Genomic DNA, 112,430 nt, shown 5'->3' on the forward strand with positions numbered 1-112,430 from the left:
CGGGGCCCGGATCGTGCTGCATCTGGCGCTCGAACTGGCCCGCCGCGGCGGCGGTGTCGGGGCCGCGGCCCTGTGCGGCGGCGGCGGCCAGGGCGACGCCCTCATCGTCCGCGTCCCCAAGACGTAGGACCCGCGACCTCGAGGATCCGTCGAGGACCGTCACGTTCGGGCGGAGGCGACACGATCGCCTCCGCCCGAACGCGTGTCCGGGGACTCCTGTTCCATGGCGGTCGATCCCGGTCTGCGTGGAACGCCCTCGACGACACACGACGCGGACCGACGCCACCTTCCCCGTCGGCACGGTCGTGGAAGAGCCACGCCGGAGAAGGACGTCATCGTTGTTCGCCACGCCGCGCCCCGACCTGCGCGCGCCGCGCGCGAGAGGGTCTGTGCACCCGCCACTGGCGAGATCGTCTCCCCGGGCAGCCGAGAGCGCCGCGGCGCCGGCTCGGTGCTACGGGAAGCGAGTCGAATACTCACGAAACGAGGTTGGCTGCAGCCCATTTCATATGGGAACGCACGGCGGCGGCCGCTTCGTCGGAGTCGCCGGTTTCGATGGCGTCGACGATGGCGCTGTGCCGCCCGACGTCCATGTTGCCGACAGCCTTTTCCAGCCCGGCGAACATGATGGACATGCGGATCGACCCTTCGAGGGACTGCCACGAGTGCATCAGTGTCTCGTTGCCGGTCAGACGGCAGAGGATGCGGTGGAAGTTCAGATCCGCCTCGATGCGCGCATCGAGATCGTGCTCGGCACGCGCCATGACGTCGAGCGCCTCGCGCAGGGCCGGGACCACGGTCGAGCGGTCGGGAAGCTCGGCGAGCTCCCGGACCGCGAGGGCTTCGAGGGCCGCGCGGACGGCGAAGATGTCGCGGATCTCCTTGGCGTCGAGGTGGCGGACGTAGAGCCGGCCCCGGGCGCCGGCGGAGATCAGGCCTTCCTGCTGGAGCTGGCGCATGGCCTCGCGCAAGGTGCCGCGGCTGATCTGGAGCATCTCGGACAGCTCGGTTTCGACGAGCGGGCTGCTGGGGGCGAGGGCGCCGCTGGTGATCGCGCTGCGCAGAGCCGCGACGGCCTGCTGGCGCAAACTGGTCTTCTCCAGTCCGAGCAGCGCGGCAGGTTGTGCGGCCATTGATGCCTCCAGGCGGTGTCAGCGGGCGACTGTCGACAGCAGTCTGTCGACAATGATACGGGCCCGCGCCGGCGGCGGCGCGGGCCCGTCCACACTGCGTCAGCTCAGCTCCTCCAGGACGCGGGCGACGATGCGGTCGGTGCTCAGGCCGTAACGATCGTGCAGCGTCGGCAGGGCACCGGCGGCGAGGAAGCGGTCGGGCAGCGCGATCGGGGTGATCTTCCGGCCCAGGCCCGCCCCGACGGCGGCGGCGGCCACCGTTTCGAACAGCCCTCCGACGACCGTGTGATTCTCGAGGGTGACCACGAGGCGGTCCGTGTCGATCTCGGCGAGCACGGTGGCGGCGTCGAACGGTTTGATCGTCGGGGTGTGGACCACGGCGACATCGACGTTGTGCCGGGACAGCTCCTGCGCCGCCTGCAGTGCCCGCATGGTCATCAGGCCGCTGGCGACGAAGACGACGTCGTTGCCGTCGCGCAGCACCTTGGCCTTGCCGAGCTCGAAGGTGTAGTCGTACTCGTCGAGGACGGTGGCGACCTTGCCGCGCAGCAATCGCAGATAGGTCGGCCCCTCGCAGGCGGCCAGCTGTGGTACCGCCTGCTCGATGTCGACCGAGTCGCACGGGTCGACGATCGTCAGGTTGGGCATGCCCCGGAAGATGGCGATGTCCTCGGTGGCCTGGTGGCTCGGGCCGTAGCCGGTGGTCAGGCCGGGCAGGCCGCCGATGATGTTGACGTTGAGGTTCGGTTCGGCGATGTCCAGGCACAGGAAGTCGTAGGCGCGACGGGCGGCGAACACCGAGTAGGTCGAGGCGAACGGCACCAGTCCGGTTTCGGCCATGCCGGCGGCGGCGCCGAGCAGCAGCTGCTCAGCCATGCCCATCTGGAAGAAGCGGTCCGGGAACGCTTCGGCGAAGATGTGCATGTCGGTGTACTTGGCCAGATCCGCGGACAGTCCGACGATCTTGTCGTTCTCCCGTGCCGCCGCGACCAGTGCGTGGCCGAACGGCGCGGCGGTCGTCTTCTGGCCGGGGTCGACGAAGGAGGCGATCATCGCCGACGTCTTGAGCTTGGGGGCGGTGGTGGTCATCGAGCATCCTCGAGGTCGTATCCGGCGGTCAACTGGTCGCGGCAGATCTGCCATTCGTGCTCGTCGATGCGCATGAAGTGGGCCTTCTCCCTGGTCTCCAGCAACGGCACGCCCTTGCCGACTCGCGTGTCGCACAGGACGACCGCCGGCGCGCCGCGCACGGCGGCACCGGCCGCGGCCTCGTCGAAGGCCCCGAGCAGGGCGCCGGTGTCGTTGCCGTCGACGCGGTAGGTGCGCCAGCCGCAGGCGGTCCACTTGTCGTGCACGGGTTCGGTGCTCAGCACCCCGGCGGTCGGGCCGTCGGCCTGCAGGGCGTTGATGTCGACCATCGCGATCAGATTGCCGAGCTGGTGGTGGTGCGCGCTCATCGCCGCTTCCCAGGTCGAGCCTTCGTCGAGCTCACCGTCGGACAGGAAGTTGAACACCCGTGCCGGCGAGTCCTGGTGGCGCAGGCCGAGGGCCATTCCCACGGCGATGGGGAGACCGTGCCCGAGCGAGCCTCCGGAGATCTCCATGCCGGGGGTGTAGGTCGACATACCCGACATCGGGAGGCGGGAATCGTCCGAGCCGTACGTCAGCAGTTCGTCGCGGGGAACGATCCCGGCCTCGGCGAGCGCTGCGTATAGGCCGATGGCGTAGTGGCCGGTCGAGAGCAGGAACCGGTCGCGGCCCGCCCAGTCCGGGTCGTCGGCACGGAACCGGAGATGCTCCGCGTAGACGGTGGCCAGGATGTCGGCCGCGCCGAGGGCCTGTCCGACGTAGCCCTGGCCCTGTTCCTGGCCCATGTCGAGCACATTGTGCCTGAGGCGGTAGGCGAACTCGTCGACGGCGGCGAGGCGGCGGTCGCGATGGACGGCGCCGGCGTGCGCAGTGGTGGTCACAGCAGTTCCTTTTCCTTGGTGCTCGATGCCGTCCCGGCCTGGTGGCGCAGCGTTGCGCCGCCGGGGCCGGAGGCGTGTTCTTCTGAGCGGGTGGCCTCGTCGGCGAGTCGGCGTTCGGCCGCACCCCACGTCTCCCGGGTGAGCAGGGCGGTGATCAAGCCGATCAGCCCGAAGGCACTGAACAACAGGGCCGGGCCGACCCAGCCGAGAGAGACGTAGAGCAGGGTGGTGACGAACGGGGTGAAGCCGGAGACCATGGCCGAGATCTGGTAGGCCAGGGAGGCGCCCGAGGCGCGCCGCGCCGCCTGGAACAGTTCGGGGAACCAGGCCCCCTGGGCGCCGGCGAGGGCGTTCTGGCACACCGCGTAGGCGATGACGATCGTGGCGACGATCAGGACGAACAGGCCGGTGTTGACCAGCAGGAACATCGGCACACCGAAGAGGGTGGCGAAGGCGCACACGCCCAGGTACACCGGGCGCCGCCCGATGCGGTCCGTCAGGGCGGCCCAGGCGAAGGTGGCGACGATGCCGATCGCGGAGGCGACGCACAGCGCCAGGAGCGTTTCCGATTTTCCGGCCAGGTCGTTGGTGTGCAGGTAGGAGATCATGTAGGTGATCGAGACGGCGTATCCGGCGGTTTCGGCGACCCGCAGCCCGATGCCGCGCAGGATGTCGCGCCAGTCCTTCTTGATCGACTCGAGTACCGGTGAGGCGGCGATCTCGCCGCTGTCCTTGACGTCTTCGAAGACCGGCGACTCGGGCACCTTGGACCGGATGATCAGGCCCACGGCCACCAAGACGATGCTGGCGAGGAACGGCACGCGCCACGCCCAGTCACCGTCGAGGTGCACGCTGAAGAGAAAGACGAGATTCGCCAGCAGCAGTCCGACCGGGAAGCCGGCCTGGACGATGCCGGTGTAGCGGCCCTTGGCCTTCCAGGGGGCGTGTTCGTAGCTCATCAGGATCGCCCCGCCCCACTCGGCGCCGAAGGCCAGACCCTGAATGATCCGCACCGTCACCAGCAGGGCCGGGGCGACGAGTCCGACCTGGGTGTAGGTCGGTAGCAGGCCGATCGCGAACGTGGCCAGGCCCATGACGATGAGGGAGGCGACCAGGACGGGCTTGCGCCCGATCCTGTCCCCGAGGTGTCCGCCGAGGATGCCGCCGAGGGGCCTGGCGGCGAATCCGACACCGAGGGTGGCGAAGGCGGCGAGGGTACCGATGACCGGATCGCCGCTGGGAAAGAAGGCGGTACCGAAGTACAGGGCAGCGGCGGTGCCGAAGCCGATGAAGTCGTAGGTCTCGATGACCGCCCCTACCGAGGAGCCGATCGCGACGCGTTTCGCGTCTTTCGTGCCGTGGACGGGACCGCGCATCCGGAGAGCATCGGTGCTCATGAACATCTCCTCTTCGAACCGGGAGGACCGGTGGGGGGATCGGGCAGTGGATGTCGACTGTCAACAGTGTGCACCGAGTGTGACCGCCACCACCAGTCCCTGTCAACCGTCAATCTTCGACCGTTGACTGTTGACAGTGAATCGTTCTACCGTGGTCCCCATCACCCCCGCTTCCTCGAAGGAGTTCTCGTGGTCCACGACCGGCTCGGCTGCTCGTCGATCAGCTTCCGTCACCTCGCGCTGAGCGAGGCGCTCTCCACCATCGCCGAGCTCGGGTTCGCCGAGATCGATCTCGGAGCCCTGCCGGGAGTGTGCGACCACGTTCCCTTCGGGCTCGACGCCGCCGGCGTCGAACAGGTGACCAAGGAGGTGGCCGCGTCGGGCCTGCGCGTGCGCAGCGTCAACGGCGACATCGGCGACCTCAACCTGCCCCTGACCCCCGCACAGCGCGACGAGCGGAGACGTCACCTCGATCGGCTGCTCACCCTCACCGCCGGTGTCGGGGCCCGGGCACTGGTCCTGCCGTGCGGAGCCCTCGACCACACCCCGGTCCGGTCACTGGACGAGGACCTCGATGCTGTTGCCGCCCAATTGGAGTGGGCAGCCGACACGGCCCGCACGTTCGGCGTGGCCCTGTGGACCGAGTCGTTGCACGTGCACCGGTTGTGCTGCGACACCGCACGTGCCGCGCAGCTGACCGCCCGACTGTCCCCCGAGATCGGGATCGTGATGGACTTCAGCCACATCGTCGCTTCCGGCGGCGACCCGGTCGGCTTCGTCGGCCTGTTCGGCCATCGCCTCACCCATGTGCACCTGCGCGACGCCGTCCCGGGGAACATCAATCTCGGCATCGGCAACGGCGCCGCCGATTTCGCCGCCGGCATCGACGCCCTCACCGCCTTCGGATACGCGGGCCACTTCAGCCTCGAACTCGAAACCCGCGACATCACCGACGCGGAGCGCCCCGCCGGCACCGCGGAGGCGGCCCGCCTCATCTCCCCCCTCATTCCCTGACCCAGCCATCAACAGCCATCGAGGAGAAACCCATGTCTTCCACCCAGCGCACCGCCGTCGTCACCGGCGCCACCTCCGAGCGCGGCATCGGCATCGCCACCGCCCGCCGCTACGCCGAAGACGGCTGGGCCGTCGTCGTCCTCGATCTGGACGGTGAAAAGTCCGCCAAGGTCGCCGCGGAGATCGGCAGCGACTACTCCGTCCCGGCGTTCGGCCACGACATCGACGTCGCCGACGAGGCCTCCGTCCAGCGCGCGCACGACGCCGTCGCCGCCGAAGTCGCCGCAGGAACCCTCCCGCCCGTCGGGGCCCTCGCCAACATCGCGGGCATCACCTCACCGGTGCCGTTCCTCGACACCACCCTCGAACTGTGGAACAAGGTCATGGCCGTCAACGCCACCGGCACCTACCTGGTGACCCGCGCCTTCCTGCCGGCGATGATCGACAACGGCTGGGGCCGGATCGTCAACATGTCGTCCGTCTCCGCCCAGCGCGGCGGGGGCGTCTTCGGCAAGGTCCCCTACTCCTCCGCCAAGGCCGCCGTCCTCGGCTTCACCAAGTCCCTCGCCCGCGAACTCGGAGACACCGGAGTGACCGTCAACGCCGTCACCCCCGGAGCGGTCGACACCGGCATCCGGGTCGGCAGCACCCCCGAGCAGGAAGCCGCCATCTGCCGCGACATCCCGCTCGGCCGCACCGCCGGCACCCGCGAAGTGGCCTCGGTCATCACGTTCCTCTCCTCCGAGGACGCCGCATACCTCACCGGCACCACCGTCGACATCAACGGCGGCAGCCACATGCACTGACCGCCGGGATCTGCGCCCGGACAGGTTCACAACTACCGACAGACACGGCCCCGCACCTCCTCACCGCGCACGCGGCAGGGAGACCGTGCACTGCACGACAGTGTGGTGTGAACTCACACGACAGTGCGGTGTCGACTCGCACCCACCGACGACCATGAGCACATCGCCCGCCCGCGCCTCCGCGGAACTCGCCGTACCGTCCCGCGACGAGCGGGAGGACTGGACCGCCCGCGCCGACTGCCGGTTCGTCGAGCCGTCCGTATTCTTCGGCCCGGACGACGAGCCACGCGGTGCCCGCCTACGACGGGAACGCACCGCGAAACAGATCTGCCACACCTGCCCGGTCCGAATCCCGTGCCGTGCTTATGCACTCGACAGCAGGCAGAAGTACGGCGTCTGGGGCGGCACCACCGAAGCGGAACGCCGAGCCTGGCACCCCGCCCTCCCGGCAGCCGTCCCGCCCGAACCGAGGTGACACGATCACCTCTTTCACCCGTGAACCGGTGACACCGAACCCGTGTCACCGGTTCACGAGTCCGCCACCGCCCACGAAGCGGTCACGCGGCGGAATGCCGTGGCGGCGAGCGAAACCCCGACACGCCCCGGGCCGCGATCCCGGTCTCGGCGAGGTTCAGCTCGCCAGGAACTCCAGCAGCACCTTGTTCACGGCCTCCGGCTGCTCGAGGTAGCCGTAGTGCCCGGCGTCCGGGATCTCCTGGTAGCTCGCGCCGGGGATGGCGTCGGCGACCTCCCGCGACAGGTACGCCGGGATCATCCGGTCGTCGGCGAAACCGACGGCCAGGCACGGCACCCGCACCGCCCGGTAGGCCACGCGACGGTCGAACTCGCGGTCCATTCCCAGCTGCGCCCGCACGCCCGGCGACGTCTTCCCGCCGGTGAACTCGAACACGTCGAGCCAGTCCCGCGCGGTGTGCGGGTCCGCCAGCGACGCCGGCGACAGGTTCATCACGGCCGTGACCGCCGCCCGGTACTTCGGGGGCAGCTCGACACGGCTGTCGTACAACTGCCGCTCGCCCTCGGTCAGGGTGAGCTGGAACTGGTCCATGCGCGCGTGCCCGGCCAGGAACACCGCCTTGCGCACCAGGTCCGGGCGCGCCAGCGTCAGCTCCTGCGCGACGCGCGCGCCCATCGAGGTGCCCACGACGTACGCGGGACCGCCGAGCAGCTCGATCAGTCCGGCGGTGTCGGCCACCAGGTCGTCGATGGTCATGCCGCCGAGGCTCTCACCCGACGGCGCGATGCCGCGGTTGTCGAAGGTGGCGACGCGGTAGCCGGCCTGGACCAGCGCGGGGACCTGGTGCAGGTCCCAGACCCGGCCGGGGCTGCCCGTCCCCATGATCAGCACGACGAGGTCGCCGGTCCCCTTGACCTGGTAGTTCAGCGGGATGCCGTTGATTGTCGCGATGGGCATGAAAACCTTCCTGAGGTGGGTGGCACGGGTGCGGCCGTACGGCCGCACGGGCACAACGGACCGATCCACATTACCCTGCACCGCAGGTCGCGACCCTGGCAGCACATCTTCGGGGGCATGCCACCGGACGGGTTGTTGATACCCACGGTGATGCCTCCCACCACACGAAACTCTCCGTTCCACGCCCGCGCTCCCCGAAGTGAGCCGACCCTAACTCGTGGAGCGGGTGGCGTCGGAGTCGCCGGTTCTCATAGAGTCGCACTACGAATGACCTGCTCGAACGGAGCAGCCAGCCCGGGAGGAACCACCATGGTCGCGGACGCCACCACCGAGAACGACATCCCCGACGAGGAACTCGAACCCGTCGCGGACGAGACGGCCCGTCAGGCGCAGCGTGTCGTCGCTGCATACGCGGAGGATGCGGACGAATGCCGCATGCTGCTGTCCATGCTCGGCATCGGGCCGAACCCGAAGACGGACTGAGCGGATACCGGCGAACAAGGACAGAGGAGCACCACGTGGCTGCAGGTGAGGAGTCGATGCACGTGGGTGGTTCGGACTTCGTGGTCGTCGCGAACCGCCTGCCCGTCGACCTCGAGCGTCTTCCGGACGGCTCGACCCGATGGAAGCGCAGCCCGGGTGGCCTCGTCACCGCGCTCGAGCCGATCCTGCGCAACAACCGCGGAGCGTGGGTCGGCTGGGCCGGTGTCGCCGACGCCGAACTCGACCCGATCGTCGAGGACGGCCTCGAGCTGCATCCGGTGCCGCTGAGCGGGCAGGAGATCGCCGACTACTACGAGGGCTTCTCCAATGCGACGCTGTGGCCGCTGTACCACGACGTCATCGTCCGGCCGGAGTACCGGCGGGAGTGGTGGAACGCCTACGTCGAGGTCAACCGCCGGTTCGCGGAGGCGACCACGAAGGCGGCGGCACAGGGCGCGACGGTGTGGGTGCAGGACTACCAGCTGCAACTGGTGCCGAAGATGCTGCGGATGCTGCGGCCCGATCTGACCATCGGCTTCTTCCTGCACATTCCGTTCCCGCCGGTGGAGCTGTTCATGCAGATGCCGTGGCGGACCGAGATCGTCGAGGGGCTGCTCGGCGCCGATCTGATCGGCTTCCATCTGCCCGGCGGCGCCCAGAACTTCCTGTATCTCGCGCGCCGGCTGGCCGGTCATCAGACCTCCCGCGGCACCGTGGGTGTGCGCTCGAAGCTCGGGGTGGTGCAGGTCGGGTTCCGGGCGGTGCGCGTCGGCGCGTTCCCCATCTCCATCGACTCCGGGCAGCTCGACGAGCGGGCCCGCCGCAAGTCGATCCGCGACCGCGCCAAGCAGATCCGCAAGGAGCTCGGCAACCCGAAGCACATCATGCTCGGCGTCGACCGGCTCGACTACACCAAGGGCATCGACGTCCGGCTCGACGCGCTGCTCGAGCTGATCGCCGAGGGCCGGGTGGATCCGGCCGAGACGGTGATGGTGCAGCTGGCCACCCCCAGCCGCGAACGCGTCGAGTCGTATGTGCAGATGCGCGGCGCCATCGAACAGACGGTCAGCCGGATCAACGGCGAGTACGCCGAGGTGGGCCGGCCCGTGGTGCACTACATCCACCGGCCCATTCCGCGCGACGAGCTGATCGCGTTCTTCGTCGCGGCCGACGTCATGCTGGTGACGCCGCTGCGCGACGGCATGAACCTCGTCGCCAAGGAGTACGTGGCCTGCCGCAGCGACCTCGGCGGCGCCCTCGTCCTGAGCGAATTCACCGGGGCGGCAGCGGAACTGCGCCAGGCGTTCCTGTGCAATCCGCACGACCTCGAGGACGTCAAGGATAAGATGGAGGCGGCGCTGACCCAGTCCCGCGAGGACGGTCGGCGGCACATGCGGGCACTGCGCCGACAGGTCCTCGCCCACGACGTGGACCGGTGGGCGCGCTCCTTCCTCGACGCCCTCGCGCATCAGGGCGCGGCCGGTCCGGCGCTGATCGCGCCGGCGGAGGTCGGCGAGCCCGAGTGACAAGCACACCGGACCGCGAGGCCTACGGTTTCCGGTCGTCGTCCGAGCGCAACGTCGAGGAGGCGACGGCCGGGACGCCGGCACAACGCATGCCCACGCCCGCCGATTCCCTCGACGTGCTGCTCGTCGAGGACGACGCCGGGGACGAGCTGATCATCCGGGAGTCGTTCGAGGCCAACGAGATCGGCAGCACGCTGCACGTGGTGCGGGACGGCGCGGAGGCGCTCGACTTCCTGTACCGGCGCGGGGCCCACGCCGGCGCCGCGCGGCCGGCGCTGGTGCTGCTCGATCTGAACCTGCCGAAGTACGACGGGTGGCAGGTGCTCGAGGCGGTCAAGGCCGATCCCGACCTGGCGTCCATCCCCGTCGTCGTGCTGACGACGTCCACCGCCGAGGAGGACGTGGTGCGCAGCTACCGGTTGCGGGCCAACGCCTACGTCTCCAAGTCGGTGGACTTCGACCGGTTCGTCGCCACCGTGCGGCACATCGACCGGTTCTTCGTGCACATGGTGCGCCTGCCCGGCCGCTGACCGTCCGCCCGGCTCAGATCGGGGTCAGGCGGCTCACCAGCCAACGGCCGTCGTGCTTCTCGAGTTCGACGCGGACGCGGCTGCCGCTGCTGACCGCCTCGGGATTGACGGAACTGGTGGTGATCTGGTTGAGGAACAGCAGGGTCACCGCCCGGTCGGCCTCGGCCGACACGACCGACGACGCCTGCACGCTCACCTGCACGGTGATCGCCTTCTCCTTGGCGCCGGGCGCGATGACGTTCTTCATCAGGTTCGTGTACTCGTCCCGGAAGTCGCCGGTGAGCCCGTCGGCGGCGGCAGCGACCTGCTCGTCGACGGTGGCGTGGTCGTACGCGAGCATCGCGACGGCCTGCTCCTCGGCGGCCTGCAGGGCCGCGGTCCGGGCGGCCTCGGCGCCGTCGCGCTCGACCTTGTCATACACGCCCACGCCGACGAGGCCGGCGAGCACGATCGCCGCGGCGGTGAGGGCCGCGAGCAGCATCCGGCGCGCACCTCCCCCGGAGCCGGGCTGCGCCGTAGCGTTTTCCGTGCCCTCCACACCCTCGGCTCGCTCGGCGTCGTCGGTCTTCTCGAGGGTCACGGCCTCGTCCTTCGAATGCTCGGTCATGGTACGAAATCCACCTTCGAGGCCAGCAGCCGACCGTTCTCGTCACAGATCGTCACCCGCAGCCGGAAGTCGCGGGGCTCGGGTTCGGGCTGTTCCGCGTTGCTGACCATCGACCGCGCGGCCACGAGCGAGGACATGCAGGCGCCGTCCTCGGCCTGGATTCCGGCCTCGATCACCTCGCCGGTGGTGTCCACGTTCGCCTTGGTCACCACGTCGACGAAAGGCCCTTCGCGTCCTTCGAATTCGGCCTTGAAGTCACCGGTCGCCCCGTCGAGCAGACGCTGTACGTCCTCGGCCGCGCTCTGCGGGTGGATGGTGGTCAGGTTCAGCACGGTCTGCCGCGCGGCCTGCAGGTACGCCGCCCGCCGGGCGTCGTGGTCGCGGTCGGCCGTCGCGCCGAGCCACAGCCACACTCCGGCACCCACCAGGGCGAGGACGATCAGGGCCGCGACCGCGGGGAGAACCAGGCTCTGCCGGGCGGGTCCGGTCTCCGGCGTCGATGTCGTGGTGGTCTCTTCGTCCGCCATCAGCCTTGCTGCGCCTTCATGTACGTCTCCAAACTGGTCTCGGGGCCGGTGTCGACGTTGCGGTACACCGTACCGTCGGGACCGATGTACGTCCCCGTCGCCGGGTCGATGCCGCGCGCCGTGACCCCGGCGGGTGCGGCCGCGCCCGTCCCGGTCGCGTGCGAGGCGGGCACCGGCATGTCGCCTTCCGACTGCACGGGCGTCGGCGCGCCCCGCCAGGGGTTGTCGAGGTACCCGGGCTGGTACCCGTTGCGGCACGCCTCCGGGGTGGGGGCGCGCCGGCCCGGGAACTCCATGCACGGCAGGTTCCGCGCGCCTCGCACGGCGTTCGGATCCGACTGCGGAAGCTTGCAATACACCTCGCCGGGGGTGTCCACCATCGTGGTGTCCGCAGGGCTGCGCCACTGTTCGGGCGGCAGGAAGCCGGACAGGCACGGCGGCGGATCGTGCAGCTGCAGGTGGAAGTCGACGACCGCGCCGTCCTCGGCCGGTCCGCTGCCGGCCGCGGTGATCAGCGCCGTGGTCATCGGCGGGTACAGCACCAGGATCTGTTCGATGCCGGCGTTGTAGACCACGCCCACCTCCCCGACGCTGACCATGTTGGCCAGCAGCAGCGGCAGCGTCGGCCGCAGGTCCTGCAGCAGCTGTTCGGCCTCGGCCGCGGCGCCCGGCCCCTTCGCGAGCACCGCCCGCAGGGCGGTGTCGGCGGCCCGCAGCCCGTCGGTGAACGTCAGCATGTCCCGGGTCCAGGAGCGGATCGCGTCGCTGGTGACGACCTGGGTGTCGAGCAGCGGACCGAGCTGATCGAGCAGTGCCTTGGTCTGCTCGCTGCCGGCGCTCGCCTCCTGCACGAACAGGCGGGTCGAGTCGATCAGCCGCTGCAGGTCGGGTCCCGACCCGTTGAACGCGTCGAACGACTCGTCGACGACGGTGCGCAGCCGTGTGTCGCTGATGCTGGCGAGCAGGACGTCGGCCTGGTCGAGCAGCTCGCCCACCTCCTGCGGCACCGACGTCCGGTCGGCCGGGATCACGTCGCCGTCCGACAGATACTCCCCGCTCGAACCGTCTTGCGGGGGAACGAAGTCCACGTACTGCTCGCCGACGGCGGACACGCTGCGCACCGCCGCGTCGACGTCGGCGGGGATCGAGCGGTCGCTGTCGATCGACAGGATCGCCTCCACCCCGGCGGGCGACAGCTGCACCTTGTCGACCACCCCGACGGTGTTGCCGCGGTAGGTGACGTTGGCGTGCGGGTAGAGCCCGCCGGTGGAGGGCAGCTCCACGATCACCGTGTACCGGCCGACGCCGAGCAGCTGCGGGAGCCGCACGTACTGCAGCGACATCACCAGCAACCCGACCACCGTGAGCACCGAGAAGATGGCGAGCTGGATCCGGACGAACTTCGACAGCATCATGGCGCGGGCACCCCCAGCGGGGGCAGCCCCGGAATGGTGATCTCCCCCAGACCGGGAACCGACAGGGTTGCGGCCGGGCCGGGCGCGGGTTGCGCGGCCGGCTGCTGGAGCGGGGCCTGGAAGGGGTCCGCGGATTGGGCCGCCAGCCCGGCGTCCCGGCCGAGGATGCCTTCCGGGCCGGCGAGGCGCCCGGCGAGCGGGGTGCCGGTGAGGAAGTTCAGGTCCAGCCGTTCGAGGGTGAGGTCGATGGTCATGGCGAGGTTCGCGTAGTCGCCCCGGATCACCTGGTCGATGCCGGCCTGCGGGAACGGATAGGTCAGCAGCACGCCGAGCACCTCGGTCAGCGCGTTGCCCGAGTCGGCGAGCGCACGCAGTGTCGGAGCCAGCGCCTGCAGGTTGGTCTGCAGGTCCTCGCCGCTGTTCTCGACGAGCCGGCTGGCGACGGTGCTCATCTCGCCGAGCGAGGTGAGCGCGGTGGTCAGGTCCTGCCGCTGTTCCACCAGCACGTTCAGCGCGGCCGGCATCTCGTCGAGCGCACGGACGAGGGTGGCGTTCTGCGCGTCGACCGTCCACGCGAGCCGATCGATGCCCTCCATCGCGGCGATGATGTCGCCGCGCTGCCGGTCGAGGGTGCCGACGAGTTCGTCGAGCCGTGGCAGCAGGTTCCGGATCGAATCCTCCCGCCCGTTCAGCGCCGCGTTCAGCTCGGTGGTGATGTCGTTGATCTGCGCGAGTCCACCGCCGTTGAGGACCACCGACAGCGACGACAGCGTCTGCTCGGTGGTCGGGTACACCCCGGCCCGCTCGAGCGGGATCAGGTCGCCGTCCTCGAGCCGGCCCTGCGGCGGCTCGTCCGCCGGCGACGCCAGTTCGAGGTGCTGCGAGCCGAGCAGGCTGGTCTGCCCGATCTTGGCGGTGGCGTTCGCCGGGAGTTCGACGTCGCCGTCGAGGGCCACCGTCACGAGCGCGTGCCAGTCCTCGACCTCGATCTTCGTGACGCTGCCGACCTGGACGTCGTCGACCCGCACCGGCGAGTTCTGCGTCAGGGTGGTCACATTCGGCATCTGGATCCGTACCTGGTAGGCGTCCTCGCCGTGCCCGGCGGTGCCGGGAAGGGGAAGGGAGTTGAGCCCCTCCCATTCGCATCCGGTCAACGTCAGGGACGCCGCGACCACCACCACCGCGGCGGCGTACCGCCGTGCCGGGCGGGTGTGCCGGGTTCGGGTGCTCATCGTCCTCCTCCCGGCTGCAGCAGCGCACCGAGGTCGGGGGGAACCGTCACGGTCGGCAGGTCCGAGAGCGGCCCGGCCGGCGGCGGGGTGGCGGCCGCGGGTGCGATGCCCCGGCCCGCCGCCTCGGCCTCCGCCTCGAGACCCGGTTCGGTGTACACGATCTGGTCGGGGAACGCCTCCACCGCGGCGATGGGGTTGGTCATGATCGGCAGGTAGTTCATCGCCAGCGACTGGAGGACCGGCCCGAGCTGCTGGCGGCACAGTTCCGCGCTGCGGTCGGAGGTGGCGTTCGCCGCGGCGGCCACGGACCCGCACATGAACTCGACGGGGTTGGCGAGGTTGCTGATCGCCAGCGCACCGGTGAGCGAGCCCTGGGCGGGCTTGTAGATGTCGTAGAAGTTCGCCAGCGCCGTCGGGCCGGAGTGCAGGACCCGCTCGATCTCGGGCCGCTTGCGTGCGAGCACCTCGGTGGCGTCGGCGAGGCGCTGCACCGACTCGGTCAGCGCCGCCCGGTTGTCCTGCACGAACCGCTGCACGTCGCCGACCGCGAGGTCGAGGTCCGCGAGCGAGGTACCGAGCTGGCCCGAGCTCTGGGCGAGGACGTCCGAGACCGACGCCAGCCGGCCACCGAGCTGGACGATCTGCTCGTTGCTCGTCGAGAGCACCGACACGAACGCCTGCAGGTTCCGGACGGTGCCGAACAGGTCGGTGCGCCCCTCCGACAGGGTGTGCATGGTTTCGGACAGTTCGCGCAGCGTGGCACGGACGGTCAGGCCGTTGCCGTCGAGGTTCTCGGCGGCGGTGTCGATGAAGCGGCCGAGCGAGCCCTGGGGGTCGAGGCCCTGGGGGCCCAGCGCCTCCGACAGGCGCATCAGTTCCGTCTTGATCTGGTCCCATTCGACCGGCGAGGCGGTGCGCTCGACCGGGATCGTCGCGTCGTCGGCGAACTGCGGGCCGCCCGAGTACACCGGGGTCAGCTGGATGAAGCGCGCGGACACGAGGCTCTGCGCGATGATCACGGCCTTGGCGTCGGCCGGGATGTCGACGGAGTCGTCGACCTGCATCTGCACGCGCACCAGGTCGTCGCCCGGCTCGATGCGAGTGATCGTGCCGACGCTCACACCCAGTACGCGCACGTCGTCGCCCTCGTACAGGCCGCTCGTGGAGACGAATTCGGCGTTGATCGTGCGCTTCCCCCAGCCGGGCAGCACCACGGCGAACGCGACGAGGGCCAGGGCCGCCACCGTGACACCGGCGATCACCGGTATCAGCAGGCGGCGGCGCTTGCCGGGGGCCTCGAGGGTGTGGGTGCTCATTCGCCATCCTTCGTGATCGACGGCGGGTTCTTCGGAATGATGTCCTGCAGGTCCTGCTGCAGCAGCTCGGGGGCGACCGTGCTGTCGACCAAGGCCTTCCACCACGGCGCGGGCAGGACGTTCGACACGTACGCGTTGAAGAACGGACCGCTTGCCACGGACTCGCCGAGCGCGCTGATGTACGGGCCGAGACCGTCGAGGGCGCCGGCGATGTTCTCCTTGTTCGCCTGCAGGTTGGCGGTCACCGCGTTGAGCTTCTCCAGGGTGGGAGCCATCTGCGCCTGGTTCTCCTGCACCAGCGCCGACAGCTGCCGTGAGACCGCGGAGATGTTCGCGATCAGCTCGGTGATCGCGTCGCGGCGCACGCTCAGCTCCCCGAAGAGGGCGTTGGCGTCCACCACGAGGGCGTTGATCCGGTCGCTGCGCTCGGCGAGGATGCCGGTCACCGATTCGGCGCGGGCCAGCAGGTCCTCGAGCGACTCGTCGCGCGCGTTGATGGACCGGGACAGCCTGGTCATTCCCTCGAGTGCCCCGCGCAACTCGGGTGGGGTGTCCTGCAGCGAATCCGACAGCGCGTTGAGCGAGTCGTTGATCTGCTCCGTGTCGAGATCCGACACCGATGTCGTGAGGTCACCGAGGGCGTCGGTGAGCGAGTACGGGGAGTCGGTGCGCGCCAGCGGGATCGGCTCGCGCGGGTCGAGCGTCCCCGAACCGTAGGGCTGCACCGCGAGGGACTTGCGTCCGAGCACCGTGTTCGTCTTGATGTCGGCCCCGGTGTCCTCGCCGAGCGCGATGCCGTCGCGGACGGTGAAGGCGACGAGAACCTGCTGGTCGTCGAGGCGGACGTCGGTGACCTCGCCGACGTCGACGCCGGCGAGGGTGACGGTGTCGCCGGGCACGAGACCGCCGGCGTCGGCGAAGTACGCCGAGTAGGTCAGGCCGCCGGAGAGGAACTGCAGCTGGTCGTATTGCAGGCCGGCGAGCACCGTCGCGGCCGCGACGGACAAGCCGACGATGCCGACCTGCACGGGATTGCGTTCACGGATCGGACTCATTCGATCTTCGCGCACCTTCCGGTCGTCTGCTCGGCCGACGTGAAACGGATGGTGGTCCCGTCCGGTCCCGAGAACTTGAACGTGTTGGCACACAGGAAGAATTGGAAGAAGTTGCCGTACACCCCCACCCGGATGAGCTTCTTGTAGTCGTTCGGCAGCCGCTCGAGCGTCCGGTTGATGTCGTCCTGCCCGAGGTCGAGCTGCGTCATGGTGCGGTTGGTCTCGGCGATCACCGACTGCAGGTCCGGCCGGCTGTTCTGCAGGAGCGAGGCGAGATCCCCGGTGCCGGCCGCGATCCGCGGGATGGCGGTGCCGATCGGATCGCGGTCCTGCGCGAGCCCGCTCACCAGGGTCTGCAAGCGGTCGACGGTCTCGGTGAACTGCTGGTCGTTTTCGTCGATGGTGGCGAGGACGGCGTTGAGATTGTCGACGACATCGCCGATCAACCGGTCCCGGTCGGCGAGGGAGTTCGTGAAGGAGTTGGTGTTGCCCAGCAGCGACACCAGGGTGCCGCCCTGCCCCTGGAAGACCTGGAGCAGCGCGCCGGACAGGTCGTTGACCTGCTGCGGGTCGAGACCCTGCAACAGCGGCTTGAATCCGCCGAGCAGCAGGTCGAGGTCGAGCGCGGGTTCCGTCTGCCCAACCGGGATCGTGCCGCCGGCCGGCAGCGTCTCGCCGGTACCCGGTCCCTCGAGCAGCTCGAGGTAGCGGTCGCCCACCAGGTTCTCGTACCGCACCGTGGCCTTGGTGCTCGCCAGCAGCGTGTGCTCGGCGTCGACGTCGAAGGACACCTCGGCCTGGTTGCCGCGACCGATGTCGACGCTGTCGACCGACCCGACGGGCACCCCGGCGATGCGGACCTTGTCGCCGGCCTGCAGCCCGGACACGTCGGTGAACGTCGCGTGATAGGTCTGCGTGCCGGTGAACCGCACCTGGCTGAACACGATCGCCAGTGCCGCGAAGATCAGCACCATCACGACGGTGAACGCGAGGAACTTGACCGTGGTGGCCCTCACCGGATCACCCCGCTCCCCCGCGGCGCCCGGCCCACCGGGCGGGTCCACGTCCGCCTCTGCGACTCCGGCATCTCACTCGCCTCCCGGGAGCATGTCGCCGAACAGGAAACCGAAGATCGTCGGGTACCGCACCCACGTCTCGGTGTTCGGGTGGAACGGCACGGGGTGGGTGTCGGCGACGACGAAGGGGGCGTGGCCGTCGCGCTGGGGGTCGAAGGCCGGCAGCCCGTGGCAGTTCGGCCCACCCGTCGCGCCCACCACCGGCAGGTCCTTCTCGTGGTCGTACATGGTGGCGCCGCCCAGGAAGTTCGTGCTCAGCATCAGGGCCGGGTACTTGCCGGTTCCGGCCATGGGCTCGAAGGCGATTCGCGCGTCGTTGAGCCCGACGATGAAGCACGTCAGCTCCGGCGAGTACTCGCCGAGCAGCGTCGTGGTCTCCGTCAGCAGGTCCAGCGCCGAGGTCAGCTGCGCCTCGTTCTCGCCGAGGACGTCGCGACCGGTGTTCGCCAGGCCGGTGACGTTCATCAGCATCAGGTCCAGGTTGGCCTGCTCGTCGACGACGGTGTTGCCGATCGAGGTGGCGTTGTCGAGCAGGTTCATCACGTCGGGCGCGACGTCGGCGTACAGGTTGGTGACGTCGGCGGCCACGGCGAGGTCGTACTGCAGTTGCGGCAGCGAGGGATTCATCGTCGTGAGATAGTCGTCGGCCTCGACGAGGGTGGCGCCGAGGGTGTCGCCGCGACCGTTCAGGGCCTCGGAGATCGCCCCGAGGGTGGCGTTGAGCTTCTCCGGTTGGACCTGCGCGAGCACGTCGGACAGGTGCTGGAAGACCGTGTTGAACTCGACGGTGACGTTCTCGGCCGCGATGATCGCGCCCTCCTGGAGCGGCACCGGCGACGGATCGTCCGGCATGAGCAGATTGACGAACTTCGCGCCGAACACGGTGGTGGACTCGATGGCCACGCGCACGTTGGACGGCACCAGGTGCAGCTGGCCGGGATCCATCGCGAGCTGCAGCAGCGCGCCGTCGGGGGTGTGCTCGACGGACCGGACCCGGCCCACCTCGACACCGCGGAGCTTGACCTTCGCGTCGGGCTCCAGCACCAGGCCGGACCGCGCCGAGGTGACCGTGACCGGGGTGGTGGCGGTGAAGGCACCGGCGAACATCAGCAGCGCCAGCGCGACGGCGACGGTGAGCCCCCCGACGAGACCGAGGGCCGCGAGTTTCTTCTTCCAGGAAGGTGTGTCCATGCGCCTATCCCGAGAGGTTGAAGTTGCCGGTCGCCCCGTACACCGCGAGCGAGATGAGCAGGGTCACGGTCACCACGGCGATCAGGGATGCGCGCACCGCGTTGCCGACGGCGACGCCGACGCCGACCGGGCCGCCACCGGCGTTGAAGCCGTAGTAGGTGTGGATCAGCATGACGGCGACCGCCATGACGATGGCCTGCACGAACGACCACAGGATGTCGGTGGGGATGAGGAACGTGTCGAAGTAGTGGTCGTACACGCCCGCGGACTGGCCGTAGAGCACGACGGTCGCGAAGCGGCTGGCGATGAACGAGGCGATCACCGCCAGCGAATACAGCGGGACGATCGCGATCATCCCCGCCATCACGCGGGTGCTCACGAGATACGGGATCGACGGGATCGCCATGACCTCGAGCGCGTCGATCTCCTCCGAGACCCGCATGGCGCCGAGCTGGGCGGTCGAGCCGGCGCCGATGGTGGCGGCCAGGCCGATGCCCGCGATGGTGGGCGCCGCGATGCGGACGTTGATGAAGGCGGCGAAGAAGCCCGTGAGCGCCTCGACGCCGATGTTGCCGAGGGAACTGAAGCCCTGCACGGCGATGATGCCACCGGTGAACAGGGTCAGGAAGCCGACGATGACGACCGTTCCGCCGATCACGGCGAGCGCACCGGTGCCCATGCTGATCTCGGCGATCAGCCGGACCGTCTCCTTCGGGTAGTGCGTGATCGCGCGCGGGGCGTATCCGAGCGCCTTGCCGAAGAAGAGCGCCTGCTCGCCGAGCCGGTCCACGGAGTCGGAGGCGCGGGCGATACGGCGCCGCGCGCGGGGGAAGCGCCAGGAGATCACTGCCATCTACATCACCGCCGTGCCGGTCACCCGCCCGTCAGCTTGATGCCGACGGCGGTGACGAGAAGGTTGACCACGAACAATGCCATGAAGGCGAACACGACCGTCTGGTTGACGGCGTCGCCGACGCTCTTGGCGCCACCCTTGACGTTGAGGCCGAGGTAGGCGGCGACGAGGCCGGCGATCATGCCGAACAGGCCGGCTTTGACCTGGGAGATCACGAGTTCGCCGAAGCCGGTGAGCAGGGTGATGCCGTTGACGAAGGCGCCGGGGTTCACGTCCTGGAGGAAGACGGAGAACACGAAGCCACCCAGGATGCCGATGGTGCACACCAGCCCGTTGAGCAGCAGCGCCACGACGGTGGACGCGAGGACCCGGGGCACGACGAGGCGGTGGATCGGGTTGATGCCGAGCACGCGCATCGCGTCGATCTCCTCTCGGATGGTGCGGGCGGCGAGGTCCGCGCAAATGGCGGTGGCGCCGGCACCGGCGACGATGAGCACGGTGACCATCGGGCCGACCTGGGTGACCGCGCCGAGGGCGGCGCCGGCGCCGCTGAGGTCGGCGGCGCCGATCTCGCGCAGCAGGATGTTGAGGGTGAAGCTGACCAGGACGGTGAACGGCACCGCGACGAGGACCGTCGGCACGAGGGACACCCGCGCGACGAACCATGCCTGATCGACGAACTCGCGTCGCTGGAAGGGCCGGGAGAACACGGCCCGGGCGGTCTCGCCCGTCATCGCGAAGAATCCACCGACCGCGCGGAGCGGTACCTCGAGGAGGTCTACCACCGTCTCCTCCTCCGTTGGTTCGCTCGCCGGCCGCGGCCGACGAGGGGTCATCTTGTGACCCGCGTCATACTAACTAGAACGTGTTCATGTGTCAAAGACCACCGCGGCGCGGCGTGACACGGCTACTTCTTCGGGACGGGAGCCCCGCCCCACCGACCGGATCAGCGGCGCTCGCGTCGAGCGGGAATTCGGGGCTCGAACTGGGAATTCAGCGGACCGGGAGATCGGATCCGCCGCCCGTCCACGGGGCCCGACCCCGGTCGGGAACCGCACCGGCCGCGCCCTCCGCGAACCGCGTCGTGGGACACGAAACTAGAACAGGTACCACTCGCTCTCCGGGCGGCCGCCGGGCGCGTGTTCACGTGCCCGGATCGCCGGACGGCACGCGAGTCCGGGGTCGAGCCGACACTAACCGGATCGGTCCCGGACGGCGCGATATTACCGAAGGACAACGTTGCATGTCACTTCGGGTATCACCTAGTGGGACGTCAGAGGGCGAGCGCCTGCGCGGCCGAGAAGTTACGGGCGGGGTCCCGGTCGCCGAAGTAGCCGCCGACCCGTTCGGCGAGGCCCTCCGGAGTCCACCGGACGTCCGCGTCGAAGCGCTGCTCGACGACGGGCGCGGCCATGAGCGCGACCATCGGGCCGTAGACGACGAAGACCTGGCCGTTGATCCGGCCCGCCGCAGGCGACGCCAGGTAGGCGACCAGGGCCGAGACGTGCTCGGGCGACAGCGGATCCACCTCCCCCTCGGGCACGGCACCGAAGACGCCCTCCGTCATGGCGGTGCGGGCCCGCGGGCAGATGGCATTGGCGCGCACCCCGTACCGGGACAGGCCCCGCGCGGCGGAGAGAGTGAGTGCCGTGATTCCGGCCTTGGCGGCGCCATAGTTGGCCTGCCCCTCGGGGCCGAGCAGGCCGGCCTCGGAGGACGTGTTGACGATCCGGCCGTAGACGGGACCGCCGGCCTTCTTGGACTCGCCACGCCAGTACGCCGCCGCGTTGCGGCACAGCAGGAAATGGCCGCGCAGGTGCACGGCGATCACCGCGTCCCAGTCCTCGTCGGACATGTTGAACAGCATGCGGTCCCGCACGATGCCGGCGTTGTTGACGACGATGTCGAGGCGGCCGAAGCGTTCCTGTGCCGTCGCGAGCAGCGCGTCGGCCGTGGCGCGTTCCGCGACGCTGCCGGCGACGAACGCCGCGTCGGCGCCGAGGTCGCGGATCTCGGCGAGGGTGTCCTCGACGGCATCGGTCGCCGCGAGATCGTTGACGACCACCGCGGCGCCGGCCCGGGCCAGCGCGACGGCCTCCGCCCGGCCGAGCCCGGCACCGGCGCCGGTGACGACGGCGACCTTGCCGTCGAGACTCACGCCCCCCTCGTCCGTCGCACCGTTTCCTGCGGGACCGAGACCGTTGCCGATTGCACTCATGGACGCGCTCTCCCTAGCGATGTCGGGCGGTCCACCCGGGGCCGCCGCGCTCCTGGTCGCCGCGGATTCCGGCGCCCCCCGGAAATGTAGAACGTGTTCTCATTTCTGACAAGCGTCCCCGTCAGGCCTCGCTCAGCGCCGCACGCGGGCACTGCGCGATCGCCGTGCGCACGTCCTCCTCGTGCTCCGGCGCGATGGGGTGCGTGACGATCAGCTCGTCGTCGTCGTTCAGATCGAACACCTCGGGCGCGATTCCCACGCACACGCCGTTCGCCTCGCAACGATCGAAGTCGACCTTGACCTCCATGAACAGACCTCGCTTCTCGCTTGCTCGACCGATCGGGCGCCGGACGCGCAGGCTGGCGCGACGGCTCGAAAACCAGGCTAGAACGCGTTTCAGTTCTGTGCAATGATTCGGGAACATCGCCGAGCCGATCCCGGTCCTCGGCCGTCGACCAGCTGCCTACCCGACGAACGGAGCGGTTCGTGGACATCGCGTACACCCCGCAGCAAGAGGAACTCCGCGCGCAGTTGCGCGCCTACTTCGCCGACCTGATGACCCCCGAACGGCGGGAGGCGCTCGCCGCGACCACGGGCGAGTACGGCGCCGGCAACGTGTACCGGGAGGTCGTCCAGCAGATGGGCAAGGACGGCTGGCTCACGCTCGGCTGGCCCGAGGAGTACGGCGGCCAGAACCGTTCGGCCATGGACCAGCTCATCTTCACCGACGAGGCCGCGATCGCCGGCGCGCCCGTCCCGTTCCTCACCGTCAACTCGGTGGCGCCGACGATCATGCACTTCGGCACGCCCGAGCAGAAGGAGTTCTTCCTGCCGAAGATCTCCGCCGGCGAGCTGCACTTCTCCATCGGCTACTCCGAGCCCGAGGCGGGTACGGATCTCGCGTCGCTGCGCACCACCGCCGTGCGCGACGGCGACGAGTGGGTGATCAACGGCCAGAAGATGTGGACGAGCCTGATCGCCTACGCCGACTACGTGTGGCTCGCGTGCCGCACCGATCCGAATGCGCGGAAGCACAAGGGCATCAGCGTCCTCATCGTGCCCACCACGGCCGAGGGGTTCTCCTACACCCCCGTGCACACCATGGCCGGCCCCGACACCAGCGCCACCTATTACCAGGACGTGCGGGTCCCGGCGTCCGCGCTCGTCGGCGAGGAGAACGGCGGCTGGGCGCTGATCACCAACCAGCTCAACCACGAACGCGTCGCGCTCACCTCCGCGGGCCCGATCCTCACCGCGCTGCAGGAAGTGCGCGCGTGGGCGCAGCACACCCGCCTGCCCGACGGCCGCCGCGTCCTCGATCAGGAATGGGTGCAGATCAACCTGGCCCGGGTCCACGCCAAGGCCGAGTACCTGAAGCTGATGAACTGGGAGATCGCTTCCAGCACTGCGCCGCTCGGACCCGCACCGGCGTCGGCGAACAAGGTGTTCGGCACCGAGTTCGCCACCGAGGCGTACCGCCTGCTGATGGAGATCCTCGGCCCGTCGGCCACGCTGCGGCAGAACTCCCCCGGCGTGCTGCTGCGGGGCCGGCTCGAACGGATGCATCGCAGCTCCCTGATCCTCACCTTCGGCGGCGGCACCAACGAGGTCCAGCGCGACATCATCGCGATGACCGCCCTCGGACAGCCACCCGCCAAGCGCTGACACTCCACCGGAAGGACAAACCGTGGACTTCACCCGCACCGAGGCGCAGCAGGACCTCGCCGGGCTCACCCGCCGCATCGTCACCGAGATCGTCACCAACGACCACCTGCGCCGGCTCGACGCCGCCGAGGACCGCATCGACCACATCCTGTGGGACGCGCTCGCCTCGTCGGGCATCCTCGGCGCGGCGCTGCCCGAGTCCGTCGGCGGCGACGGCTTCGGACCGCTCGAACAGACGAGCATCCTCACCGAACTCGGCCGCGGCGTCGCCGCCGTCCCCTACCTGTCCTCGATCGTCGTGTCCGCCGCCGCCATCGCCGAGTTCGGCAGCGACGCGCAGCGTCGCGACTGGGGCGAACCCGCCGCCACCGGCGAGAAGATCCTCACCGCCGCCCTCGAGGAGGAACTGAACGACGATCCCACGTCACCGACCACCACGGCACGTCGCGCCGACGGCGGATGGATCGTCGACGGCACCAAGGTCCTCGTCGACGCCGCGCCTGCCGCGGACCTGTTCCTCGTACCGGCCTCGACCCCCGACGGCGTCACCGTGCTCCTCGTCCGTCCCGGCGATCCCGGCGTGACCGTGACCCGCCAGTACGACACCGGCCTCGGCTGCCTCGGGACGCTCACCCTCGCCGCGGCCTCCGTGCCCGGGGACCGCGCGCTCGGCACCGACGGCCGTGCGGTCACCGCGTGGCTGCGCGACCGCGGGCTGCTCGGCTCGGCCGCGTACCAATACGGAGTGCTCGACCGGGCGCTCGAACTCACCGCCGAGTACGCCCGCGAGCGGGTGCAGTTCGATCGGCCGATCGGCAGCTTCCAGGCGGTCGCCCAGCGGCTCGCCGACGCCTACATCGACGTCAAGGGTTCCCGGCTCACCCTGTGGCAGGCCGCCTTCCGCGCGGGAGCCGGGCTGACCGACACCGGGGAACTGCGCACGGCCGCGTTCTGGGCCGCCGACGCCGGGCACCGCGTCGCGCACACACTCGTACACGTCCACGGCGGAGTGGGCCTGGACGAGGACCACCCCGTGCACCGGTACTTCCTGGCCGCCAAACACCACGAGTTCCACCTCGGGTCGGCCACCGCGCAGCTGCGGCACCTCGGCGCGTCCCTCGCGGAGGCGCCGGCGTGAGCGTCCCGATCAGCGGAACCGGCACCCCACCCGCCGCGCCGATGCCCCAGGATGCCGGCATGACCGACGCACCCACCGTGACCGCGCTCCTCGAGCGGCTCGCCACCGTCGACGATCGTGGCCTGCAGTTCGAGAACATGTCGCTGTCGTGGCGTGAGCACGTGCAGGCCGGCCGGGACCGGGCCGCCCTGTTGCAGGAACTGCTCGACCCGCGCAGACCCCGGCACTTCGGGATTCTCATGGACAACGTGCCGGAGTTCTCGCTGCTGCTCGGCGCTGCGTCGCTGTCCGGCTCGGTGGTGGTCGGGCTGAACACCACCCGTCGCGGGCAGGCTCTCGCCCGCGACATCGTGCTCGCGGACTGCCAGGTGGTGTTCACCGAGGCCGCGAACGCGCGGCTGCTGGACGGACTCGACCTCGGCGGCGTCCGGGTGATCGACGTCGACTCCGCCGAGTGGGCCGATCTGCTCGCTCCCCACACCGGCTCCACCGCCGCACCGGCGCCCGTCGCCGCGACCGATCTGTTCATGCTGATCTTCACGTCCGGCACCAGCGGCGACCCGAAGGCCGTGTGCTGCACCCACGAGAAGATCACCGGCCCCGGGGTGATGCTCGCGGAACGGTTCGGTCTCGGCGCCGACGACGTCGTGTACGTGTCGATGCCGATGTTCCACTCCAATGCGATGATGGCCGGCTGGGCGGTGGCACTGGCGGCCGGGGCCGGGATCGCCCTGCGGCGCAGGTTCTCCGCCTCCGGCTTCCTGCCGGACGTGCGCCGCTTCGGCGTCACCTACGCCAACTACGTGGGAAAGCCGCTGTCCTACATCGTCGCCACCCCGGAGGAGCCCGGCGAGGCGGACAATCCCCTGCGCATCATGTACGGCAACGAGGGCACGGCGCCCGCGATCGCCGAGTTCCGCCGGCGATTCGGCGCGACGGTCGTCGACGGGTTCGGCTCCACCGAGGGCGGCATCTCGATCTCCGCGGCACCCGATGCCCCGCCCGGAGCGCTGGGACGGCTGCCCGAAGGCGTGCGGATCCTGGACCCGGACATCGGATCACCCTGTCCGGTCGCCGAGTTCGATGCCGACGGCCGCATCCTCAACGCCGACGTCGCGACCGGCGAGCTCGTCAACGTCGCCGGGGCCGGCCTGTTCGCCGGCTACTACAAGAACCCGGAGGCCGACGCCGAGCGGGTGCGCGACGGCCGGTACCACAGCGGCGATCTCGGCTACGCCGACGCCGACGGGTTCGTCTACTTCGCCGGCCGCAGTTCCGGCTGGATGCGCGTCGACGGCGAGAACATCGCGGCCGCTCCGATCGAGCGGGCCCTGCTCCGCTACCCGGGCTTCGCGCAGGTCTCGGTCTACGCGGTCCCGGATCCGCAGGTCGGCGACCGGGTGATGGCCGCGGTCATCCCGACCGCGGATTCCGAGTTCGACCCCGTCGCACTCGCCGGGTTCCTCGACGCGCAGGGCGATCTCGGCCCCAAGCAGCTGCCGACGCTGATCCGGGTGTGCCGGGACTTCCCGCGCACCGCCACGTTCAAGATCCTCACCCGCACGCTCAGCGCCGAGCGGTGGCACTGCGCCGACCCGGTATGGGTCCGCCGCCGCGGCGAGCGCGAGTTCACGCCGCTGACCGACGAACTGGCGGCCGAGTTGCGGCCGCAGGTCACCGGATCGGGCCGATAGGCGATCCGGCACGAGGACTTGAACCTGACGCTGCGTCAGGTCGTAGCGTCCGGCCCATGACGACGAACGAACCCCGATCCCTCACGGTGGACGACATCATCGACGTCACGGCGGCCCTGCCCGGGGTGGTGGCGATGACGGCCGGGGCGGACAACGGCGCGCCCCGGCAGGCGTGGGGCGACACCTTCCTGTTCTTCGATCCGGACGGCACCACCCCCGCCGACCGCCGGTTCCCGTTCGCCACGATCGTCGTCCACGATTACGACGGCTTCGACACCGCGTCCCACCTCTACCGGACGGGGGTGTTCCGGCTGAACGTCGCGGTCGGCCGCGACGAGTTCCGCGACCTGCTGGGCTACCCGCCGGCCGGGCACGCACGGCACAGCGCCGCCGTGGACTACACCGCCCTCGATCTCCTGCTTCCCCATCCCGTGTACGCGCCGCAGGGGTGGGTATCGATCCTGAACCCGGGCGTGCGCACCGCCGCACAGGTACCCGGCCTGCTCGCCGTCGCCCACGACCGGGCGGCGCGACGGCACCGGCCGTGACGGCGCATCATCGACGTGTGGACGGCGAGTACACGGTCGGGGACGTCGCGCGGATGGCCGGCGTCTCGGTGCGCACGCTCCACCACTACGACCGGATCGGCCTGCTCGTGCCCCATGGACGCAGCGCCGGCAACCACCGCCTCTACTCGGCCGCCGACGTGGAGCGGCTGCGACGCATCCTGTTCTATCGCGCGCTCGACTTCGGCCTCGATGCCATTGCCGACATGCTGGCCGATCCGGGCGCGACCGTCGACGATCACCTCCGCCGCCAGCGGCGGCTTCTCGAACAGCGCCGGGACCACCTCATCGGTCTGCTCGCGGCGCTCGATCGCGAGATCGAGGCGCGGCGCACGGGTGTATCGCTCACCCCTGAGGAGCAACTGGAGATCTTCGGAACCGACCGGTTCGCCGAACGATTCGCGGCCACCGAGCCGGACTGGCCGAATCACGACCAGTGGGAGCGGGCGGCGCACCGCGCCGCGGGGCACACCAGGGAGGACTGGGAGACGATCAAGGCCGAGGCCGACGCCGACATCCGAGCGTTCGTCGAGGCGATCGCGGCGGGCGAGCCGGCGGACGGACCGGTAGCGATGGATGCCGCCGAGCAGCACCGCCGCCACCTCGAACGCTGGTTCGGCCCGTGCAGTCCGCAGCAGCACTGCGAGATCGCGGCCCTGTATGTCTCCGGCGACGGCGCCACCGCCGAGTGGGAGGAGCTGGCACCCGGGCTGCCGCGGTTCGTCCACGACGCGATCGTCGCGAACGCGCGGCGTGTCCGTGGGTCGTGACAGGGAGGTTCTCGTTCCGAGCGGGAGCATCCTGGTCGACGCACCCGCACGATGCCGCGACATACTCCCGCTCACCGCCACAACCTCCCGCTCGGCTGATGTAGGAGGGCGGGCAGGCTCACCCAGCCGCGGGTGAACGACGACTGCAGGCGCACCCCCGATGCCGGATCGACCGACACGTGCGGGTACCGGGCCAGCAACTCCTCGAGCGCGACCCGGGACTGCAGCTTCGCCAGGTGCGAGCCGATGCAGAAGTGGGGACCGCTGGAGAATCCGAGGTGCCGCGGAATCGACCGGGTGACGTCGAACTGCTCCGCGGTGTCGCCGAATTCGCGTTCGTCGCGATTGGCGGCGCCGTAGAGCATCATCACCTTCTCCCCGGCCGGAATCGTCACCCCGTGCAGCTCGACGTCACGGGTGGTGGTGCGCGCGAGTCCCTGCACCGATCCCTCCAGCCGCAGCGTCTCCGTCAGCGCGCCCGGAATCCGGGAGGGGTCGTCGACGAGCAGGTCGCGCTGGCGGTGATCGGTGTCGAGCAGCATCACGGCGTGCGAGATCAGGTTTCCGGTGGTGTCGTTGCCGCCGGCCACCATGACGAAGCAGAACCCGAGAATCTCCCAGTCGGTGAGCAGTTCACCGTCGGACTCGACGGTGGTCAGGGCGCTGATCAGGTCGTCGCCAGGTTCGCGGCGGCGCTCGCCGATCAGCCGCGAGAAGTACTGGAACATTTCGGCGACGGCGTCGGGTGCGCTCATGGCGGCCAAATCGAATCCGCTGTCCTGCAACGCCGTCAGCGCGGCGACCCATGGATCGAACCGGGCCCGGTCGGCCGTCGGCACGCCGAGCATCTCCGCCAGGACGAACGTCGGGACGGTCGAGGAGAATTCGCGGTGCAGATCGACCTCGCGCCGCCCGGCGAACGAATCCAGCCGGCCGCGGACGAACCCGCGCACCGCGTCCTCGAGCGCCGCGACGCGCCGGGGCGTGAACCCCTTCGCGATCAGGCTGCGCAGCTGCCCGTGCCGCGGCGGGTCGAGCATGACGATCGTCGGGGCGAGACCCAGTTTGCCGATCTCGTCGGGAACGAACGTCAATCCCCCAGCGGACGAGTAGGTCTCGGTGTCGCGCACCGCGTTCCACACGTCCTCGAAACGGGACAGCACCCGGAACGGCGGAATGCCGTTCCGGGTGCTGACGTGGCGGTGCACCGGGTCCTCGTCCCGCAGCATCCGGTAGGCCGGGTAGGGGTCGGCCAGGAACTGCGGATCGAAGGGATCGTAGACGGTCACCACCGGTCCGTCACCGTGCTGCGTTCAACCGGTCCACGGCCCGCTCGTACCCCTCGACGAGCTCGGCCATGATCTCCGCGACCGGCCGGATCTCGTTCATCCGGCCGACGATCTGCCCGACGGGCATCGCGACGACCTCGGGATCGTCCGCGGCGGCGATCCGCTGGTGGGCTTCGCTCACGAGCAGGTTCTGCAACGGCATCGGCAGCGGCGACGGGGCCTCGGGCTTCGACCATGCCTCGGTCCACTTCGTCTTGAGCAGGCGGGCGGGCTTGCCGGAGTAGATCCGCGAGCGGACGGTGTCCGATGATGTCGCGCCCAGCAGGGCCCGTTGGACCGACGACGGGCCGTCGGCGGCAGCGCCGAGCTTGTATTCGGAGGTGGTGAGCCAGTAGGAGCCCATCCACACCCCGGACGCGCCGAGCGCGAGCGCGGCCGCGACCTGCCGGCCGGAGCCGATACCGCCGGCGGCAAGCACCGCCGCCGAATCGCCGAGGGCGTCCACGATTTCGGGCCAGAGCACCATCGAGGCCACCTCGCCGGTGTGCCCGCCCGCCTCGTACCCCTGGGCGATGACGATGTCGACGCCATTCTCGACGTGCCGCCGGGCATGCTCGACCGCCCCGGCGAGCGCCGCGACGGGCACCCCCTTCTCGTGGGCGAGATCGATCACGTCCTTCGGCGGGGAGCCGAGCGCGTTGGCGATGAGCGCGGGCCGGTGCTCGAGGGCGACGTCCACGTGTGCGCGGGCGACCGAGTGCAGCCAGCCGAGGACGCCGGCCGCGTGTTCGGCGGACTCGTCGAGCGGCGGCACACCGAGCTCGGCGAGGGTGCGCTCGACGAAGGCGCGGTGCTCGGCGGGGATGAGCTTGTCGAGGTCGACGGCGGTGCCCTCGGTGGGAACCTTTGCGGGCATCACGACGTCGACCCCGTAGGGCTTGCCGTCGGTGTTCTCGTCCATCCAGGTGAGCACGTCGTCGAGCTCGTCCGGGTCGTTGAACCGGACACAGCCGAGGACGCCGAGGCCACCGGCCCGGCTGATCGCGGCGGCGACGTGCTCGGACGGGGTGAACCCGAAGATCGGGTACTGGATGCCGAATTTCCTGCTGAGATCGGTGTGCATCCCGGTCCCTTCTAGCTCGCCGCGGCGGAGCCGTTGGTGTGGTGGTCGTCTGCTGGGCGCTGCTCGGTCTGTTCCTTGGCCCAGCGGTAGTCGGGCTTGCCGGCCGGCGAACGCTTGATGGCGTCGACGTACCAGACACTGCGCGGAATCTTGTAGCTGGCGATCTGCGTGCGGGCCACCTCGACGAGGTCGGCCAGCGCCGGGCGGGTACCGGCGCGGGGCGCGATCACGGCGGACACCCGCTGCCCCCAGCGCTCGTCGGGCACGCCGACGACGAGGACGTCGAACACGTCCGGGTGGGCCTTGAGGGCGCCCTCGACCTCCTCGGGGAACACCTTCTCGCCACCGGTGTTGATGCAGACGGACCCGCGGCCGAGCATGGTGACGGTGCCGTCGGCCTCGACCCGCGCATGGTCGCCCGGGATCGAGTAGCGGACGCCGTGGTACTCGCGGAAGGTCGCCTCGGTCTTGACCTCGTCCTTGTAGTAGCCGATGGGGATGTGGCCCTTGCGGGCGAGCACGCCCACCTGCCCGGATCCGGCCTCGACCGGATTTCCGTCGTCGTCGATCACGGCCGTGGAGGCGTCGATCTTGACGGTGGGGCCACCCGAGTGGGCCTGGCCCTTGGCGACGATGCCGAGTCCGCCGAAGCCGGTCTCGGACGAGCCGATCGAGTCGGTGATCACCGTGTTGGGCATCAGATCCAGGAAGCGTTCCTTCAGCGCCGGGGAGAACAGTGCGGCGCTCGACGCCATCGCGAACAGGGACGAAAGATCGTACTTCTCACCGGTTCCCGGACGGCCGCTCTCGAGCGCGTCGAGCATCGGGCGGCCCATCGCGTCGCCGGTGATGAAGATGACGTTGACCTTGTGTTCCTCGATGACGCGCCACACCTCGTGGCCGTCGAACTCGGGATGCATGATCACCTTGCCGCCGCTGAACAGCGACTGCAGCACCGCCCACTGGGCACCGCCGTGGATGAGCGGTGGGATCGGGAAACGGACCAGCGGCGGGCTCGCGGCACCGGTCTTTGCGAGTTCCCATTCGTCGGCGACGTATTCGCCCGTCATGAAGTTGATGCCGCCGCCGAGCACGCGCCACACGTCCTCCTGCCGCCACATCACGCCCTTGGGGCTGCCGGTGGTGCCGCCGGTGTAGAGGATGTAGAGGTCGTCGGCGCTGCGTTCGCCGAAGTCGCGCTCGGGTGAGCCCTGGGCCAGCGCGGACTCGTAGTCGACGCCGCCGTAGCTCGCGTAGTCGAGATCGGTGCCGTCGTCGACCACGACGACGGTGTGGATCTGCGGGCTGTGCGGCAGCACGGCGGCGACCTTGTCGGAGTAGCGGCGCTCGTGGACGAGCGCGACCATGTCCGAGTTGTCGAAGATATACTGCAACTCGTTCTCGACGTACCGGTAATTGACGTTCACCATCACGGCACGAATCTTGAACACCGCGACCATCGCCTCGATGGCTTCGATGGTGTTGCGTGAGTAGATACCCACCTTGTCACCGGGCTTTACGCCCCGTTCCTGCAGATAGTGGGCGAGCCGGTTGGCGCGCTCCTCCACCTGCGCGTAGGTGACCTCACGTCCGTCCGACGCGAGCGCGACGCGGTCGGGAACGAGGTCGATTGCGTGCTCTACGAGGTCTGCGATGTTAAGGGCCACGTCACAAAAGTAGAACGTGTTACCGTTTCTGACAAGACCCGGATGAGATCCAGTTCACAACCCCTCAGGAGTCCCCAGTGTCCACCACCGCATCGGAAGTTTCCGGCATTTCGGCAGACGCCCCGCACTGCCTCGTCGAGCAGCGCGGCTCGGTCCTGATCGTGACCATGAACCGGCCCGAGGCGCGCAACGCCCTGTCCGGCGAGATGATGGCGATCATGGCCGAGGCGTGGGACCGCGTCGACAACGATCCGGAGATCCGGGTGGCCATCCTGACCGGCGCCGGGGGCGCGTTCTGCGCGGGCGCCGACCTCAAGGCGATGAACCGGTCGGCCCCGGGCGACAAGTTCGAGCAGGGCGAGCGAAGCGACGGGAAGGGCAAAGGCGGTGGCTGGGATCTGTCCAGGCTGCCCGCACTGCTGAAGGGCCGTCGCCTCACCAAGCCGCTGATCGCCGCGGTCGAGGGCCCGGCCATCGCCGGTGGCACCGAGATCCTCCAGGGCACCGACATCCGCGTCGCCGGGGAGAGCGCGAAGTTCGGTGTCTCCGAGGCCAAGTGGGGCCTGTTCCCCCTCGGCGGCTCGGCGGTGCGGCTCGTCCGCCAGATCCCCTACACGATCGCCGCCGACATCCTGCTCACCGGCCGCCACATCAAGGCCGCCGAGGCCAAGGAGATCGGCCTGATCGGCCACGTCGTCCCCGACGGCCACGCCCTCGACAAGGCCCTCGAGATCGCCGAGACCATCGCCGCCAACGGCCCCCTCGCCGTCCAGGCCATCCTGAAGACCATCCGCGACACCGAGGGCATGCACGAGGAGGAAGCCTTCGAGATCGACGCGAAACTCGGCGCCGAGGTCTTCAAGAGCGCCGACGCCAAGGAAGGCCCCCGCGCGTTCACCGAGAAGCGCACCCCGAAGTTCACCGGCGCCTGACGGGCCGTGGGCCCGGGCCGAGCGAATGTATCGCTCACCTCCGTAGTCCGACGGTATGGTCCATTCGCTCAGCCCGGTGCCACCGTCCGTAGTCGCACGTCGGGCCGCGGCCGAGAGGCCGCGAGCTCGTAGTGCCGGCGCAGGTCGTCGACGACACGCCTCGGTGACCGCTCCACCGCACTCGGGATCGTCGGCAGCACGATGATGCCGGCGTTCTGCATGCGGGTCCGGCGCTCGATCGTGTCCTTGTACGCCTTGGGCGACAGGTGCCACGCGAGGGAGTCGATGTCCCAGGCCATCGCGACGTCGTCGATCCAGCCGTCAGGTCGTGCGATGAACCCGCCCCGGGAGTCGAGAACATCGCGGTTGAACACCATCTCGGGCAGGCCGCTGCGTTCCCACAGCTCCCGCGCCTTCGCCTCCGCGACCGAGTGGACGTTGGCATCCACCTCCCGGAGCACCCGCCGCGGCAGAGCCGAACCCCGCCCGCTCCCCTCCGCCAGCTCCTCCTGCAGTGCTGCCACCGACACCGCCCCACGCTGGACGGCCGAGGCGATCAACGACCGCGTCGCATCGAGAGTGGTGCACCGGCGCGCGGCGTCGAGCAGGGAACGTTCGATGGGAGCACACCGGATGCCATTACGTATCAAAGGGTCCGGAATTCGGGTTGTCCGCTCGACGAGGACGAATCCGGCCGACTGCACGCGACGATTCGCCGGGAGCAGCACGTGGACGTCGTATTGTTCTCCCGCCAGTCCATGTTCCCCGAGCGCCGATCGTCCGGTGAGTACGGCGTCGTCGCCGACGTACTTCATGGCCGCGATCGTGCGTTGCCGAGCCGACGCCGGTCCGTTTCCGAGCATCACGATGCCCGGCAGCAGCCGTTGCCAGGGACCACCCGGACGGCACCTCTCGTGAATTGCCGACCCCGACACTCCGACACGACGAAGCACGGCGTCGCGAACCACACCGCTGTCGCCCAGCCGGCCCAGTGCCTCCGGATCCCCCGCCCACTCACCCCTTCTCATGGACCTACAGTGCGCCGCTCGGTCGGATTCGTGCGGCCGCGGAGCGTGCATTCGTCGAATCTGTGGAGCAACTCGCCGACTGTGGACAACCTCCCCACCGAGCGAATGTGGCATCCCGTCGATCTGAGGAGGTGAACGATACATTCGCTCGGGGGAAGGGGGAAAGCGGGCGCCTACCGCAGCACGGCGTCCGCCAGGGAGCGCACGTGCTCGGCGTCGCGGCAGCTGACGAGCAGCATCGTCACGCCGGCGTCGGACCAGCGCTTCACGCCGGCGCGCACCTCGTCGCGGTCGCCGATGATCATCGTCTCGGTGACCATCTCGTCGGGGATCGCGGCGGCGGCCTCGTCCTTGCGGCCCGCGCGGAACAGGGCGGTCACCTCGTCGACCACCTCCCCGTAGCCCATGCGCCGGTACACCTGGGCGTGGAAGTTGAGTTCGGGGGTGCCCATGCCTCCGACGTACAGGGCGGTGACGGGCTTGAGACCGGCGATGGTCCCCGTCCGGTCGTCGGTGACGACGACCTGGCAGGTCGCGGCGATCTCGAAGTCGTCGCGGGTGCGCCGGGCGCCGGGCCGCGAGAAGCCCTCGTCGAGCCACTCGTCGTACATCGGGGCCAGGCGCGGGGAGTAGTAGATGGCCAGCCAGCCGTCGGCGATCTCGGCGGTCAGCGCGACGTTCTTAGGCCCCTCGGCGCCGATCCAGATGGGGATGTCGGCACGCAGCGGGTGCGTGATCGGTTTGAGCGGCTTGCCGAGCCCGGTGGCACCGGGTCCGTCGTACGGCAGCGGGTAGTGCGGGCCCGGATTGGTTACCGGCTCCCGGCGGGCCAGCACCTTGCGCACGATCGAGACGTACTCGCGGGTGCGGGCGAGCGGCTTGGCGAACGGTTCGCCGTACCACCCCTCGACGACCTGCGGCCCGGACACGCCGAGCCCCAGGATGTGCCGGCCGCCGCTGAGGTGGTCGAGGGTGATCGCGTGCATGGCACAACTGGTGGGGGTGCGGCCGGAGATCTGCACGACGGACGTGCCGAGCCGCACCCGCTGCGTGCCCGACCCCCACCATGCGAGCGGCGTGAACGCGTCCGAGCCCCACGACTCGGCGGCGAAGACCGCATCGAAGCCCTCCGCCTCGGCGGCGGCGACGAGCTCGCCGGCGTTCGCGGGGGGCTGCGCCCCCCAGTAGCCGAGTTGCAGACCCAGTTTCATTGCACACCATTCCTTTCGGGGCGGACCGGGGACACCGCTGCTCGGACAGTACCCTTGCCACCGTCTCTAGAACCTGTTCTACTCGAAGTTGTGAGCCTGGGAAAGAGCGTGATCGCGGAGAAGCCGCTGAGCGCACCACTGAACCTGAAGTTCGACTACACCCGATCCACGGGGCCGACCGTCGGCGCGTTCGTCACGGGCCTGCGCGACGGACGCATCCTCGGCGCCCGCGGCTCGGACGGGCGCGTCCTCGTGCCGCCCCCGGAGTTCGACGCGGTCACCCACGAACCCCTCACCGACTTCGTCGAGGTCGGGCAGTCCGGCACGGTGCGCAGCTGGACGTGGAACCCCGAGCCCCTGCCGGGCCAGCCGTTCGACCGGCCGTTCGCGTGGGCGCTGATCCAGCTGGACGGGGCCGACACGACGCTGCTGCACGCGGTCGACGTCCCCGGTCCCGAGGACATGAGCACCGGGATGCGGGTACGCGTGCGGTGGGCCGACGACCGCGCCGGTCACATTCGTGACATCGCAGCCTTCGAACCGGGCGAGGCCGAGACCGTCACGGTCCGGACGGACGCCTCCGGCGAGCCGGTGACGATGATGATCACGCCGCTGGATCTGCACTACACGCACAGCGCGTCGTACGAGGAGTCCTACTACCTGCGCGCGCTGGCCGAGGGCAAGCTGATCGGCGGGCGCACCGGACCGGGCGGCAAGGTCTACATCCCGCCGCGCGGCGCGAACCCCACCGACGGCATCCCCACCCGGGAGCAGGTCGAGGTGTCCGACAAGGGCATCGTCACCACGTTCTGCATCGTCAACGTGCCGTTCCTCGGCCAGCAGATCACGCCGCCGTACGTCGCGGCCTACGTGCTGCTCGACGGTGCGGACATCCCGTTCCTGCACCTGATCCTCGAGTGCGACGCCGCCGACGTCCGGATGGGCATGCGGGTGGAGGCGAAGTGGCGCCCGCGCGAGGAGTGGGACTACACGCTGCGCAACATCGAGTACTTCCGGCCGACCGGCGAACCGGACGCCGACTACGAGACCTTCAAACACCACCTGTAAGGGAGCCGCGCCCACCATGACAGACATCGCAGTCGTCGGCTTCGCGCAGGCACCCCACGTGCGCGAGACCACCGGCACCACCAACGGCGTCGAAATGCTCGTCCCCTGCTTCCGGGAGCTGTACTCGAAACTGGGAATCACCAAGTCGGACATCGGTTTCTGGTGCTCCGGGTCGTCCGATTACCTCGCGGGCCGGGCGTTCTCGTTCATCTCGGCCGTGGACGCGATCGGCGCGGTGCCGCCGATCAACGAATCCCACGTCGAGATGGACGCCGCCTGGGCGCTGTACGAGGCGTGGGTCAAGCTGATCACCGGGGAGGTCGACACCGCCCTGGTGTACGGCTTCGGCAAGTCGTCGGCCGGCACCCTGCGTCAGGTCCTCGGCCTGCAGCTCGACCCGTATCTCGTCGCCCCGCTCGGCCTCGATTCCGTATCCCTCGCCGGGCTGCAGGCCCGGTTCGGGCTCGACGCCGGCAAATGGACGGCGGAGGACATGGCGCGGGTCGCGGTCCGTGCGCGGGCCGCCGCCAAGGACAACCCGAACGCCCAGATCAGCGGCGACTTCGACGTCGAGGAGCTGCTGGCCCGGCCCTACGTCGCCGATCCGCTGCGGGGGCACGACTGCGCGCCGGTCACCGACGGCGCCGCCGCGATCGTGCTCGCCGCCGGCGACCGGGCCCGTGAACTGTGCGAGAACCCCGCCTGGATCACGGGCATCGAGCATCGCATCGACTCGCCGAACCTCGGCGGCCGCGACCTGACGACCGCGCCGTCCGCGTCGGCCGCGGCGCGGGCCGTCACCGGCGGTGACACCGCGTTCGACGTCGCCGAACTGCACGCACCGTTCACCCATCAGGAGCTGATCCTGCGCGAGGCCCTCGGCCTCTCCGACGCGACGGCAGTCAACCCGACCGGCGGCCCGCTCACGGGTAACCCCATGTTCTCCGGCGGCCTCGAGCGCATCGGCTGCGCCGCGCAGGCGATCATGGCCGGGCGGGCCGGGCGGGCCCTCGCACACGCGACGAGCGGCCCTGTGCTGCAACAGAATCTGGTAGCCGTTCTGGAGGGACGTAACTGACATGGCCAAGCAACTCGCGGCTGTCCTCGGCACGGGGCAGACCCACTACGTCGCCAAGCGCCACGACGTGTCCATGTCCGGCCTCGTGCGCGAGGCGATCGACCGCGCCCTGGCCGACTCGGACGTCGGCTGGGACGACATCGACGCGGTCGTGATCGGCAAGGCCCCCGACCTGTTCGAGGGCGTGATGATGCCCGAATTGACCATGGTCGACGCGATCGGCGCCACCGGTAAGCCGATGCTGCGGGTCCACACCGCCGGTTCGGTCGGCGGGTCCACCGCCAACGTCGCCGCCAGCCTCGTCCAGGCCGGCGTGCACCGGCGGGTGCTGGCCGTGGCATGGGAGAAGCAGTCCGAGTCGAACGCGATGTGGGCGCTGTCCACCCCGGTGCCGTTCACCATGCCGGTCGGCGCCGGCGCCGGCGGCTACTTCGCCCCGCACGTGCGCTCCTACATCCGCCGATCGGGCGCACCCGAGCACATCGGCGCGATGGTCGCCGTGAAGGACCGGCTCAACGGCGCGAAGAACCCGTACGCACACCTCAAGCAGCCGAACATCACGCTCGAGTCGGTGCAGGCGTCGCAGATGCTGTGGGATCCGATCCGCTACGACGAGACGTGCCCGTCGTCGGACGGCGCGTGCGCCGTCGTGATCGGCGACGAGGACTCGGCCGCGGCGGTCGAGGCGCAGGGCCGGAGGATCGCGTGGATCCACGCCACCGCGATGCGTACCGAGCCGACCACGTACGCGGGACGCGACCAGGTCAACCCGGAGGCAGGCCGGATGGCCGCGGCGGCGCTGTGGCGGGCCGCGGGCATCACCGACCCGCTCACCGAAATCGACTGCGCCGAGATCTACGTCCCGTTCTCGTGGTTCGAACCGATGTGGCTCGAGAACCTCGGCTTCACCCCGGAGGGCTCCGGCTGGAAGCTCACCGAGGCCGGGGAGACGGCCATCGGTGGTCAGCTGCCGGTCAACATGTCCGGCGGTGTGCTGTCCTCCAACCCGATCGGCGCCTCCGGCATGATCCGGTTCGCCGAGGCCGCGATGCAGGTGATGCAGCGCGCCGGGGAGCATCAGGTCGACGGCGCGCGCAAGGCACTCGGGCACGCGTACGGCGGTGGCTCGCAGTACTTCTCGATGTGGGTCGTCGGCTCGGACCGACCGGAACGATAGGCACGGACCGTGGTGGACTTCACCGTCGGCGTCGCGATGACGCCCCTCGACCAGCTCACCGGCCTCGCCCGCACCGCCGAGGAGTGCGGGTTCCGGTCGATCGCGCTGCCCGACTCCCTGTTCTACATGGAGAAGCAGACCGTCGACTACCCGTACACCCCCGACGGGTCGCGGATGTGGACCGAGGACACGCCCTGGGCGGACCCACTGATCGCCGCGGCCGCGATGGGGGCGGTCACGTCGACACTCCGGTTCTACACCCAGGTCCTCAAGCTCGGCTCGCGCAACCCGGTGCTGCTGGCCCGCCAGGTCGGCTCGGTGGCCAACCTGACCGGTAACCGCTTCGGCTTCGGAGTGGGAATCGGCTGGGCCCCCGAGGAGTTCGAGTGGTGCGGGGTGCCGTACGCGCGGCGCGGCAAGCGGGTGGACGAGATGATCGACGTCATCAAGCTCATCCTCGGCGGCGGCATGGTCGAGCACCACGGCGAGTTCTTCGACTTCGACCGGCTGCAGATGAGCCCCGCCCCCACCGAACCCGTGCCGTTCTACATCGGCGGCCACACCGACGTGGCGCTGCGCCGGGCGGCCCGCGTGGGCGACGGCTGGACCTCGGCGATGATCCGGTTCGACGACCTCGTGCAGGTGATCGCCCGGCTGCGGGAGCTGCGCGCCGAACACGGCCGCGCCGACGATCCGTTCGAGATCCAGGCGGTGTGCGTGGACCGGTTCGGCGGTGCCGGGTACGCCGAGCTCGAGGATGCCGGCGTCACCGACATCATCGTGGTGCCGTGGATCTTCGACGGGCACGGCTTCGACAGTCCCCTCGAGACGAAGCAGGAGTCCCTGCACCGTTTCGCCGACAGGTTCATCCACGGAAAGGCATCGGCATGAGCGAAGAACACCCGGCCCGGGTCGCCTCGCGGGCGTCGCAGGCGGCGGCAAGCGGTAAACGCAAGGACGAGTGGCTCGCGTTGTTCGCCGAGAACGGTGTCGTCGAGGACCCGGTCGGTCCGTCCGGATTCGATCCGGAGGGCAAGGGCCATCACGGCCGCGAGGCGATCTCGCGGTTCTACGACATGACCATCGCGAACACCGACAGGCTCGAGTTCCTCGTCGACGACGTGCTGGTGTGCGGCGACGAGTGCGTCAACATCGGCACCATCCGCACGACCCTCGGCGGCAACGTGATCGACGCCGAGGGGGTGTTCGTCTACCGTGTCGACGACGCGGGCCGGATCGCGTCGCTGCGCGCCTTCTGGGAGGTCGAGCGGGCCATGGCGACGGTTCGTCCCGCGGCCGAGGAAGCACGCGGCTAGAGTCCGGCCATGACCGTCGCCGGGATCGTCCTCGCGGCAGGGGGCGGCACGCGGTTGGGCGGGCGCGCGAAAGCGCTGCTCCCCCACCGCGGCCGCCCCCTGTTGCACACCGTGGTGGCCGCGCTCGCCGACGGCGGCTGCGACGAGGTCACGGTCGTCGCCGGCGCCTACGCCGGCGACGTCGTCGCCGCGTGCCCGCCCGGCGTCCGCGCCGTCGTCAATCCGCGCTGGGCCGAGGGGATGTCGACGTCGCTGCGGTGCGGGGTGGACGCCACGACCGGCCACGACGTGATCGCGCTGACGGTCGTCGACTTCCCCGGCATCACCGCCGAACTCGTCCGCACCGTACTCGTCGCGCACCGCCCCGGCACGATCACCCTGCCGGTGTTCGGGGACCGCCCCGGGCATCCCGTGGTGTTCGACCGCCACGACGCCGAGGCGGCGGCCCGCGAGGCCGTCGGCGACGAGGGAGCCCGGCGATTCCTCACCCGCAACCGCGACCGGGTGCGACGGCTGGACTGCACGCGCCTCGCCGATCCCGGGGACATCGACGTCCCCGACGATCTGACGCTGCTGGACGGGCCGGACATCACGCCCGCCGATACCTGATCGCCGAACCCAGCCCGATCGTCACGGCGCAGGAGAGGACCAGCATCGCGCAGACGGCCCCGAGCGCGGCCACCGTCGGCGTCGCCGTCCCGGGCAGCACCAGGGACGCGAGCAGGAGCGAGGCGAGTGAGGTGCCCACCGCCGACGCCGCGGTGCGCAGCACCGTCTGGCTGCCGGCCATCTCGCTGGTGTTGTGCTCCGGGACGGACTCGACGAGCAGGTTCGGCAGCGCCGTGTACGCGAACGCCGTCGCCACCGACACGGCCACGACCAGCAGCGTCATGCCGATCACCGATGCGCGGAAGAAGAAGAACCCGGCACACGCGACGAGGAACATCACGCTGCCGAGCAGCAACGACGTCCGTGCCCCCACGGCGGCGGCGATCCTGCCCGCGACCGGGGTGAATGCCATGCCGATCATCGCGCCGACGAACGACAGCGTTCCGGCGTAGGTCGGCGAGAGTCCCAGGCCGAACGGCGCGGTGGCCGGGCTCTGCATGATGATCGGGATGATCATCGTCCCGACGCCGATCGGTCCGACGCCGAGTGCGACCCCGGCGAGCATCGTCAGGGCGACGTTGCGCTCGGCGAGCAGGCGCAGGTTCACGATCGGAGACGTCCGGCCCAGTTCCCACCACACCCAGCAGGCGAACACCGCGGCGCCGAGGACGATCGGACCCAGCACGCGGACGTCGCTCCAGCCCCAGGAGCGGCTCTGGGTCAGACCGAACAGGACGGACGCCACCGACACCGCCAGGCCGACCGCGCCGACGACGTCGATCGGTTGCCGCCGAGCGGTGCGGCGCCGCCACGGCAGCACGGCCTCGACCAGGAAGAGACAGACGAGCGCGTAGCCGGCGGCGACGACGAAGATGTACCGCCAGTCACCCAGGTCGATGAGGACGCCGGCGACCAGCAGGGAGGCCGCGCCGGCCGCGACGGCCGACCCGGAGATCAGTGCGACCGCCATCGGGACGCGCTCCGCGGGCAGATGTTCGCGGGCCAGCCCGATGCACAGCGGCAGGATCGCTCCGGCCACACCCTGGATCGCCCGGCCGGCGATGATAGCCTCGAGGGTGCCGAACGCCATGCTCACGATGGATCCCGTCGCGGCACAGGCCAGCACCACCATCAGCACCCGTTCGCGGCCGTACATGTCACCGAGCCGGCCGCACACCGCCGCCGAGGCGGCCGCCACCAGCAGGAACGCCGTCACGCTCCATCCGACCGCGGATGCGTCGGCTTCGAAGACGCGAGCGAACGTCGGCAGGGCCGCGTACATCATCGACGTCTCGAATGCGCTGATGACCTCGACGGCGATGAGGATCGCCACCACCGCCCCCACGGGCCGGGTCCGCTGGTAACGGCGTTCGGCACGGGTCGAGGGGGACCGTTCGGGTGCCAACGATGTGCTCATGAAAGCTCCTACGTACTGGTTCGTCGCTCCCGAACCGTACGGTCGAGCAGACGCGAGTGTGACGCAGGACCCACTGAGCGGGACCGGGGACCGGACGCGCCGGCCGGTGCGGCTCTACGCTCCGGCCATATCCCGGACCGCCAGATGGGCGAACAGCGCGCTGGTGCCGATCGGGTTCCCGCCGCCGGGGTAGACCGTGCCGCTCGGCGCGGCCATCGTGTTCCCCGCCGCGTACAACCCGGTGATGGGCGCCCCGGCCGTGTCGAGCACGCGCCCGACGGTGTCGGTGCGCAGTCCGCCCTTGGTGCCGAGGTCGGAGATCCCGAACTGCGCGGCGTGGAACGGCCCCTTCTCGATCGGGATCAGCGCCGAACCGCCGCCGGTGAACGCCACGTCGTACGGCTCGTCACCGCGGCCGAAGTCCTCGTCGACGCCGGTGGCGGCCAGTCCGTTGAACCTGGCCACGGTGTTCTCCAGCGCACCGGCCGGCACCCCGATCAGGTCGGCGAGTTCGGCGAGCGTGTCGGCGGTCCGCCACAACCCCGCGTCGACGTACTTCTCGGTCGCCACCAGCGGCACGTTCGTCGCGGCGATCGGCGGCACCACGCCGCCGCGATCGTCGTAGATCATCCAGAACGGCAGCGTCATCTCGCCGCGGTCCATCCGCGCGATGATGTCGCGGCCGAGACGGTCGTAGGGCGCGTACTCGTTGGTGAAGCGGTGGCCGTCCTGGTCGACGAAGATGCCGCCGGTAAAGCACAGCGCGAAGGCCGACCGCCCGTCGGGGTGGGTCAGCCCCGGGGACCACCACGCCTCGCTCATCAGGTCGACGTCGGCGCCGATCGCGATGGCCGCCCGATGCGCCTTGCCGAGGTTGGACCACGGCCCCATCGAATCGCGGGCCGCCCCGGGAACGCCGTACTCCCGGCGCATCTCGTCGTTGTGGTCGAATCCGCCGGCGGCCAGCACGACACCCTTGCGGGCACGCACGGCGCGGCGCTCGCCGCCGTGGGAGACGACGGCACCCACCACGGCACCGTCCTCGACGACGAGTTCCTCGAGCGGAGTGTTCCGGTGCAGCTGCACGTTCGGGTACTTGCGCATGGCGATCAGGAACCGGCCGATGAGAGCGCGCCCGCCGATCAGGATGTCCGGCAACGGATCACCGTTGCGTTCCCGGCCCAGCGGTCCGCGGACGGACTCGTTGAGTTCGGGATCGTCCGAGATCGGCCGCGGCGTCGGCGCGATGTGACGGCCCTTCGCGCTGGCCTTGGGAGCCTTGCCGAAGTAGTCCGGCCAGGGGTAGGCCGTGAACTCGATGTCCTCGTCGGCCTCGAGATAGTCGATCAGGGGAGCACCGCCGCGCACATAGGCGTCCTGCAGTTCGCGGGGGGTGCGGTCGCCGACGACCGCGTGATAGTAGGTCAGGGCGTCGTCGATGGTGTCGTCGTCACCGGCACGTCGCAGCACCGCGTTGGTGGGGAACCAGACCCCGCCGCCGCCGGAATATGCGGTGGTGCCGCCGAAGTACTCGGAGGCCTCGACCAGGACGACGGACAGTCCCTCGCGGGCAGCGGTGTAGGCGCCGCAGCAGCCGCCGGCGCCCGATCCGACGACGAGGACGTCGCATTCTTCCGCCCAGTCCACCATGTTCGATGCCTTTCGCCGATTCCGTTCCAGGAGCACGTGACACTATTTCCGCAACCGCGGGGCGCGGGAGGAGACGTCTCACTGGGTGGAACAGGCGCGGCCCCTGCTGCGCGGGTTCTCTCGGGGCTCGGCGCCGAGTCCCGCTGTTCGGCCCGCGCAGGCCGGACCCGGCACGGCGGCGGTCGCGCAGACAGGTCCCGGCCAGTAGGACCGAAAGCCGCGGGCGCCTCGGCGGCCGAATACTGTGAGCGAGCACCCCGCCCTCACCCCCAATTTCGGCGGGGTGCACCCATGTCGCCGGCTCCAGCAGCACCCCCCTCACACCTCTGTCCGGAAAGCACGGCGGCGCCGGGGGACTCCCGATCTCTCGGCGCCGCCCCACCCGGGTCAGTGCTCGACCGGGCAGCCGCCCTGCGTCTTGTAGTCCACCCGGAACTCCTTGATGCCGTTGAGCCAGCCGGAGCGCAGCCGCTTCGGGTCGGCGACCTTGGTGATGTCGGGCATGTAGTCGGCGATCGCGTTGAACACGAGGTCGATCTCCATCCGCGCCAGGTTGGCACCGAGGCAGTAGTGCGCACCGGTACCGCCGAAGGCGAGGTGCGGGTTGGGATCTCGCAGGATATCGAACGCGCGGGGGTTCTCGAACACCTCCTCGTCGTTGTTCGCCGACGCGTACAGCATCACGACGCGGTCGCCCTTGCGGATCGTCCGGCCGCCGAGCTCGGTGTCCTCGAGCGCGGTGCGCTGGAACGACGTGACCGGCGTGGCCCAGCGGATGATCTCGTCGGCCGCGGTCTTCGGCCGGTCCCGCTTGAAGATCTCCCACTGCTCCGGGTTGTCGAGGAAGGCTGCCATCCCGTGCGTGATCGCGTTGCGGGTGGTCTCGTTGCCGGCGACGGCGAGCACGATGAAGAAGAAGCCGAATTCCTCGGGCGAGAGCTCGTCACCGTCGATGTCGGCTTCGATCAGGGTGGTGACGATGTCGTCGGCCGGACACTCCTTGCGGGCGGCGGCCATCTGGTACGCGTAGCCGAGGACCTCCATCGACGCGGCCGCCGGGTCGGCGGTGTTGTCCGGGTCGTCGTAGCCGGTCATCTGATTCGACCACTCGAAGATCTTGTCGCGGTCCTCCTGCGGGACGCCGATGAGTTCGGCGATGGCCTGCAGCGGCAGCTCCGCGGCGACCTGGGTGACGAAGTCGCCCCCGCCGGCCCGGCAGGCCTCCTCGACGATCTTCTTCGCGCGGGCGTTCAGCTCGTCGCGAAGGCCGTTGATCGCGCGCGGGGTGAAACCGCGGGCGACGAGCTTGCGCAGCTTGGTGTGCTCGGGCGCGTCCTTGTTGAGCAGGACGTGGCGCTGCAGTTCGATGGCCTCGCGCGGGATGTCGTCGTTGAACCGCGGGATCGCGGTGTTCTCCCAGTTGGAGAACACGTCGCTCCGGCGGGAGACCTCACGGACCTCCTCGTGCCGGGACACGACCCAGAATCCTTCGTCGTGGAATCCGCCGACGTCCGGGGATTTCTTGTTCCACCAGACGGGGGCCGTCCTACGCAGCTCGGCGAACTCCTCGAACGGCATCCGCTCGGCGTAGAGATCCGGATCGGTGAAGTCGATGTCTTCGGGGATGTTGGGCTGCGCCACTGAATTCTCTCCTGCCCTGACGAGTGCACCGTGTCGTGATGTGGAACACGTTCTAAAAGCATTCAAGCACAGGGTGGCCCGAAGGCCAAGGAATCGCCAAGTCCCGATCATTCGGACCATGCCTTGCCCGCCCCGGAAACCTGTTCTACTTTGCGAGGACAAGGACCAGAAAGGAGCCCACCGTGGGCACACCAGTCATCGTCGAGGCGGCACGCACCCCGATCGGCAAGCGCGGCGGCTGGCTCGCCGGCCTGCATGCTGCCGAGCTTCTCGGAGCCGCACAGAGCGGACTGATCGAGCGCGCGGGCCTCGATCCCGCCCTCGTCGAGCAGGTGATCGGCGGGTGCGTCACCCAGGCCGGCGCGCAGTCCAACAACATCACCCGCACCGCGTGGCTGCACGCCGGCCTGCCGTGGCAGGTCGGCGCCACCACGGTCGACTGCCAGTGCGGGTCGGCCCAGCAGGCCAACCACCTGATCGCCGGACTCATCGCCACCGGCGCCATAGACGTCGGCATCGCCTGCGGTATCGAGGCGATGTCGCAGGTGCCGCTCGGCGCGAACGTCGGCGACCTCGCCGGCCCGCGGCGGCCCGAGTCGTGGAACATCGACCTGCCCAACCAGTTCGAGGCGGCCGAGCGCATCGCCCGCCGTCGCGGCATCACCCGCGAGGACGTCGACGCGCTCGGCGTCCGGTCGCAGGCGCTGGCCAAGCAGGCGTGGGACGAGGGCCGCTTCGACCGCGAGGTGCTGCCCGTCGTCGCGCCCGTCGTCGACAAGGAGGGCACGCTCACCGGCGAGAAGCAGACCGTCGCCCGCGACCAGGGCCTGCGCGAGACGACCACGGAATCGCTCGCGAAGCTGAAGCCGGTCCTCGACGGCGGCATCCACACCGCCGGCACCTCGTCGCAGATCTCCGACGGCGCCGCTGCGGTGCTGCTCATGGATTCCGACCGCGCGGCGGCGCTCGGCCTGAAGCCGCGGGCCCGGATCGTCTCGCAGGCCCTCGTCGGCGCCGAGCCCGAGTTCCATCTCGACGGCCCGGTGCAGGCGACGAGCCGCGTCCTCGAGAAGTCCGGGATGACGATCGGCGACCTGGACCTGTTCGAGGTCAACGAGGCGTTCGCGTCGGTGCTGCTGTCGTGGGCGCGGGTGCACGAGCCCGACATGGACAAGGTCAACGTGAACGGCGGTGCGATCGCGCTCGGCCACCCCGTCGGTTCCACCGGCTCGCGGCTGATCACCACCGCGCTGCACGAGCTCGAGCGGCGCGACGGCGCCACCGCGCTGATCACCATGTGCGCGGGCGGCGCGCTGGCCACCGGCACGATCATCGAGCGGATCTGACATGAGCGGAGCCGCCGCGCCGAAGGGTCTCGACTCGAAGTGGACCGTGCCGATCATCAAGTGGATGTCGCGCGCCAACGTGGCGGCCTATCAGGCCACCGGCGGCCGGATCGGTGGAAAGTGGCGGGTGGGCAGCGCCTTTCCGTGGGGCATCCCCGTCTGCCTGCTGACCACCACGGGCCGGAAGACGGGACAGCCGCGGACCGTTCCACTGCTGTTCCTCGAGGACGACGAGCGGGTGGTGCTCGTCGCGTCCCAGGGCGGCCTGCCCGAGCACCCGCTGTGGTTCCGCAACATCCAGGCCGATCCGCGGGTGACCGTGCACGTCCGGTCGCGGGTGCGGCAGATGACGGCACGGGTGGCGACGCCCGAGGAGCGGTCGCACTACTGGCCGCGGCTGGTGGCAATGTACGCGGATTTCGACAATTATCAGTCCTGGACGGATCGGGTCATCCCGGTGGTGGTGTGCGAGTGACCCTCGCGGGAGCCGGCACGACCGGGCACGAACCAGTGGGGTGCCCGGTCGAGCTGCTCTCGAGAAGGGATGTCACCCGATGACAACCGCGAACCACGATCAGGTACTCGACAAGCGGGAGATCGCGGCGGCACTGCTGCGCGCGCTCGAACGCCGGCACGAGGTCCTCGATGCCATCGTCGAGAGCAACGACAGGGCCGAGGCCGTCGCGACCGTCGCGCAGCTGCTCGACACGAACGAGTTCTGCGCCGAAGCGGTGCTCAATCTTCCGTTCCGGCGGCTGACCAAGGCGGAGCGCAAGAAAATCCGTGAGGAGCTCGACGACCTCGACGCGGTGCTGAAGTGGACGCCCGCCGAGCGCCCCTACGCCACCGGCGCCCACTTCCGGCTGCGTCAGTTCAGCGACAGCGAGCCGGACCGCGAGCTGTTCCGCGCCCGGTGCGAGGAGCAGCTCGACGACGCCGGTGCGGCGCAGGTCGAACAGGAGCGCGCCGCCGGCCTGTCGCGCATCGACGACGAGTCCGCGGTGTGGCTGGTCGCCGAGGACCTGTCCGGCACCGAACCCAAGCCGGTCGGCTTCGCGTTCGGCGAGCTGCAGGGCCATGAGGTCGACGTCGCGATCTGGGTCCACCCCGAGCTGCGCAAGCAGGGCTACGGCACCGCGACCCTCAAGCACGCCCGCACCGAGCTGGCCGCGTACTTCCCCGGCACCACCATCATCGTCCGCTCGCCCGCATAGGCGGCTGCGCCGCCGGTGCGTCCTTCGGGTCGTTCCCACCGCCCAAAGGACGCACCGGCAGCTTCGCTGCCTATGCCCCGTAGACGGGGGTGGGGGACTCGCTGCGCGCGATCAGCTTCTCCACCACCGGGCCGAGTTCCTTCGGCTCCCAGCGCTCGCCCTTGTCGATCGCCTCGCCGTGCCGCCAGCCGTCGGCGACGGAGACCCTGCCGCCCTCCACCTCGAACACCCGGCCCGTGACGTCCTTCGACTCGGCGCTGCCGAGCCACACCACCAGCGGTGAGACGTTCTCCGGGGCCATCGCGTCGAAGCCCTCCTCCGGGGCGGCCATCGACTCGGCCATCGCGCCCCCCGCGCCCACGGTCATGCGGGTCCGGGCGGCCGGCGCGATCGCGTTGACGGTGACGCCGTAGCGGGCGAACTCGGCGGCCGCCTGGATCGTGAGGGCCGCGATCCCGGCCTTCGCCGCGGCATAGTTGCCCTGGCCGATGCTGCCCATCAGGCCGGCGCCCGAGCTGGTGTTGACGATCCGCGCGTCGACCGGGTTGCCGGCCTTCGCCTCCCCGCGCCAGTACGCCATCGCGTGCCGCATTGGGGCGAAGTGACCCTTGAGGTGCACCCGGATCACGGCGTCCCACTCCTCCTCGCTCATGTTGGCGAGCATGCGGTCCCGCAGAAATCCCGCATTGTTGACCAGGACGTCGAGCCGTCCGAAGGTGTCCAGGGCCGTCTTCACCAGGTTCTGCGCGCCGGCCCAGTCGGCGACGTCGTCGCCGTTGACGACGGCCTCGCCGCCGGCCGCCCGGATCTCCGCGACGACCTGCTCCGCGGGGCTCTCCCCCGTCGCGGAACCGTCCGCGCCGGCCCCGATGTCGTTGACCACGACCTTCGCGCCCTCGGCTGCGAAGGCCAGCGCGTGGGCCCGCCCGATGCCGCGCCCCGCGCCGGTGACGATCACGACGCGCCCGTTGACCAGTCCACTCACTTGTCTTCTCCTCGAATAGATGTCGTTGTCGGGGAATCCGGGCGACACACTCGCCCCGCCTCCACGATTCCGCTCCCTGGGGTCTGCGCCCCGCATGTGCTAACTTACCAAGCAATCGCTTGGTTTGGTACAGACGTTAGGAACCTGCCATGGGCATCACCTCGACCACCGACGGCGCGGGCATCACCACGGTCACCGTCGACTACCCGCCTGTGAACGCCATCCCCTCCCAGGGCTGGTTCGAACTGGCCGACGCGGTCCTCACCGCAGGCAAGGACCCGGCCACGCACGTGGTGATCCTGCGCGCGGAGGGCCGCGGCTTCAATGCCGGCGTCGACATCAAGGAGATGCAGGCCACCGACGGCCACGGCGCCCTCATCGCCGCCAACCGGGGCTGCGCCGCCGCCTTCGGCGCCGTCTACGACTGCGCCGTCCCCGTCGTGGTCGCCGTGAACGGCTTCTGCGTCGGCGGCGGCATCGGCCTGGTCGGCAACGCCGACGTCATCGTCGCCTCCGACGACGCGGTCTTCGGCCTGCCCGAGGTGGATCGCGGCGCGCTCGGCGCCGCCACGCACCTCGCCCGGCTGGTGCCGCAGCACATGATGCGCACCCTGTACTACACGGCGCAGAACGTCACGGCCCAGCAGCTCGAGCACTTCGGCTCGGTGTACAAGGTCGTCCCGCGCGCCGAACTCGACGCCACCGCCCGCGAGATCGCCGAGAAGATCGCGGCGAAGGACACCCGCGTCATCCGGTGCGCCAAGGAAGCCATCAACGGCATCGACCCGGTGAACGTGAAGCAGAGCTACCGCTTCGAGCAGGGCTTCACCTTCGAACTCAATCTCGCCGGCATCGCGGACGAGCACCGCGACGAGTTCGTCGCCACCGGCAAGCCGCGCGCCAACCACTGACCAGGAGACGAGAAACACCATGCGTGACAAGAGGATGTCGCTCGACGACGTGGTCGGCGAGCTGCGCAGCGGCATGACGATCGGCATCGGGGGCTGGGGGTCGCGGCGCAAGCCGATGGCGCTCGTCCGCGCGATCCTGCGCTCGGATGTGAAGGACCTGACCGTCGTAACCTACGGCGGCCCGGACCTGGGGCTGCTGTGCTCGGCCGGGAAGGTGAAGAAGGCGTACTACGGGTTCGTCTCTCTCGACTCGGCCCCCTTCTACGACCCGTGGTTCGCCAAGGCGCGCACGAACGGGGAGATCGTCGCGCGGGAGATGGACGAGGGCATGGTCAAGTGCGGCCTCGAGGCGGCCGCCGCCCGGTTGCCGTTCCTGCCGATCCGGGCGGGACTCGGTTCCGCCGTCCCGGACTTCTGGGAGGGTGAACTGCGGACCGTCACCTCGCCGTACCCCGACACGTCCGGCACGCCCGAGACGCTGATCGCGATGCCGGCACTGAATCTCGATGCCGCCCTGGTGCATCTGAACATCGGCGACGCGCACGGCAACGCCGCCTACACCGGCGTCGACCCCTACTTCGACGACCTGTACTGCCTGGCGGCGGAGAAGCGGTACGTCTCGGTCGAGCGCATCGTCGAGACCGAGGAACTCGTGAAGTCGGTGCCGCTGCAGTCGATCATCCTCAACCGCATGATGGTCGACGGGGTCGTGGAGGCACCGAACGGCGCCCACTTCACCCTCGCCGGCGACAGCTACGGCCGCGACGAGAAATTCCAGCGCCACTACGCCGAGGCCGCGAAGGACCCGCAGACCTGGCAGGCGTTCGTCGACCGGTTCCTCTCCGGCAGCGAGGACGACTACCAGGCCGCCGTCAAGACTTTCACCGAGGAGCAGGCATGACCGACACGACCACCCCGGCGCCCTCCGGCACGGTGACCCGGGCCGAGTACTGCGCCATCGCATGCGCCGAGATCTTCGCCGGGGCAGGCGAAATCATGGCCAGCCCGATGGCGACGCTGCCGCTGATCGGTGCCCGCCTCGCCCGGCTGACCACCGAACCGGACCTGCTCATCACCGACGGGGAGGCGCTGATCCTCGCGGACACCCCCGCACTCGGCGCGAAGGGCCCGATCGAGGGCTGGATGCCGTTCCGCAAGGTGTTCGACGTCGTCGCCTCCGGCCGCCGCCACGTGGTGATGGGCGCCAACCAGATCGACCGGCACGGCAACCAGAATCTCTCCGCGTTCGGCCCGCTGCAGCACCCCACCCGGCAGATGTTCGGCGTGCGGGGCGCCCCCGGCAACACCCTCAACCACCCGACGAGCTACTGGGTCGGCAAGCACAACACGCGCGCGTTCTGCGACAAGGTCGACATCGTCTCGGGCGTCGGCTACGACAGGGTGGACCCGGCCAACCCGGCCTTCAAGTACCTGCACCTGCACCGGGTGGTCACCAACCTCGGCTCGTTCGACTTCGGCGGTCCCGGCCACACGATGCGGGCACTGGCCCTGCACCCGGGTGTCACCGCCGAGCAGGTCGCCGAGAATACCTCCTTCGAGGTGGCCGGCCTCGACGAGGCCGCAGTCACCCGGGAGCCCACCGCCGAGGAACTGCGCCTGATCCGCGAGGTCCTCGATCCGCGCGGCCTGCGGGATCGGGAGGTGGCGGTATGAGCCCGCGCCTGACGACGGCACTGACCGACCTCGTCGGCATCGAGCACCCGATCGTCCAGACGGGGATGGGCTGGGTGTCCGGCCCGCGCCTGACCGCGGCGACCTCCAACGCGGGCGGACTCGGCATCCTGGCCTCGGCGACGATGACGTACGAGGAACTCGAGGCCGCTGTCGCGAAGACGAAGGCGGCGACGGACAAGCCCTTCGGCGTGAACATCCGGGCCGACGCGTCGGACGCCGCCCAGCGCATCGACCTGCTCATCCGTGAGAACGTCAAGGTCGCGTCCTTCGCCCTCGCGCCCAAGAAGGACCTGATCGCCAAGCTCAAGGACCACGGCATCGTGGTGATCCCGTCCATCGGCGCCGCGAAGCACGCGGTGAAGGTCGCCTCGTGGGGGGCCGACGCGGTGATCGTGCAAGGTGGCGAGGGCGGCGGGCACACCGGGCCGGTGGCCACGACGCTGCTGCTGCCGAGCGTGCTCGACGCCGTCGACATCCCGGTCGTCGCGGCCGGCGGATTCTTCGACGGCCGAGGGCTCGCCGCGGCGCTCGCCTACGGGGCGGCCGGCGTCGCCATGGGCACCCGGTTCCTGCTCACCAGCGACAGCGCCGTGCCCGACTCGGTGAAGCAGGAGTACCTGAGGCGGGGCCTGCAGGACACGACGGTCTCGGTCAAGGTCGACGGCATGCCGCACCGCGTGCTCAACACCGACCTCGTCGACAGCCTCGAACGCGGCAGCTACGCGAAGGGCCTGGTCGCAGCCGCGAGGAACGCGGCCAAGTTCAAGGCCATGACCGGGATGAAGTGGTCGACGCTCGTCAAGGACGGCATCGCGATGAAGCGGGCGAGCGACCGCACCTGGCAGCAGATCATCATGGCGGCCAACACCCCCATGCTGCTCAAGGCCGGGCTCGTCGAGGGCAACACCGACGCCGGTGTGCTGGCCTCCGGGCAGGTCGTCGGCATGCTCGACGACCTGCCGAGTTGCCGGGAGCTGATCGACCGGATCGTCGCCGAGGCCGTGGAGCGGATCGACGCAGTGGCCGCCCTGCGCGGTCAGGCCCAGGCCCCGCGTTCCGCCGCGTCGCACACGTAGGTCTCGAAGGACACGAGCGGCCGGCCCGCTCAGCTCGTACGGTCACCGGTGCAGCCGATCGGTTCGCCCGAGCCTCGCGCCCGGCGGACGACATCGTGTCCGCCGGGCCGAAGGCCGTCAGGCCGCCGACGTGGTGGCGAAGACGCTCTTGACGAAATCGGCGACGGCGGCGCGCAACTCGCGGCTGCGGGGAACCGCGCCGGACATCCAGTACACGCCGTGCACCAACCCGCCGAATCGGACGGTACGGACGTCCACACCCTCGGCGCGCAGCCGATCACCGTACTGTTCGGCCTCGTCGCGGGCGACCTCGTTCTCCGTCGTGAGGATGAGGGCCGGCGGGAGTCCGTCCAAGCGGGCCGCCCGGGCGGGGACGGCATACGGGTTGTCGGCGTCCTCCGGTGCGGAAAGGTACTGCTCCCAGAACCAGTCCAGGGCCGCGGCGGTGATGAGGTAGCCGTCGGCGTAGTCGATTCGGGACGGAAGCTGAGCGTTCGGGTCGATCACCGGGTAGATCAGCACCTGTCCGCGAAGGGCCGGCCCTCCCTGGTCTCGGGAGCGCAGCGCGGTGACGGCCGCCAGATTCCCCCCGGCGCTGTCGCCCATCACCACTATGCTTCCCGGGTCCCCGCCGTGCTCGGCGATGTGCTCGGCGACCCAGTTCAGCGCGGCCCAGGCGTCGTCGGCGGCCGCCGGAAACCGATGTTCGGGGGCTCGGCGGTAGGTGGCGGTCACGACGACCGCTCCCGTCTCGTTCGCGAGCGCTCGGGCGGGTTCGTCGACCACCGCAAGATCACCGGCAACGAACCCACCGCCGTGGAAGTAGAGCACCACCGGGCGCGGACCGACCCCTTCGGGAAGGTAGATCCGCAGCGGAAGCTCGGTGGTGTCGCTGACATAGTGGAGGTCGTCGATCCGGGCGACCGGTTCGGGCGGGGCCTGCAAGCCGGTGAACGTCGACACGACCGCTCGGGCTTCGTCGATAGACAGGTTCTCGAACGATTTCAGTCCTTGCGCCTGCAGTCCTGCGAGCAGTTGCTCGACGTGGTGGTCGAGTGCCATGGCATTTCCTTCCGGGGAATGGACGGTGGGGTCAGGAGACGGCGGTCGCGACCACCGTGCGCGAACTCGTCGTGGCGAAGCCGGTGTAGCCGCCGGCGACGACCTCGGCGCAGGTCTGCCGGTAGGTCGGGGCACCGCCGAGGTAGACCATGCAGGCCCTCGGCTTGCCGGGGATGTTGGCGCCCATGTACCACGAGTTGGTCTGCGGCAGCAGGGTCTGTCCGGCGATCTCGTTGGTCAGGTGCAGCCAGTCGGTCTCGGCCTGCGTGGTCGGCTCGATCACGTCGAGGTCGTGTGCGCGCAGGTAGTCGATCGCGTCGGTGGCGAAGTCGACGTGGTCCTCGATGGCCAGCGGCATGTTGTAGAGCACCGACGGCGACTGCGGCCCGGTGATGGTGAACAGGTTCGGGAACCCGTGGATCATGATGCCGAGGTAGGTCCGCGGCCCGTAGGCCCATTTCTCGGCCAGCGTCTGTCCGCCGCGACCGCGGATGTCCATCGCCAGCAGCGGCCCGGTCATGGCGTCGAAGCCGGTGGCCAGCACGATGGTGTCCACCTCGTACGTGCGCTCTCCCACCCGGACCCCGGTGGCGGTGATCTCGTCGATCGGAGTGTCCTTCACATCGACGATGTGCACGCTCTCGCGGTTGTAGGCCTCGTAGTAGTTCGTCTCGAGCGGGGGACGCTTGGTGCCGTAGGCGTAGCCCTCGGGTGCGAGCTTGTCGGCCTTGGCCGGGTCCTGCACCCGCTCGCGGATGCGTTCGCGGATGTACTCGGCGATGGTGTCGTTGGCCTTCTTGTCGAACAGGATGTCCTGGAAGCTGTCGATGAACAGCCGGAACCCGCCGGCGTTCCAGCGCTCGTCGAACACCCGGCGGCGCTCCTGCGCGTCGACGGCCAGCGCCGAGGGCCGGACCTGGTCGAACGGGACGCCGAGGAAGTGGTTGCGGGCTGCGTCGCGCAGACTCCGGTAGTTCTGCTTGGCCTCGGTCTCCACCTCCGGGTCGAGCGGCCCGTTGCCCAGCGGGGTGGCGAAGTTGGGGGTGCGCTGGAAGACGATCAGCTCCGCCGCCTCCTCGGCGATCAGGGGGATCGCCTGGATGCCGCTGGCACCGGCGCCGATGACCGCGACGCGCTTGCCGGCGAAGTCCACGCCCTCGTGCGGCCAGTTGCCGGTGAGCAGGACCTCGCCGCGGAAGTTCTCGATGCCGCCGAACTCGGGGGTCTTGGGGACCGAGAGGTTGCCGGCGCCGGAGATGAAGTACCGGCTGCGCACGCTGCGGCCGTCGTCGGTGTGCACTGTCCACATCGAGTTCTCGTCGTCCCAGTGCACCCCGATCACCCGGGTGTCGAAGGTGATCCCCCTGCGCAGGTCGAAGCGGTCGGCGACGTGCTCCAGGTACCGCAGGATCTCCGGCTGGCCGGCGAACTTCTCGCTCCACCGCCACTCCTGCTGGAGCTCGTCGTCGAAGGAGTAGGAGTAGTGGATGCTCTCGATGTCGCAGCGAGCGCCCGGGTACCGGTTCCAGTACCAGGTGCCGCCCACGTCGGCGCCGGCCTCGAACACCCGCACCGACAGGTTCATCTTGTCGCGCAGCTTGTGCAGGGCGTACAGGCCGGCGAAGCCGGCTCCCACGACGACGACGTCGACGTCGGGAGCGGAGAAATCGGTTTCGGTCATGGTGCGGGCTCCTCACGATCAAAGGGATTCGGCCCCGTCTGGGGCGCTTCGATGCCTGACCACGACAATGACCCGCGTCACATCACCCCCACGCGGGGGAAATCACCCCTTTCGATACCTGTGTTGGGCGTCACACCGCATTCGGGTATGTTCTGACCACTATCTCTGGGAAGCGTGAAGATGGAGTCCCCCCTGCCCCGCACCAAAGGACTGACCCCCTCGCTGACCAGCTTCGTCGGTCGTCGCCGGGAGATCGACGAGGCTCGGGCCCGCCTGCAACAGGCCCGGCTCCTGTCGTTGCTCGGTCCGGGCGGGGTCGGCAAGACCCGGCTGGCGGAGGAGATCGCCCTCCGCTCCGCCCGCGCCTTCCGCGACGCCTTCTGCTGGATCGACCTCGCCGTGGTCCGCGATCCCGAGGCGCTCCCGTCGGCCGCGGCCGCGGCGCTCGGCGTCACCGACCAGTCCACCCGTCCCGTGCGGGACAAGATCCTCGATCATCTGCGGGACCGCCACATGCTGATCGTGGTCGACAACTGTGAGCACCTGCTCGACGCGGCGGCCGCGTTCGTCACCACGGTCCTCACCGGCGCACCCGAGGTGCGCGTGCTGGCGACGAGCCGGGAACCGCTCGGCGTCGGCGGCGAATTCACCTACGTGCTACCGCCGCTGAGCACCCCGACGGAATCGACCGGCAACCGCGCCGCCGACCTGGCTCTGTTCGAATCGGTCACGCTTCTCGTCGAGCGCACCCAGAGTGTGGTCGCCGAATTCCGGATGACCGACGCCAACGCCGACGCCGTCGCCCAGCTGTGCATCCAGCTCGACGGCATCCCCCTGGCCATCGAACTCGCCGCGACCCGGTTGCGGACCCTGTCCCCCGCCCAGCTCGTCGAACGGCTCGACCGGCGCTTCGCCCTGCTCACCGGCGGCAACCGCGCGGCCGTGCCCCGGCAGCAGACGCTCCGGGCGCTGATCGACTGGAGCTACGAACTGTGCTCCGCACCGGAGCGCACGCTGTGGGCGCGGCTGTCGGTCTTTCCCGGCAGCTTCGACCTCCAAGCCGCCGAGTCGATCTGCGGGGGCGAGGACCTTCCACCGGAACAGGTGATGGATCTACTCGACGGCTTGGTGTCGAAATCGCTTGTCACGGTCGATCGTTCGGCAGAGAACTTCCGCTACTCGCAGCTGATGACCGTACGCGAGTACGGGCACGAACTGCTCGACGCCGGTGGGCAAAGGAACGATCTGTACCGACGGCACCGAGACCACTACCTCGAGCGGGCGCAACATTACGCGGCGGACTGGTACGGGCCGAGACAATCGGAATTGTTGTCGCAGTGGCGGATCGACCATCCGAACTTCATGGCTGCGCTCGACTGGTCGCTACGGGACGACAGCGACCTGCCGGACGCGGCCGCCCTCGCCGTGGCGCTGCGGTATCACTGGATCGCAGGAGGCAACCTCTCCAACGGCCGCACCCGACTCGAGCGACTTCTGCAACGACTGCCCCGGTCCACTCGCGACCGGGGCAACGTCCTGTGGGTGACCGCGTGGACGGCCTTGATCCAGGGGGACCGGGAGGGAGCCGCACTTCATCTTGCCGAATGCGGATCCATCGCAGCCGAACTGGAAGATGCCGAGTTGCAGGCGCACCACGACCACTGGGCCGCCCTGCACGCCTTGTTCTGCGGACGAACCACGGACGCGATCGATCTCTACGACGCGGCGATCGCCGTTCATCGCACCCGAGGCGACCGCGCAGCAACACTCACCGCCTTGTTCCAACTGGCCATGGCCCAGACCTACGACGGCCGGCTCGACGACGCACTCGCCACGTGTACACACGTGATCCACGTGGCAGACGAACACGGCGAGCAGTGGAACAAGGCGTACGCCCTGTGGGTTTCGAGCCTGGCCTACTTCCACCTCGGCCGGATCGACGACGCCGTCGACGCTGCGGAACAGGCTCTGCACATCCAGCGCGACTTCAAGGACAAGATCTGCACCGCCCTGTCGATCGAACTTCTCGCATGGGCGGCGGAAGCCGTCGGTCACACCGAGCGGTCTGCCGCGCTCTTCGGCGCGGCCAAGGCCGTGTGGCAGCGACTCGGCACGTCCGTCGCCGCCTTCGGTCCCCATATCACGGGTGATTCGGCGCACTGGGAACAGCGGGTCCGACAGTCGCTCGGAACGAAGAAGTACGCGCGCCTGTCGACACCGCCGGCACACCCGACCATCGAGCAGGCAGTCGACACGGCTCTCGGGACGCCTGCGGACGGATCGGCGACCGCGTCACCCAGCGCTTCCCCGTTGACCCGCAGGGAAGAGGAGGTGGCCGAACTCGTCGCCCGGGGCCTCAGCAACCGGGAGATCGCGGATCAGCTCGTGATCTCGCACCGGACGGTCGACGGGCACGTCGAACACATCCTGGACAAACTGGGCGTCGGATCCCGCACCCAGGTGGTCGCCTGGGTGCACGCCCGCGCCGCGGGAACGGCACACGCGCCCGGCTGACAGCCGCCGCGACACTCGGAGGTGCGACGTCGTTCAGCCGCGCGCCGCAATCCGTGCCTGCACCTCCGGCCGGCGCAGCGGCGGCACCGTCGGCGGCGGCTGCCGGCGCGGCGGGAGCCGGTCGAGCAGTCGCATGGTGACGGCCGTGACCTCGGCGACGGCCTCCTCGAACGGTTCGCGGGTGGCGTCGGACAGTTTGTGGACGCCGCTGACCTTGCGCACGTACTGGCGGGCGGCGGCCTCGATCTCCTCGGCGGTCGCTGCCGGCTCGAGCCCGCGCAGCTCCGTGATGTTCCGGCACATGGACCGAGGGTAACCCGGGTCCTCAGCCGAGGCGACCGCCGAGCATGCCGCGCAGCGCATTCAGGCACAGCTCCCGCAGCTGCGTCCCGGTGACGGTGGGGTGATCGTGCCAGTCGACGCACACGCTGCGCACGAGGGCGATCCATCCCTGCACGGCCACCGCGACGAGTTCGCGTTCGTCGTCGAGCGGGGCGAGCGCGTCGAGGATGCGTTCCTGCTGAACGCCGAGCTCGGCGTCGACGATCGCGCGGATACCGGCGTCGGCGGAGTCCGCGGCCCTGTTGACCGCCGCGACGCCCTGCCGGTGCGACGCGACGTAGTCGAGGTAGGCGTCGAGGCCCGCGGTGATCCGCTCGGCGACGGTGAGCTGCGGATCCGGTTCGGTGACGGCGAGCAGCCGGTCGGACTCACGCTGGACGACCGCCGCCATGAAGTCTCGTTTGGTCGGGAAGTAGTGGTACATCAGGCCGCGCGAGACCCCGGCGAGTTCGGCGACCTCCTCGATCCACACGTCCTCGTAGGCACGCTCGGCGAACAGGCGCGCGCCGATGTCGAGCAGCTGCGCGCGGCGCTGCTCGGGATCGAGTCGTCGGCGGGGTTGGGCCACGGACTCAATCTAGTTCTTGACACGCGTCCGCCCCGGCGTAGCGTGACTACTATACATGGATTCAATAGCTGGGGGGTCGGAGCATGGTCATGGCCACGTCGCGGGTGTTCGACACGGAAATTCCGCGCCCGCCGAAACGTCTCCCCCTCGTCGGCGACGTCCTGGGCATGTCGCTCGAGACCCCGGTGCAGAACTCGATGGCAATCCACAAGGCCCTCGGCCCGGTGTTCGAGCGCACGGCCTTCGGCCGCCGCTTCGTGTTCGTCTGCTCCGGCGAGCTCACGGCCGAGCTGTCCGACGAGAAACGCTTCGCCAAGCACCTCGCGCCGGGCGTGGAGGCCCTGCGCGCGATCGGCGGCGACGGGCTGTTCACCGCCTTCAACGAGGAACCGAACTGGCGCCGCGCGCACGAGCTGCTGATGCCCGCATTCACCCAGCAGGCGATGCGCCGGTACCACGCCACGATGCTCGACGTCACCGCCCAGCTCGTCGCGCACTGGGACCGTACGGCGCACGGCGGCGGCGACGTGGACATCGCCGCGGACATGACGAAGCTGACGCTGGAGACCATCGGCCGCACCGGCTTCAGCTACTCGTTCGAACCGTTCGAGCGTGCGGAGCGGCACCCGTTCGTCGAGGCGATGGTCGGTGGACTGTCGTTCTCGCAGCGCAGCATGCTGCGCACCGTGCCGGTCGTCGGGCGCTTCCTCTTCCCCGCCGCCAAGCGGCAGTACGACGCCGACCGGGCGCACATGCGCGACGTCGTCGACGCGGTGATCCACAGCAGGCGCGACGCCCCCGGCCCCGCCCCCGACGACCTGCTCAAGCTGATGCTGCGGGCGGCACGGGAGGACGATCCCAACAAGCTCGACGAGATCAACATCCGCAACCAGGTGCTCACCTTCCTCGTCGCCGGTCACGAAACAACTTCGGGCGCATTGTCGTTCGCTCTCTACTACCTGATGCGCGACCCACGGGCCTACGCGCGGGCGCGGGCGGAGGTCGAGGAGATCTGGGGCGACGGCGAGCCCGCATTCGAGCGGATCGCCAAGCTGCGCTACGTCCGCCGGGTGCTCGACGAGGCGCTGCGCCTGTGGCCGACCGCGCCCGCGTACGCGCGGGAGGCGAGGGTGGATACCACCCTCGCCGGCCGGTACCGGATGCGTGCCGGCGACTGGGTGCTCGTGCTGCTGCCCGCGGTGCACCGCGACCGGGCGGTCTGGGGCGACGACGCCGACGAGTTCGACCCCGACCGCTTCCTGCCCGAACGGGTCCGGGCCCGGCCCGCGCACGTGTACAAACCGTTCGGCACCGGCGAACGCGCTTGCATAGGAAGGCAGTTCGCGCTGCACGAGGCCACGCTCGTGCTGGGAACCCTGTTGCGCCGCTACGACCTGGCGATGGACCCCGCCTACCGGCTGAAGGTGGCCGAACGGCTCACCCTCATGCCGGAGGGACTACACGCCCGGGTGTCCTTCCGGTCCTGAGCCGGCGCCCACCCGTGTCGTAGGCTGAGCCGGGCGGGTGGGAGAGGCCCGCACGGGAGGGAGAAATCATGAGATTCGGTTCCGCAGGCGCCACGGCGGCGGTGCTGTCCACCATCGTTGCGGCCCTGGTCGTCCCGGCGACGGCGCAGGCGGCGCCCACCGCCGACGTCGTCGCGGGCCGGGAGCGGGTGAAGGTGACGGTGCACGGTGTGCCCGTCCATCCGGAGAGCTGCCGCGTCGATCCCGATGCGGACGGCCACACCCGCAGCCTGCCCGTCGAACCGTCCGGTTCGATGGTCGCCCACGGCGTCGCACCCGGACCGCGGCGCGTGCTCGTCTGGTGCCCGGACGGGGGCATCGTCTACCAGCAGATCGTCCACGTCCTGCCCGCCGATCCGCTCGCCGACCTCGCCGACCACGCGTTCCGCACCGCCGGCAGCAGCGACCGGGTCACCGATCCGACCCTGCGCTGACGCGCCGGTGTGTCTCTTGGGCTGCCCTGACAACCCAAGAGACACACCGGCGGCGCAGCCGCCTGTCTACACCCGCTCGATGATCGTCACGTTCGCGGTGCCGCCGCCCTCGCAGATCGTGAGCAGGCCGTAGCGACCCTCGCGGCGCTCGAGCTCGTTCAGCAGAGTCGCGATCAGCTTGGTGCCGGTGGCGCCGAGCGGGTGGCCCAGCGCGATGGCGCCGCCGTTGACGTTGACCTTGGCCGGGTCGGCGCCGATCTCCTTGATCCAGGCCAGCACGACGGGGGCGAAGGCCTCGTTGATCTCGATCAGGTCGATGTCGTCGATGCTCAGGCCGGTCTTCGCCAGCGCGTGCTGCGTCGCCGGGATGGGCGCGCTGAGCATGAAGATCGGGTCGTCGCCGCGGGCGCTGAGGTGGTGGATCCGGGCGCGGGGCTTCAGGCCGTACTTGCGCACGGCCTCGTCGGAGGCGAGCAGTACCGCCGAGGCACCGTCGGAGATCTGGCTGGCGACGGCGGCGGTAAGCCGGCCGCCCTCGACGAGCGTCGCGAGAGACGCCATCTTCTCGAGGCTCGTCTCGCGGGGCCCCTCGTCGACGGTGGCGTCGCCGAGCGGAACGATCTCGCCCTCGAACCGGCCCTCGGCGATGGCCGCCTTGGCCCGCTCATGGCTCTGCAACGCCCAGCGCTCGAGGTCCTCGCGGCTGAGATCCCACTTGTCGGCGATCATCTCGGCGCCGCGGAACTGCGAGACCTCCTGGTCGCCGTAGCGCTCGGTCCAGCCGGTCGAACCGCCGAACGGGGTGTCGAAGCCGTACTGCTGCCCGACGATCATGGCCGCGGAGATCGGGATCTGCGACATGTTCTGCACGCCGCCGGCGACGATGAGGTCGGCGGTGCCGGACAGGATGGCCTGCGCACCGAAATGCAGGGCCTGCTGGCTCGACCCGCACTGCCGGTCGACGGTGACGCCGGGAACGTGCTGCGGGTAGCCGGCGGCGAGCCACGCGGTGCGGGCGATGTTGCCGGCCTGGCCGCCGATGGCGTCGACGCAGCCGAAGACGACGTCGTCGACGTCGCTGGGGTCGATGCCGGTGCGGTCGACGATCGCCTTGATCACGTGCGCGCCCAGGTCTGCGGGGTGGACGGCGGACAGGCCGCCGTTCTTCCTGCCGATCGGGGTGCGTACCGCGTCGACGATGTATGCCTCGGTCATGAGGGACTCCTAGTCGGTTCCGGGGAAGGTCGGTTCAGGGATTGGCAAGTCCGTCGAGCACGATGGACAGGTACTGCTGCGCCACCTTGTCGGCGGTGAGGGTGCCGCCGGGCCGGTACCAGCGCACGGCCACCCACACGGTGTCGCGCAGGAACCGGAAGACGAGTTCGACGTCGACGTCCGGCCGGAAGGTGCCGTCGGCGATGCCGCGCTCGATCACCCCCACCCACAGGTCGCGGAATTCGGTGTTGAGGTCGGAGATGTAGGAGAACCGCTCGTTCTCCACGAGCCGCTTGGCCTCGTCCTGGTAGATCGCGACCGCGGCGTGCGACTTGTCGATCGATTCGTACGACGCGGTGATGAGCGCCTCGAGGGTGGCGCGGGAGTCCGCCCCCGAGGCGACGATCTCGCGGTAGCGGCCGAACAGGTCGTCGAGGAATCCCCGCAGGATCTCGTCGACCATCGACTCCTTGGAGTCGAAGTGGTGGTAGAGACTGCCCGACAGGATGCCCGCGGCGTCGGCGATGTCGCGCACGGTGGTGGCACGCACCCCGCGCGAGGCGAACAGCTCCGCGGCGATGTCGAGCAACTCGGCGCGACGCCCGGACTTGGCAGCATCGTCTCTGGGAGGAGTCATGGAGGCATCCTTTCAGGCTGCCGTGCGCGGTTCCGGTGGCGGCGGCTACCGGAACCGTGCACGGGTCAGGCCCTCTGCGAGGAGATCGAGACGACCTCGCCGGTCAGGTACGTGGTGTAGTCGCTGGCGAGCATGGCGATGGTCGCGGCGATCTCCCAGACCTCCGCGGCCCGCCCGTACGCCTCGTCGGCGGCGAGCCGGTCGAGCAGGTCCTCGCTGGTGACCTTCGCGAGAAAGGCGTGCCGCGCGATCGACGGGGCGACGGCGTTGATCCGGACCCCGTACTCGGCGGCCTCGATCGCCGAGCAGCGGGTCAGCGCCATCACGCCGGCCTTGGCGGCCGCGTAGTGCGCCTGCGAGTGCTGCGCGCGCCAGCCGAGCACCGAGGCGTTGTTGACGAGGACGCCGCCGTGGTCGGCCGACCGGAAGTAGCGCAGCGCGGCGCGGGTGGCGCGGAAGGTGCTGGTGAGGGTGATGTCGAGGACGCGGTCCCACTGCTCGTCGGTCATGTCGACCACCGGGGTCTCACCGCCGAGGCCGGCGTTGTTGACCAGCACGTCGATGCGCCCGAGCCGGTCGGCGGCGCCGGTGATCAGCGCGTCGACCTGCTCGGTGGAGGAGACGTCGCACACGAGGGCGTCGACCCGCTGCGACGGGAACTCGGCGGCGAGCTTGTCGACCGTCTCCCCGAGCCGACGCTCGTGGAAGTCCGAGACGAGCACGTCGCCGCCCTCGAGCAGGGCGCGACGGGCGGTCGCGAAACCGATGCCGGTGCCGGCGGCGGCGGTGACGACGACCTTCTTGCCGGCGAGCAGGCCGTGGCCCGGGGTTTCGACGGGCGGCGTGGCGAGGGGGGATGTGGTCACGGACGGGCCTCTCGGGGAAGGCCGAGCACGCGCTCGGCGATGATGTTGCGCTGGACCTCGTTGGATCCGCCGTAGATGGTGTCGGCGCGGGTGAACAGGAACAGCCGCTGCCATTCGGCGAGCTCGAGATGCTCGGGATCCGAGAGCGCCGACGGGTGGCCGGCATGGTCGTGCTCCGGTCCGACGAGCGAGGCCGGGCCCTGCACGTCCATCGCGAGCTTGCCGAGGTCGCGGTGCCAGTTGGCCCACAGCAGCTTCGCCACCGATGCCTGGCCGGGGTCGGCCTCGCCGAGGGTGCGCACGGCGTGGGCGCGCATCACGCGCAGGCCGATGCGGGCACGCGCGATCCGCTCGCGGATGTGCGGATCCTCGGCGGCACCGTTGGATGCGGCGAGGTCGACGACGCCCTGCAGCTCACGGGCGAAACCGATCTGCTGGCCCAGGGTGGAGACGCCGCGCTCGAAGGTGAGCAGTCCCATCGCGACCTTCCACCCGTCGCCGGGGGCACCGACGACGAGGTCGGCGTCGGTGACGGCGTCGTCGAAGAAGACCTCGTTGAACTCGGAGGTGCCGGTGAGCTGCTGGATGGGCCGGACCGTGACGCCGGGCTGATCGAGCGGCACGAGCAGGAAGCTCAGGCCGTGGTGCCGGGAAGAGCCGGGTTCGGTGCGGCAGACCACGAACGCCCACTGCGCGACGTGCGCGAGGGACGTCCACACCTTCTGGCCGTTGATGATCCACTTGCCGTCCTCGAGCCGGGCGGTGGTGGCGACGTTGGCCAGGTCGGAACCGGCGCCGGGCTCGGAATAGCCCTGGGCCCACAGTTCGGTGACGTTCCGGATGCCGGGCAGGAAGCGGCGCTTCTGTTCCTCGGTACCGAAGGCGACGAGGGTGGGCCCGAGCAGTTCCTCGCCGAGGTGATTCACGCGGGCCGGTGCGTTCGCCTTCGCGTACTCCTCGTGGAACATCACCTGCTGTTCGAGGGTGGCGCCGCGTCCGCCGTACTCGGCCGGCCAGCCGATGCAGGTCCATCCGGCGGCGGCGAGATGCCGGTCCCAGGCCAGGCGCTGCTCGAAGTACTCGTGCTCGCTGCCCGGGCCGCCCTTGCCCTTCAGCTCGGCGAATTCGCCGGTCAGATTGTCCTCCAGCCACTGCCGGACGGTGGCGGCGAACGCGGCGTTGTCGAAACCCGTGTCGTCCAGTCTCTCGCTCTGATGCACGTCTGTACGATAACCTACCAAGCACTTGCTAGGTAGGGAGCTCCGTGACTGCACAACCGAGAACCACACCGGCGGCCCTCGAACGCGCCGCATCGGCGCACGCCGACCGGACCGCGATCGTCGACGGCGATGTGCAACCGACGTTCGCACAACTGCGCGACCACGTCCGCGAATTCGCCGCCGCCCTCGTCGCCCACGGCGTCGGGCCCGGCGCACGCGTCGCGATCTGGTCGCCCAACACGCACCACTGGATCGTCGCCGCGCTCGGGATCCACTGGGCCGGCGGCATCGTCGTCCCCGTCAACACCCGATACACCGGCGACGAGGCGCACGACATCCTCGACCGGATCGACGCCGGCGCTCTCGTCGTTGCCGGGGACTTCCTCGGCACCGACCGGTACGCGGCCCTGCGCGCGGCGGCGCCGGAACTGCACATTCCCATCGTCGTGCGAGTCCCGCTGGGTGGGACCGACGCCCCCGCCGACGGCGTGGTGGACTGGGACGAATTCCTGGCCTCGGCGACGGAGGACGCGCGCACCCAAGCCGACGCCCGCGCGCGGGCCGTCTCCCCCGACGACGTCTCCGACATCCTGTTCACCTCCGGCACCACCGGGCGGAGCAAGGGTGTGCTCAGCGCCCACCGGCAGCTGATCGGGGTCGCCCGGGCGTGGGCCGACTGCGCCGAACTCACGCCGGACGACAACTATCTCGTCATCAACCCGTTCTTCCACAGCTTCGGATACAAGGCCGGTTTCGTCGCGGCGCTGCTCGCGGGCAGCACCGTCGTGCCGATGGCGGTGTTCGACGTCGAGAAGGTGATGGCCACCGTCGCCGACCGGCGGATCAGCGTGCTGCCGGGAGCGCCGACGATCTACCAGAGCATCCTCGACCACCCCCGGCGCGACGAATTCGACATGTCGTCCCTGCGGATCGCGGTCACCGGGGCCGCACCCGTGCCCGTCGCGCTCGTCGAACGCATGCAGAACGAACTGAGCTTCGACGCCGTGCTCACCGCGTACGGGCAGACCGAGGCGGTGGTCGCGACGATGTGCCGCACCGACGACGATCCCGTCACCGTGTCCACCTCCTCCGGCCGCGCCACCGCCGGCTTCGAGGTCCGCATCGGCGACAAGGGCGAGATCCTGCTGCGGGGCCCCAACGTGATGCTCGGCTACCTCGACGACCCGGAGGCCACCGCCAAGACGATCGACGCCGACGGCTGGTTGCACACCGGCGACGTGGGCACCCTCGACGAACGCGGCTACCTCGACATCACCGACCGGCTCAAGGACATGTACATCAGCGGCGGGTTCAACGTCTATCCCGCCGAGATCGAGGCGGCGCTGATGCGCCTGCCCGGCGTGCACGAGGTCGCGGTCATCGGTGTGCCCGACGAGCGCATGGGCGAGGTCGGACGCGCGTACGTCGTCGCCCTCGAGGGCAGCGGCCTGACCGAGGAGGCCGTGATCGCGTTCTGCAAGGAGAAGCTGGCCAACTTCAAGGTGCCCCGCTCGGTCCGCTTCACCGGGCACCTGCCCCGCAACCCGTCCGGCAAGGTTCTGAAAAACATTCTGCGTGAGGAGAAGTCATGACCGTCCCCTACGAACCCGATGTCGTCACCTACGAGGTGCGCGACGGCGTCGCGATCGTCACCCTCAACCGGCCGGACTACCGCAACGCGCAGAACTCGGTGATGACCTACGCCCTCGACGCCGCGTTCGAACGGGCCGTCCAGGACGACGAGGTGAAGGTGATCGTGCTCGCCGGCAACGGCAAGCACTTCTCCGCCGGGCACGACCTGGGAACCCCCGGGCGTGATCACCACGTGCACTACGACAACAAGGCCGTCATGTGGTGGGACCACGTCGACAAGCCCGGTGGCGACCAGCGCTACGCCCGTGAGATGGAGGTGTACCTGGGCATGTGCCGCCGCTGGCGGGAGATCCCCAAGCCGACGATCGCGATGGTGCAGGGCGCGTGCATCGCCGGCGGCCTCATGCTCGCCTGGGTGTGCGACCTGATCGTCGCGTCGGAGGATGCGTTCTTCTCCGATCCCGTGGTGCGCATGGGCATTCCGGGGGTGGAGTACTTCGCCCACCCGTGGGTCCTCGGCACCCGCTTCGCCAAGGAGATTCTCTACACCGGCGACCGCTTCGGCGCCCAGCGCGCGTACGAGGTCGGCATGGTCAACCGCGTCGTGCCGCGCGAGAAGCTCGAGGAGGAGACCCTCGCCCTGGCCGCGCGTATCGCCGAGATGCCGCGGTTCGGCCTGGCCCTGACCAAGCGCGCCGTCAACCAGTGCGAGGACCAGATGGGCATGCGGAACGGCATGGACTCGGTGTTCGGCCTGCACCACTTCGCCCACGCCCACAACGCCGAGGTCGGCACCGACTCCCTCGGCGGCATGAACGCCAAGTCGATGGCGGCGAGCGCCCGCCCGGCCCCCGCGGGCCCCACGGCCCAGGACGGAGCGAAGTAGTGGATCTCGAGTTCGACGACGCAACCCTCGCCTTCCGCGACGAGATCCGCGCGTTCCTCGCCGAGCACGTCCCGGAGACCCCGCTGCAGTCGATGGACACCGCGGAGGGCTTCGAAGAGCACCGGCGGTGGGAACGCACCCTCGCCGACGCCCGGCTGTCCGTGGTGTCCTGGCCCGAGGAACTCGGCGGCCGCGACGCCTCGTTGCTGCAGTGGGTGGTGTTCGAGGAGGAGTACTACCGCGCCGGGGCGCCCGGACGCGTCAGTCAGAACGGCATCTTCCTGCTCGCCCCCACCCTGTTCGAGCACGCCCACCCCGACCAGCTCGCCCGCATCATGCCCCGCATGGCGCGCGCCGACGACATCTGGGCACAGGCCTGGTCCGAACCCGAGTCCGGCAGCGACCTCGCGTCGCTGCGCTCGACGGCCACCCGCGTCGACGGCGGCTGGCTGCTCAACGGGCAGAAGACGTGGAGCTCCCGGGCGTCCTTCGCGGACATGGGCTTCGGCCTGTTCCGATCCGACCCGGAAGCGCAGCGGCACAAGGGCATCACGTACTTCATGTTCGACCTGCGCGCGGCGGGCGTCACCGTCCGGCCCATCGACCAGCTCGACGGCGAGCCCGGTTTCGCCGAGATCTTCCTCGAGGACGTGTTCGTGCCCGACGATCCCGCCGACCCCGGCGCGTCCGGGGTCATCGGCGGCGTGAACGAGGGCTGGCGGGTCGCGATGAGCACCGCCTCCAACGAGCGCGGCCTGTCGTTGCGCTCCCCCGGGCGGTTCCTCGCCACCGCCGACCGGCTGCTGCAGCTGTACAAGTCGTCGGATCTGCACGGGGACGCGGCCCTGCGCAACCGCGTCGCCGACAGCTGGATCGGCGCGCGCGCCTACGAGTTGTCCACCTGGGGCACGGTCACGCGGTTGCAGGACGGCGGGCAGCTCGGCGCGGAGTCGTCCATCAACAAGGTGTTCTGGTCGGAGTGGGACATCGCCGCCCACGAGACGGCGCTCGACCTGCAGGGCGCCGCCGCCGAGCTCGTCGACGGCTGGACGGACGGCTACCTGTTCTCGCTGTCCGGCCCGATCTACGCCGGCACCAACGAAATCCAGAAGAACGTCATCGCCGAGCGCCTGCTCGGCCTCCCGAAGGGCGACCGATGAGATTCGCGCTCGACTCCTCCCACGAGGACTTCGCGTCCAGTATCGATGCGCTGCTCGCCAAGTCCGACATGCCGGCCGTGATCCGCGCGTGGAGCGCCGGCGACACCGGCCCCGGCCTGAAGGTGTGGCAGCGTCTCGCCGAGATCGGGCTCGGCGGCCTGCTCGTCGGCGAGGACCACGACGGCGTGGGTGCCGACGCGGTCGACCTCGTCGTCGCCGTCGAACAACTCGGCCGCCACGCCGTGCCGGGCCCGATCGTCGACACCGTCGCCGTCGCCCCGGTGCTGCTCGCGGCCGCGGCGCCGGACCGGTTGCCGGCCCTGGCCTCCGGCGCGCTCGCGACCGTCGCCGCCGCGCCGGACGTGCCGTTCGCGGTCGACGCCGACGTCGCCGACCTGGTCCTGCACGTCGACGGCTCGGCCGTGTCCGTCGGCACCCCCGGGCAGCCGCGCGAGTCCGTCGACCCGGCCCGCCGGCTGTTCCCCGTCTCGGCGGGAGAGTCGTTGGGCGAAGCCGACTTCGGTGCCGCGTTCGACCTCGGCGCGCTCGCCACCGCGGCGCAGCTGCAGGGCCTCGGCCGGACGCTGCTCGAGCGCACCACCGAGTACGCGCAGCAGCGCCGGCAGTTCGGCCGGGCCATCGGCTCCTTCCAGGCCGTCAAGCACCACCTCGCCGAGGTGGCCGTCGCGCTGGAGATGGCCCGGCCGCTGCTGCACGGCGCGGCGCTGTCGGTGCGCGACGGGCTGCCGCAGGCGTCGCGGGACGTCTCCGCCGCCAAGGTCGCATGCGGCGACGCCGCCTACCGTGCGGCCCGGACCGCGCTGCAGGTGCACGGCGCCATCGGCTACACCCGGGAACACGACCTGTCGCTGTGGCTGACGAAGGTCCGCGCCCTCGTCACCGTGTGGGGCACGCCCGACGTGCACCGGGCGCGGATCGTCGACGCGCTGGAGGCGTCGTGACGTTCGAAACCGAGGACCGCGCCGCGCTGCGCGAGTCGGTGCGCAACCTGCTCGCCAAGCACTCCGACTCGTCGGCGGTGCGCAAGGCGATCACCGCGCCCGAGGGCTACGACGCCGGCCTGTGGGAGCGGATGGTCGAGCAGATCGGGGTGGCGGCGCTCGCCGTGCCCGAGGACTACGACGGGGTGGGCGCCTCGCTCGCCGAGACCCACGTCGTGCTCGAGGAACTCGGCCGGACGCTGGCGCCGTCACCGATGCTCGGCTCGGCGGTGCTCGCGGCGCAGGCGCTGCTGCTGTCCGGCGACACCGAAGCATGCGCGCGGCTGCTGCCGGGCATCGCCGCCGGGGAGATCGCGGCCGTGTGCTGGGCCTCGGCGGCGGGCTGGTCGTCACCGGGGGTGACCGCGACCGGCGACCGGCTCGACGGCACCGCACACTACGTGCTCGGCGGAGACGTCGCGAGCACCCTGCTGGTGCTCGCGCGGGACGGGGACGCCGTCGCGCTGTTCGAGGTGGATCCGGACGCGACCGGCGTGACCCGGCGCCGGGTGCCGACGATGGACCCGACCCGCACCCTCGCGCAGGTGCGGTTCGACGGGGCGACCGGACGGCCGCTCGCGTGCCCGGCGGATCTCGTGGACCGGTTGCGCACCGTCGCGCTGATCGCGCTGTCGGCCGAGCAGGTCGGTGCGGCACAGGCCGCGCTGGATCTGACCGTGGAGTACTCGAAGAACCGCAAGCAGTTCGGCCGCGTCATCGGGTCCTTCCAGGCGCTCAAGCACCGCATGGCCGACATGTACGCGCTGGTGGAGACCGCGCGCTCGATGTCGTACGCGGCGGCGGTGTCGCAGGATACGCAGGACGCGTATGCGGCGAAGGTGTACTGCTCGGAGGCGTTCGAGCGGGTGGCCGCGGAGACGATCCAGTTGCACGGGGGCATCGCCATCACGTGGGAACACGACGCGCAGCTGTACTTCAAGCGCGCTCACGGCACGGCCCAGCTGTTCGGGCAGCCGCGCGAGTTCCTGGCCGCGATCGGAATGTGACGCCCGCGTGCCCGAGCGAATGGACCATCGCGTCGGCCTGATCGAGTGAGGGGTACATTCGCTCGGGCCGCGGGGCGATCCGGCAGTCGTTAGCCTGGGACGATGAGCACTCCCGTGATCACGCTGAATTCCGGAACCACCATCCCGCAGCTCGGCCTGGGAGTCTGGCAGGCCACCAACGAGCAGACCGAACACGCCGTGCGCTTCGCCCTCGACGAGGCCGGCTACCGGCACATCGACACCGCCGCCGCGTACGGGAACGAGGAGGGCGTCGGGCGCGGTATCGCGGCCTCCGCGGTCCCGCGGGAGGACGTCTTCCTCACCACGAAGTTGTGGAATGCAGACCAGGGCTACGACCGGGCGCTGAAGGCGTTCGACGAGAGCCTCCGCCGCCTCGGCACGGACTACGTCGACCTGTACCTGATCCACTGGCCCTTGCAGGACAACGACCGGTTGCTGCGCACCTGGGACGCACTCGAGAAGATCGCCGGGTCCGGCCGGGCAAAGGCGATCGGCGTGTGCAACTTCGAGCCGCACCACCTGCAGCTGCTCGTCGACCGCGGCGGCATGCTGCCCGCCGTCGACCAGGTGGAGCTGCACCCACACCTGCCCCAGCAGGAGATCCGTGCCTTCGCGGCCGACCACGGTATCGCCGTCGAATCGTGGAGCCCGCTGGGCGGTACCAGCAATTCCGGCTGGGGCCGCGACTCCAAGCCGAACACGCTGCTGATCGATCCGATCATCACGCGCATCGCGGACCGGCACAGCAAGTCCGCGGCCCAGGTGCTGATCCGCTGGCACCTGCAGAACGGCCTCATCGTGATCCCGAAGTCGGTCCACGACGCGCGGATCGCGCAGAACTTCGACGTGTTCGACTTCGAACTCGACGACCTCGACCTGAGCGAGATCGCGACCCTCGACGACGGCACGCGCGTCGGCATGCACCCGGACGAGATGAACATCGGCGCGCCGGACTGACGGACGATCCCCGCACGGGCGGCCGCGCCCCTTCGGCGCGCGGCTGCCCGTTTCCGGGCGTATTCGCCGATCAACCTTGCGCTTCCAGGGCGTAGCACGAATAGTAGAACACGTTCTCATCCAGGACCCGGCCGGCCGCGGGTTCGCGACCGGTTCGCGCAGAGGGGCAGGACGTGACGACACACATGATCTCGGGCACCCCGGTCGAGATGCCGGTGCGGATTCGGACCGCGACGGCATTCATGGCGATGTACTCGGTGCCCACCGCCCCGGCTCGGGCCCTGATCGATCACACGGGACTCGAACTGCTGCACCACCGCCCGGGGCGCGGTATCTGCATCCTGGTGTTCGTGGACTACATCGACGGAGATCTCGGACCCTACAACGAGTTCGGCGTGTGCTTCCTCGTCCGCGACCATCGCCGGCGCGGCGGCACCGTGCTGCAGAATCTGCGGAAACTCGCCCGCGGCGGCGCCGGTGCCCTCATCCATCAGCTGCCCGTCGACGGCGAGTTCACCCTGGCGGCAGGACGGGGAATCTGGGGGTTCCCCAAGATCCTCGCCGACTTCGACGCCGACCACGCCGGCGCCGTCAAGCGCGCGTCGGTGAGCCGGGACGGGCAGCTGATCGCGGAACTGTCGGTGCGACCGGGCCTCGCGGTTCCCGGGCGTGGTGCGGCCGCCTCCGTCACGGCCTACTCCCACCTGGACGGGATCACCCGGCACACCGGATGGGCGATGAATCCCTCCGGCGTGCGCAGCCGCGTCGGCGGCGCCACCCTGCGCCTCGGAACCCACCCCATCGCCGGCGAACTGCGCGCGCTGGGGCTGCCCCGGCGTGCGCTGCTCACGTCGTCGATCCCCCGTCTGCAGATGACCTTCGGAGACGCCGAACCGATCTGATCCGGCCTTCGGGTTTCGGCGCCCGTCGCAGCGGGCACCCACCGAGTCGAAGACACAATCGATCGGTGAGGTCACCATGATCAACAACAGCGACATCGATGCACTTGTCGGCGCCACCGTCTACGGACCCGGCGGCGACAAGCTCGGCAAGGTCGGCGAGGTCTACCTCGACAACCGCACCGGGAACCCTGCTTGGATCACCGTCGTCACCGGCCTGTTCGGCACCCGTCGGCATTTCGTGCCGATCGACGTCGCCGAGCTGGACGGCAGGGACGTCCGTCTGCCGTTCGACAAGGACACGGTGACCGGCGCCCCGAACATCGACGAGGACGGCCGTCTCACCCCCGAGGAGGAGACGCAGCTCTACCGCTACTACGACAGGGCGGATACCGACACCGACACCGGTCGCGCACCGGACGCCGACCGGACCCCCGACGCCGATCGGCTGCGGGACACCGATCGGACGCCGGACACCGACCGGGTGCGCGATACCGACCGGACGTCGGACGCCGATCGGCTGCGGGACGCCGACCGGACGCCGGACACCCATCGGGCGCCGCAAGGAGGCGCGCCGGGTGTGTCCACCTCGGCTCCGCCGTCGGCCACACCGTCGCATCCCGGTGGCACCGGTGGCACAACGCAACACGGCGCCCCCTCCCCCGGTCCGCGACTCCACAAGCGGGTCGTGACCACCGAGTACTACGTCGACGAGGGCGCCCCCGGCCAGCACCCCGACCAGGAGGACCGACGATGATCGAACGTGAGCCCGCCGGTTCGAGTGCCGCCGGCCGAGACCCCGTTCCCGGCCGAGACACCGTTCCCCGCCGAGACACCGTTCCCGGCCGCGAGCGCGTGGTCGCGGACGACCGGGTGACGGACCGCACCACCACCACCACCACCGCCGCTCCCTTCGAGGAGCGGGTGACGACGAAGCCTGCCAAGACGAGTGTGGCCGCCGCCCTCGCACTCGCCGTCGGCACCGCCGCCCTGGTGTGCGTGCTCTCGCTCGTCCTCTCCCCCGTCGGCCTGGTGCTGTCCCTCGTCGGGCTCGTGCTCGGCATCGTGGGCCTTCGCGCGGCACGTCGCCTGGGCGTGACCGGGCGCGGCGTCGCCATCGCGGGCATCGTGCTCAGCATCGTCTCGCTCGTGCTGTCGATCGCCTACGTGGCGGGTGTGGTGACGGTGCTCAACAACGACCGCATGGTCGAGCAGCTCGAACAGCAACTCGACCGGGCCCGCGACCAGCTGCCCGACAGCATCCAGGTGCCCCAGCCCGGCGAGTAACCGTCCGTCCGGCCGTGCCGGCCCTCAGAGCCAGGTGTCCTCGGAGGTACTGGTGAGAAACGCCTCGAGGTCGTCGCGCCAGGGGGCCGGCACGGTCTTGTCCGGCTCGATTCCGGTGTACTGGCCGCGATAGAACAACAGCGGCCGCTCCTTCTCGTCGCGCACCTCGCTGAGCGAGGACACCCGTCCGAACACCACCCAGTGGTCGCCGCCGTCGTGCACGGTCTCGACGGTGCAGTCGATGTGCGCCAGGGATCCGGTCAGGACGGGCGAGCCGAGCGGTGACGGGCTCCACTCGACGGCGGCGAACTTGTCCGGCTCCCGGGACCCGAACCGGGCGCACGTGTCCTGCTGTTCCTCCGCGAGTACGTTGACGCAGAAGCGCCCGGATCGTTCGATCGCGGTCCACGACCGCGACGTCCTCGTCGGGCAGAACAACACCAGCGGCGGGTCCAGCGACAGCGCCGCGAACGATTGGCAGGCGAATCCCACCGGCTCGCCCGCGTCGACGGTGGTGATGATCGTGACCCCCGTGCAGAACTGGCCCAGCACGTTCCGAAAGACCTGGGGGTCGATCACACCGTCGTCGGGGGTGGTCACGGCTGCATCCCCACGCTGAAGTCGTGACCCCACAGGCTGACCGCTGTGGACTCCCGGGCGATCCACTCCTCGTCCTTGACCTGCCTTCCCTCGCAGCCGAATTCGACGTCGAAGCCACCCGGGGTCTTCATGTAGAACGAGAGCATGAGGTCGTTGACGTGCCGGCCCAGCGTCGCCGACATCTTCACCTTCCGGCGCAGCGCCCGGTCCAGGCACAGCCCGACGTCGTCGGCGTTCTCCACCTCGATCATCAGGTGCACGATGCCACTCGGCGTGGGCATCGGCAGGAACGCCAGGCTGTGGTGCCGTGGGTTGCACCCGAAGAAGCGGAGCCAGGCCGGTTTCCCGTCGGCCGGGCGGCCCACCATCTGTGGCGGCATGCGCATCGAGTCCCGCAGCCGGAAGCCGAGGACGTCGCGGTAGAAGTGCAGGGCCTCCTCGTCGTCGCGGGTGGACAGGACGACGTGCCCGAGTCCCTGCTCGCCGGTGACGAACCGATGCCCGTACGGGCTGACCACGCGGCGGTGCTCGAGCGCCACCCCGTGGAACGCCTCGAGGGTGTTGCCGGACGGGTCCTGGAACACGATCAGCTCGTCCACACGACGGTCGGCGAGCTGCTCGGCCGTGCCCTCCTTGAACGGGACCCCGGCGGCCGCGAGGTTGTCGCGCACCTCCTGCAGCTCGGCGGCGTTCGCCGTCTCCCAGCCCGCGACCAGCAGCCGATCGCTCTCGTGCGGCTCGATGACCAGCCGGGCCGGGAAGTCGTCCATCCGCAGGTACAGGGCGTCCGGGTGGATACCCTTGCCCTCCACCATGCCGAGCACCTTCAGCCCGTACTCGCGCCAGGCGCCCATGTCGGTGGCGCCGATGCGCAGATACGCCAGGGATCGGATACCCATGTCAGACACTCCCGTCGCTTCGCTCGCCCCGACCGCTCCGGTCGGTCAGGAAATCGATTGTCAGGCGGTTGAACTCGTCGAGCTTCTCGAGCTGGGCCCAGTGCCCGCAGCCGCCGAAGACGTGCAGCTGCGCGCGGGGGATCAGCTTGAGCGCGACGAGCGCCCCGTCGAGCGGATTGACCCGGTCCTCCCGGCCCCAGATCAACAGCACCCGCTGCCGCAGCTTGTACGCGTCGCGCCAGAGCATCCCCAGCTCGAAGTCCGGTCCGGAGAACGACTTTCCCATCGCGCGCGCAGCGGCGAGCGACTCGGGGGTGCTCGCGGCGGCGAAGCGTTCCTCGACCAACTCCTCGGTGATCAGCGACTGGTCGTACACCATCACCCGGAGGAACGCCTCGAGCTTCTCCCTGGTCGGGCCCTCCGGCGGCGCCGCGAACCGGCCGAGGTGCTTCACGCCCTCGGTAGGGTCGGGCGCGAAGAGATTGACGCTCAATCCCCCCGGTCCCATCAACACGAGCCGTCCGGCCCGGTCCGGGAAGTCCAGTGCGAACCGCACCGCGGCACCGCCGCCGAGCGAGTTGCCGAGCAGGTGCACGCGCCCGTCGACGCCGAGGTGGTCGAGCAGGTCCTTCAGCGCGGTGGCGCTGTGCACGAAGTACTGCGGATGCTCGGTGGGCTTGTCGGACTTGCCGTAACCGGGCTGGTCGACGCAGATCACGTGGAAGCGCTCGGCCAGCACGGGGATGTTGCGGGCGAAGTTGGACCAGCCGGAGGCGCCCGGACCGCCGCCGTGCAGCAGCACGATCGTGGTGTCGTGGCCGACCCCCGCCTCGTGGTAGTGCAGCCGCAGGTCGTCGCGCACCTGAGCGAACCGGGACGTCGACTCGTAGGTGATCTCTTCCGTCGCAGTCAATTCGGTCTCCCTACACCATCGTGTCTGTGATCGGGAGGCCGAACTCGCCGGCGCCGAACATCACATAGGCGCGCTCGGCGTCGTTGGCGGCGTGGACACGCCCGGCGTGGGCGTCGCGCCAGAACCGTTGGATCGGCGTGCCGTTGGCGAGAGCGGTGGCACCGGAGTTCTCGAACAGCAGGTCGATGGACGCGATGGCGCGGCCGGTGGCGCGGACCTGGTCGCGACGGGCACGCAGCCGCAGTTCCATCGGGACCTCCTCGCCGGCGACGAGGTGCGCGTACTCGTCGGCGACGTTTCCGGACAGCTGGCGCCACGCGGCGTCGATGTCGCTCGAGGCCTCGGCGATCCGCACCTTCGAGAACGGATCGTCCTTGGCCTTTTCCCCCGCGTAGGCGGCGCGCACGCGCTTGCCCTGATGCTCGACGTGGGCCCGGTAGGCGCCGTAGGCCATGCCGACGATCGGTGTGGAGATGGTGGTGGGATGGACGGTGCCCCAGGGCATCTTGTAGACCGGCGCGGTGTTGCGCTCGAGGCCGGGGGCGGTGAGGTTGCTCATCGCCTTGAAGCTGAGGAAGCGGTGCCGGGGCACGAACACGTCCTCGACCACGATCGTGTTCGACCCGGTGCCGCGCAGGCCGACCACGTTCCAGACGTCGTCGATCTCGTAGTCCGCGCGCGGGATCAGGAAGCTGCCGAAATCGACGGGTCGGCCGTCCTTGAGGACCGGGCCACCGACGACGACCCACGTGGCATGGTCGCACCCGGAGGACCAGGCCCACGCGCCATTGACCCGGTAGCCGCCGTCCACGACCTCGCCGGCGCCCATCGGGGCGTAGGAGGAGGAGATGCGCACGTCGGTATCCTCGGCCCATACGTCCTCCTGGGCCTGCTGCGAGAACAGGGCCAGGTGCCAGTTGTGGACACCGATGATCCCGGACACCCATCCGGTGGAGCCGCACGCGCTCGCGATGTTGCGGACAGCCGTGTAGAACAGTACCGGGTCGGCCTCGTAGCCGCCCCACTGCTTCGGCTGGAGCAGCCGGAAGAACCCCGCCTCCTGCAGCGCCTTGATCGAGTCGTCGGGGATGCGGCGAAGATCCTCGGTCTCCTGTGCACGTTCCCGCAGGGCGGGCAGCAGCGCGTCGATCCGCTGCAGTACCTCGTGGCTCTCGTGGTCGCCCACTGGACGCTCCCGTCTGTTCCGGAAATGATCGCTTGCTTCGAGACTAGAACACGTTCCCATTCATGTCGAGACCGCGGAATCGCCGCACGTCGGCGTCTTTTCTGTGGGACGAAAGTCCCGGATCGCTTCCGGATCGCCGCAATATTCTATAACGTGTTCTACTAGATGAACCGAAGGGAAGTGAGGGGACAATGGCACAGATTCGCGAGATCGACGTCGGAGAGGTCCGCACGCGTTTCGCGCGGGGTTGGCACTGCCTCGGGCTCGCCAGGACGTTCAAGGACGGCAAGCCGCACGCCGTCGAGGCCTTCGGCACGAAGCTCGTGGTCTGGGCCGACAGCCAGGGCGACCCGAAGGTCCTCGACGCCTACTGCCGGCACATGGGCGGCGACCTGTCGCAGGGTGAGATCAAGGGCGACTCCGTCGCATGCCCGTTCCACGACTGGCGGTGGGGCGGCAACGGCAAGTGCACCGACATTCCCTACGCCCGGCGGGTGCCGCCGCTCGCCCGCACCCGCTCCTGGCTGACGATGGAGAAGAACGGGCAGCTGTTCGTCTGGAACGACCCCGAGGGCAACCCCCCGCCGCCGGAGGTCACGATCCCCGACATCGAGCAGTACGGGTCGGGCGAGTGGACCGACTGGACGTGGAACTCGATCCTCATCGAGGGCGCCAACTGCCGTGAGATCATCGACAACGTCGTGGATATGGCGCACTTCTACTACATCCATTACGCGTTCCCGACCTACTTCAAGAACGTCTTCGAAGGGCACGTCGCCGCGCAGTACCTCAACACCCGCGGCCGGCCCGACAAGGGCATGTCCACCCAGTACGGCATGGAGTCGCTGCTGAAGTCGTTCGCGGCGTACTACGGTCCCTCCTACATGATCAATCCGATGACCAACAGCTACGGCGGCTACGAGGTCGAGTCGGTGCTGATCAACTGCCACTACCCCGTGACCCACGACTCGTTCGTGCTGCAGTACGGCATCATCGTCAAGAAGCCGACCGGGATGTCCGACGAGATGTCGGCCAAACTCGCCGCGAAGTTCACCGAGGGCATCGGCGAGGGCTTCCTGCAGGACGTCGAGATCTGGAAGAACAAGACCAAGATCGACAACCCGCTGCTGTGCGAGGAGGACGGCCCGGTCTATCAGCTGCGACGCTGGTACGAGCAGTTCTACGTCGACGTCGCCGACGTCACCGAGAAGATGACGCAGCGCTTCGAATACGAGGTGGACACCACCAAGGCCAACGAGGCGTGGCAGGCGGAGGTCGCCGAGAACCTCGCGCGGCAGAAGGCCGAGCAGGAACAGGGCAAGCAGGAAGCGGAGGTCTGACGATGGATCCCTCGACCCGGGCGCGCCGGTGGGCGAAGGCCCCGGACTTCGCCGGCCAGCCCGCGCGGGTCGAGGCGGTCCGCGCGCAGACCGCCATCGACAAGATCAACTACCTGGATTCGGGCCTGCACGAGGTGCGGTGCCGCGAGTGCGGCACCTGCGTGCTGGTGCGCAAGAACAGCTTCGACCACACGAGCGTGCAGTGGTGCGAGAATCCCGCGTCGGTGTGCCCGAACTTCCGGGACGACGCGACCCCGGGTGCCCTGCGCGACGGTTGCCCGCAACTGCGCGCCAGCATCGAGCAGGCGGTGCTCGACGGCCGGATCACCGTGCCGGACTGACGTCGCCACGCCTCGGAGCGGCCCGAGTTGTTCGAGCGAATCGAGCACCGCCGCCGTCGCCGACACCCGATAGACGTGCCGCACCCGGTGCTCCTCGAACTGACCCACCGTCAGGGATCGTCGGTCAGTCCATCCATCGTTGCCGAGCGCGTTGCATGTCAACCCGCTTCCCGGCCACGGGGGTGCCCTCTTCGAGCAGGAGTGCCGGTGCAAGACCGCCGTGACACGAGGCGGTTGTTCCGTCGGCGTAGACGACTCGCCACCAGGGAACGTTGTCGTCCAGCAGGCTCATCGCTCGGCCCACCTGCCGTGGACCCGCCCCGATTCTCTTGCCGATATCGCCATAGGAGGCAACCGAGCCCGGAGGGAGGGCAACGACTGCCTCCCGGACCGCGTCGATAATGCGCATCTCATCTCGAGTGACCATCGGGATTCCGGCCTCCTAAAGCTTCGTCAGCGCATCGCCTTTGTGCATCGCGATGTGCTCGGTCTTGTCGCTCTTGATCTCGTACTGAGGGTCACTCTCACTGCAACGCCGTGTGCGCCCCTTGAACTCCACGTCCTTCGTGTGCTTCCTGATGATGACGCCCTCGACGTATCCGGCTTCGGAGTTCCACCGGACATGGTCGCCGACGGAGAAGTCAGTCGCCATAGCCCTTCCTCCACTCGATGTTCGTCCTCGTGAGGCTACCCGGCTCACGGCTTCCGTATGCCGGCGGAAGAGGTTGGCTGGCGAGTCGGTCTTCGGGCAACTGGTGCCGATCGATATCGTCGGCTGTGGTCATCGCGTGGTCTTCCTCGAGACCGTTGCCCACTGACGACCGTCTACTGAGGATCGCTCTATGCTGGCGTGGTGTTCCTTCTATTCGGATACGGCACCAAGCGGCAACACCTCGGCTCAGGGCAGACCCGAACGTGCCCGCGCTGCCACAACACCACACAGTGGGCACGGATCCGGGAATTCAGCCAGTTCACATTGTTCTTCGTTCCGGTCGCGCGATGGAAGCGCCGGCAGCTGGAGGAATGTGGCATCTGCGGCACCGCCGTCGAAGTCTGAGCGCCTTCATTCGTCGACGCGCCACCGACGGAGCGTGCGTCGGCGCACTCAGCCGATACAGGGATCGACGAATGGATCGAACACCGGAGCTGTTCCAACAGCTACAGCACTATTTGCTCGTCACACGAAAATTGTTGCGCAACAGAGACTTTTACAATCAGGTCGAAACACTCCGTTACGGGCGCTGCCTCCCGGGCGCGCGACTATTTCCACTACCCCACCCCCATCGACCACCAGACCGGCTACCAGGCCCGAGATGATACAACCGATTTTCTTGGGGCACAGGGTGATCCTGTCGAGTGCCATCCATCGGGTGGCGAGCAGCGCAGCGGCACGTTCGCCGAGGCACCGCAGAAGGCGGCCTCTGGTGGGCCGGCCAAGTCCAAGCATGATCCACGACATCGGCAGCTGCGAGACAGTGGTCGGCTCGATCCTCACCGAAGCTCACCACATCATCACTCGCACACTGCCCGGTCACGTCAAGAGCTGAAATTGCTCAGCGCCCTTCTCCGACACCACCCGGTCGAGAAACCACGCCCACTGTGGCACTGCCCCCAACGGTGTCCGCGCGACACCGCCGACCGCACGGGCGGCCGTTCTGCAGGCACGACCTGCGCGACCCCACCCCGATCGAGGCGAGTGGGGAGATGTGCACCGCCCACCGAACCGGACCTGCCGGACGCCGCACGGACGCCCCCCACAGGACCGGTGGTGACGGATGCACCGCGCGAGGCCGGTCGACACGCACGAAGTGAGATGCCGTCACAGCGATGAGTCCGCCGACGCCCGCAGGTCTACCTTTACGACCGAGACACACCACTTCACCGGGAGCCGAGCCATGGGCCTGATCGACATCGAACTGTTCACCACCCTCGACCTCGTCGGACAGGCACCGGGCGGCCCCGACGAAGACCCGGTCGGATTTCCGTTCGGCGGCTGGCAGGCACCCCTGCTCGACGAGGTCACCGGCGCGCAGATCGGGGCCGCCTACGAAGGCACCGACGCCCTGCTGCTCGGCCGCCGGACCTACGACATCTTCGCCGCCTACTGGCCGTACCAGCACGGCGGCGAAGACAACGACATCGCCACGCTCTTCAACGGCGTCCCGAAGTACGTGGCCTCCCGCGGCAGGCCCGACCTCTCCTGGTCCGGATCCACGCAGCTCGGCCCCGATCTGGCCGCCGCGGTGCGCGGAATCCGGGACCGGCACGAGCACATCAAAGTCGTCGGGAGCCTGGACCTGGTCCAGACCCTCCTGCGCGAGAAACTCTTCGACCGGCTCGACCTGTGGGTGCACCCGATCGTGCTCGGCGTCGGAAAGAAGGTGTTCGACGCCGGCGCGGTGCCCACCAACCTCACCCTCCTCGCACCGCCGGTAGCCAGCCCGACGGGCAACGTGTACCTGCGCTACGCGCTCGCCGACGGCATACCCGGCACCGGGGACATGAGCGCCCCCGACCGCGGCGCCGGGCGGGACGGCTGAACCCGCCCCGCACCAGCTGGGTCCGTGTCCTCGGGGGTGCCTCCGCCAGGTCTGCCGCCGTCGTTCCCGGCGGCGCATCACCGGCGAGGGAATCCCCCCCGGCACGAACACAGCAGTGCCCAGCGGCGTGTACTCGGACGTTATGTGCCGCAGAAGGTTCGGAAGGTCGCACTGAACGACGGCGGGGCGGGTGTGGTGTAGTCGGACCACTCGTCACGGCGGTCGAACGGATGCGTGACGACCTCGAGCAGCTTCTCGAAAGCAGCGAGCTCACCGTCGGTCGCGGCACGCAGAGCCGCATCGAGCTGATGATTGCGCGGGATGTACAGCGGGTTCACGCTGTCCATCGCGTCCGCGGTCTGCGCTGTCCCACGCCCTTGTGTGCTCAGGGCGCCGCGCCAGCGGTCCACCCACGGCCCGATGTGCTCGCGCGGGACGAGGGCGTGCAGCGGCGCCGAATGCCCGCGGAGTTCGTCCGCGAGCGCCCGGAAGCTGCCCGTCCAGTCGGCGCCGTGTTCGGCCATCAACCTCAGCAGGTCGTCGACCAGCGCTCGATCGAGGAGCGTGCCGGCCACCCCGAGCTTGGCCGCCATCCCGGCGGCGTAGTGGCCCTCGTAACGGGCGTCGAAGGTATCGAGGACTGCCGACACCGCGGCAATCGCGTCATCCGTCGTCGAATCGAGCAGCGGTAGAAGCGTTTCCGCCAAGCGCGCCAGATTCCACTTCAGGACAGCGGGCTGGTTGCCGAACGCATAACGGCCGCCGTGATCGATCGAACTGAACACCGCCGCCGGGTCGAACGCATCGAGGAAGGCGCACGGACCATAGTCGATGGTCTCCCCCGAAATGGTCGTGTTGTCGGTGTTCATCACCCCGTGCACGAACCCGGTGAGCATCCACTGCGCCACCAGTGCTGCCTGCGCCTCGACCACCGCCTCGAAGAACGCCAGGTAGCGAGTGCCCTCACCCGTCGCCGGCAGCTCGGTCAACTCCGGGTAGTGGCGGGTGATCGCGTAGTCGGCGAGCCGCTGCAGGACTCCCTCCTGCCGGGCCGCGAATTCGAAGGTGCCCACCCGCAGGTGACTGGCCGCGACCCGGGCGAGCACGGCACCGGGCTCGGCGCCGTCTCGGCGAACGCGGCGGCCCGTCGCGACCACCGACAGCGCACGCGTCGTGGGAATACCGAGGGCATACATGGCCTCGCTGACCAGGTATTCGCGCAGCATCGGGCCGAGGACCGCGAACCCGTCACCGCCCCGAGAAAACGGCGTGCGCCCCGAGCCCTTCAGATGCAGATCCACCCGCCGACCGTCACCGCCCAGCACTTCGCCGAGCAGCAACGCCCGACCATCCCCGAGCAGCGGTGCGTACCCACCGAACTGATGGCCCGCATACGCCATCGCCACCGGCGTCGCCCCGGCCGGCGCCGTCGAGCCGGACAACACCCCGACCCCGACCTCGCTCCGCAGCACCTCCACGTCCCACCGCAGCGACACCGCGAGCTGCTCGTTGAGCACAAGCAACTTCGGATCGGGGGCATCAGCGCCCTGCCACGGCACCGCCAGGGCGGCCAACTCGTCGGCAAAGGTGCTCTCGAGGCCGGCCACCGCCGAGTTCGTGCCTACCGTGGACTCCGGGAATGCCGCCATCAGTCGAGAGTAACCACCGCACCACCTGTCCCGCCGCTCACGACCGAGAACACACCCGGCCACCAGCTCACGGTGCTCGACGTCACTGCACCGCGAGCCCACACTGTCCATCACCGGCAGGGCTCGTCCTGCTCGTCACCACAGCCACCCCGACGCGGGCCGCGCCGGGTCGACAAGGCCCACCGCGTCAGCAGCGGGCGCCCAGGTGGGCGCAGGCCCGAGCGCGCTCGATTCGCCACGTGCCACCGTCTGCGACCAGGGGAACGCCGGGCCCGGCGGCGGCCGTGGCGGCGGACAGCTGCGCCGGGCCGACCCGGCGCCAGGCCCCGCGCAGCACTCAGTGGCGGCGCACGGAGCGGGCGGGGGTCACGACGCGGGCACCGGCCTGGAATCGTGGCCGGATCGGCTGGTGCGACGAGAGCGGGCCAGAGCCAGCCCACCGAGGACCGTGCCGATCAGCCCGAGCGCCACGGCGAGGACGGCGCCGGCGAGCCCGTTGCCGGTGCCGAGTCCACCGGCGGAGTTGACCCCGTGCACCCCACCGGCGATGACGCTGATCGGTCCCAGCACCAGGGCCACGATCGTCCGGGCTCGTCCGGTGCCGGTGCGGCGGGATCGGGTCAGAGCCAGCCCACCGGCGACGGCGCTGATCAGCCCCAGCACGGCTGCCGCGGTGGGCACAGCTCGCCCGACGCCGAGCTCGTAACCGGCGGCGACAACGGAGACGTGCGTGATCGCCGGTGCGGCAAGCAAATCGAGGACAGGCATTGCGGATCCTTTCGGTCGAACGACGTGTTCCGGCCGCGCTCATGGAGGCCTCCGTCGTTGAGCGGACGCATACGATCGTCGCGTCTCTGCAACGGGGTGTCCTCGGACAGCGGGCGGCAGCGGATACGAAGTTCGACGTAGGTGGCTCGCGCGCAACCACGCTTCTCGACGTAGGCGGCCGCGCAGTTCGCGGGAGTTGTTTTCCCCACCCGGAACCATATGATCGCGCCATGCCGGATCGCGTCACGTTGTTCCGCCCGCCCGCCTGGGCGCAGGATGTGCTGCTGGCGGTATTCATCACTGTGATGCAGGTCCAGGGCACCGTCGTCCGCAACAGCGGGGAGCCCGAAGCAGTGCTGCGCCCCCTGTCCGACCTCGGGAACCTCGGCTACCTGCTGTTGATCGCCGGTGGCGCGGTCCTGGTCCTGCGCCGCCGCTGGCCAGTCGCAGTGTTCGCCGTGACCGCGCTCGCCAGCATGGTGTACTACACCCTCGACTTCCCGGACGGCCCCGGATGGCTGGGCCTGTTCGTGGCCCTCTACACCCTCACCGCCCGCGGCGACGGACGTCGCTCGCTGGTGATGGCCGTTGTGGGCATCGCAGCACTGACCGCGGTCTGGCTGATCGCCGCGACCGACATCGAACCCCCAGCCGCCGTCGGCTGGGTGTACTTCCGGATCGGCGCCGCGGGCATGAGTGCCGCCCTCGGGGAGAGCGTCCGCTCGAGGAGAGTGATCGCGGAGGAAGCGCTCGAGCGCGCCGAACTGGCCGAACGCTCTCGTGAGGACGAAGCCCGCGCCCGGGTCGACGAGGAACGGCTCCGGATCGCGCGCGAGGTCCACGACACCGTCGCGCACGCCATCGCCATCATCAACGTCCAATCCGGCGTCACCGCACACGTGCTGGACAAGCGACCGGAACAAGCACGCCAGACGCTCGAGGCCATCGAGCGGACCAGTTCCCGGGCACTGCAGGAGATGCGGGCCATCCTCGGGGTCCTTCGCGACGACAACGACGGCCGCCTTCCACCCCCAGGGCTCGGGCAGGTCGACGAACTCACCGCCAGGGCACGCGAAGCCGGGCTCGACGTCGAGCTGGAGACGACATCACCCCCACCGCCCGTACCCAGCGCGGTAGGCAGCGCCGTGTACCGAATCCTGCAGGAGGCGATCACCAATGTGATTCGCCATGTCGGACCGACCCGGGTCGCGGTCGCACTGAACTACGGCCCCGACGCCGTGGAACTCCGCGTGACAGACGACGGCCCGCGCGCGGATGGGGACACCGATAAAACAGCCAGGGGCGCCGACCGTGCGGACGCCGGGTTCGCCGGCACGGACACACGCGGCCGCGGGATCGTGGGGATGCGCGAGCGTTGCCGGCTCTTGGGCGGCGACTTCGACGCCGGCCCGCTCCCGGGCGGCGGCTTTGCCGTCACCGCCCGGCTGCCCTTGGTCCCGACCGCAACGGTGAAGGTATGAACCCGGTGACAGGCGCATCCGGCCGCGACACTCCGATCAAGGTCCTACTCGTAGACGACGAGCATCTGGTGCGGTCCGGCTTCAAGATCCTCCTCGAGGTCGAGGACGGCATCACGGTGGTCGGGGAAGCCGCAACCGGCGCCGAAGCCGTGGAGCAAGCCCGGGTTCTGCGCCCGGATGTCGTGCTCATGGATATCCGTATGCCGAAGATGGACGGCATCGAGGCCACCCGGCAGATCGCCACCACCAACGGGCTCCAACACGTACGCATCCTCATCCTGACCACCTACGACACCGACGCCTACGTCTTCGAAGGCCTCCAGGCCGGCGCCAGCGGCTTCCTGCTCAAAGACGCGGGCCCGGCCGAGCTCCTGCACGGTATCCGCGTGGTCGCCGCCGGAGAAGCTCTGCTCGCACCGCGCATCACGCGCCGCCTCATCGCCCAGTTCACCGCACAGCACACAGCCGACAAGGCCGCCGATCTTCGGCTTGCGGTCCTCACCGACCGGGAACGTGAGGTCCTGAAGCTGGTAGGTATGGGCATGAGCAACAACGAGATCGGCGCCGAACTCTGCCTCAGCCCGGCCACCGCCCGCACCCACGTCAGCCACGCCATGGTGAAACTCGGTGCTCGCGACCGCGCGCAACTGGTCGTCATCGCCTACCGAACGGGACTTGTGAAGCCGTAGGCGATCGGTCTGTCGACCCCGCGATCCGAATCTTCTCTGATCGACGATGTCCCAGACGAGAGGGGCGTCTGTGCCGGCGACCGCCCGAGCACTCCGTAGCCTGACGAGGCATGAGTGATGCGGATATCCACTTCTACTTCGACCCGGTGTGCCCGTTCGCCTGGATGACCAGCAAATGGGTGCGCCGGGTGACGGCCCAGCGCGAATACCGAGTCGACTGGCGGTTCATTTCGCTGCGCCTGATCAACGCGCACGTCGACTACGACGCTCACTTTCCGCCCGAGTACGAGGCCGGTCACACGAGTGGGCTGCGACTGCTCCGGGTCGCGGCGCGAGTGCGGGCCGAGCACGGGCGCGAGGCGGTGGATCCGCTGTACCGGGCGCTCGGTGCGCGGATATTCGAGACCACGCCGGACGCCGACAACACCGCCGGACCGGAGCAGCAAGGAACGCGGGCTTTCCTCGAGCCGATCCTGGCCCGGGCGGGCCTACCCGTGCAGGTGGCGGACGCGCTGGACGACCCCTCGCTCGATGCGCTCATCCAGGCGGAGACCGACGAGGCACTGCGCCTGACCGGCAGAGACGTCGGCACGCCGATCATCCACTTCCAGCCGCCGAACGGCGTGGCCTTCTTCGGGCCGGTGATCAGCCGGCTACCCGACGAAGAGGGCGCCCTCCGCCTGTGGGACCACGTCGTCGGGCTGGCGAGCTTCCCGGGTTTCGCCGAACTCAAACGTAGCCTGCGTGAGCTACCGCAGCTGCCGGGTCTCGGTGTCGCTCCCGACGAGGTCGGAGTGGAGCAGGACTGGCACGGTGGCAGTCGACGAACCAAGAGTTGAGCAAACCAGCGCCGGCCACCCCGGCACCGTTCGGCCCGACAGTCAGGTCGAGACGACTTCCGTTGTGTATATCCGGTGCGGACCGGTAACGGATAGCCTCGAGCCATGATGCTGGCGAACGTCTGCGAGCTCTATCGAGACGCAGGCTTTCTCGGGCAGCCGGCGGCCGCCGCCACCAGCCTGGCCTTCGTGATTGCCGGCCTGGCCGTGCTCGCACGTCGTCGGCACGGCACGCCGACGGTGATCTACGGTCTCCTCGTCATCGCGGTCGGCGCCGGATCCCTCATAGCGCACGGACCGAACCCGACGTGGCAGGCCTACGCACACGACATACCGATCGCGACATTGCTCGCTTACACAGCCGTCGACGCCGCTTCCGACCGGTTCGACCGACGGCTGTCGCCGCGGTGGTGGCTCGTCGTTCCGCTCGTGATGGTTCCCATCGTCGCAGCCGGCTCGAGCGCCTCCACGATCGTGCAGGCACTGCTCGCCGCGGTCACCGTGGGACTCGCCCTGGAACGCGCCCGCGTCCGTCCGCACCTGCGCCGCACGACGATCGTCGCGGCACTGCTTCTCGCGTCCGGCGCCGTGCTCGGCACCATCGGCGACCGGACCTCGCTCTGCCGACCGAGTAGTGTCCTGCAGGGCCACGCGCTGTGGCACATTCTCGCCGCCACTGGACTGTGGCGGCTCTCGCCCACGATCGGTTCACGGTCCCCCCGGATATCGGCCAGGACATCGCGGCATCTGTCGGGTCGGGCCGGCCCGGCCCGGAGACGGCCCGGTCAGGCTTGACCGCGTCGGTGGCACATGCACCGTCTGGCCTGCCTGCTGGTGGGCGCGGCCGCGGTCGAGGTGTTGTGGAGCCGTCTGACGGGTCATCGCCTGCTCCGGCGCAGCGGGGACGGTCGCACACGGCCGTGAGGACGCCACCGGTGGCGAACCCGGATGGCTGAGGGACGAAACCCGTTGGGGCCGAATGTCACATTGCGTCGATCGGATCGACGCAATGTGACATTCGGTCGGTCAGGCGGTCTGCTGCTCGCGCTGGAGCTCGAGGGCGATGTCGATCAGCTGGTCCTCCTGGCCGCCGATGAGCTTGCGCTTGCCCGCCCGCACCAGCAGCTCCGCGGCGGAGACGCCGTACCGCTCGGCCTGGCGCTCGGCGTGGCGCAGGAAGCTCGAGTACACCCCGGCGTAGCCCATCATCAGGGCCTGACGGTCGAGTAGGCACTCGGCGGGCATCACGGGGCGCACGACGTCCTCCGCGGCGTCCGCGACGGCGAAGAAGTCGATGCCGGTCTTGATCCCCACCTTGTCGCACACGCCGACGAACGCCTCGACCGGGGTGTTGCCGGCACCCGCGCCGAAGCGGCGGGCCGACCCGTCGATCTGCTTGGCACCCGCGCGGACCGCCGCGATCGAATTCGCCACGCCCAGGCCGAGATTCTCGTGCCCGTGGAAGCCGACCTGCGCGTCGGAACCCAGCTCCGCGACGAGCGCCTCGACGCGTTCGGCGACCTGCTCGAGAACGAGCGCGCCGGCCGAGTCGACGACGTACACGCACTGGCAGCCCGCGTCAGCCATGATGCGGGCCTGCTCGGCCAGCTTCTCCGGGGTGACGGTGTGCGCCATCATCAGAAAGCCCACGGTCTCGAGCCCGCGCTCGCGGGCGAGCCCGAAGTGCTGGACGGACACGTCGGCCTCGGTGCAGTGGGTGGCGATGCGGCAGATCGAGGCGCCGTTGTCCTGCGCCTCGATGATGTCCTCCTTGATGCCGACGCCGGGCAGCATGAGGAAGGCGATCTTCGCGTGCTGCGCGGTGTCGACGGCGATCTTGATCAGTTCCTGCTCGGGCACTTTCGAGAACCCGTAGTTGAACGAGGACCCGCCGAGGCCGTCGCCGTGCGTGACCTCGATGACGGGGACGCCCGAGAGGTCGAGGGCGGCGACGACAGCGCGCACCTCCTCCCGGTCGAACTGGTGACGCTTGTGGTGCGAGCCGTCGCGCAGCGACGTGTCGGTCACGCGGATGTCCCACGACGGCTCGAAGAAGATGTCGTCGCGACGGAGGTCGGAGTTCGAAGAGGTCATCGCAGTCAGGCCTTCACGGTGGAGTTCGAGGGGAGGGAGTCCGCCGAGAGGAGCGCGCGGGCGATCTCCTCGCCCACCTTGGTGGCGGCCGCGGTCATGATGTCGAGGTTGCCGGCGTACGGCGGCAGGAAGTCCCCGGCGCCCTCCACCTCGACGAAGGTGGTGACGGTGGCGTGCCCGCCGGACACGACGGTCGGCTCGTCGAACTGTGGTTCGTTGAGCAGGCGGTAGCCGGGCACGTACTGCTGCACGTCGGCGACGACGCGGTGGATGGACTCGGCGATCGCGTCCCGGTCGGCGTCCTCGGGGATTGCACAGAAGATGGTGTCGCGCATGATCATCGGCGGGTCCGCCGGATTGAGGATGATGATCGCCTTGCCTTTGCGGGCCCCGCCGATGGTCTCGATGCCCCGGCTGGTGGTCTTGGTGAACTCGTCGATGTTGGCGCGGGTGCCCGGCCCGGCGGACACCGATGCCACCGACGCCACGATCTCGGCGTAGGGCACGTCCACCACCCGGGAGACGGCGTGCACGATCGGGATGGTGGCCTGACCGCCGCAGGTGATCATGTTGACGTTGGGCATGTCGAGATGCGCCCCGAGGTTCGCCGGTGGCACGACGGCCGGCCCGACGGCGGCAGGGGTGAGGTCGATCGCCCGGATGCCGGCCGCCTCGTACCTCGGCGCCGCCGCCCGGTGCACGTACGCGGACGTCGCCTCGAACACCAGGTCCGGCTTCTCCGGCTGCGCGAGCAACCAGTCGATGCCCTCGGCCGACGTCTCCAGGCCGAGCGTGCGGGCGCGGGCGAGGCCCTCGCTCGCCGGGTCGATGCCGATCATCCACCGCGGCTCGAGCAGGTCCGAACGCTGCAGTTTGTAGAGCAGGTCGGTGCTGATGTTGCCCGACCCGACGATCGCGACACTTGCCTTGGCCATTGTTTCTCCTTGCAGTCGGGACCGGGTGGTCACGAGAACGTGAGCGAGACGGAGCCCAGTCCCGCGAACTCGGCGTGGAACTCGTCGCCGGGGCGCGCATCGACGGCCCGGGTGCACGAGCCGGGCAGGACGATGTCGCCCGCCTTCAGCCGCACCCCGAAACTCTCGACCTTGCGGGCGAGCCAGGCGACGGCGGTGACGGGATTGCCGAGCACCGCGTCGCTGCGCCCCTCGGCGATCCGTTCGCCGTTGCGGGTGAGCACGGCGTCGATGCCCTTGATGTCGATGCCGGACGGTGCCACCCGCTGCTCGCCGAGCACCCATCCGGCGGACGAGGCGTTGTCGGCGATGGTGTCCGCGAGGCCGATCTTCCAGTCCTTGATCCGGCTGTCGATCAGTTCGATGGACGGCGCGAACGCGACGGTGGCGTCGAGGACGTCGCTCTCGGTGCAGTCCGCGCCGGGCAGGTCCTTGCCGAGCACGAAGGCCACCTCGACTTCCACCCGCGGGAAGCAGTACCGCGAGGTGTCGACGGGCCGGTCCTCGAAGACCTGCATGTCGTCGAGCAGGTGGCCGTAGTCGGGTTCGTCCACGCCCATCATCTGCTGCATGGCCAGCGAGGACAGCCCGACCTTGTGGCCGACCACGCGGGCACCGGCCGCGAGCCGGCGACGGATGTTGATCAGCTGGATCTCGTAGGCGTCGACGACGTCGATGTCGGGGTGCCGGGACACGAGCGGGTCGATGGGGGTGCGGTCGCGTTCGGCGGCCTCGAGCTCGTCCGCCAGCCGGGTGCGCAGTTGCGTCGGCAGCATTGCGGTTCCTTCCTGTTCACCGGCGACCGGCATGTTCTGCAACCTGTTTCCGTTCGGCCCGTGGTATGCGAGTGATTCTTCCTGGCAGAGGGGATGGACTCACCGCGCCATCATTCTATAACGTGTTCTACATGATCAAGCAGGAATACGACATCGTCGTAGTCGGCAGCGGTGCCGGCGGAATGACCGCCGCGCTGACCGCCGCGCACCAGGGCGCGAGCGTCGTCCTGATCGAGAAGGCACCCCACTACGGCGGCTCGAGCGCGCGCTCGGGCGGCGGGGTGTGGATCCCGAACAACGAGGCCCTGAGGGCCGCCGGGGTCACCGACACCCCGGACTCGGCCCGCACCTACCTGCACAGCATCATCGGCGACGTGGTGCCCGCCGACAAGATCGACACCTACATCGACCGCGGGCCCGAGATGCTGTCCTTCGTGCTGAAGCACAGCGCCCTGGAACTGCAGTGGGTGCCGGGCTACTCCGACTACTACCCCGAGACCCCCGGCGGCCGGCTCGGCGGGCGGTCCGTCGAGCCGAAACCGTTCGACGGCAAGCGCCTCGGCGACGACCTCGCCCTGCTCGAACCCGACTACGTCAAGGGCCCGCCGAACTTCGTCATCACCCAGGCCGACTACAAGTGGCTCAACCTCCTCATGCGCAACCCGCGCGGACCGGTCCGCGCCGCGAAGGTCGGCATGCGGTACCTGTGGGCGCGCGCGACGAGGAAGCACCTGCTGGTCCGCGGCCAGGCGCTCATGGCCGGACTCCGCGTCGGCCTGCGCGACGCCGGGGTACCGCTGCTGCTGAACACCGCCCTGACGGACCTCGTCGTCGAGGACGGGGTGGTGCGCGGTGTGCGCGTCGAGTCGGACGGACAGAAGCACACCATCCGGGCCCGCCGCGGCGTCGTGATCGCCTCCGGCGGCTTCGAACACAACGAACAGATGCGCACGCAGTATCAGCGCGCCCCGATCGGCACCGAGTGGACCGTCGGCGCGAAGGCCAACACCGGGGACGGCATCCGCGCGGGCCAGGCTCTCGGTGCCGCCGTCGATTTCATGGACGACGCCTGGTGGGGACCGTCCTTCCCGCTCACCGGCGGCCCGTGGTTCGCCCTGTCCGAGCGCAGCCTGCCGGGCTCGATGATGGTCAACGCGGCCGGCCGGCGCTTCGTCAACGAATCCGCTCCGTACGTCGAGGCGGTGCACGCCATGTACGGCGGCCGCCACGGCCGGGGCGACGGACCCGGCGAGAACATCCCGTGCTGGATGATCCTCGACCAGCGCTACCGCAATCGCTACACCTTCGCCGGCATCACGCCCCGCAGCCCCTTCCCCAAGCGGTGGCTGAAGGCGGGTGTGGTGGTCCAGGCCGGCTCGATCAACGAGCTCGCCGAGAAGATCGGCGTGCCGGCGCAGGCCCTCACCGCGACCGTCGAACGATTCAACGGCTTCGCCCGCGCGGGCCGGGACGAGGACTTCGGACGCGGCGAATCCGGCTACGACCACTACTACGGCGACCCGCGCAACAAGCCCAATCCGAGCCTCGGCGCCATTGACAAGGCTCCCTTCTATGCGATCAAGGTGGTGCCCGGCGATCTCGGCACCAAGGGCGGCCTGCGCACCGACGCCGACGCCCGGGTCCTGCGCGAGGACGGGACCGTGATCGAGGGGCTCTACGCGGCCGGCAACGCCAGCGGTCCCGTCATGGGCCACACCTACGCCGGCCCCGGCGCCACGATCGGCCCGGCCATGACCTTCGCCTATCTCGCGGTCCTCGACGCTCTCGGCCGACCGGAGCAGCCCGCCGCGCGGCCGCTCTCCGAGACCGCCGAACAGCACTGAGCCGCAGTCGATCCGGCCGAACCCCGCCCGCCGAACAGAAAGGGTACCGCGTGCCCATCGATCCCGACGTCGCACTCGGCGCCGAACTGCCCGCCCAGGAATTCGCCTGGAGCAGCAGCGACGTCCAGCTCTATCACCTCGGTCTCGGCGCCGGCGCGCGTCCCACCGACCTCGGTGAGCTGCGCTACCTGCGCGACGGTGATCCGCAGGTCCTGCCCACCTTCGCCACCGTCGCCGCGACGTTCCACGCCACCGAGCCGCCGAAGGTTTCGTTCCCGGGCATCGAGATCGACCTGGCGAAGGTGGTGCACGGCAGCCAGGAGGTGACGGTGCACGCTCCCCTGCCACCGGAAGGCAAGGGCCGCACCGTGACCCGAATCGCCGAGGTGTGGGACAAGGGCAAGGCCGCGGTGATCGTGCAGGAGTCGACGACCACGGATCCGGCCGGCAACCCGCTGTGGACGGCCCGCTCGTCCATCTTCGCCCGCGGCGAGGGCGGCTTCGGCGGCGAACGCGGACCGTCCGAGTCCGTCGAATTGCCGGACCGGGCACCCGATTTCGAGGTGGACGTCGCGACGCTGCCGCAACAGGCCCTGCTGTACCGGCTGTGCGGCGACCGCAACCCGCTGCACTCGGACCCGCAGTTCGCGCAAGCCGCTGGGTTCCCCGCTCCGATCCTGCACGGGCTGTGCACGTACGGGATCGTCTGCAAGACGCTCACCGACGCGGCGCTCGACGGTGATGCCGCGTCCGTGCGCGGATTCACGGCCCGGTTCGCCGGCGTCGTCTTTCCCGGCGAGACCCTGCGGGTGCGCGCCTGGCGCACCGGCGACCGGCTGCTCGCGACCGCCGCGGTGGTCGAGCGCGACCTCGCGCCCGCCCTCACCGACGTGGTCCTCACCATCGCCTGACACCCCGTCCTCCCCCAGCACCGGCCCGCCACGGGCCGGTGAGAAAGCAGTGTGTTCATGACGATTCGCACCGAACCCCTGCGCCTGTCCCGCCGGGGTTTCCTCGCCGCCGGCGCGGGCGCGCTCGCCGCCACCGCACTCGGCGGCTGGACCCCCGTCCACGCCGTACCGGCCGGCTCGTCCGGCGCCACCCTGACCACCCCGGCCGCGTTTCCCGACGGCATCGCCCTCTACCAGCAGGCCTACCAGAACTGGTCCAAGGAGATCATGCTCGACGCGATCTGGACGTGCGCCCCGCGCAGTCCCGAGGACGTCGTCCGGCTCGCGAACTGGGCCCACGCTCACGGCTACACCATCCGGCCGCGTGGCGCGATGCACGGCTGGACTCCGCTGACCATCGTCAACGGCGCACCGGTGGACAGGGTGATCCTGGCGGACACGATGGCGCACCTGAACGGGGTGTCGGTGCACTCCGGTTCGGATCCCGCCACCGTCACGGCAGGTGCGGGTGCCACGCTCGACGCGATCACCACGGCGCTGCAGGGGCACGGCCTCGGCTGGGCCAACCTCCCCGCCCCCGGGGTGCTGTCCATCGCCGGTGCACTGGCCGTCAACGCGCACGGTGCGGCGCTGCCCGCCGACGGCGAGAAGAACGTCCCGGGGCACACCTTCGGCTCCCTGAGCAATCTCGTCACGGAACTGACCACGGTGGCGTGGAACGGCAGCGAGTACGCGCTGCGCACCTACACGCGCGCCGACGCGGACATCACCGCGCTGCTCGCCCACCTCGGCCGGACGTTCGTCACCTCGGTCACCCTGCAGGCCGGCCCGGACACCCGGATGCGGTGCCAGAGCTACACCGACATCGACTGGCGCGAACTGTTCGCGCCTGCCGGAGCACCGGGACGCACCTTCGAGAGCTTCGTCCGGGCCTGCGGGCGCGCGGAGGCGATCTGGTATCCGTTCACCGACAAGCCGTGGATGAAGGTGTGGTCCCTCGCTCCGCAGAAACCGGTGACGTCCCGAGAGGTGTTCGGCCCGTACAACTATCCGTTCTCGGACAACGTCCCCGAGCCCGTCACCGACCTGCTCGGGCAGATGACGGCCGGGAACCCTTCCATCGCGCCGGCTTTCGGGCAGGTCTACTACAACACCACCGTCGCCGGCCTCGCCGCCACGAACTCGAGCGACATCTGGGGCTGGTCCAAGGACCTGCAGTTCTACATCAAGGCCACCACCCTGCGGCTCACGGAGGGCGGCGGCGCGGTCCTCACCAACCGCGCCAACATCGCGAACGTGATCCACGACTTCACGCAGTGGTTCCACGAACGCATCGAGCACTACCGGGCGCTCGGGCAGTACCCGCTCAACGGCCCGGTCGAGATCCGGTGCTGCGGGCTCGATCAGCCCGACGACGTGCGGGTCCCGTCCGCCGGGCCCCCGACCATCTCCGCGACCCGGCCGCGACCCGACCACCCCGAGTGGGACACCGCGATCTGGCTCAACGTGCTCGGGGTGCCGGGCACCCCCGGCATGTTCGCGTTCTACCGCGAGATGGAGCAGTGGATGCGCGGTCACTACAACAACGGCGACTCCACGTTCCGGCCCGAATGGTCCAAGGGCTGGGCGTTCGGCCCCGAGCTGCCGTACACGGACCAGCGGGTCATCGAGCAGGTCCTGCCCGACACCTACCGGGAAGGCGTGCCCGCGGACGAGAACTGGGACTCCGCCCGGGCGGTGTACAACCGGCTCGACCCGCACCGGGTATTCAGCAACAGCTTCATCGACCGGCTGCTGCCCTGACGAGAAAGCGCCGGATATCCGCGCCCGTCGGTGCTACCCGCGCGCGTCCTCACGCGCGCGGGTAGCACCGCGCCGCGCAAGCATGGTGAGGACGGATACCCGGCCGAAGTGGCCCCACAGCCGGCCGAGCCGTACCCACAGCTGCCAGTACGCCACACCCACCACGAGCGACGCCGCGAACGCGAGCCACGGGTCGATGTCCCGCAGCAGCGGATAGACCGTGAAGTGGGTCAGGTAGATGTAGAGCGACGAGGCGGCGAGCACCTCGGCCGGCCGCACCAGCAGCGCCGGCCACCAGGTCCGCGGCGACCAGATCAGCAGGAGCAGGCCGCCGATCACGAGAGCGGTGCGGTCGGTTTCGGCATGGAAGAACCCTGGCACCGTCGCCACTGCCAGGACGGACACCACCAGCCGCTGCCATACCGCGGTCGCCCGGGCGGCCGCCCAGCCGAGCGGGAAGAGCCAGAACACCACGTACGACACCAGGATCTGACTGGTCGGCATGTCCGGCCCGAGCACCTCGTACCGGGTCAGCAGGCCCACGCCCACCAGCGTGAGCGGGAACGCGAACGGGAACCGTCGCTCGTGTCGGTCGAACCACGGCACGGCGACCAACAGAGCCACCGCGACCAGCGCGTACACCAGCGCCTCGATGAACCAGTACCGCCATTCCTTCGTCCACGCGGGCGGTCCGAGCACCCCGTTGAGCAGGACCACGCTCGACCAGCGGTACTCGCCGGTGAGCGCGTGTACCGCGCCGATCCACACGACGGCCGGTGCGGCGATCCGGGCGACGCTGAGCAGGGTGGTGCGCAGCCGCTCGGCGCGGGGCTTGGGCAGTTGGAATCGCGCGTAGTTGTAGCCCGCGGCCGCGAGCAGCACGTGCGCCCCGCCGACGAGGGCGAACAGGTGCAGGTGCGAGCCGACGATGAGCACGATCGCCACGGCGCGGATGAGCACGTTGGTCTCGACGATCCGCCAGCCCCACGGCGCCCGGCGCGACGACGGGCTCAGCTCACGCAGCGGCGTCGTCGGCCAGTCCGCGGGCAGATGCCCGAGCAGCCGCTCGAGCCGCACCGACATGCGCACGTACGACAGCGAGTCGCCACCGAGGTCGACGAACGTGCTGTCGTCGGTGACGTCGTCGCGGCGGAGAACGTCCGCGTACAGCGCCCGCAGCTGCCGTGGGTCGACGGCGCGCGCCTCGGGCGCCGGCTGCGGCGGTTCCGGGGCGGCGCCGAGCGCGGCGACGGCGCGGTAGTCCGGTTTGCCGTTGGGGGTGCGGGGCAGCTCGTCCACGACGCACACCCGCACCGCGGACTCGGGCAGCCCGCTCGCGCGGGCCGCGACCGCCCGCACGGGCGCGGCGTCGGCGCCCTGGACGGCGACGATCAGTTCGTCGTCGCCGCCGGCGCAGCACGCGACGAGCTCGTGGCGCGCGAGGACGGATTCGATGCGCTGCAGGTCGATGCGCAGGCCGAACAGCTTCGAGAAGCGCGAGCGACGGCCCACGATCCGGTACAGCCCGGCGTCGGTGCGGACGGCGAGGTCACCGGTGCGCAGTTCGTCGACGACGCGCCCGAGGGCCAGCTCGGACGGGTCGGTGGCATAGCCGAGCATGACGTTGGGCCCGGTGTAGACGAGTTCGCCGGCACCGTCGCCGGCCTCGGGCACGGGGTCGATGCGGAAGGCGCCGCCGGGAACGGGGACGCCGATCGTGCCGGGGTGCTCCGCGGCGAGGTGCGGGGGCAGGTAGGCCATGCGGGCGGTGGCCTCGGTCTGGCCGTACATGACGAAGAACTGCCACCCGTCGCGCCGGCCGAGGTCGACATAGCGGCGGACGCGGTCGGGGTCGAGACGGCCGCCGGCCTGGGTGACGTAGCGCAGGTTCGGCAGGTCCATGCCGGCGAAGCCGACGCGGTCGAGCAGGTCGAAGGTGTACGGCACGCCGGCGAGGGCGCTGACCCGGTGCCGGTGCACGAGGTCCCAGAATCCGGGGTCGGTGACGGACCGGTCGGTGAGCACGATCCCGGCGCCCCGCAGCAGGTGGCTGTGCAGCACGGACAGGCCGTAGCAGTAGTGCATCGGCAGGGTGGTGATCGCGCGGTCGGTGGCGCGGATGTCGAGGTAGTCGGCGATGGCCTCGGCGTTCGCCTGCACATTGCGGTCCGACAGGCGCACGAGCTTGGGCGAGCCGGTCGAGCCGGACGTGCTGAGCAGCAGCGCGAGGCCGGGGTGCAGGTCGTGGGTGGTGCCGTCGGCGAGTTCTTCGATCCGGTCGCCGTCGACGACGACGTCGGGCCGGTAGGCCTCGATCGTCGCGGCCAGGGCGTCGGGCCGGTCGCCGGGCACGAGCAGCACGGGATGGCCGGCGGACAGCGCCGCCAGGTAGGCCACGATCGGGTCGACGGCGTTGGCCCCGACGACGAGGACGAGACGCCGGGTGGCGCCGAGGCGGTCGGCGACGCCGGCGACCCGCTCGGCCAGGTCGCGATAGGTGATTTCGGTGCCGTCACAGACGAGTGCGGTCCGTTCGCCGTGTTCGGCGAGATGTCGGACGAACGGAACCGTCGGACAGTCGACGAGCTCGGTAGAACGTGATACCACCGCGGCAGTCTATAAGGTTTGGCTGTCCTGCATCCAGGCTCGGGCGGGTTCGCGGAGCAGTGCGAGGCGGCTGAGCAGCCGGTCGACGTCGGGTTCGGCGGGGACGGACGTCGCGAAGTCGGCGCGCGCGTCGGTGGCCGACACCGTGAGCCGGACGTCGGCGTCGCACAGCACGTCGACGACGTTGCCGAAGCGGCGCAGGGCGTCCGGGTCGAGCTCGCGCAGCGGCGGGACGCCGGTGACGACCCACTCGCGGTGGTCGCGGAGGACGGCGAGGTAGTCGGCGGGCGCGGTGGGGGCGCGGCACAGGTCGGCGAAGTCGAACCACACGACGTCGCCGCGCACGGCGAGGGCGGGTAGTGCGCGGCCCGACGGTCGCAGGGCTCGCCGCTCCCCCGGCTCCGGAACGTCGAGGGCGCCGGGCGGGAGGAACTCGCCCGAGGCGAACCCCTCGCCCGGGGTGGCCGTGCCGGTGCGGCGACGGTCGATCGGCCCACCGACCTCGACCACCTCGAGCCGGCGTTCGAGCAGGGCGATGGTGGGCTCGAACAGGTGGTGGAACAGGGGGTTGGGCAACAGGCCCGACGGCGGGTAATTGGAGGTGGCGACGAGCGCGACGCCCCGCTCGAGGAGGATGCACACGGCACGCGCGACGAGCATGCCGTCGCCGACATCGTGGACGTGGAACTCGTCGAAGCACAGCACGCGGGCGTCGCCGAGCGCGGCGTCGACGGCGTCGTCGATCGAGCCGAGACGATGCGCCTGCGCATGCAGGCCGGCGAAGAAGCCGTGGAAGTGGTGCCGTCGCGCGGGACCGGGCACGGCCTCGAGGAACCGGTCCATCAGCCAGGTCTTGCCCCGGCCGACCGGCCCCCACAGGTAGACGCCGCGCGGGGTGGTGCGCCGCGCGGCGAGGTCGTCGCGCAGCCGCCCCAGGGCAGCGGCGCCGGCCCGCTGGTACGGATCGCCGGCCGTCCCACCTCCTCTACACATGTAGAGGACTCTACAGGCATAGAGTTCGATCATGGCCAGCAGTCTCGACCGTCGCACCCTGATCGCCGAGACCACCCTCGACCTGATCGCCCGCGACGGACTGCGCGCGCTGACCCACCGCGCCGTCGACCGCGCCCTCGCCCTGCCCGACGGCTCGTGCTCGTACTACTTCCGCACCCGCGGAGCCCTGCTCGACGCCGCCGTGCACCGGCTCGCCGAGCGATCACGTGACGCGTTCGAGCACTCCGGTCTCACCCGCCCGCCGACCCCGGTCGACGTCGACGCCGCCGCGCGAGCGGTCGCGACGGCACTCGACCGCGGCCTGGCCCACCGCCGCCGGGAACTGCTCGTGCGGTATGCCCTGGCCACCGACCCGACCATCGGCGCCGAGCAGCGCGCCGGCCTTGCGGCCGCCCTGTTCTCCCGCGCCGCCGCGCGCGACCTCGTGGCCGCCTGCGGCGCCGACGACGCCGACTCCGCGGCCGCCGATCTCGTGAGCCTGGCCGAGGGACTGATCGTGGACCGGCTGCTCGGTGCCCGGTCGCTGGACGGGTTCGTCGCCGGCACCGCCGCGAGCGTCGCGCAATTGACCCAGCCGATCGCGGTGTACCTCCGGGGTCTGCATCCTGGGCGGGCCACCGGTCCCTCATGGCGAGCACGCACGTAATCGACTGCAGCTCGCCATAATCGGAGAAGCGCGTGTGATTCCACCCGCATCGTCGGACCGGCACACAGGCACACTCAGGTACCGATTCCTGCAAACGCCTCGCTCAGCGCCGCAATGCCGGCACGCACCGCGGGCCGGTCGTTGTCCCGGCGCCGGAGCGCGTAGATCTCCCGTTCCAGCGTCGGCCGTACGGGCACGATCGCGATCGTCTCCGGTACCCACACCCGCGCCAGGCGCGGCACCAGCGCCGCGGCGAGTCCATGCGCGACGAACTCGAGTTGGGCAGCGAATTCCGGTACCTCGTAACGGACTTGCGGTTCTACGCCCCGCTTGCGCAGCGTCTGGACCAGCCAGGTGTGGAAGACGGCACCTTTTGTCCAGGTCGTCCACGGCACGTCCGCGATCTCGTCGAGATCGACGTACTCCCGGTCCGCCAGGGGATGATCGATCGGCAGCGCGACGTCAGCGGAATCACGATGCACGAGCGTACATACCGCCGCTTCGGGTAGCTGGAACGGCATCGTGACCCAGCTGTCGACGATGGCCAGATCCAATTCGCGTCGAACAACCGCGGGGACGAGTTCTTCGGTCTCGCCGACGACGAAACCGATCCGGAGCCCGGCGTGGCGGCGTTGCAGGGCCGCGATCGCCGCCGGAGCGACGACTCGGCTCGCCGAGGCGAACGACCCGATCCGCAGATCCCCGACCACGTCGCGTTCGAGTGAGACGACCTCCGATTCTGCCTGCGCAAGAAGGGATATCACTTCGCGTCCGCGCCGGGCCAGCAGACGGCCCGCGTCGGTGAGCTGAACTCCGCGACCGGACGGGACCAGCAGCGTCACGCCGACCTCGCGCTCGAACTTGTTCAACTGCTGCGACACCCCCGACGGCGTCACGTGCAGCGCCTGCGCCGCCGCACTGATCGAACCGTACTCGGCGACCGCACACAGGGCCCGAAGGCGCTCGACGTTCAACACTGTAGGAAGTCTACCGATTCGTCGACACGAATATTTACTTGTGCTCACGGATTGGTCCCTCGAGAATTCCAGCATGACCTCCGGACTGCGCTTGTCGCCTGCGCTCGCTGCCCGACCCCGCTTCACAGCCGCCTCGGTGGATCCGCGGGTGATGGTGCTGGCGGGTGCCGCGGCCACGTCGCTGACGGCCGGCTTGATCAAGCTCTCCGGGGTGTCGGCGGCGACGTCGACCCTGTTCCGGTGCGCGTTCGCTCTCCCCCTACTGGGTTTTCTTGCCATGCAGGAGATTCGGCGCCACGGCAGCGTCCCCCGCCGCGTGCTCGCCGCCCAGGTACTCGGCGGCACGATGCTGGGCGTCGACTTCGCGCTGTGGGCGCGATCGATCGAGATGATCGGCGCCGGAATCGCCACGGTGGTCGTCAACGTCCAGGTCGTCGTCGTTCCTCTGCTGGCGTGGCTCGTCTTTCGCGAACGGGTCCCGGCGCGCTTCGCCCTGGCGGTTCCCTTCCTGTTCGCCGGAGTCGCGCTCGCCGGCGGAGCCCTGTTCGGCGGTGGCGACGCCGATCGACTGATGCGCGGAACACTGCTGTCGTTGGTCGCGGGTATCGCGTACGGCACCTACCTCTTCGTCGCCGGCCGGGCCGGTTCGGAACGGAGGGCCTCCTCGCAGGTGTTCGTGTCCACTCTCGTCGCCGGCGTCGTCGGCACTTCCGTCGGCTCGCTGTGGGGCCCGATCGACCTCACCCCCGGCTGGCCCGCCCTGGGATGGCTGGCGATGCTGGCGCTGAGCGGTCAGGTGCTCGGCTGGGTTCTGATCGGAATCGGCCTCCCCCGACTCCCGTCCGAGGTCGGCGCGACGCTGCTGCTCGCCCAGCCCGTGATGGCGATGGGGGTGGCGATCGCGCTCGTGCACGAGCGCCCCACCCTCGTCCAGTTGATCGGATGTGCGGTCATAGTCGCCGCCGTCTGGTTCGTCAGCCGGGCACCGGCGCACCCCGCGCGTCACGGTCGTCGGACTTCACCCGCACAGATCGATCCCATTTCGTTATCCACGCCGCACCGCCCTACGTGCCCACCCGCAGACCTGGGCCCATGCCGCGGCACCCAGCGGAGTACATCAATGTAATTTGCTGTAACGCAGCGGAATACCGTGATTCAGGTCTGCACGTCGCGCTGCCGACCCGGATATTCCCTACCATGCCCACAACCCGAGCCGCCGTCCCGGCGCCGATGCTGGCCACGCCCGGCCGGCCGCCGATCGGCACCGGCTGGGCGGTGGAGATGAAGTGGGACGGCGCCCGCACGGTGGCGGTGTGCGACGGCGAGCGGTGCCGACTCTACAGCCGCAACAGCAAGGACGACTCGGGGGTCTACCCGGAATCGACGATCGCGCTGTCGGCGGTATCCCGGAGGCGGACGATGGTCGTCGACGGGGAGATCGTCGCCCCCGATCCGCGATCCGGGGCGCCGTTGACCACCGATGGCTGTTCCCAGGCGGACTTCCAGCCCAAGCGGTACATCCGTCGACGCTGGCAAAACGCCTACGCGCACTCGGCGTTCCCGCCCGAACCGCCCGGAACACGGCCCTGATGGATAACGCCGCTGCCATGCCCGCGAAAGTCCTCAGTGATCTGCTCGGGCTTTCCATCACGGGCGCGACTCGCTGGAGCGCACTCGCTATTGCGGGTGGCGACGCGTACGCCGCCGATGTGGTCCGCCGCCGCAAACCACGATGAGCCACCCAACGAATCAGCGCGACGACACGTCCGCTACCAGGACTGGTAACAGTGCACGAACTCGTCACAGGGCGAGGGGTCGCCGCAGCCCCTAGGGATGCGACGACCCGGCTCGGACAGTTCGGACGACCAGCTTCAGCAGCCCGACGGGTCGATCCGAACTGAGCATTCTCGTCAGACAGTGCCGGCCAGGGACACGGAAGCCTCAGCCCGCCCGGTAACCGCCTCGATCAAGGAAGACAAGTCGTCGGGGAGGCTGTTTCCACGCCACGCCACGTGCCCGTCCGGACGCACGAGTACGAGATCGGTCTCGTACACGGACCGCACATGTGCCTCGTCCACCGCCAGAACCTGAACAGGCATGTTCACCGCACGCGCTGCGTCCACCAGTTCCTTCACAACCCCCTCACCGACGAAGCTGACGATGGTGAACTTGTCCCGGAAGGCATCGAGGATCGAACTGCCATCGGACAGCCGTACGTGCGGTGCACGTGCGCCGGGCACGGTGGTAGCGATGTAGCTCGAGCCGTCGTTATCGGGGACAGGAGTGCCGTCGGAGACGATCACCGGGGCTGTGTACACGTATCCCATCTCCACACCGAAGCTCTCGTGCTCACCGGTGTTGGCAGCAAAGTACTCGGCAAGGGTTCGGCGGTGCTGCTCGGCTTCGGCGGTATCGGACTCGATGAGTTCACGATCGGCGAGCTCTTGGGCTTGGACGTGCACTCCGAGGTGACGGAACGACCAGTCCCGGGCCATGACGGCGACCGGTCGACGCTCGGTTTCGTAGCTGTCGAGGAGGTCGTTGCCGCCGTATCCCTGGATGACTGCGGCGAGCTTCCATCCGAGGTTGACCGCGTCGGCGATGCCGGTGTTCAGGCCGTATCCGCCGGTGGGGATGACTTCGTGGGCGGCGTCGCCGGCGACGAACAACCGACCGAGGCGGTAGCGGTCGGCGACGAGCACGTTCGCGTGCCACACACTGCTCTGCAGAACCTCGTCGACGTCGAGGTGCCGGCCGCAGACAGCGTCCAGCAGTTCCTGCTTGTCGATGTCCTCGGTCCGCACGCCGTCGGTGATGGCGCTGGTCTGCAGCGTCCACGTGTCGCGTTCGTCCTGGGCGATGATCGCGCCGACTCCGCCGCCGACGAAGAAGGTGTGCCAGAACTGGCCGTGCGCGTGCAGGGTTTCGAGGTCGCGGGATTTGAAGTGCACCTGGCAGAACGTGATGACGCCGCGCTCGCCTTCCATGGTCAGATCCATGGCGCGGCGCACGACCGAGGCGGCGCCGTCACATCCGACGACGTAGTCCGCCGCGAGTGTGTGGACGGTGCCGTCGACCGGGGAGGTGATCTCGATCCGGGCGCCGCTGTCGTCCTGGGTGACGGCGGTGACGCGCCAGGGCCGGAGAACCTCGATGTTCTCGTCGGCGAGACAGCGGCGCATGAGCAGCTTCTCGACCTCGATCTGGGTGACCCGCTGCCAGGCGTGCGCCGGTGTGGTGCCGTCGTTCCTGGACGCGATCCACTCGGACATCTCGTCGACGCTGGGGTACTTCCAGCGGCCTACCTGCCGTCCTGCCATCGAGGTGCAGAAGACGACATCGTGCGAGTGCTCCGGCGCGACGCCGACCGACCGGATGTCGTCGACGAGGCCGAGCCGGTCGAGAAGCTCCATACTGCGCGCATTCGTCAGGTCCATCTTCGGAAAGCGGGTCGTCTGCGGAGCCTGTTCGACCACGGTGCTGCGGATCCCGTGCAGGCTGAGTTCGAGCGCGAGAATCATCCCTACCGGGCCCGCACCGGAAATTACCACCGATCGCCGCGACGACCCATCGATCGCCGTAGCAGTGTTTTCCGATGATGGCTCGGGGCCGACCGAGTCCTGTTCCGGCTCGCGACTTATGGGATGGCTCATGGCGATTCCTTTCGACGTGTTCCGCCCGTATGCGGTCGTGGAGTACGACCGGCGTGGGGATACGCAGGTGGGGCGGACGGTGGGGCGAGGTGGCGTCACCGAGTCGGGTGGCTGCCACCGGTAGGCCTGCGGCGGCAGCCACCTCTCGGTGTCAGCGGGCGGCGACGACCGGGCCGGGATCCATGAAGATCAGATACTCGGTCACTTTCCCGTTCTCGATGCGGGTGCGGGTGACCGCGGGGAGGGTGAACGTGGTGCCGTCGTTCATCGTGTACGTGACGTTCACATGCAGGGCCGTGACGTTGCCGGCGCACCATTGTTCGAGGATGACGTGCTGCATCCCGGCGACCGATCCCAGGTAGGACGCCACCCACTGCTGGATCGCCTCGCTTCCTTCGACCGGGTCGTTGTTCCCCATGCGGAAGAGGCAGTCCGTGGAGAAGTAACCGAAGAATCGGGCGATGTCGGTGTCCGCGGCATGGAGAAGGCCACGGGTGATCTCGAGGGCGGTGACATCGGGGGAGGTCGTGTCGAAGGTCATGGCGTTCACTTCCGTTGCGGTGGAGGTGCTTGTACGTCGCGCACCTGGAGGGCGTGTCGGTGGACCGACTCGGGTGTGTCAGAGCAGCGGATCGGCGACGGGAAGGTCGAGGGTGAACCGACCCATCGTTTCCGACGCCGTGTCGATGTCGAGGAAGGCATGTACCGCCAGGACACTGAGGTCGCGATGGAAGCGCTGGATCGGTGAGGCGGTGCGGAATCCGTCGCCGCCGATGCCGCGCACCATGTCGTTGAGTGCATTACGGCACAGATCGGTCATGAACGCTGCCTTCAGCTTCATTTCGGCGCGATCGCGTGGGTCCGACTGCTCGGGACCGCCCGCGGTGAGGCGTTCGAAGAAGGCGTGCAGCAGAGTCTCTGCGGCGTCCGCCGTGGCAAGGGCGCGACCGAGCCGCATCTGAGCGGCCTGCTTGCCGGCAGCCTTCTCCTGACTCAAGGTTCCCTGCCGTTGACGGGTGCGGTCGACGAAGGCGTTCGTCGCCCCCCGCATGGCCCCGACGACGACGGGGGTCACCTCCGCCATCGCGAAGGGCAGGAACGGCAGGTGGTACATCGGGTTCTCGTGGAGCAACATGCCGGGGGCCGCGCCGGCGAGGGCGAGGGCGAACGGGCCGGTCCGGTAGTCGGGGACGAACACGTCCTCGACGGAGACGTCGTTGCTGGCGGTACCGGCCATACCGGAGATGTACCAGGTGTCGTGGATCTTGACTTGGTCGCGGGGTACGAGGAACCACAGTGGAGCCGGCGGTCGGCCGTCTTCGATGGACACACCGGCGAAGGTGAACCATTCGGCGTGCGCGGAACCGGAGTTCCATGCGGTCTGACCGGTGATCCGGTAGCCGCCCTCGACCTTCTGCACTCCGCGCAGCGGGGCAGCAGTACCGGCGGTGAGGGTGTAGGGCTTGTCCGCGAACATCTCCCGCTGTGCCTGCTCGGTGAAGATGTTCACGCGCCATGCCGCGCCGATGTAGAAGGAGGTGACCCACCCCGTCGACGGGCACACCGCGCTGATGGCGCGAACGATGTCGGCTGCGACATCGAGACCGAGCTCGAGCCCGCCGTACGCTTTCGGTGTCAGCGTCGCCAGGATCCCCGAGTCGATCAGGTCGGTGATCGTTTCGTCGAGCGGTGCTCGGTTCTCCTCGGTTTTCTGGGCGCGTTCGGCCAAGACCGGCACCAGGTCGTTGACGCGGCTCATCAGTTGATCGGCGGTGATGTCCATGGTTTCCTCGCTTCGGGATAGGGGTGGTCGAACTGATCGCGGAGAGCTGACCCACTCCGGCACCGCACACCTCGGGTGCGCGAAACCGGCTGGATCGGAAGGGATTCGGAAAAGGATGGCGGTCAGCGGGAGCGTTCGTGATGCTAGTCGGGTGACACCAGGGTGAGGTCGTAGCCATGGGCCAGTGCTTCGGCGTCGTGGGGGCCGGCGGTGTTCGTCGGGTCGCTGATGCCGTCGAGTTCGGCGAAGACCGCACCGGAGTATTCCGGTCGTGCCAGATCGGTCAGCGCGAGCGCACAGGCGGCGACGGTCCGTCGCTCGCACAGGACATGCGGATCGACTCGCACGGGGACGAGGTGCCCGGGCCTGCTGAGATCGTCGACGCTCGAGCGGGGATCGGCGAGCACCCGGGCCGTGAGAGCCCGATCTGCCCCGGAGATGCCGGTGGTGACTCCGGCCGAAGCGTCGACGGCAACACATTGGCCGTATGCGCATGCCGACGGTGCGCGCGAACTCGGAAGGGATTCGGGCAGGCCGAGCCGGTCGCAGTCCCGCTCGTGGAGGGCCACTTGAACGAATCCCGTGCTGTATCGAATGATGAAGGCCATCTGCTCGGTGGTCACGGTGCCTGCACATCCGACGAGCACGAGACGAGCGCCGTGCCGCAGGATGATCAGTTCTCCTCGTGCCAGGGCACGCATGCCCTCGGCTGCAGTCGACCACGGTGTCCGCGGGGGAGCGGCATATGCAACGGAGGCGGTCATGACTTTCCTCTCTTCGAGGGTGTTCAGCGCTGGGAAACGAGGGCAGGAGCGGTGTCGCTGCCGACCGGAACTGTCCGGTTACACCATTTCCAGCGCACAGTGGGTGCCGAAGGTGCGGCGGTGATAGGTGAGCGGGTCGCTGTCGTGCTGCTCGGCGGCGACGACGTTGCCCAGCACGATCATGTGGTCGCCGCCTTCGAGGATCTGCTCGACGGTGCAGGCTACCCATCCGGCCGTACCGGCGATCCGGGGCAGATCGTGGTCGATGTCCCAGCGGACCCCGTGGAACTTGCCGAGGCCGTTCTTGGTGGCGAATTTCAGTGCGGCGCTGTGTTGGTCACTGGCCAGGATGTTCAGGCCGAATGTGCGTGAGTCGGTGACGAGTTCGAGGGTTTCGGACCCCCGGTCGAGGGAGACGAGGACCATCGGAGGGTTCATCGACAGCGAGAGGAAGGCGCTGACGGTGGTGCCGACGGGTAGGCCGCCGTTCATGGAGGTTGCGACGGCGACGGGGGTGGCTACGTGCGCCATCACGTTCTTGAATGTTTCCTGGAGCGAGGTCAACGGACGTGTCCTTCGATCGACCGCGGGACATGCCGCGGGTCTGGAGGATGGGGTGCCGGGACCCGCTTCGGCTGCTCTCACCGCGGTGGCCGGCTGTGTTCTAGGACACAAGTAGACCGCACAGGTTGCGCGTTGCGCATTGGTGCGCAACCTAAGGTTCTGCCCCAATCTTGGTTTCCAGACCAATCTGCAGACGCAGGCTGCCGGTACCGCTGAGCGCTACCCTCGAGTGAGCGGATCTCCTCGAAGCCACTCGTGAATGCGGAGCGCAGCCCGCAGGTCGGCGGTCGTCTCCCCCGAATGACCGCACAGATCCAACGCCTTGTGCACGCGATAGGTCACCGTGTTCTTCGAGATGTGCTCCGCCGCGGCCACCTTGGACAAACTGTGGTCCATGTCGAGATAGCGGCGCAGCGTCGACCGGAGTTCTGCCATGCGAGGTTCACTCAGTGCGAGCGGGCCCAGGAGCCGCGAAGCGAACTGTTCTGCCGCCTCCGGATCCGACAGGAGCAACACCTCGAGTGCGACGTGTTCGTGGGCCACGGTGCAGGGACTCTGACCCGGGCGAAGGCGGATCAGCCGTTCGACCGCCTTGGCGTCGGCATGGCTTCGACGGAAGCCCTCCACCCCGACGCCCACCTCCCCTACCACGACGAACGCGTCGTCGAACGTGGGTAGTGCACCCCGGTGCGGCGAACTCCCGGAGGTCACGGTTCCCCATGCCCATACCGTCTGGAGCCCGACCGGTAGTACCAACGAGGCCGACGGGACGCCTCGCTGCCGCAGGACGGTGTCGACGACGGCGCGCAGATCCCGGGTGGAGTGCGGTCCGCTCCACGCGACGAGTGCAATGTGGGGGCCGGCGAGCGGATAGCCGAGAACCTTCTCGGCGTGGACCCGATCGACGTCCTCGGCACCCAGGATCTGGTTCACCAGATCGAATCGGGCTGCAGACACCCCCGCCGCCCAGACACTCTGCTCCTCGATGAAGGCCGAGGCGGCCACAGCCGTGAAGTCGTCGTGCACCTCGAAGAGCAACACCGAGATCCGCCGAAGTTCGGCGCTGCTCTCCGCGGGCGGGAGCACAAGGCGCGCCGCGTCGAGCAGGGCCGCGGCCAGCACGGCATACCCCACTCGAATGGCACGCAGCAGATCATCGAGGGCCATGCCTCGGCGAGCGAAGTCCCGAGCGATCTCGCCCACCTCGGTGCTCGCCAGCGTGGTGTCGGGCTCGTCGAGACCGGCCACCAACATCAGTGCGCGCAGCGTGGTGGAGGTGGTGGCACGACGCACTGCCTCCATGACAGCCGCCTCGTCCGCCAGGGCAGGAATCTTCTGCGCAATCCTGGCGGCGATGTCCTGACCGACCTCGACCGCCCAGGTCACCGCCCCGTCCCCGAGAGCCTCTCTGACGCGCTCGGCATCCGGGCTCAGCCACTCGGCCTCGGGCTGCGGTGCACGTGCTCCCGAGAGCTCATATGTCCAATGCAGCACTTCGGCATCCTTCCGATCCGACCCCGGCCACGGTGAGCACACGACTCTATTGGGCTCCAGACCAACTCCGTCCGGATTTCTTGGGTTCCAGCCCGTAGCCGCACAAGGCGACATCGGATGGAATTGTGGAACAGATCACGTGACAGAGACCACACCATGAATCCTTCCCGGCAGCACCGTCGCTTCCACATATAGCAGCGTTCTCGCCCTGAGCACGCTGTTGCCCGGAGCGACCCCGACTGGCGGTCCGCCCGGATTCCATCGAGGTCTCGCGCCGACGACCACGTTCAGCTTCGAAGGAGACACCGATGACCGCCACGCCCAAGTTCGCCCACGTTGTGCTGCAGACCAGCCGATTCGACGAGATGCGGGACTGGTACTGCACCGTCCTCGACGCTCATGTGGTCTACGAGGGCCATGGCCTGTGCTTCATCACCTTCGACGAGGAGCATCACCGGATTGCTCTGCTCGGCGCTCCCGTCGAACTGGCGCCTCGCAATCCCGGAGCCGCAGGTATGCACCACACCGCCTACACCTTCGACACCCTGCAGGATCTGCTCGACCGGTACGACATGCTCAAGGCCAAGGGGGTCGAGCCGAAGGTGCCGATTCAGCACGGGGTGACCACGTCGCTGTACTACCAGGACCCGGACGGAAATTTCGTCGAACTGCAGATCGACAACTTCGCCACCCCGGAGGAGGCGACCGAGTACATGCACGGGCCGGAATACGGCAACAACCCCGTCGGTGTGTCGTTCGTCCCCGAGCTGATGCGCGAGGCGCTCGCGATGGGCACCCCGGTCTCGGATATCACCACTCACACGTGGGCTCTTCGCACCAGCCCCAACCTGCCTGATCCGATGGTCGCCTTGACCAGCTGATCCGGCACTCCGTACGGATACCGGCGCCCTTTTCCGATCGTCTCTCGAAGGACTCGTTCTCATGCGTGTTGCCAATCAATCCGGCCGGCTCACCCTCGTCGCCGACGGTCGCGCCGTCGACGTCGAAACCGCCAGCGCCGGGCGCTTCTCCGCAGATCCCCAGCAGATTTTCGAGCGCTGGGACGAGTTCGTCTCGTGGGCCCGGACCGTGGATTTCTCCGATGCCACTTCGGTGATCGAATCGGAGCTGCACGCTCCGGTTCCTCGACCGGGCCAGATCTTCGCCGTCGGGGTGAACTACGCCGATCACGTCGAGGAATCCGGTCTCGAATTGCCGGAGACACCGTTCGTGTTCACGAAGTTCCCCGCCGCGATCACCGGACCGTACGACACCATCGAACACCCCGGGGGGTCGGTGGACTTCGAGGTCGAACTCGTCGCGGTCATCGGCAAACAGGCCCGCCACGTCCCCGTCTCGCAAGGCTGGGACCATGTTGCCGGCCTCACCCTCGGTCAGGACCTCTCCGAACGCGACCTGCAGCTGTCCGGACCTCCCCCGCAGCAGTTCGCCCTGGGCAAGTCCTTCGCGGGTTTCGCGCCGATCGGCCCCGTGCTGGTCACCCCCGACGAGTTCGCCGATCGTGACGACATCGAGGTGAGCACCGTGCTGTCGGGCGAGCTCATGCAGAACTCCCGCACCCGTCATCTGATCTTCCCGATCCCTGTCCTGGTGTCCTACCTGTCGTCGATCGTGCCCCTGCGCCCGGGCGATCTGATCTTCACCGGCACCCCGGCAGGTATCGGCTTCACCCGCGAGCCCAAACGGCTCATCGGCACCGACGACGAACTCGTCAGCCGCGCCGAGGGCATCGGCGAGATGCGCCACCGCTTCGTCGCCACCGGCCGCCCCCACCCCCTCACCACTGTTCCCAGGAGCACGCACCATGTCTGACATCACCGTTCCCGTACTCGTCGTCGGCGGCGGCGGCTGTGGCCTGACCACCTCGATCCTGCTCTCCGAGCACGGCATCGACCACCATCTCGTCGAGCGGCACACCGGCACCTCGCCGCTGCCGAAGGCGCACTACCTCAACCAGCGCACCATGGAGGTGCTCCGGCAGTACGGCGTCGCGGACTCGATCTACGAAGTCGGCACGCCGCCGAAGAACATGGGCAAGACCCGCTGGGTGACCTCCCTCGGCGGCGACGGCGAACTCGACGGACGCACCCTGTTCACCCTCGACTCCTTCGGAGGCGGCGGCCTCGAGAACAAATACGCCGACGACAGCCCGTGCCTGTCCAGCAACTACCCCCAGGTGCGGCTCGAGCCGCTGCTGCGCGCCCACGCCGAGCAGCGCGCACCGGGCTCGATCCACTTCCACCGGGAACTGGTCTCGTTCACTCAGGACCACGACGGCGTCGATGCGGTCATCCTCGACCGGGACACGCAGCAGACCTACACCGTCCACGCCCAGTACCTGGTCGCCGCCGACGGCGGCAAGACCGTCGGCCCCGAACTGGGGGTGACGCTGGAAGGCCCGACCGGGATCCTGGACATGGTCAGCACCCATTTCACCGCGGATCTGTCGCAGTACTGGGAAGACGACGTGCTGATCACCTGGCTGGTCAACCCGGAAGGGGCCGGATCCTGGCACAGCGGCGCCATGGCCGCGATGGGACCGACCTGGGGCAAGCATTCGGAAGAGTTCGTCATCCACTTCACCTTCCGCCCGGACGACCCCAACCGCTTCGATGAAGAGGCGATCGTTCCCCGGCTGCGGGAACTGCTCAAGCTGCCCGACCTCGAACCGAAGGTGCACAAGGTCAGCCACTGGATCCTCGAAGGGGTGCTCGCCGACAAGTACCAGGTCGGGCGGATCTTCCTCGCCGGGGACGCCGCCCACCGGCACCCCCCGACCACCGGCCTCGGGCTCAACACCGCGATCCAGGACGCCCACAACCTGGTGTGGAAACTCGCCGCGGTCCTGCGGGGAGACGCCGCGCCCGCGCTGCTCGACACTTACGAGCCGGAACGGCGCCTGGTGGGCATGCGCAACGTCGACTGGGCCATGTTCACCTTCCTCAACCACATGGTCATCGACGCCGGCCTCGGTCTGAGCCCCGATCAGCCTCTCGAGCTTCGCACCCAGGTGTTCCGGGACTTCTTCTCCGACACCCCGATGGGCGAAACCCGCCGGGCGCGGGCGTTCGAGGTCGCCAACACGCAGCGCACCGAGTTCCAGGCGCACGACCTCGAGATCGGCTTCGCCTACCAGGACGGCGCCCTGGTGCCCGACGGCAGCGACGCCCCGCCGCGGGATCCGATGGGCAGCGTGTACTTCCCCACCACCCGCCCCGGACACCGCCTTCCCCATGCCTGGATCGAGCACCACGGTCGGCGGGTCTCCACCCACGATCTCACCGGCACTGATACCGCCTTCGTGCTCATCACCGGCGCCGAGAGCGAGGCCTGGGTGACCGCGGCCGACACGGTCGAGAAGAAGTTCGGGATCCGCGTCAAGGCCGTCACGATCGCCGACGGGGCCGACTACACCGATCCCACCGGCCGGTGGAACGAACTGCGCGAGATCGGTGAGGACGGGGCGATCCTGGTCCGCCCCGACAACCACGTCGCCTGGCGCAGCGCCGGGCGCGCTACCGATCCGGCCGACGACCTCGCCCGCACTATCGGCACCCTCCTGTCCCGCTGAGCCGACGCCACCCATGCCGCCCCGGCGACCGAGTACCCACGCATATCCGCGGTCGCCGGGCGGTATACCAGCCCGAAAGGAAACACCCATCGATGTCCGGTCCCGTACCCGAACTGCTGTGGTCTCCCGCTGCTGAACGGGCCGCCGCCTGCCGGATGTCGCAGTACCAGCGCTGGCTCGCCACCGAAAAGAACGTGAGCACCACCGATTACCGGTCGCTGTGGCAATGGTCGGTGACCGATCTGGAGGGATTCTGGTCCTCGATCTGGGAGTACTTCGACGTCCTCGCCTCGGTTCCCGCTTCCACCGCGCTGGCCGCAGACAAGATGCCCGGGGCGCAGTGGTTCCCCGGGGCGCGGCTGAACTGGGCGGAGAACCTGCTACGGCACATCGACGCCGACGGGCCCGCAATCGTCTCGCTCGACGAGAGCGGCCACCGATCCGAGATCGGGCGGGCCCAGCTGGTGTCCCAGGTCGCCAATCTCGCCGCACAGTTCCGCGCAATGGGGGTGCGCCCCGGCGACCGGATCGCGGCGGTGCTGCCGAACATCGCGCCGACGGTGGTAGCGGTGCTCGCCGCGGCCAGCCTCGGCGCGGTGTGGTCCTGCTGCGCACCGGATTTCGGCCTCAAGGGACTGCTGGATCGGTTCATCCAGATCGAACCGACCGTGCTGATCGGCGTCGACGGCTACCGGTTCAACCACAAGGACATCGACCGCCGCGCCCTGCTCGCCGAGCTGCAGGCCCACCTGCCCACCGTCACGCA

The 112,430-nt window shown here is 69.5% G+C and carries 109 protein-coding genes and 1 pseudogene (1 of these 110 running past the window's edge); 56 read left to right on the forward strand and 54 right to left on the reverse strand.

Annotated elements, in window-relative coordinates; genetic code table 11:
* Nucleotides 1-127: pseudogene (locus ACWPOB_RS09335) on the forward strand (acetyl-CoA C-acyltransferase); the annotation flags it as partial.
* A gap of 349 nt (nt 128-476) precedes the next feature.
* Here the strand turns inward: ACWPOB_RS09335 and ACWPOB_RS09340 are convergent.
* The 4 genes from ACWPOB_RS09340 to ACWPOB_RS09355 all read right to left on the reverse strand — a co-directional run bounded on the left by ACWPOB_RS09340 (nt 477) and on the right by ACWPOB_RS09355 (nt 4,500).
* Nucleotides 477-1,133, reverse strand: a complete 657-nt coding sequence (locus tag ACWPOB_RS09340) for a GntR family transcriptional regulator (RefSeq protein ID WP_100056547.1) — start codon at nt 1,131-1,133, stop codon at nt 477-479.
* Between the two features lie 99 nt (nt 1,134-1,232).
* Nucleotides 1,233-2,222 carry a transketolase family protein gene (locus tag ACWPOB_RS09345; protein ID WP_100056546.1) on the reverse strand — a complete coding sequence of 330 codons (990 nt, stop codon included), beginning with the start codon at nt 2,220-2,222 and terminating at the stop codon, nt 1,233-1,235.
* Nucleotides 2,219-3,103 carry a transketolase gene (locus tag ACWPOB_RS09350; protein ID WP_455400628.1) on the reverse strand — a complete coding sequence of 295 codons (885 nt, stop codon included), beginning with the start codon at nt 3,101-3,103 and terminating at the stop codon, nt 2,219-2,221. Before ACWPOB_RS09350 ends, ACWPOB_RS09345 begins: the two co-directional genes overlap by 4 nt.
* Nucleotides 3,100-4,500 carry an MFS transporter gene (locus ACWPOB_RS09355; protein ID WP_100056550.1) on the reverse strand — a complete coding sequence of 467 codons (1,401 nt, stop codon included), beginning with the start codon at nt 4,498-4,500 and terminating at the stop codon, nt 3,100-3,102. Before ACWPOB_RS09355 ends, ACWPOB_RS09350 begins: the two co-directional genes overlap by 4 nt.
* A gap of 189 nt (nt 4,501-4,689) precedes the next feature.
* Between ACWPOB_RS09355 and ACWPOB_RS09360 the strand changes: the two genes are divergently transcribed.
* The 3 genes from ACWPOB_RS09360 (at nt 4,690) to ACWPOB_RS09370 (ending at nt 6,795) form a co-directional block, all read left to right on the forward strand.
* Nucleotides 4,690-5,514 carry a sugar phosphate isomerase/epimerase family protein gene (locus ACWPOB_RS09360; protein ID WP_455400755.1) on the forward strand — a complete coding sequence of 275 codons (825 nt, stop codon included), beginning with the start codon at nt 4,690-4,692 and terminating at the stop codon, nt 5,512-5,514.
* A 32-nt stretch (nt 5,515-5,546) separates the two neighbouring features.
* Nucleotides 5,547-6,320 carry an SDR family NAD(P)-dependent oxidoreductase gene (locus tag ACWPOB_RS09365; protein WP_006937897.1) on the forward strand — a complete coding sequence of 258 codons (774 nt, stop codon included), beginning with the start codon at nt 5,547-5,549 and terminating at the stop codon, nt 6,318-6,320.
* 154 nt (nt 6,321-6,474) lie between these two features.
* Complete coding sequence (locus ACWPOB_RS09370) at nt 6,475-6,795, forward strand: WhiB family transcriptional regulator (protein WP_455400629.1); 321 nt, start codon at nt 6,475-6,477, stop codon at nt 6,793-6,795.
* 156 nt (nt 6,796-6,951) lie between these two features.
* On the opposite strand, the gene ACWPOB_RS09375 is transcribed toward ACWPOB_RS09370, so the two are convergent.
* A complete protein-coding gene (locus tag ACWPOB_RS09375; protein WP_100056549.1) occupies nt 6,952-7,752 on the reverse strand; it encodes an alpha/beta fold hydrolase in 801 nt (266 codons plus the stop codon).
* Nucleotides 7,753-8,061: 309 nt separating this feature from the next.
* On the opposite strand from ACWPOB_RS09375, the gene ACWPOB_RS09380 reads away from it, so the two are divergent.
* The 3 genes from ACWPOB_RS09380 to ACWPOB_RS09390 are packed head-to-tail and all read left to right on the forward strand — an operon-like array spanning nt 8,062 to nt 10,291.
* On the forward strand, nt 8,062-8,235 hold the full coding sequence (locus ACWPOB_RS09380) for a hypothetical protein (protein ID WP_455400630.1): 174 nt from the start codon (nt 8,062-8,064) through the stop codon (nt 8,233-8,235).
* A 56-nt stretch (nt 8,236-8,291) separates the two neighbouring features.
* Entirely contained in the window at nt 8,292-9,761 is a 1,470-nt protein-coding gene (locus ACWPOB_RS09385; protein ID WP_455400756.1) for an alpha,alpha-trehalose-phosphate synthase (UDP-forming), read from the forward strand.
* Entirely contained in the window at nt 9,758-10,291 is a 534-nt protein-coding gene (locus ACWPOB_RS09390; RefSeq protein ID WP_455400631.1) for a response regulator, read from the forward strand. Before ACWPOB_RS09385 ends, ACWPOB_RS09390 begins: the two co-directional genes overlap by 4 nt.
* 13 nt (nt 10,292-10,304) lie before the next feature.
* Here the strand turns inward: ACWPOB_RS09390 and ACWPOB_RS09395 are convergent, their stop codons facing one another.
* The 12 genes from ACWPOB_RS09395 to ACWPOB_RS09450 all read right to left on the reverse strand — a co-directional run bounded on the left by ACWPOB_RS09395 (nt 10,305) and on the right by ACWPOB_RS09450 (nt 22,088).
* On the reverse strand, nt 10,305-10,898 hold the full coding sequence (locus ACWPOB_RS09395) for a twin-arginine translocation pathway signal (RefSeq protein WP_100056542.1): 594 nt from the start codon (nt 10,896-10,898) through the stop codon (nt 10,305-10,307).
* Entirely contained in the window at nt 10,895-11,425 is a 531-nt protein-coding gene (locus ACWPOB_RS09400; RefSeq protein ID WP_455400632.1) for a hypothetical protein, read from the reverse strand. Before ACWPOB_RS09400 ends, ACWPOB_RS09395 begins: the two co-directional genes overlap by 4 nt.
* Nucleotides 11,425-12,840: an MCE family protein gene (locus ACWPOB_RS09405; protein ID WP_455400633.1), complete on the reverse strand. Its 1,416-nt coding sequence runs from the start codon at nt 12,838-12,840 to the stop codon at nt 11,425-11,427. The genes ACWPOB_RS09400 and ACWPOB_RS09405 overlap by 1 nt, the downstream gene beginning before the upstream one ends.
* Nucleotides 12,837-14,072 (reverse strand): MCE family protein, encoded by a 1,236-nt coding sequence (locus ACWPOB_RS09410; RefSeq protein ID WP_455400634.1) that lies wholly within the window; start codon nt 14,070-14,072, stop codon nt 12,837-12,839. The genes ACWPOB_RS09405 and ACWPOB_RS09410 overlap by 4 nt, the downstream gene beginning before the upstream one ends.
* Nucleotides 14,069-15,388 carry an MCE family protein gene (locus tag ACWPOB_RS09415; protein ID WP_455400635.1) on the reverse strand — a complete coding sequence of 440 codons (1,320 nt, stop codon included), beginning with the start codon at nt 15,386-15,388 and terminating at the stop codon, nt 14,069-14,071. The genes ACWPOB_RS09410 and ACWPOB_RS09415 overlap by 4 nt, the downstream gene beginning before the upstream one ends.
* Nucleotides 15,385-16,443, reverse strand: a complete 1,059-nt coding sequence (locus tag ACWPOB_RS09420) for an MCE family protein (protein ID WP_006937871.1) — start codon at nt 16,441-16,443, stop codon at nt 15,385-15,387. The genes ACWPOB_RS09415 and ACWPOB_RS09420 overlap by 4 nt, the downstream gene beginning before the upstream one ends.
* The gene (locus ACWPOB_RS09425; RefSeq protein WP_455400636.1) at nt 16,440-17,459 is read right to left on the reverse strand and encodes an MCE family protein; all 1,020 of its coding nucleotides are present in this window, start codon (nt 17,457-17,459) and stop codon (nt 16,440-16,442) included. The genes ACWPOB_RS09420 and ACWPOB_RS09425 overlap by 4 nt, the downstream gene beginning before the upstream one ends.
* A gap of 72 nt (nt 17,460-17,531) precedes the next feature.
* On the reverse strand, nt 17,532-18,710 hold the full coding sequence (locus ACWPOB_RS09430) for an MCE family protein (RefSeq protein ID WP_455400637.1): 1,179 nt from the start codon (nt 18,708-18,710) through the stop codon (nt 17,532-17,534).
* 4 nt (nt 18,711-18,714) lie between these two features.
* Nucleotides 18,715-19,563, reverse strand: coding sequence for an MlaE family ABC transporter permease (locus ACWPOB_RS09435; RefSeq protein WP_100057655.1), 849 nt, complete (start codon nt 19,561-19,563; stop codon nt 18,715-18,717).
* A 20-nt stretch (nt 19,564-19,583) separates the two neighbouring features.
* Complete coding sequence (locus ACWPOB_RS09440; protein ID WP_455400638.1) at nt 19,584-20,348, reverse strand: MlaE family ABC transporter permease; 765 nt, start codon at nt 20,346-20,348, stop codon at nt 19,584-19,586.
* Nucleotides 20,349-20,836: 488 nt separating this feature from the next.
* Entirely contained in the window at nt 20,837-21,781 is a 945-nt protein-coding gene (locus ACWPOB_RS09445) for a 3-oxoacyl-ACP reductase (RefSeq protein WP_455400639.1), read from the reverse strand.
* A gap of 121 nt (nt 21,782-21,902) precedes the next feature.
* Nucleotides 21,903-22,088: a ferredoxin gene (locus ACWPOB_RS09450; protein WP_100056308.1), complete on the reverse strand. Its 186-nt coding sequence runs from the start codon at nt 22,086-22,088 to the stop codon at nt 21,903-21,905.
* Nucleotides 22,089-22,267: 179 nt separating this feature from the next.
* Between ACWPOB_RS09450 and ACWPOB_RS09455 the strand changes: the two genes are divergently transcribed.
* Genes ACWPOB_RS09455 through ACWPOB_RS09475 form a run of 5 tightly spaced genes read left to right on the forward strand, consistent with a single transcriptional unit; the run spans nt 22,268 to nt 27,614 of the window.
* Nucleotides 22,268-23,446, forward strand: coding sequence for an acyl-CoA dehydrogenase family protein (locus ACWPOB_RS09455; RefSeq protein WP_100056307.1), 1,179 nt, complete (start codon nt 22,268-22,270; stop codon nt 23,444-23,446).
* A 22-nt stretch (nt 23,447-23,468) separates the two neighbouring features.
* A complete protein-coding gene (locus ACWPOB_RS09460) occupies nt 23,469-24,584 on the forward strand; it encodes an acyl-CoA dehydrogenase family protein (RefSeq protein WP_100056306.1) in 1,116 nt (371 codons plus the stop codon).
* Nucleotides 24,585-24,643: 59 nt separating this feature from the next.
* Nucleotides 24,644-26,278 (forward strand): long-chain-fatty-acid--CoA ligase, encoded by a 1,635-nt coding sequence (locus ACWPOB_RS09465; RefSeq protein ID WP_455400640.1) that lies wholly within the window; start codon nt 24,644-24,646, stop codon nt 26,276-26,278.
* 56 nt (nt 26,279-26,334) lie between these two features.
* Nucleotides 26,335-26,826, forward strand: coding sequence for a DUF6194 family protein (locus ACWPOB_RS09470; protein WP_455400641.1), 492 nt, complete (start codon nt 26,335-26,337; stop codon nt 26,824-26,826).
* Nucleotides 26,827-26,843: 17 nt separating this feature from the next.
* Nucleotides 26,844-27,614, forward strand: a complete 771-nt coding sequence (locus ACWPOB_RS09475) for a MerR family transcriptional regulator (protein WP_100056304.1) — start codon at nt 26,844-26,846, stop codon at nt 27,612-27,614.
* Nucleotides 27,615-27,685: 71 nt separating this feature from the next.
* Here ACWPOB_RS09475 and ACWPOB_RS09480 read toward each other — a convergent pair whose 3' ends face one another.
* Genes ACWPOB_RS09480 through ACWPOB_RS09490 form a run of 3 tightly spaced genes read right to left on the reverse strand, consistent with a single transcriptional unit; the run spans nt 27,686 to nt 31,693 of the window.
* Nucleotides 27,686-28,903: a cytochrome P450 gene (locus ACWPOB_RS09480; RefSeq protein ID WP_455400642.1), complete on the reverse strand. Its 1,218-nt coding sequence runs from the start codon at nt 28,901-28,903 to the stop codon at nt 27,686-27,688.
* Nucleotides 28,904-28,913: 10 nt separating this feature from the next.
* Nucleotides 28,914-30,026 carry an NAD(P)H-dependent flavin oxidoreductase gene (locus ACWPOB_RS09485; protein WP_100056302.1) on the reverse strand — a complete coding sequence of 371 codons (1,113 nt, stop codon included), beginning with the start codon at nt 30,024-30,026 and terminating at the stop codon, nt 28,914-28,916.
* An 11-nt stretch (nt 30,027-30,037) separates the two neighbouring features.
* Entirely contained in the window at nt 30,038-31,693 is a 1,656-nt protein-coding gene (locus ACWPOB_RS09490; RefSeq protein ID WP_100056301.1) for an acyl-CoA synthetase, read from the reverse strand.
* Nucleotides 31,694-31,770: 77 nt separating this feature from the next.
* On the opposite strand from ACWPOB_RS09490, the gene ACWPOB_RS09495 reads away from it, so the two are divergent.
* Nucleotides 31,771-32,625 (forward strand): crotonase/enoyl-CoA hydratase family protein, encoded by an 855-nt coding sequence (locus tag ACWPOB_RS09495; RefSeq protein WP_455400643.1) that lies wholly within the window; start codon nt 31,771-31,773, stop codon nt 32,623-32,625.
* 68 nt (nt 32,626-32,693) lie between these two features.
* On the opposite strand, the gene ACWPOB_RS09500 is transcribed toward ACWPOB_RS09495, so the two are convergent.
* Both ACWPOB_RS09500 and ACWPOB_RS09505 read right to left on the reverse strand, forming a co-directional pair.
* Nucleotides 32,694-33,653 carry a hypothetical protein gene (locus ACWPOB_RS09500; RefSeq protein WP_455400644.1) on the reverse strand — a complete coding sequence of 320 codons (960 nt, stop codon included), beginning with the start codon at nt 33,651-33,653 and terminating at the stop codon, nt 32,694-32,696.
* Between the two features lie 173 nt (nt 33,654-33,826).
* Entirely contained in the window at nt 33,827-34,864 is a 1,038-nt protein-coding gene (locus tag ACWPOB_RS09505) for an LLM class F420-dependent oxidoreductase (protein WP_455400645.1), read from the reverse strand.
* Nucleotides 34,865-34,954: 90 nt separating this feature from the next.
* On the opposite strand from ACWPOB_RS09505, the gene ACWPOB_RS09510 reads away from it, so the two are divergent.
* Genes ACWPOB_RS09510 through ACWPOB_RS09535 form a run of 6 tightly spaced genes read left to right on the forward strand, consistent with a single transcriptional unit; the run spans nt 34,955 to nt 40,112 of the window.
* The gene (locus ACWPOB_RS09510; RefSeq protein ID WP_455400646.1) at nt 34,955-35,932 is read left to right on the forward strand and encodes a Zn-ribbon domain-containing OB-fold protein; all 978 of its coding nucleotides are present in this window, start codon (nt 34,955-34,957) and stop codon (nt 35,930-35,932) included.
* A 16-nt stretch (nt 35,933-35,948) separates the two neighbouring features.
* The gene (locus ACWPOB_RS09515; RefSeq protein ID WP_100056297.1) at nt 35,949-37,010 is read left to right on the forward strand and encodes a thiolase domain-containing protein; all 1,062 of its coding nucleotides are present in this window, start codon (nt 35,949-35,951) and stop codon (nt 37,008-37,010) included.
* A gap of 1 nt (nt 37,011) precedes the next feature.
* Entirely contained in the window at nt 37,012-38,187 is a 1,176-nt protein-coding gene (locus ACWPOB_RS09520) for a thiolase domain-containing protein (protein ID WP_100056296.1), read from the forward strand.
* 12 nt (nt 38,188-38,199) lie between these two features.
* Nucleotides 38,200-39,078 carry a TIGR03619 family F420-dependent LLM class oxidoreductase gene (locus ACWPOB_RS09525; protein WP_455400757.1) on the forward strand — a complete coding sequence of 293 codons (879 nt, stop codon included), beginning with the start codon at nt 38,200-38,202 and terminating at the stop codon, nt 39,076-39,078.
* The gene (locus ACWPOB_RS09530) at nt 39,075-39,503 is read left to right on the forward strand and encodes a nuclear transport factor 2 family protein (RefSeq protein WP_100056295.1); all 429 of its coding nucleotides are present in this window, start codon (nt 39,075-39,077) and stop codon (nt 39,501-39,503) included. Before ACWPOB_RS09525 ends, ACWPOB_RS09530 begins: the two co-directional genes overlap by 4 nt.
* A 9-nt stretch (nt 39,504-39,512) precedes the next feature.
* Complete coding sequence (locus ACWPOB_RS09535) at nt 39,513-40,112, forward strand: nucleotidyltransferase family protein (protein WP_455400647.1); 600 nt, start codon at nt 39,513-39,515, stop codon at nt 40,110-40,112.
* Here the strand turns inward: ACWPOB_RS09535 and ACWPOB_RS09540 are convergent.
* The 3 genes from ACWPOB_RS09540 to ACWPOB_RS09550 form a co-directional block, all read right to left on the reverse strand.
* A complete protein-coding gene (locus ACWPOB_RS09540; RefSeq protein WP_455400648.1) occupies nt 40,093-41,529 on the reverse strand; it encodes an MFS transporter in 1,437 nt (478 codons plus the stop codon). The genes ACWPOB_RS09535 and ACWPOB_RS09540 overlap by 20 nt on opposite strands.
* Before the next feature lie 114 nt (nt 41,530-41,643).
* Nucleotides 41,644-43,215, reverse strand: a complete 1,572-nt coding sequence (locus ACWPOB_RS09545) for an FAD-binding protein (RefSeq protein ID WP_455400649.1) — start codon at nt 43,213-43,215, stop codon at nt 41,644-41,646.
* 351 nt (nt 43,216-43,566) lie between these two features.
* Complete coding sequence (locus ACWPOB_RS09550; protein ID WP_455400650.1) at nt 43,567-44,820, reverse strand: cytochrome P450; 1,254 nt, start codon at nt 44,818-44,820, stop codon at nt 43,567-43,569.
* A 182-nt stretch (nt 44,821-45,002) separates the two neighbouring features.
* Between ACWPOB_RS09550 and ACWPOB_RS09555 the strand changes: the two genes are divergently transcribed.
* The 3 genes from ACWPOB_RS09555 to ACWPOB_RS09565 all read left to right on the forward strand — a co-directional run bounded on the left by ACWPOB_RS09555 (nt 45,003) and on the right by ACWPOB_RS09565 (nt 47,380).
* Complete coding sequence (locus ACWPOB_RS09555; protein ID WP_043797491.1) at nt 45,003-46,166, forward strand: steroid 3-ketoacyl-CoA thiolase; 1,164 nt, start codon at nt 45,003-45,005, stop codon at nt 46,164-46,166.
* A 1-nt stretch (nt 46,167) separates the two neighbouring features.
* Complete coding sequence (locus ACWPOB_RS09560; protein WP_100055695.1) at nt 46,168-46,641, forward strand: nitroreductase family deazaflavin-dependent oxidoreductase; 474 nt, start codon at nt 46,168-46,170, stop codon at nt 46,639-46,641.
* A 79-nt stretch (nt 46,642-46,720) separates the two neighbouring features.
* Complete coding sequence (locus ACWPOB_RS09565; RefSeq protein ID WP_100055694.1) at nt 46,721-47,380, forward strand: GNAT family N-acetyltransferase; 660 nt, start codon at nt 46,721-46,723, stop codon at nt 47,378-47,380.
* Between the two features lie 70 nt (nt 47,381-47,450).
* Here ACWPOB_RS09565 and ACWPOB_RS09570 read toward each other — a convergent pair whose 3' ends face one another.
* Nucleotides 47,451-48,365 carry an SDR family oxidoreductase gene (locus ACWPOB_RS09570; RefSeq protein WP_455400651.1) on the reverse strand — a complete coding sequence of 305 codons (915 nt, stop codon included), beginning with the start codon at nt 48,363-48,365 and terminating at the stop codon, nt 47,451-47,453.
* A gap of 149 nt (nt 48,366-48,514) precedes the next feature.
* On the opposite strand from ACWPOB_RS09570, the gene echA20 reads away from it, so the two are divergent.
* Genes echA20 through ACWPOB_RS09590 form a run of 4 tightly spaced genes read left to right on the forward strand, consistent with a single transcriptional unit; the run spans nt 48,515 to nt 52,047 of the window.
* Entirely contained in the window at nt 48,515-49,276 is a 762-nt protein-coding gene (gene echA20, locus ACWPOB_RS09575; protein ID WP_455400652.1) for a (7aS)-7a-methyl-1,5-dioxo-2,3,5,6,7,7a-hexahydro-1H-indene-carboxyl-CoA hydrolase, read from the forward strand.
* Nucleotides 49,277-49,295: 19 nt separating this feature from the next.
* Nucleotides 49,296-50,177 (forward strand): cholesterol ring-cleaving hydrolase subunit IpdA, encoded by an 882-nt coding sequence (gene ipdA / locus ACWPOB_RS09580; RefSeq protein ID WP_455400653.1) that lies wholly within the window; start codon nt 49,296-49,298, stop codon nt 50,175-50,177.
* Nucleotides 50,174-50,950, forward strand: coding sequence for a cholesterol ring-cleaving hydrolase subunit IpdB (gene ipdB, locus ACWPOB_RS09585; RefSeq protein WP_455400654.1), 777 nt, complete (start codon nt 50,174-50,176; stop codon nt 50,948-50,950). Before ipdA ends, ipdB begins: the two co-directional genes overlap by 4 nt.
* Nucleotides 50,947-52,047 carry an NAD(P)H-dependent flavin oxidoreductase gene (locus ACWPOB_RS09590; protein ID WP_455400655.1) on the forward strand — a complete coding sequence of 367 codons (1,101 nt, stop codon included), beginning with the start codon at nt 50,947-50,949 and terminating at the stop codon, nt 52,045-52,047. The genes ipdB and ACWPOB_RS09590 overlap by 4 nt, the downstream gene beginning before the upstream one ends.
* Before the next feature lie 117 nt (nt 52,048-52,164).
* Here ACWPOB_RS09590 and ACWPOB_RS09595 read toward each other — a convergent pair whose 3' ends face one another.
* Both ACWPOB_RS09595 and ACWPOB_RS09600 read right to left on the reverse strand, forming a co-directional pair.
* Nucleotides 52,165-53,109, reverse strand: a complete 945-nt coding sequence (locus tag ACWPOB_RS09595; protein ID WP_455400656.1) for an alpha/beta hydrolase — start codon at nt 53,107-53,109, stop codon at nt 52,165-52,167.
* Between the two features lie 31 nt (nt 53,110-53,140).
* Nucleotides 53,141-54,790: a flavin-containing monooxygenase gene (locus tag ACWPOB_RS09600; protein WP_455400657.1), complete on the reverse strand. Its 1,650-nt coding sequence runs from the start codon at nt 54,788-54,790 to the stop codon at nt 53,141-53,143.
* 180 nt (nt 54,791-54,970) lie between these two features.
* Here ACWPOB_RS09600 and ACWPOB_RS09605 point away from each other — a divergent pair, with 180 nt between their 5' ends.
* Nucleotides 54,971-57,304 carry an ATP-binding protein gene (locus ACWPOB_RS09605; RefSeq protein ID WP_455400658.1) on the forward strand — a complete coding sequence of 778 codons (2,334 nt, stop codon included), beginning with the start codon at nt 54,971-54,973 and terminating at the stop codon, nt 57,302-57,304.
* 33 nt (nt 57,305-57,337) lie between these two features.
* On the opposite strand, the gene ACWPOB_RS09610 is transcribed toward ACWPOB_RS09605, so the two are convergent.
* Entirely contained in the window at nt 57,338-57,607 is a 270-nt protein-coding gene (locus ACWPOB_RS09610; protein ID WP_006937792.1) for a DUF2277 family protein, read from the reverse strand.
* 22 nt (nt 57,608-57,629) lie between these two features.
* On the reverse strand, nt 57,630-58,214 hold the full coding sequence (locus ACWPOB_RS09615) for a TetR/AcrR family transcriptional regulator (protein WP_455400659.1): 585 nt from the start codon (nt 58,212-58,214) through the stop codon (nt 57,630-57,632).
* A gap of 89 nt (nt 58,215-58,303) precedes the next feature.
* On the opposite strand from ACWPOB_RS09615, the gene ACWPOB_RS09620 reads away from it, so the two are divergent.
* Complete coding sequence (locus ACWPOB_RS09620; protein ID WP_455400660.1) at nt 58,304-59,701, forward strand: cytochrome P450; 1,398 nt, start codon at nt 58,304-58,306, stop codon at nt 59,699-59,701.
* A gap of 68 nt (nt 59,702-59,769) precedes the next feature.
* Nucleotides 59,770-60,174, forward strand: a complete 405-nt coding sequence (locus ACWPOB_RS09625) for a hypothetical protein (protein ID WP_455400661.1) — start codon at nt 59,770-59,772, stop codon at nt 60,172-60,174.
* 66 nt (nt 60,175-60,240) lie between these two features.
* Here ACWPOB_RS09625 and ACWPOB_RS09630 read toward each other — a convergent pair whose 3' ends face one another.
* The 4 genes from ACWPOB_RS09630 to ACWPOB_RS09645 form a co-directional block, all read right to left on the reverse strand.
* Nucleotides 60,241-61,389: an acetyl-CoA C-acetyltransferase gene (locus tag ACWPOB_RS09630; RefSeq protein ID WP_100055688.1), complete on the reverse strand. Its 1,149-nt coding sequence runs from the start codon at nt 61,387-61,389 to the stop codon at nt 60,241-60,243.
* Nucleotides 61,390-61,423: 34 nt separating this feature from the next.
* Nucleotides 61,424-62,026: a TetR/AcrR family transcriptional regulator gene (locus tag ACWPOB_RS09635; RefSeq protein ID WP_100055687.1), complete on the reverse strand. Its 603-nt coding sequence runs from the start codon at nt 62,024-62,026 to the stop codon at nt 61,424-61,426.
* A gap of 65 nt (nt 62,027-62,091) precedes the next feature.
* Nucleotides 62,092-62,892: an SDR family oxidoreductase gene (locus ACWPOB_RS09640; RefSeq protein WP_100055686.1), complete on the reverse strand. Its 801-nt coding sequence runs from the start codon at nt 62,890-62,892 to the stop codon at nt 62,092-62,094.
* Nucleotides 62,889-64,112 carry an acyl-CoA dehydrogenase family protein gene (locus ACWPOB_RS09645; RefSeq protein WP_100055685.1) on the reverse strand — a complete coding sequence of 408 codons (1,224 nt, stop codon included), beginning with the start codon at nt 64,110-64,112 and terminating at the stop codon, nt 62,889-62,891. Before ACWPOB_RS09645 ends, ACWPOB_RS09640 begins: the two co-directional genes overlap by 4 nt.
* Before the next feature lie 44 nt (nt 64,113-64,156).
* Here ACWPOB_RS09645 and ACWPOB_RS09650 point away from each other — a divergent pair, with 44 nt between their 5' ends.
* From ACWPOB_RS09650 to ACWPOB_RS09690, 9 genes are all read left to right on the forward strand, one after another.
* Nucleotides 64,157-65,704, forward strand: coding sequence for a FadD3 family acyl-CoA ligase (locus tag ACWPOB_RS09650; RefSeq protein WP_455400662.1), 1,548 nt, complete (start codon nt 64,157-64,159; stop codon nt 65,702-65,704).
* Nucleotides 65,701-66,591: an enoyl-CoA hydratase gene (locus tag ACWPOB_RS09655; RefSeq protein WP_455400663.1), complete on the forward strand. Its 891-nt coding sequence runs from the start codon at nt 65,701-65,703 to the stop codon at nt 66,589-66,591. Before ACWPOB_RS09650 ends, ACWPOB_RS09655 begins: the two co-directional genes overlap by 4 nt.
* Nucleotides 66,591-67,751 (forward strand): acyl-CoA dehydrogenase family protein, encoded by a 1,161-nt coding sequence (locus ACWPOB_RS09660; protein WP_455400664.1) that lies wholly within the window; start codon nt 66,591-66,593, stop codon nt 67,749-67,751. Before ACWPOB_RS09655 ends, ACWPOB_RS09660 begins: the two co-directional genes overlap by 1 nt.
* Nucleotides 67,748-68,713: an acyl-CoA dehydrogenase family protein gene (locus ACWPOB_RS09665; RefSeq protein WP_455400665.1), complete on the forward strand. Its 966-nt coding sequence runs from the start codon at nt 67,748-67,750 to the stop codon at nt 68,711-68,713. Before ACWPOB_RS09660 ends, ACWPOB_RS09665 begins: the two co-directional genes overlap by 4 nt.
* On the forward strand, nt 68,710-69,759 hold the full coding sequence (locus ACWPOB_RS09670; RefSeq protein ID WP_455400666.1) for an acyl-CoA dehydrogenase family protein: 1,050 nt from the start codon (nt 68,710-68,712) through the stop codon (nt 69,757-69,759). Before ACWPOB_RS09665 ends, ACWPOB_RS09670 begins: the two co-directional genes overlap by 4 nt.
* A gap of 102 nt (nt 69,760-69,861) precedes the next feature.
* Nucleotides 69,862-70,737, forward strand: a complete 876-nt coding sequence (locus tag ACWPOB_RS09675) for an aldo/keto reductase (RefSeq protein WP_043797522.1) — start codon at nt 69,862-69,864, stop codon at nt 70,735-70,737.
* A 185-nt stretch (nt 70,738-70,922) separates the two neighbouring features.
* Nucleotides 70,923-71,639: an acetoacetate decarboxylase family protein gene (locus tag ACWPOB_RS09680; RefSeq protein WP_100056581.1), complete on the forward strand. Its 717-nt coding sequence runs from the start codon at nt 70,923-70,925 to the stop codon at nt 71,637-71,639.
* 76 nt (nt 71,640-71,715) lie between these two features.
* Nucleotides 71,716-72,393, forward strand: coding sequence for a PRC-barrel domain-containing protein (locus ACWPOB_RS09685; protein ID WP_455400667.1), 678 nt, complete (start codon nt 71,716-71,718; stop codon nt 72,391-72,393).
* Nucleotides 72,390-72,923 carry a DUF4190 domain-containing protein gene (locus ACWPOB_RS09690; RefSeq protein ID WP_455400668.1) on the forward strand — a complete coding sequence of 178 codons (534 nt, stop codon included), beginning with the start codon at nt 72,390-72,392 and terminating at the stop codon, nt 72,921-72,923. The genes ACWPOB_RS09685 and ACWPOB_RS09690 overlap by 4 nt, the downstream gene beginning before the upstream one ends.
* Nucleotides 72,924-72,947: 24 nt before the next feature.
* Here the strand turns inward: ACWPOB_RS09690 and hsaB are convergent, their stop codons facing one another.
* From hsaB to hsaA, 4 genes are read right to left on the reverse strand one after another with little or no spacing between them, the layout of a single operon-like run.
* Nucleotides 72,948-73,523: a 3-hydroxy-9,10-secoandrosta-1,3,5(10)-triene-9,17-dione monooxygenase reductase subunit gene (hsaB, locus tag ACWPOB_RS09695; protein ID WP_455400669.1), complete on the reverse strand. Its 576-nt coding sequence runs from the start codon at nt 73,521-73,523 to the stop codon at nt 72,948-72,950.
* A complete protein-coding gene (hsaC, locus tag ACWPOB_RS09700; protein WP_455400670.1) occupies nt 73,520-74,422 on the reverse strand; it encodes an iron-dependent extradiol dioxygenase HsaC in 903 nt (300 codons plus the stop codon). The genes hsaB and hsaC overlap by 4 nt, the downstream gene beginning before the upstream one ends.
* Nucleotide 74,423: 1 nt before the next feature.
* A complete protein-coding gene (hsaD, locus tag ACWPOB_RS09705; protein WP_455400671.1) occupies nt 74,424-75,335 on the reverse strand; it encodes a 4,5:9,10-diseco-3-hydroxy-5,9,17-trioxoandrosta-1(10),2-diene-4-oate hydrolase in 912 nt (303 codons plus the stop codon).
* Nucleotides 75,336-75,345: 10 nt separating this feature from the next.
* Entirely contained in the window at nt 75,346-76,521 is a 1,176-nt protein-coding gene (hsaA, locus tag ACWPOB_RS09710) for a 3-hydroxy-9,10-secoandrosta-1,3,5(10)-triene-9,17-dione monooxygenase oxygenase subunit (RefSeq protein ID WP_455400672.1), read from the reverse strand.
* 191 nt (nt 76,522-76,712) lie between these two features.
* On the opposite strand from hsaA, the gene ACWPOB_RS09715 reads away from it, so the two are divergent.
* Both ACWPOB_RS09715 and ACWPOB_RS09720 read left to right on the forward strand, forming a co-directional pair.
* Entirely contained in the window at nt 76,713-77,861 is a 1,149-nt protein-coding gene (locus ACWPOB_RS09715) for a Rieske 2Fe-2S domain-containing protein (protein WP_100056575.1), read from the forward strand.
* Nucleotides 77,862-77,863: 2 nt separating this feature from the next.
* A complete protein-coding gene (locus ACWPOB_RS09720) occupies nt 77,864-78,202 on the forward strand; it encodes a hypothetical protein (protein ID WP_006937751.1) in 339 nt (112 codons plus the stop codon).
* Nucleotides 78,203-78,326: 124 nt separating this feature from the next.
* On the opposite strand, the gene ACWPOB_RS09725 is transcribed toward ACWPOB_RS09720, so the two are convergent.
* Both ACWPOB_RS09725 and ACWPOB_RS09730 read right to left on the reverse strand, forming a co-directional pair.
* On the reverse strand, nt 78,327-78,629 hold the full coding sequence (locus tag ACWPOB_RS09725) for an MGMT family protein (protein ID WP_455400673.1): 303 nt from the start codon (nt 78,627-78,629) through the stop codon (nt 78,327-78,329).
* Between the two features lie 15 nt (nt 78,630-78,644).
* The gene (locus tag ACWPOB_RS09730) at nt 78,645-78,854 is read right to left on the reverse strand and encodes a hypervirulence associated TUDOR domain-containing protein (RefSeq protein WP_100056574.1); all 210 of its coding nucleotides are present in this window, start codon (nt 78,852-78,854) and stop codon (nt 78,645-78,647) included.
* A gap of 198 nt (nt 78,855-79,052) precedes the next feature.
* Between ACWPOB_RS09730 and ACWPOB_RS09735 the strand changes: the two genes are divergently transcribed.
* Both ACWPOB_RS09735 and ACWPOB_RS09740 read left to right on the forward strand, forming a co-directional pair.
* Nucleotides 79,053-79,259 (forward strand): zinc-ribbon domain-containing protein, encoded by a 207-nt coding sequence (locus ACWPOB_RS09735; RefSeq protein ID WP_037200466.1) that lies wholly within the window; start codon nt 79,053-79,055, stop codon nt 79,257-79,259.
* A gap of 838 nt (nt 79,260-80,097) precedes the next feature.
* Entirely contained in the window at nt 80,098-80,742 is a 645-nt protein-coding gene (locus ACWPOB_RS09740; protein ID WP_455400674.1) for a dihydrofolate reductase family protein, read from the forward strand.
* 140 nt (nt 80,743-80,882) lie between these two features.
* On the opposite strand, the gene ACWPOB_RS09745 is transcribed toward ACWPOB_RS09740, so the two are convergent.
* Together ACWPOB_RS09745 and ACWPOB_RS09750 are read right to left on the reverse strand one after the other, a co-directional pair.
* Nucleotides 80,883-82,391, reverse strand: a complete 1,509-nt coding sequence (locus ACWPOB_RS09745; RefSeq protein WP_455400675.1) for a protein adenylyltransferase SelO — start codon at nt 82,389-82,391, stop codon at nt 80,883-80,885.
* A gap of 366 nt (nt 82,392-82,757) precedes the next feature.
* The gene (locus ACWPOB_RS09750; protein ID WP_455400676.1) at nt 82,758-83,159 is read right to left on the reverse strand and encodes a DUF6223 family protein; all 402 of its coding nucleotides are present in this window, start codon (nt 83,157-83,159) and stop codon (nt 82,758-82,760) included.
* A 230-nt stretch (nt 83,160-83,389) separates the two neighbouring features.
* Between ACWPOB_RS09750 and ACWPOB_RS09755 the strand changes: the two genes are divergently transcribed.
* The 4 genes from ACWPOB_RS09755 to ACWPOB_RS09770 all read left to right on the forward strand — a co-directional run bounded on the left by ACWPOB_RS09755 (nt 83,390) and on the right by ACWPOB_RS09770 (nt 86,963).
* The gene (locus ACWPOB_RS09755; protein ID WP_455400677.1) at nt 83,390-84,640 is read left to right on the forward strand and encodes a sensor histidine kinase; all 1,251 of its coding nucleotides are present in this window, start codon (nt 83,390-83,392) and stop codon (nt 84,638-84,640) included.
* Complete coding sequence (locus ACWPOB_RS09760) at nt 84,637-85,329, forward strand: response regulator transcription factor (protein ID WP_100056775.1); 693 nt, start codon at nt 84,637-84,639, stop codon at nt 85,327-85,329. The genes ACWPOB_RS09755 and ACWPOB_RS09760 overlap by 4 nt, the downstream gene beginning before the upstream one ends.
* A 110-nt stretch (nt 85,330-85,439) precedes the next feature.
* Nucleotides 85,440-86,168 (forward strand): mycothiol-dependent nitroreductase Rv2466c family protein, encoded by a 729-nt coding sequence (locus ACWPOB_RS09765; protein ID WP_455400678.1) that lies wholly within the window; start codon nt 85,440-85,442, stop codon nt 86,166-86,168.
* Nucleotides 86,169-86,273: 105 nt separating this feature from the next.
* Nucleotides 86,274-86,963 (forward strand): hypothetical protein, encoded by a 690-nt coding sequence (locus ACWPOB_RS09770; RefSeq protein WP_455400679.1) that lies wholly within the window; start codon nt 86,274-86,276, stop codon nt 86,961-86,963.
* Nucleotides 86,964-87,194: 231 nt separating this feature from the next.
* Here the strand turns inward: ACWPOB_RS09770 and dmpG are convergent, their stop codons facing one another.
* Genes dmpG through ACWPOB_RS09785 form a run of 3 tightly spaced genes read right to left on the reverse strand, consistent with a single transcriptional unit; the run spans nt 87,195 to nt 90,012 of the window.
* Nucleotides 87,195-88,262 carry a 4-hydroxy-2-oxovalerate aldolase gene (gene dmpG / locus ACWPOB_RS09775; RefSeq protein WP_006943321.1) on the reverse strand — a complete coding sequence of 356 codons (1,068 nt, stop codon included), beginning with the start codon at nt 88,260-88,262 and terminating at the stop codon, nt 87,195-87,197.
* 5 nt (nt 88,263-88,267) lie between these two features.
* Entirely contained in the window at nt 88,268-89,197 is a 930-nt protein-coding gene (locus tag ACWPOB_RS09780) for an acetaldehyde dehydrogenase (acetylating) (RefSeq protein WP_455400680.1), read from the reverse strand.
* 29 nt (nt 89,198-89,226) lie between these two features.
* The gene (locus tag ACWPOB_RS09785) at nt 89,227-90,012 is read right to left on the reverse strand and encodes a 2-keto-4-pentenoate hydratase (RefSeq protein ID WP_455400681.1); all 786 of its coding nucleotides are present in this window, start codon (nt 90,010-90,012) and stop codon (nt 89,227-89,229) included.
* Nucleotides 90,013-90,143: 131 nt separating this feature from the next.
* On the opposite strand from ACWPOB_RS09785, the gene kstD reads away from it, so the two are divergent.
* From kstD to ACWPOB_RS09800, 3 genes are read left to right on the forward strand one after another with little or no spacing between them, the layout of a single operon-like run.
* Nucleotides 90,144-91,856, forward strand: a complete 1,713-nt coding sequence (gene kstD, locus ACWPOB_RS09790; RefSeq protein WP_455400682.1) for a 3-oxosteroid 1-dehydrogenase — start codon at nt 90,144-90,146, stop codon at nt 91,854-91,856.
* 50 nt (nt 91,857-91,906) lie between these two features.
* On the forward strand, nt 91,907-92,767 hold the full coding sequence (locus ACWPOB_RS09795; protein WP_455400683.1) for a MaoC/PaaZ C-terminal domain-containing protein: 861 nt from the start codon (nt 91,907-91,909) through the stop codon (nt 92,765-92,767).
* A gap of 57 nt (nt 92,768-92,824) precedes the next feature.
* The gene (locus ACWPOB_RS09800; RefSeq protein WP_455400684.1) at nt 92,825-94,570 is read left to right on the forward strand and encodes a cholesterol oxidase substrate-binding domain-containing protein; all 1,746 of its coding nucleotides are present in this window, start codon (nt 92,825-92,827) and stop codon (nt 94,568-94,570) included.
* A 33-nt stretch (nt 94,571-94,603) separates the two neighbouring features.
* On the opposite strand, the gene ACWPOB_RS09805 is transcribed toward ACWPOB_RS09800, so the two are convergent.
* Together ACWPOB_RS09805 and zapE are read right to left on the reverse strand one after the other, a co-directional pair.
* Nucleotides 94,604-97,177 carry an AMP-binding protein gene (locus ACWPOB_RS09805; protein ID WP_455400685.1) on the reverse strand — a complete coding sequence of 858 codons (2,574 nt, stop codon included), beginning with the start codon at nt 97,175-97,177 and terminating at the stop codon, nt 94,604-94,606.
* Between the two features lie 9 nt (nt 97,178-97,186).
* Entirely contained in the window at nt 97,187-98,203 is a 1,017-nt protein-coding gene (zapE, locus tag ACWPOB_RS09810; RefSeq protein ID WP_455400686.1) for a cell division protein ZapE, read from the reverse strand.
* Between zapE and ACWPOB_RS09815 the strand changes: the two genes are divergently transcribed.
* The gene (locus ACWPOB_RS09815) at nt 98,202-98,837 is read left to right on the forward strand and encodes a TetR/AcrR family transcriptional regulator (RefSeq protein WP_455400687.1); all 636 of its coding nucleotides are present in this window, start codon (nt 98,202-98,204) and stop codon (nt 98,835-98,837) included. The two genes, zapE and ACWPOB_RS09815, sit on opposite strands and share 2 nt — an antisense overlap.
* Before the next feature lie 74 nt (nt 98,838-98,911).
* On the opposite strand, the gene ACWPOB_RS09820 is transcribed toward ACWPOB_RS09815, so the two are convergent.
* Nucleotides 98,912-99,814, reverse strand: coding sequence for a LysR family transcriptional regulator (locus ACWPOB_RS09820; RefSeq protein ID WP_100055858.1), 903 nt, complete (start codon nt 99,812-99,814; stop codon nt 98,912-98,914).
* Nucleotides 99,815-99,887: 73 nt separating this feature from the next.
* Here ACWPOB_RS09820 and ACWPOB_RS09825 point away from each other — a divergent pair, with 73 nt between their 5' ends.
* Nucleotides 99,888-100,940 (forward strand): DMT family transporter, encoded by a 1,053-nt coding sequence (locus tag ACWPOB_RS09825; RefSeq protein ID WP_455400688.1) that lies wholly within the window; start codon nt 99,888-99,890, stop codon nt 100,938-100,940.
* 71 nt (nt 100,941-101,011) lie between these two features.
* The gene (locus ACWPOB_RS09830; RefSeq protein WP_455400689.1) at nt 101,012-101,404 is read left to right on the forward strand and encodes an ATP-dependent DNA ligase; all 393 of its coding nucleotides are present in this window, start codon (nt 101,012-101,014) and stop codon (nt 101,402-101,404) included.
* A 320-nt stretch (nt 101,405-101,724) separates the two neighbouring features.
* Here ACWPOB_RS09830 and ACWPOB_RS09835 read toward each other — a convergent pair whose 3' ends face one another.
* The 6 genes from ACWPOB_RS09835 to ACWPOB_RS09860 form a co-directional block, all read right to left on the reverse strand.
* Nucleotides 101,725-103,467, reverse strand: a complete 1,743-nt coding sequence (locus tag ACWPOB_RS09835; protein WP_455400690.1) for an FAD-dependent monooxygenase — start codon at nt 103,465-103,467, stop codon at nt 101,725-101,727.
* A 151-nt stretch (nt 103,468-103,618) separates the two neighbouring features.
* Entirely contained in the window at nt 103,619-104,008 is a 390-nt protein-coding gene (locus ACWPOB_RS09840; protein ID WP_455400691.1) for a nuclear transport factor 2 family protein, read from the reverse strand.
* A 78-nt stretch (nt 104,009-104,086) separates the two neighbouring features.
* On the reverse strand, nt 104,087-105,250 hold the full coding sequence (locus ACWPOB_RS09845) for an acyl-CoA dehydrogenase family protein (RefSeq protein ID WP_455400692.1): 1,164 nt from the start codon (nt 105,248-105,250) through the stop codon (nt 104,087-104,089).
* A gap of 143 nt (nt 105,251-105,393) precedes the next feature.
* On the reverse strand, nt 105,394-106,014 hold the full coding sequence (locus tag ACWPOB_RS09850) for a 3,4-dihydroxy-2-butanone-4-phosphate synthase (RefSeq protein ID WP_455400693.1): 621 nt from the start codon (nt 106,012-106,014) through the stop codon (nt 105,394-105,396).
* A gap of 78 nt (nt 106,015-106,092) precedes the next feature.
* On the reverse strand, nt 106,093-106,545 hold the full coding sequence (locus ACWPOB_RS09855) for a flavin reductase family protein (RefSeq protein WP_100055861.1): 453 nt from the start codon (nt 106,543-106,545) through the stop codon (nt 106,093-106,095).
* Between the two features lie 252 nt (nt 106,546-106,797).
* On the reverse strand, nt 106,798-108,072 hold the full coding sequence (locus tag ACWPOB_RS09860) for a PucR family transcriptional regulator (protein WP_100055852.1): 1,275 nt from the start codon (nt 108,070-108,072) through the stop codon (nt 106,798-106,800).
* 308 nt (nt 108,073-108,380) lie between these two features.
* On the opposite strand from ACWPOB_RS09860, the gene ACWPOB_RS09865 reads away from it, so the two are divergent.
* The 4 genes from ACWPOB_RS09865 to ACWPOB_RS09880 form a co-directional block, all read left to right on the forward strand.
* Nucleotides 108,381-108,953 carry a VOC family protein gene (locus tag ACWPOB_RS09865; RefSeq protein WP_100055851.1) on the forward strand — a complete coding sequence of 191 codons (573 nt, stop codon included), beginning with the start codon at nt 108,381-108,383 and terminating at the stop codon, nt 108,951-108,953.
* 61 nt (nt 108,954-109,014) lie between these two features.
* Nucleotides 109,015-109,905 (forward strand): fumarylacetoacetate hydrolase family protein, encoded by an 891-nt coding sequence (locus ACWPOB_RS09870; protein ID WP_455400694.1) that lies wholly within the window; start codon nt 109,015-109,017, stop codon nt 109,903-109,905.
* Nucleotides 109,898-111,664 carry an FAD-dependent oxidoreductase gene (locus ACWPOB_RS09875; protein ID WP_455400695.1) on the forward strand — a complete coding sequence of 589 codons (1,767 nt, stop codon included), beginning with the start codon at nt 109,898-109,900 and terminating at the stop codon, nt 111,662-111,664. Before ACWPOB_RS09870 ends, ACWPOB_RS09875 begins: the two co-directional genes overlap by 8 nt.
* A gap of 92 nt (nt 111,665-111,756) precedes the next feature.
* Nucleotides 111,757-112,430, forward strand: the start of a protein-coding gene (locus tag ACWPOB_RS09880) for an acetoacetate--CoA ligase (protein ID WP_455400696.1). 1,315 nt of this gene lie beyond the right edge of the window; the window shows 674 of its 1,989 coding nt (coding positions 1-674); it begins with the start codon at nt 111,757-111,759; its stop codon lies off the right edge, out of view.

The organism is Rhodococcus sp. 2H158, assembly GCF_053764755.1.

Bases quoted from the DNA above. Each gene is read 5' to 3' on its own strand.
- ACWPOB_RS09340 (WP_100056547.1), bottom strand. From the start codon at position 1,133: ATGGCCGCACAACCTGCCGCGCTGCTCGGACTGGAGAAGACCAGTTTG.
- ACWPOB_RS09345 (WP_100056546.1), bottom strand. From the start codon at position 2,222: ATGACCACCACCGCCCCCAAGCTCAAGACGTCGGCGATGATCGCCTCC.
- ACWPOB_RS09355 (WP_100056550.1), bottom strand. From the start codon at position 4,500: ATGAGCACCGATGCTCTCCGGATGCGCGGTCCCGTCCACGGCACGAAA.
- ACWPOB_RS09365 (WP_006937897.1), top strand. From the start codon at position 5,547: ATGTCTTCCACCCAGCGCACCGCCGTCGTCACCGGCGCCACCTCCGAG.
- ACWPOB_RS09370 (WP_455400629.1), top strand. From the start codon at position 6,475: ATGAGCACATCGCCCGCCCGCGCCTCCGCGGAACTCGCCGTACCGTCC.
- ACWPOB_RS09375 (WP_100056549.1), bottom strand. From the start codon at position 7,752: ATGCCCATCGCGACAATCAACGGCATCCCGCTGAACTACCAGGTCAAG.
- ACWPOB_RS09380 (WP_455400630.1), top strand. From the start codon at position 8,062: ATGGTCGCGGACGCCACCACCGAGAACGACATCCCCGACGAGGAACTC.
- ACWPOB_RS09385 (WP_455400756.1), top strand. From the start codon at position 8,292: ATGCACGTGGGTGGTTCGGACTTCGTGGTCGTCGCGAACCGCCTGCCC.
- ACWPOB_RS09395 (WP_100056542.1), bottom strand. From the start codon at position 10,898: ATGACCGAGCATTCGAAGGACGAGGCCGTGACCCTCGAGAAGACCGAC.
- ACWPOB_RS09400 (WP_455400632.1), bottom strand. From the start codon at position 11,425: ATGGCGGACGAAGAGACCACCACGACATCGACGCCGGAGACCGGACCC.
- ACWPOB_RS09405 (WP_455400633.1), bottom strand. From the start codon at position 12,840: ATGATGCTGTCGAAGTTCGTCCGGATCCAGCTCGCCATCTTCTCGGTG.
- ACWPOB_RS09410 (WP_455400634.1), bottom strand. From the start codon at position 14,072: ATGAGCACCCGAACCCGGCACACCCGCCCGGCACGGCGGTACGCCGCC.
- ACWPOB_RS09415 (WP_455400635.1), bottom strand. From the start codon at position 15,388: ATGAGCACCCACACCCTCGAGGCCCCCGGCAAGCGCCGCCGCCTGCTG.
- ACWPOB_RS09420 (WP_006937871.1), bottom strand. From the start codon at position 16,443: ATGAGTCCGATCCGTGAACGCAATCCCGTGCAGGTCGGCATCGTCGGC.
- ACWPOB_RS09430 (WP_455400637.1), bottom strand. From the start codon at position 18,710: ATGGACACACCTTCCTGGAAGAAGAAACTCGCGGCCCTCGGTCTCGTC.
- ACWPOB_RS09435 (WP_100057655.1), bottom strand. From the start codon at position 19,563: ATGGCAGTGATCTCCTGGCGCTTCCCCCGCGCGCGGCGCCGTATCGCC.
- ACWPOB_RS09445 (WP_455400639.1), bottom strand. From the start codon at position 21,781: ATGAGTGCAATCGGCAACGGTCTCGGTCCCGCAGGAAACGGTGCGACG.
- ACWPOB_RS09450 (WP_100056308.1), bottom strand. From the start codon at position 22,088: ATGGAGGTCAAGGTCGACTTCGATCGTTGCGAGGCGAACGGCGTGTGC.
- ACWPOB_RS09465 (WP_455400640.1), top strand. From the start codon at position 24,644: ATGACCGACGCACCCACCGTGACCGCGCTCCTCGAGCGGCTCGCCACC.
- ACWPOB_RS09470 (WP_455400641.1), top strand. From the start codon at position 26,335: ATGACGACGAACGAACCCCGATCCCTCACGGTGGACGACATCATCGAC.
- ACWPOB_RS09485 (WP_100056302.1), bottom strand. From the start codon at position 30,026: ATGCACACCGATCTCAGCAGGAAATTCGGCATCCAGTACCCGATCTTC.
- ACWPOB_RS09500 (WP_455400644.1), bottom strand. From the start codon at position 33,653: ATGAGAAGGGGTGAGTGGGCGGGGGATCCGGAGGCACTGGGCCGGCTG.
- ACWPOB_RS09505 (WP_455400645.1), bottom strand. From the start codon at position 34,864: ATGAAACTGGGTCTGCAACTCGGCTACTGGGGGGCGCAGCCCCCCGCG.
- ACWPOB_RS09515 (WP_100056297.1), top strand. From the start codon at position 35,949: ATGACAGACATCGCAGTCGTCGGCTTCGCGCAGGCACCCCACGTGCGC.
- ACWPOB_RS09520 (WP_100056296.1), top strand. From the start codon at position 37,012: ATGGCCAAGCAACTCGCGGCTGTCCTCGGCACGGGGCAGACCCACTAC.
- ACWPOB_RS09530 (WP_100056295.1), top strand. From the start codon at position 39,075: ATGAGCGAAGAACACCCGGCCCGGGTCGCCTCGCGGGCGTCGCAGGCG.
- ACWPOB_RS09535 (WP_455400647.1), top strand. From the start codon at position 39,513: ATGACCGTCGCCGGGATCGTCCTCGCGGCAGGGGGCGGCACGCGGTTG.
- ACWPOB_RS09540 (WP_455400648.1), bottom strand. From the start codon at position 41,529: ATGAGCACATCGTTGGCACCCGAACGGTCCCCCTCGACCCGTGCCGAA.
- ACWPOB_RS09560 (WP_100055695.1), top strand. From the start codon at position 46,168: ATGAGCGGAGCCGCCGCGCCGAAGGGTCTCGACTCGAAGTGGACCGTG.
- ACWPOB_RS09565 (WP_100055694.1), top strand. From the start codon at position 46,721: ATGACAACCGCGAACCACGATCAGGTACTCGACAAGCGGGAGATCGCG.
- echA20 (WP_455400652.1), top strand. From the start codon at position 48,515: ATGGGCATCACCTCGACCACCGACGGCGCGGGCATCACCACGGTCACC.
- ipdA (WP_455400653.1), top strand. From the start codon at position 49,296: ATGCGTGACAAGAGGATGTCGCTCGACGACGTGGTCGGCGAGCTGCGC.
- ipdB (WP_455400654.1), top strand. From the start codon at position 50,174: ATGACCGACACGACCACCCCGGCGCCCTCCGGCACGGTGACCCGGGCC.
- ACWPOB_RS09590 (WP_455400655.1), top strand. From the start codon at position 50,947: ATGAGCCCGCGCCTGACGACGGCACTGACCGACCTCGTCGGCATCGAG.
- ACWPOB_RS09595 (WP_455400656.1), bottom strand. From the start codon at position 53,109: ATGGCACTCGACCACCACGTCGAGCAACTGCTCGCAGGACTGCAGGCG.
- ACWPOB_RS09600 (WP_455400657.1), bottom strand. From the start codon at position 54,790: ATGACCGAAACCGATTTCTCCGCTCCCGACGTCGACGTCGTCGTCGTG.
- ACWPOB_RS09605 (WP_455400658.1), top strand. From the start codon at position 54,971: ATGGAGTCCCCCCTGCCCCGCACCAAAGGACTGACCCCCTCGCTGACC.
- ACWPOB_RS09610 (WP_006937792.1), bottom strand. From the start codon at position 57,607: ATGTGCCGGAACATCACGGAGCTGCGCGGGCTCGAGCCGGCAGCGACC.
- ACWPOB_RS09620 (WP_455400660.1), top strand. From the start codon at position 58,304: ATGGCCACGTCGCGGGTGTTCGACACGGAAATTCCGCGCCCGCCGAAA.
- ACWPOB_RS09625 (WP_455400661.1), top strand. From the start codon at position 59,770: ATGAGATTCGGTTCCGCAGGCGCCACGGCGGCGGTGCTGTCCACCATC.
- ACWPOB_RS09630 (WP_100055688.1), bottom strand. From the start codon at position 61,389: ATGACCGAGGCATACATCGTCGACGCGGTACGCACCCCGATCGGCAGG.
- ACWPOB_RS09635 (WP_100055687.1), bottom strand. From the start codon at position 62,026: ATGACTCCTCCCAGAGACGATGCTGCCAAGTCCGGGCGTCGCGCCGAG.
- ACWPOB_RS09655 (WP_455400663.1), top strand. From the start codon at position 65,701: ATGACCGTCCCCTACGAACCCGATGTCGTCACCTACGAGGTGCGCGAC.
- ACWPOB_RS09665 (WP_455400665.1), top strand. From the start codon at position 67,748: ATGAGATTCGCGCTCGACTCCTCCCACGAGGACTTCGCGTCCAGTATC.
- ACWPOB_RS09675 (WP_043797522.1), top strand. From the start codon at position 69,862: ATGAGCACTCCCGTGATCACGCTGAATTCCGGAACCACCATCCCGCAG.
- ACWPOB_RS09680 (WP_100056581.1), top strand. From the start codon at position 70,923: ATGATCTCGGGCACCCCGGTCGAGATGCCGGTGCGGATTCGGACCGCG.
- ACWPOB_RS09685 (WP_455400667.1), top strand. From the start codon at position 71,716: ATGATCAACAACAGCGACATCGATGCACTTGTCGGCGCCACCGTCTAC.
- ACWPOB_RS09690 (WP_455400668.1), top strand. From the start codon at position 72,390: ATGATCGAACGTGAGCCCGCCGGTTCGAGTGCCGCCGGCCGAGACCCC.
- hsaC (WP_455400670.1), bottom strand. From the start codon at position 74,422: ATGGGTATCCGATCCCTGGCGTATCTGCGCATCGGCGCCACCGACATG.
- ACWPOB_RS09715 (WP_100056575.1), top strand. From the start codon at position 76,713: ATGGCACAGATTCGCGAGATCGACGTCGGAGAGGTCCGCACGCGTTTC.
- ACWPOB_RS09720 (WP_006937751.1), top strand. From the start codon at position 77,864: ATGGATCCCTCGACCCGGGCGCGCCGGTGGGCGAAGGCCCCGGACTTC.
- ACWPOB_RS09725 (WP_455400673.1), bottom strand. From the start codon at position 78,629: ATGGTCACTCGAGATGAGATGCGCATTATCGACGCGGTCCGGGAGGCA.
- ACWPOB_RS09730 (WP_100056574.1), bottom strand. From the start codon at position 78,854: ATGGCGACTGACTTCTCCGTCGGCGACCATGTCCGGTGGAACTCCGAA.
- ACWPOB_RS09740 (WP_455400674.1), top strand. From the start codon at position 80,098: ATGGGCCTGATCGACATCGAACTGTTCACCACCCTCGACCTCGTCGGA.
- ACWPOB_RS09745 (WP_455400675.1), bottom strand. From the start codon at position 82,391: ATGGCGGCATTCCCGGAGTCCACGGTAGGCACGAACTCGGCGGTGGCC.
- ACWPOB_RS09750 (WP_455400676.1), bottom strand. From the start codon at position 83,159: ATGCCTGTCCTCGATTTGCTTGCCGCACCGGCGATCACGCACGTCTCC.
- ACWPOB_RS09755 (WP_455400677.1), top strand. From the start codon at position 83,390: ATGCCGGATCGCGTCACGTTGTTCCGCCCGCCCGCCTGGGCGCAGGAT.
- ACWPOB_RS09760 (WP_100056775.1), top strand. From the start codon at position 84,637: ATGAACCCGGTGACAGGCGCATCCGGCCGCGACACTCCGATCAAGGTC.
- ACWPOB_RS09765 (WP_455400678.1), top strand. From the start codon at position 85,440: ATGAGTGATGCGGATATCCACTTCTACTTCGACCCGGTGTGCCCGTTC.
- ACWPOB_RS09770 (WP_455400679.1), top strand. From the start codon at position 86,274: ATGATGCTGGCGAACGTCTGCGAGCTCTATCGAGACGCAGGCTTTCTC.
- dmpG (WP_006943321.1), bottom strand. From the start codon at position 88,262: ATGACCTCTTCGAACTCCGACCTCCGTCGCGACGACATCTTCTTCGAG.
- ACWPOB_RS09780 (WP_455400680.1), bottom strand. From the start codon at position 89,197: ATGGCCAAGGCAAGTGTCGCGATCGTCGGGTCGGGCAACATCAGCACC.
- ACWPOB_RS09785 (WP_455400681.1), bottom strand. From the start codon at position 90,012: ATGCTGCCGACGCAACTGCGCACCCGGCTGGCGGACGAGCTCGAGGCC.
- kstD (WP_455400682.1), top strand. From the start codon at position 90,144: ATGATCAAGCAGGAATACGACATCGTCGTAGTCGGCAGCGGTGCCGGC.
- ACWPOB_RS09800 (WP_455400684.1), top strand. From the start codon at position 92,825: ATGACGATTCGCACCGAACCCCTGCGCCTGTCCCGCCGGGGTTTCCTC.
- ACWPOB_RS09815 (WP_455400687.1), top strand. From the start codon at position 98,202: ATGGCCAGCAGTCTCGACCGTCGCACCCTGATCGCCGAGACCACCCTC.
- zapE (WP_455400686.1), bottom strand. From the start codon at position 98,203: ATGATCGAACTCTATGCCTGTAGAGTCCTCTACATGTGTAGAGGAGGT.
- ACWPOB_RS09825 (WP_455400688.1), top strand. From the start codon at position 99,888: ATGACCTCCGGACTGCGCTTGTCGCCTGCGCTCGCTGCCCGACCCCGC.
- ACWPOB_RS09830 (WP_455400689.1), top strand. From the start codon at position 101,012: ATGCCCACAACCCGAGCCGCCGTCCCGGCGCCGATGCTGGCCACGCCC.
- ACWPOB_RS09835 (WP_455400690.1), bottom strand. From the start codon at position 103,467: ATGAGCCATCCCATAAGTCGCGAGCCGGAACAGGACTCGGTCGGCCCC.
- ACWPOB_RS09840 (WP_455400691.1), bottom strand. From the start codon at position 104,008: ATGACCTTCGACACGACCTCCCCCGATGTCACCGCCCTCGAGATCACC.
- ACWPOB_RS09845 (WP_455400692.1), bottom strand. From the start codon at position 105,250: ATGGACATCACCGCCGATCAACTGATGAGCCGCGTCAACGACCTGGTG.
- ACWPOB_RS09850 (WP_455400693.1), bottom strand. From the start codon at position 106,014: ATGACCGCCTCCGTTGCATATGCCGCTCCCCCGCGGACACCGTGGTCG.
- ACWPOB_RS09855 (WP_100055861.1), bottom strand. From the start codon at position 106,545: ATGGCGCACGTAGCCACCCCCGTCGCCGTCGCAACCTCCATGAACGGC.
- ACWPOB_RS09865 (WP_100055851.1), top strand. From the start codon at position 108,381: ATGACCGCCACGCCCAAGTTCGCCCACGTTGTGCTGCAGACCAGCCGA.
- ACWPOB_RS09870 (WP_455400694.1), top strand. From the start codon at position 109,015: ATGCGTGTTGCCAATCAATCCGGCCGGCTCACCCTCGTCGCCGACGGT.
- ACWPOB_RS09875 (WP_455400695.1), top strand. From the start codon at position 109,898: ATGTCTGACATCACCGTTCCCGTACTCGTCGTCGGCGGCGGCGGCTGT.